The organism is Natrinema salifodinae, assembly GCF_900110455.1.
GTDB lineage: Archaea > Halobacteriota > Halobacteria > Halobacteriales > Natrialbaceae > Natrinema > Natrinema salifodinae.
The window spans coordinates 255,244-365,808 of the sequence record NZ_FOIS01000003.1 but is presented as its reverse complement, the minus strand read 5'-3'; the positions used below and the strand labels follow the sequence as shown (position 1 = coordinate 365,808).

The 110,565-nt window shown below is 66.4% G+C and carries 114 protein-coding genes, 1 tRNA gene and 1 pseudogene (2 of these 116 cut by a window edge); 66 read left to right on the top strand and 50 right to left on the bottom strand.

Annotated elements, in window-relative coordinates; all coding sequences use genetic code 11:
- A protein-coding gene (gene minD, locus BMY29_RS11880) for a cell division ATPase MinD (protein ID WP_049988880.1) crosses the window boundary here: on the top strand, positions 1-152 show its 3' portion. Its footprint begins 757 nt before the window's first position; 152 of the gene's 909 nt are visible here — the last part of the coding sequence; its start codon lies off the left edge, out of view; its stop codon occupies positions 150-152.
- Positions 153-500: 348 nt separating this feature from the next.
- Positions 501-1,019, top strand: a complete 519-nt coding sequence (locus BMY29_RS11875) for a DUF8159 domain-containing protein (protein WP_049988879.1) — start codon at positions 501-503, stop codon at positions 1,017-1,019.
- Positions 1,020-1,120: 101 nt separating this feature from the next.
- Here BMY29_RS11875 and argS read toward each other — a convergent pair whose 3' ends face one another.
- From argS to BMY29_RS11840, 7 genes are all read right to left on the bottom strand, one after another.
- Complete coding sequence (gene argS / locus BMY29_RS11870) at positions 1,121-2,914, bottom strand: arginine--tRNA ligase (RefSeq protein ID WP_049988878.1); 1,794 nt, start codon at positions 2,912-2,914, stop codon at positions 1,121-1,123.
- A gap of 103 nt (positions 2,915-3,017) precedes the next feature.
- Complete coding sequence (udk, locus tag BMY29_RS11865) at positions 3,018-3,695, bottom strand: uridine kinase (RefSeq protein ID WP_049988877.1); 678 nt, start codon at positions 3,693-3,695, stop codon at positions 3,018-3,020.
- A gap of 84 nt (positions 3,696-3,779) precedes the next feature.
- Entirely contained in the window at positions 3,780-4,316 is a 537-nt protein-coding gene (locus BMY29_RS11860; RefSeq protein WP_049988876.1) for an NUDIX domain-containing protein, read from the bottom strand.
- 25 nt (positions 4,317-4,341) lie between these two features.
- Positions 4,342-5,478 (bottom strand): pyridoxal-phosphate dependent enzyme, encoded by a 1,137-nt coding sequence (locus BMY29_RS11855; protein WP_049988875.1) that lies wholly within the window; start codon positions 5,476-5,478, stop codon positions 4,342-4,344.
- A 1-nt stretch (position 5,479) separates the two neighbouring features.
- The gene (locus BMY29_RS11850; RefSeq protein ID WP_049988874.1) at positions 5,480-6,439 is read right to left on the bottom strand and encodes a succinylglutamate desuccinylase/aspartoacylase family protein; all 960 of its coding nucleotides are present in this window, start codon (positions 6,437-6,439) and stop codon (positions 5,480-5,482) included.
- 175 nt (positions 6,440-6,614) lie between these two features.
- Complete coding sequence (locus tag BMY29_RS11845) at positions 6,615-7,487, bottom strand: proline dehydrogenase family protein (RefSeq protein WP_049988873.1); 873 nt, start codon at positions 7,485-7,487, stop codon at positions 6,615-6,617.
- A 114-nt stretch (positions 7,488-7,601) separates the two neighbouring features.
- Positions 7,602-9,899, bottom strand: a complete 2,298-nt coding sequence (locus BMY29_RS11840; protein ID WP_049988872.1) for an amino acid permease — start codon at positions 9,897-9,899, stop codon at positions 7,602-7,604.
- Positions 9,900-10,174: 275 nt separating this feature from the next.
- Between BMY29_RS11840 and BMY29_RS11835 the strand changes: the two genes are divergently transcribed.
- From BMY29_RS11835 to BMY29_RS11805, 7 genes are all read left to right on the top strand, one after another.
- Positions 10,175-10,930: an Lrp/AsnC family transcriptional regulator gene (locus BMY29_RS11835; RefSeq protein WP_049988871.1), complete on the top strand. Its 756-nt coding sequence runs from the start codon at positions 10,175-10,177 to the stop codon at positions 10,928-10,930.
- Positions 10,931-11,139: 209 nt separating this feature from the next.
- Positions 11,140-12,522: an aspartate aminotransferase family protein gene (locus BMY29_RS11830; RefSeq protein WP_049988870.1), complete on the top strand. Its 1,383-nt coding sequence runs from the start codon at positions 11,140-11,142 to the stop codon at positions 12,520-12,522.
- 35 nt (positions 12,523-12,557) lie between these two features.
- Positions 12,558-12,947: a Rid family detoxifying hydrolase gene (locus tag BMY29_RS11825; RefSeq protein WP_049988869.1), complete on the top strand. Its 390-nt coding sequence runs from the start codon at positions 12,558-12,560 to the stop codon at positions 12,945-12,947.
- Positions 12,948-13,106: 159 nt separating this feature from the next.
- A complete protein-coding gene (locus BMY29_RS11820) occupies positions 13,107-14,387 on the top strand; it encodes an amidohydrolase (RefSeq protein ID WP_049988868.1) in 1,281 nt (426 codons plus the stop codon).
- Between the two features lie 90 nt (positions 14,388-14,477).
- Positions 14,478-15,131, top strand: coding sequence for a DUF8102 family protein (locus tag BMY29_RS11815; protein ID WP_049988867.1), 654 nt, complete (start codon positions 14,478-14,480; stop codon positions 15,129-15,131).
- A 466-nt stretch (positions 15,132-15,597) separates the two neighbouring features.
- Positions 15,598-17,274 carry a BCCT family transporter gene (locus tag BMY29_RS11810; RefSeq protein ID WP_049988866.1) on the top strand — a complete coding sequence of 559 codons (1,677 nt, stop codon included), beginning with the start codon at positions 15,598-15,600 and terminating at the stop codon, positions 17,272-17,274.
- 143 nt (positions 17,275-17,417) lie between these two features.
- Complete coding sequence (locus BMY29_RS11805) at positions 17,418-18,767, top strand: aminotransferase class III-fold pyridoxal phosphate-dependent enzyme (RefSeq protein WP_049988865.1); 1,350 nt, start codon at positions 17,418-17,420, stop codon at positions 18,765-18,767.
- Between the two features lie 132 nt (positions 18,768-18,899).
- Here BMY29_RS11805 and ilvA read toward each other — a convergent pair whose 3' ends face one another.
- Both ilvA and BMY29_RS11795 read right to left on the bottom strand, forming a co-directional pair.
- The gene (gene ilvA / locus BMY29_RS11800; protein ID WP_049988864.1) at positions 18,900-20,186 is read right to left on the bottom strand and encodes a threonine ammonia-lyase; all 1,287 of its coding nucleotides are present in this window, start codon (positions 20,184-20,186) and stop codon (positions 18,900-18,902) included.
- Positions 20,183-21,523: an amidohydrolase gene (locus BMY29_RS11795; protein WP_049988863.1), complete on the bottom strand. Its 1,341-nt coding sequence runs from the start codon at positions 21,521-21,523 to the stop codon at positions 20,183-20,185. Before BMY29_RS11795 ends, ilvA begins: the two co-directional genes overlap by 4 nt.
- 127 nt (positions 21,524-21,650) lie before the next feature.
- On the opposite strand from BMY29_RS11795, the gene BMY29_RS11790 reads away from it, so the two are divergent.
- Positions 21,651-22,631 (top strand): NAD(P)-dependent oxidoreductase, encoded by a 981-nt coding sequence (locus BMY29_RS11790; RefSeq protein WP_049988862.1) that lies wholly within the window; start codon positions 21,651-21,653, stop codon positions 22,629-22,631.
- 50 nt (positions 22,632-22,681) lie between these two features.
- On the opposite strand, the gene BMY29_RS11785 is transcribed toward BMY29_RS11790, so the two are convergent.
- Together BMY29_RS11785 and BMY29_RS11780 are read right to left on the bottom strand one after the other, a co-directional pair.
- Positions 22,682-23,398 (bottom strand): DUF502 domain-containing protein, encoded by a 717-nt coding sequence (locus BMY29_RS11785; RefSeq protein ID WP_074854737.1) that lies wholly within the window; start codon positions 23,396-23,398, stop codon positions 22,682-22,684.
- A 119-nt stretch (positions 23,399-23,517) separates the two neighbouring features.
- Positions 23,518-24,696 (bottom strand): M24 family metallopeptidase, encoded by a 1,179-nt coding sequence (locus tag BMY29_RS11780; protein WP_049988861.1) that lies wholly within the window; start codon positions 24,694-24,696, stop codon positions 23,518-23,520.
- A gap of 180 nt (positions 24,697-24,876) precedes the next feature.
- Here BMY29_RS11780 and BMY29_RS11775 point away from each other — a divergent pair, with 180 nt between their 5' ends.
- On the top strand, positions 24,877-25,422 hold the full coding sequence (locus BMY29_RS11775; protein WP_049988860.1) for a CDP-2,3-bis-(O-geranylgeranyl)-sn-glycerol synthase: 546 nt from the start codon (positions 24,877-24,879) through the stop codon (positions 25,420-25,422).
- Between the two features lie 39 nt (positions 25,423-25,461).
- Here the strand turns inward: BMY29_RS11775 and BMY29_RS11770 are convergent, their stop codons facing one another.
- Entirely contained in the window at positions 25,462-26,421 is a 960-nt protein-coding gene (locus tag BMY29_RS11770) for an alpha/beta hydrolase (RefSeq protein WP_049988859.1), read from the bottom strand.
- A 178-nt stretch (positions 26,422-26,599) separates the two neighbouring features.
- Between BMY29_RS11770 and pyrE the strand changes: the two genes are divergently transcribed.
- Positions 26,600-27,127: an orotate phosphoribosyltransferase gene (gene pyrE, locus BMY29_RS11765; protein WP_049988858.1), complete on the top strand. Its 528-nt coding sequence runs from the start codon at positions 26,600-26,602 to the stop codon at positions 27,125-27,127.
- A gap of 50 nt (positions 27,128-27,177) precedes the next feature.
- On the opposite strand, the gene BMY29_RS11760 is transcribed toward pyrE, so the two are convergent.
- Together BMY29_RS11760 and BMY29_RS11755 are read right to left on the bottom strand one after the other, a co-directional pair.
- The gene (locus BMY29_RS11760) at positions 27,178-27,819 is read right to left on the bottom strand and encodes a ribulose-1-phosphate aldolase (RefSeq protein WP_049988857.1); all 642 of its coding nucleotides are present in this window, start codon (positions 27,817-27,819) and stop codon (positions 27,178-27,180) included.
- Positions 27,816-28,553 (bottom strand): ribulose-1,5-bisphosphate 5-phosphatase, encoded by a 738-nt coding sequence (locus BMY29_RS11755; RefSeq protein WP_049988930.1) that lies wholly within the window; start codon positions 28,551-28,553, stop codon positions 27,816-27,818. Before BMY29_RS11755 ends, BMY29_RS11760 begins: the two co-directional genes overlap by 4 nt.
- A gap of 368 nt (positions 28,554-28,921) precedes the next feature.
- Here BMY29_RS11755 and thrS point away from each other — a divergent pair, with 368 nt between their 5' ends.
- Complete coding sequence (gene thrS / locus BMY29_RS11750; RefSeq protein ID WP_049988856.1) at positions 28,922-30,871, top strand: threonine--tRNA ligase; 1,950 nt, start codon at positions 28,922-28,924, stop codon at positions 30,869-30,871.
- A 124-nt stretch (positions 30,872-30,995) separates the two neighbouring features.
- A complete protein-coding gene (locus tag BMY29_RS11745; RefSeq protein ID WP_049988855.1) occupies positions 30,996-31,604 on the top strand; it encodes a hypothetical protein in 609 nt (202 codons plus the stop codon).
- Between the two features lie 26 nt (positions 31,605-31,630).
- Here the strand turns inward: BMY29_RS11745 and BMY29_RS11740 are convergent, their stop codons facing one another.
- A complete protein-coding gene (locus tag BMY29_RS11740; RefSeq protein WP_049988854.1) occupies positions 31,631-32,239 on the bottom strand; it encodes a methyltransferase family protein in 609 nt (202 codons plus the stop codon).
- A 211-nt stretch (positions 32,240-32,450) separates the two neighbouring features.
- On the opposite strand from BMY29_RS11740, the gene BMY29_RS11735 reads away from it, so the two are divergent.
- From BMY29_RS11735 to glmS, 3 genes are all read left to right on the top strand, one after another.
- Complete coding sequence (locus BMY29_RS11735) at positions 32,451-33,167, top strand: helix-turn-helix domain-containing protein (protein ID WP_049988929.1); 717 nt, start codon at positions 32,451-32,453, stop codon at positions 33,165-33,167.
- 125 nt (positions 33,168-33,292) lie between these two features.
- Positions 33,293-34,003, top strand: a complete 711-nt coding sequence (locus BMY29_RS11730; RefSeq protein WP_049988853.1) for a phosphoribosyltransferase family protein — start codon at positions 33,293-33,295, stop codon at positions 34,001-34,003.
- Positions 34,004-34,196: 193 nt separating this feature from the next.
- Complete coding sequence (glmS, locus tag BMY29_RS11725) at positions 34,197-34,643, top strand: methylaspartate mutase subunit S (RefSeq protein ID WP_049988852.1); 447 nt, start codon at positions 34,197-34,199, stop codon at positions 34,641-34,643.
- A 118-nt stretch (positions 34,644-34,761) separates the two neighbouring features.
- On the opposite strand, the gene BMY29_RS11720 is transcribed toward glmS, so the two are convergent.
- Both BMY29_RS11720 and BMY29_RS11715 read right to left on the bottom strand, forming a co-directional pair.
- The gene (locus BMY29_RS11720) at positions 34,762-35,196 is read right to left on the bottom strand and encodes a universal stress protein (RefSeq protein ID WP_049988851.1); all 435 of its coding nucleotides are present in this window, start codon (positions 35,194-35,196) and stop codon (positions 34,762-34,764) included.
- Between the two features lie 290 nt (positions 35,197-35,486).
- Positions 35,487-36,077, bottom strand: coding sequence for a 50S ribosomal protein L15e (locus BMY29_RS11715; RefSeq protein ID WP_049988850.1), 591 nt, complete (start codon positions 36,075-36,077; stop codon positions 35,487-35,489).
- 470 nt (positions 36,078-36,547) lie between these two features.
- Between BMY29_RS11715 and BMY29_RS11710 the strand changes: the two genes are divergently transcribed.
- On the top strand, positions 36,548-38,083 hold the full coding sequence (locus BMY29_RS11710) for a S8 family peptidase (protein ID WP_049988849.1): 1,536 nt from the start codon (positions 36,548-36,550) through the stop codon (positions 38,081-38,083).
- Between the two features lie 492 nt (positions 38,084-38,575).
- Here BMY29_RS11710 and BMY29_RS11705 read toward each other — a convergent pair whose 3' ends face one another.
- Positions 38,576-39,484: a serine/threonine-protein kinase RIO2 gene (locus BMY29_RS11705; protein WP_049988848.1), complete on the bottom strand. Its 909-nt coding sequence runs from the start codon at positions 39,482-39,484 to the stop codon at positions 38,576-38,578.
- A 250-nt stretch (positions 39,485-39,734) separates the two neighbouring features.
- Here BMY29_RS11705 and BMY29_RS11700 point away from each other — a divergent pair, with 250 nt between their 5' ends.
- From BMY29_RS11700 to BMY29_RS11680, 5 genes are all read left to right on the top strand, one after another.
- Positions 39,735-40,571: a lipoate--protein ligase family protein gene (locus BMY29_RS11700; RefSeq protein ID WP_049988847.1), complete on the top strand. Its 837-nt coding sequence runs from the start codon at positions 39,735-39,737 to the stop codon at positions 40,569-40,571.
- Positions 40,572-40,748: 177 nt separating this feature from the next.
- The gene (locus tag BMY29_RS11695) at positions 40,749-41,618 is read left to right on the top strand and encodes a deoxyribonuclease IV (RefSeq protein WP_049988928.1); all 870 of its coding nucleotides are present in this window, start codon (positions 40,749-40,751) and stop codon (positions 41,616-41,618) included.
- A 66-nt stretch (positions 41,619-41,684) separates the two neighbouring features.
- Positions 41,685-42,542 carry a class I SAM-dependent methyltransferase gene (locus BMY29_RS11690; protein WP_049988846.1) on the top strand — a complete coding sequence of 286 codons (858 nt, stop codon included), beginning with the start codon at positions 41,685-41,687 and terminating at the stop codon, positions 42,540-42,542.
- 55 nt (positions 42,543-42,597) lie between these two features.
- Complete coding sequence (locus BMY29_RS11685; protein WP_049988845.1) at positions 42,598-43,722, top strand: ABC transporter ATP-binding protein; 1,125 nt, start codon at positions 42,598-42,600, stop codon at positions 43,720-43,722.
- Positions 43,715-44,503: an ABC transporter permease subunit gene (locus BMY29_RS11680; RefSeq protein ID WP_049988844.1), complete on the top strand. Its 789-nt coding sequence runs from the start codon at positions 43,715-43,717 to the stop codon at positions 44,501-44,503. The genes BMY29_RS11685 and BMY29_RS11680 overlap by 8 nt, the downstream gene beginning before the upstream one ends.
- Before the next feature lie 89 nt (positions 44,504-44,592).
- Here BMY29_RS11680 and BMY29_RS11675 read toward each other — a convergent pair whose 3' ends face one another.
- On the bottom strand, positions 44,593-45,276 hold the full coding sequence (locus tag BMY29_RS11675; protein ID WP_049988843.1) for a helix-turn-helix domain-containing protein: 684 nt from the start codon (positions 45,274-45,276) through the stop codon (positions 44,593-44,595).
- Between the two features lie 189 nt (positions 45,277-45,465).
- Between BMY29_RS11675 and BMY29_RS11670 the strand changes: the two genes are divergently transcribed.
- On the top strand, positions 45,466-45,822 hold the full coding sequence (locus BMY29_RS11670) for a DUF7344 domain-containing protein (RefSeq protein ID WP_049988842.1): 357 nt from the start codon (positions 45,466-45,468) through the stop codon (positions 45,820-45,822).
- A 61-nt stretch (positions 45,823-45,883) separates the two neighbouring features.
- On the opposite strand, the gene BMY29_RS11665 is transcribed toward BMY29_RS11670, so the two are convergent.
- The gene (locus BMY29_RS11665; protein WP_049988841.1) at positions 45,884-46,606 is read right to left on the bottom strand and encodes a DUF7095 family protein; all 723 of its coding nucleotides are present in this window, start codon (positions 46,604-46,606) and stop codon (positions 45,884-45,886) included.
- A 200-nt stretch (positions 46,607-46,806) separates the two neighbouring features.
- On the opposite strand from BMY29_RS11665, the gene BMY29_RS11660 reads away from it, so the two are divergent.
- A complete protein-coding gene (locus BMY29_RS11660; RefSeq protein WP_049988840.1) occupies positions 46,807-47,526 on the top strand; it encodes an alpha/beta fold hydrolase in 720 nt (239 codons plus the stop codon).
- A gap of 170 nt (positions 47,527-47,696) precedes the next feature.
- Positions 47,697-48,656: a tRNA 2-thiolation protein NcsA gene (ncsA, locus tag BMY29_RS11655; RefSeq protein ID WP_049988839.1), complete on the top strand. Its 960-nt coding sequence runs from the start codon at positions 47,697-47,699 to the stop codon at positions 48,654-48,656.
- A gap of 388 nt (positions 48,657-49,044) precedes the next feature.
- On the opposite strand, the gene ftsZ is transcribed toward ncsA, so the two are convergent.
- The 3 genes from ftsZ to BMY29_RS11640 all read right to left on the bottom strand — a co-directional run bounded on the left by ftsZ (position 49,045) and on the right by BMY29_RS11640 (position 51,295).
- The gene (gene ftsZ / locus BMY29_RS11650) at positions 49,045-50,232 is read right to left on the bottom strand and encodes a cell division protein FtsZ (RefSeq protein WP_049988838.1); all 1,188 of its coding nucleotides are present in this window, start codon (positions 50,230-50,232) and stop codon (positions 49,045-49,047) included.
- A gap of 2 nt (positions 50,233-50,234) precedes the next feature.
- Complete coding sequence (locus BMY29_RS11645) at positions 50,235-50,411, bottom strand: ribbon-helix-helix domain-containing protein (RefSeq protein WP_049988837.1); 177 nt, start codon at positions 50,409-50,411, stop codon at positions 50,235-50,237.
- Positions 50,412-50,608: 197 nt separating this feature from the next.
- Complete coding sequence (locus tag BMY29_RS11640) at positions 50,609-51,295, bottom strand: double zinc ribbon domain-containing protein (protein ID WP_049988836.1); 687 nt, start codon at positions 51,293-51,295, stop codon at positions 50,609-50,611.
- A gap of 137 nt (positions 51,296-51,432) precedes the next feature.
- Here BMY29_RS11640 and BMY29_RS11635 point away from each other — a divergent pair.
- Together BMY29_RS11635 and BMY29_RS20625 are read left to right on the top strand one after the other, a co-directional pair.
- A tRNA-Tyr gene (locus BMY29_RS11635) sits at positions 51,433-51,506 on the top strand.
- A 351-nt stretch (positions 51,507-51,857) separates the two neighbouring features.
- Positions 51,858-52,643: a hypothetical protein gene (locus BMY29_RS20625; protein WP_143067694.1), complete on the top strand. Its 786-nt coding sequence runs from the start codon at positions 51,858-51,860 to the stop codon at positions 52,641-52,643.
- 118 nt (positions 52,644-52,761) lie between these two features.
- Here BMY29_RS20625 and BMY29_RS11625 read toward each other — a convergent pair whose 3' ends face one another.
- Positions 52,762-52,956 (bottom strand): hypothetical protein, encoded by a 195-nt coding sequence (locus BMY29_RS11625; RefSeq protein ID WP_049988834.1) that lies wholly within the window; start codon positions 52,954-52,956, stop codon positions 52,762-52,764.
- A gap of 364 nt (positions 52,957-53,320) precedes the next feature.
- Between BMY29_RS11625 and BMY29_RS11620 the strand changes: the two genes are divergently transcribed.
- The 12 genes from BMY29_RS11620 to BMY29_RS11565 all read left to right on the top strand — a co-directional run bounded on the left by BMY29_RS11620 (position 53,321) and on the right by BMY29_RS11565 (position 62,709).
- Positions 53,321-53,707, top strand: coding sequence for a DUF5789 family protein (locus BMY29_RS11620; protein WP_049988833.1), 387 nt, complete (start codon positions 53,321-53,323; stop codon positions 53,705-53,707).
- Positions 53,708-53,838: 131 nt separating this feature from the next.
- Positions 53,839-54,450, top strand: coding sequence for a translation initiation factor IF-2 subunit beta (locus tag BMY29_RS11615; RefSeq protein WP_049988832.1), 612 nt, complete (start codon positions 53,839-53,841; stop codon positions 54,448-54,450).
- Between the two features lie 136 nt (positions 54,451-54,586).
- Entirely contained in the window at positions 54,587-55,228 is a 642-nt protein-coding gene (locus tag BMY29_RS11610) for an HAD family hydrolase (protein WP_049988831.1), read from the top strand.
- Positions 55,229-55,273: 45 nt separating this feature from the next.
- Positions 55,274-56,353, top strand: coding sequence for a CobD/CbiB family cobalamin biosynthesis protein (locus tag BMY29_RS11605; RefSeq protein WP_074854733.1), 1,080 nt, complete (start codon positions 55,274-55,276; stop codon positions 56,351-56,353).
- Positions 56,344-57,111 carry an adenosylcobinamide-GDP ribazoletransferase gene (gene cobS, locus BMY29_RS11600; RefSeq protein ID WP_049988830.1) on the top strand — a complete coding sequence of 256 codons (768 nt, stop codon included), beginning with the start codon at positions 56,344-56,346 and terminating at the stop codon, positions 57,109-57,111. Before BMY29_RS11605 ends, cobS begins: the two co-directional genes overlap by 10 nt.
- A complete protein-coding gene (locus BMY29_RS11595) occupies positions 57,111-57,752 on the top strand; it encodes an NTP transferase domain-containing protein (protein WP_081985412.1) in 642 nt (213 codons plus the stop codon). Before cobS ends, BMY29_RS11595 begins: the two co-directional genes overlap by 1 nt.
- Before the next feature lie 2 nt (positions 57,753-57,754).
- On the top strand, positions 57,755-58,813 hold the full coding sequence (gene cobT / locus BMY29_RS11590) for a nicotinate mononucleotide-dependent phosphoribosyltransferase CobT (protein ID WP_049988829.1): 1,059 nt from the start codon (positions 57,755-57,757) through the stop codon (positions 58,811-58,813).
- Positions 58,803-59,825, top strand: a complete 1,023-nt coding sequence (gene cobD / locus BMY29_RS11585; protein WP_049988828.1) for a threonine-phosphate decarboxylase CobD — start codon at positions 58,803-58,805, stop codon at positions 59,823-59,825. Before cobT ends, cobD begins: the two co-directional genes overlap by 11 nt.
- A complete protein-coding gene (locus BMY29_RS11580) occupies positions 59,822-60,625 on the top strand; it encodes an adenosylcobinamide amidohydrolase (RefSeq protein WP_049988827.1) in 804 nt (267 codons plus the stop codon). The genes cobD and BMY29_RS11580 overlap by 4 nt, the downstream gene beginning before the upstream one ends.
- 26 nt (positions 60,626-60,651) lie before the next feature.
- On the top strand, positions 60,652-61,128 hold the full coding sequence (locus BMY29_RS11575) for a DUF8009 family protein (RefSeq protein WP_049988826.1): 477 nt from the start codon (positions 60,652-60,654) through the stop codon (positions 61,126-61,128).
- A 91-nt stretch (positions 61,129-61,219) separates the two neighbouring features.
- On the top strand, positions 61,220-61,450 hold the full coding sequence (locus tag BMY29_RS11570; protein WP_049988825.1) for a hypothetical protein: 231 nt from the start codon (positions 61,220-61,222) through the stop codon (positions 61,448-61,450).
- A gap of 200 nt (positions 61,451-61,650) precedes the next feature.
- A complete protein-coding gene (locus tag BMY29_RS11565) occupies positions 61,651-62,709 on the top strand; it encodes an amidohydrolase family protein (RefSeq protein ID WP_049988824.1) in 1,059 nt (352 codons plus the stop codon).
- A 66-nt stretch (positions 62,710-62,775) separates the two neighbouring features.
- On the opposite strand, the pseudogene BMY29_RS21740 reads toward BMY29_RS11565, so the two are convergent.
- Positions 62,776-63,011: pseudogene (locus BMY29_RS21740) on the bottom strand (PRC-barrel domain containing protein).
- 113 nt (positions 63,012-63,124) lie between these two features.
- The gene (locus tag BMY29_RS21685; RefSeq protein ID WP_338141402.1) at positions 63,125-63,547 is read right to left on the bottom strand and encodes a hypothetical protein; all 423 of its coding nucleotides are present in this window, start codon (positions 63,545-63,547) and stop codon (positions 63,125-63,127) included.
- 27 nt (positions 63,548-63,574) lie between these two features.
- Between BMY29_RS21685 and BMY29_RS11550 the strand changes: the two genes are divergently transcribed.
- Both BMY29_RS11550 and BMY29_RS11545 read left to right on the top strand, forming a co-directional pair.
- Positions 63,575-64,087 carry a YkgJ family cysteine cluster protein gene (locus BMY29_RS11550; RefSeq protein WP_049988821.1) on the top strand — a complete coding sequence of 171 codons (513 nt, stop codon included), beginning with the start codon at positions 63,575-63,577 and terminating at the stop codon, positions 64,085-64,087.
- Between the two features lie 101 nt (positions 64,088-64,188).
- Positions 64,189-64,473 carry a translation initiation factor eIF-1A gene (locus BMY29_RS11545; protein WP_074854731.1) on the top strand — a complete coding sequence of 95 codons (285 nt, stop codon included), beginning with the start codon at positions 64,189-64,191 and terminating at the stop codon, positions 64,471-64,473.
- 176 nt (positions 64,474-64,649) lie between these two features.
- Here BMY29_RS11545 and BMY29_RS21785 read toward each other — a convergent pair whose 3' ends face one another.
- Positions 64,650-64,823, bottom strand: a complete 174-nt coding sequence (locus BMY29_RS21785; RefSeq protein WP_449289543.1) for a hypothetical protein — start codon at positions 64,821-64,823, stop codon at positions 64,650-64,652.
- A 175-nt stretch (positions 64,824-64,998) separates the two neighbouring features.
- Here BMY29_RS21785 and BMY29_RS11540 point away from each other — a divergent pair, with 175 nt between their 5' ends.
- The 4 genes from BMY29_RS11540 to BMY29_RS21090 all read left to right on the top strand — a co-directional run bounded on the left by BMY29_RS11540 (position 64,999) and on the right by BMY29_RS21090 (position 68,602).
- Positions 64,999-66,534: a phytoene desaturase family protein gene (locus tag BMY29_RS11540; RefSeq protein ID WP_049988820.1), complete on the top strand. Its 1,536-nt coding sequence runs from the start codon at positions 64,999-65,001 to the stop codon at positions 66,532-66,534.
- A 28-nt stretch (positions 66,535-66,562) separates the two neighbouring features.
- Entirely contained in the window at positions 66,563-67,435 is an 873-nt protein-coding gene (locus BMY29_RS11535; protein WP_049988819.1) for a prenyltransferase, read from the top strand.
- Entirely contained in the window at positions 67,428-68,369 is a 942-nt protein-coding gene (cruF, locus tag BMY29_RS11530; protein ID WP_049988818.1) for a bisanhydrobacterioruberin hydratase, read from the top strand. The genes BMY29_RS11535 and cruF overlap by 8 nt, the downstream gene beginning before the upstream one ends.
- 71 nt (positions 68,370-68,440) lie before the next feature.
- Positions 68,441-68,602 carry a hypothetical protein gene (locus BMY29_RS21090; RefSeq protein ID WP_173424865.1) on the top strand — a complete coding sequence of 54 codons (162 nt, stop codon included), beginning with the start codon at positions 68,441-68,443 and terminating at the stop codon, positions 68,600-68,602.
- 224 nt (positions 68,603-68,826) lie between these two features.
- Here BMY29_RS21090 and BMY29_RS11525 read toward each other — a convergent pair whose 3' ends face one another.
- Positions 68,827-69,777, bottom strand: coding sequence for a phytoene/squalene synthase family protein (locus BMY29_RS11525; protein ID WP_049988817.1), 951 nt, complete (start codon positions 69,775-69,777; stop codon positions 68,827-68,829).
- 628 nt (positions 69,778-70,405) lie between these two features.
- On the opposite strand from BMY29_RS11525, the gene BMY29_RS21085 reads away from it, so the two are divergent.
- Both BMY29_RS21085 and msrB read left to right on the top strand, forming a co-directional pair.
- On the top strand, positions 70,406-70,567 hold the full coding sequence (locus BMY29_RS21085; RefSeq protein ID WP_173424864.1) for a hypothetical protein: 162 nt from the start codon (positions 70,406-70,408) through the stop codon (positions 70,565-70,567).
- 122 nt (positions 70,568-70,689) lie between these two features.
- Positions 70,690-71,091 carry a peptide-methionine (R)-S-oxide reductase MsrB gene (gene msrB / locus BMY29_RS11515; protein WP_049988815.1) on the top strand — a complete coding sequence of 134 codons (402 nt, stop codon included), beginning with the start codon at positions 70,690-70,692 and terminating at the stop codon, positions 71,089-71,091.
- Between the two features lie 30 nt (positions 71,092-71,121).
- On the opposite strand, the gene BMY29_RS11510 is transcribed toward msrB, so the two are convergent.
- A complete protein-coding gene (locus tag BMY29_RS11510) occupies positions 71,122-73,530 on the bottom strand; it encodes an MEDS domain-containing protein (protein WP_241471240.1) in 2,409 nt (802 codons plus the stop codon).
- Between the two features lie 357 nt (positions 73,531-73,887).
- Between BMY29_RS11510 and BMY29_RS11505 the strand changes: the two genes are divergently transcribed.
- From BMY29_RS11505 to BMY29_RS21080, 3 genes are all read left to right on the top strand, one after another.
- Entirely contained in the window at positions 73,888-74,094 is a 207-nt protein-coding gene (locus BMY29_RS11505) for a DUF2196 domain-containing protein (protein ID WP_049988813.1), read from the top strand.
- Positions 74,095-74,199: 105 nt separating this feature from the next.
- Positions 74,200-75,051, top strand: a complete 852-nt coding sequence (locus tag BMY29_RS11500; protein ID WP_049988812.1) for a YihY/virulence factor BrkB family protein — start codon at positions 74,200-74,202, stop codon at positions 75,049-75,051.
- A gap of 155 nt (positions 75,052-75,206) precedes the next feature.
- On the top strand, positions 75,207-75,380 hold the full coding sequence (locus tag BMY29_RS21080; protein WP_173424863.1) for a DUF7556 family protein: 174 nt from the start codon (positions 75,207-75,209) through the stop codon (positions 75,378-75,380).
- Between the two features lie 82 nt (positions 75,381-75,462).
- Here the strand turns inward: BMY29_RS21080 and BMY29_RS11495 are convergent, their stop codons facing one another.
- The 3 genes from BMY29_RS11495 to BMY29_RS11485 form a co-directional block, all read right to left on the bottom strand.
- On the bottom strand, positions 75,463-76,125 hold the full coding sequence (locus BMY29_RS11495) for an ERCC4 domain-containing protein (RefSeq protein WP_049988811.1): 663 nt from the start codon (positions 76,123-76,125) through the stop codon (positions 75,463-75,465).
- A 157-nt stretch (positions 76,126-76,282) separates the two neighbouring features.
- Entirely contained in the window at positions 76,283-77,608 is a 1,326-nt protein-coding gene (locus BMY29_RS11490) for a CitMHS family transporter (RefSeq protein WP_074854730.1), read from the bottom strand.
- Between the two features lie 254 nt (positions 77,609-77,862).
- Entirely contained in the window at positions 77,863-78,486 is a 624-nt protein-coding gene (locus tag BMY29_RS11485; protein ID WP_049988810.1) for a phosphoribosyltransferase, read from the bottom strand.
- A gap of 170 nt (positions 78,487-78,656) precedes the next feature.
- Between BMY29_RS11485 and BMY29_RS11480 the strand changes: the two genes are divergently transcribed.
- A complete protein-coding gene (locus tag BMY29_RS11480) occupies positions 78,657-79,433 on the top strand; it encodes an NAD(P)H-hydrate dehydratase (protein WP_049988809.1) in 777 nt (258 codons plus the stop codon).
- Between the two features lie 343 nt (positions 79,434-79,776).
- On the opposite strand, the gene BMY29_RS11475 is transcribed toward BMY29_RS11480, so the two are convergent.
- Together BMY29_RS11475 and BMY29_RS11470 are read right to left on the bottom strand one after the other, a co-directional pair.
- Positions 79,777-80,208 (bottom strand): universal stress protein, encoded by a 432-nt coding sequence (locus BMY29_RS11475; RefSeq protein ID WP_049988808.1) that lies wholly within the window; start codon positions 80,206-80,208, stop codon positions 79,777-79,779.
- A gap of 90 nt (positions 80,209-80,298) precedes the next feature.
- Entirely contained in the window at positions 80,299-80,970 is a 672-nt protein-coding gene (locus tag BMY29_RS11470; protein WP_049988926.1) for a class I SAM-dependent methyltransferase, read from the bottom strand.
- Between the two features lie 111 nt (positions 80,971-81,081).
- On the opposite strand from BMY29_RS11470, the gene BMY29_RS11465 reads away from it, so the two are divergent.
- The 4 genes from BMY29_RS11465 to BMY29_RS11450 all read left to right on the top strand — a co-directional run bounded on the left by BMY29_RS11465 (position 81,082) and on the right by BMY29_RS11450 (position 84,559).
- Positions 81,082-82,149: a pyridoxal-phosphate-dependent aminotransferase family protein gene (locus BMY29_RS11465; protein ID WP_049988925.1), complete on the top strand. Its 1,068-nt coding sequence runs from the start codon at positions 81,082-81,084 to the stop codon at positions 82,147-82,149.
- 120 nt (positions 82,150-82,269) lie between these two features.
- Positions 82,270-83,514: a redox-regulated ATPase YchF gene (locus BMY29_RS11460; RefSeq protein WP_049988807.1), complete on the top strand. Its 1,245-nt coding sequence runs from the start codon at positions 82,270-82,272 to the stop codon at positions 83,512-83,514.
- A 231-nt stretch (positions 83,515-83,745) separates the two neighbouring features.
- Positions 83,746-84,234 (top strand): Lrp/AsnC family transcriptional regulator, encoded by a 489-nt coding sequence (locus BMY29_RS11455; protein WP_049988806.1) that lies wholly within the window; start codon positions 83,746-83,748, stop codon positions 84,232-84,234.
- Complete coding sequence (locus tag BMY29_RS11450; protein WP_049988805.1) at positions 84,215-84,559, top strand: HalOD1 output domain-containing protein; 345 nt, start codon at positions 84,215-84,217, stop codon at positions 84,557-84,559. Before BMY29_RS11455 ends, BMY29_RS11450 begins: the two co-directional genes overlap by 20 nt.
- A 40-nt stretch (positions 84,560-84,599) precedes the next feature.
- Here BMY29_RS11450 and BMY29_RS11445 read toward each other — a convergent pair whose 3' ends face one another.
- Positions 84,600-84,824 (bottom strand): DUF8007 family protein, encoded by a 225-nt coding sequence (locus tag BMY29_RS11445; RefSeq protein WP_049988804.1) that lies wholly within the window; start codon positions 84,822-84,824, stop codon positions 84,600-84,602.
- Between the two features lie 257 nt (positions 84,825-85,081).
- Here BMY29_RS11445 and BMY29_RS11440 point away from each other — a divergent pair, with 257 nt between their 5' ends.
- Positions 85,082-85,711, top strand: a complete 630-nt coding sequence (locus BMY29_RS11440) for a DUF8052 family protein (protein ID WP_049988803.1) — start codon at positions 85,082-85,084, stop codon at positions 85,709-85,711.
- Here the strand turns inward: BMY29_RS11440 and BMY29_RS11435 are convergent.
- From BMY29_RS11435 to BMY29_RS11420, 4 genes are all read right to left on the bottom strand, one after another.
- On the bottom strand, positions 85,708-87,540 hold the full coding sequence (locus BMY29_RS11435; protein WP_049988802.1) for a carbon starvation CstA family protein: 1,833 nt from the start codon (positions 87,538-87,540) through the stop codon (positions 85,708-85,710). The two genes, BMY29_RS11440 and BMY29_RS11435, sit on opposite strands and share 4 nt — an antisense overlap.
- 195 nt (positions 87,541-87,735) lie before the next feature.
- Complete coding sequence (locus BMY29_RS11430) at positions 87,736-88,722, bottom strand: ArsA family ATPase (RefSeq protein ID WP_049988801.1); 987 nt, start codon at positions 88,720-88,722, stop codon at positions 87,736-87,738.
- Positions 88,723-88,728: 6 nt separating this feature from the next.
- Positions 88,729-89,025 carry a DUF7990 family protein gene (locus BMY29_RS11425; protein WP_049988800.1) on the bottom strand — a complete coding sequence of 99 codons (297 nt, stop codon included), beginning with the start codon at positions 89,023-89,025 and terminating at the stop codon, positions 88,729-88,731.
- A gap of 126 nt (positions 89,026-89,151) precedes the next feature.
- Positions 89,152-91,116 carry a hypothetical protein gene (locus BMY29_RS11420; RefSeq protein ID WP_049988799.1) on the bottom strand — a complete coding sequence of 655 codons (1,965 nt, stop codon included), beginning with the start codon at positions 91,114-91,116 and terminating at the stop codon, positions 89,152-89,154.
- A 157-nt stretch (positions 91,117-91,273) separates the two neighbouring features.
- Here BMY29_RS11420 and BMY29_RS11415 point away from each other — a divergent pair, with 157 nt between their 5' ends.
- A complete protein-coding gene (locus BMY29_RS11415) occupies positions 91,274-92,548 on the top strand; it encodes a CobW family GTP-binding protein (RefSeq protein WP_049988798.1) in 1,275 nt (424 codons plus the stop codon).
- 48 nt (positions 92,549-92,596) lie between these two features.
- Here the strand turns inward: BMY29_RS11415 and BMY29_RS11410 are convergent, their stop codons facing one another.
- Complete coding sequence (locus tag BMY29_RS11410) at positions 92,597-93,013, bottom strand: polyketide cyclase (protein WP_049988797.1); 417 nt, start codon at positions 93,011-93,013, stop codon at positions 92,597-92,599.
- Positions 93,014-93,184: 171 nt separating this feature from the next.
- Between BMY29_RS11410 and BMY29_RS11405 the strand changes: the two genes are divergently transcribed.
- Both BMY29_RS11405 and BMY29_RS11400 read left to right on the top strand, forming a co-directional pair.
- Entirely contained in the window at positions 93,185-93,412 is a 228-nt protein-coding gene (locus BMY29_RS11405) for a DUF8107 family protein (RefSeq protein WP_049988796.1), read from the top strand.
- Positions 93,413-93,525: 113 nt separating this feature from the next.
- A complete protein-coding gene (locus BMY29_RS11400; protein ID WP_074854726.1) occupies positions 93,526-95,229 on the top strand; it encodes a spermidine synthase in 1,704 nt (567 codons plus the stop codon).
- 21 nt (positions 95,230-95,250) lie between these two features.
- On the opposite strand, the gene BMY29_RS11395 is transcribed toward BMY29_RS11400, so the two are convergent.
- Entirely contained in the window at positions 95,251-96,045 is a 795-nt protein-coding gene (locus tag BMY29_RS11395) for a helix-turn-helix transcriptional regulator (protein ID WP_049988795.1), read from the bottom strand.
- A 240-nt stretch (positions 96,046-96,285) separates the two neighbouring features.
- Here BMY29_RS11395 and BMY29_RS11390 point away from each other — a divergent pair, with 240 nt between their 5' ends.
- Positions 96,286-97,269, top strand: a complete 984-nt coding sequence (locus tag BMY29_RS11390) for a DMT family transporter (protein ID WP_049988794.1) — start codon at positions 96,286-96,288, stop codon at positions 97,267-97,269.
- 6 nt (positions 97,270-97,275) lie between these two features.
- On the opposite strand, the gene pth2 is transcribed toward BMY29_RS11390, so the two are convergent.
- Complete coding sequence (gene pth2, locus BMY29_RS11385) at positions 97,276-97,614, bottom strand: peptidyl-tRNA hydrolase Pth2 (RefSeq protein WP_049988793.1); 339 nt, start codon at positions 97,612-97,614, stop codon at positions 97,276-97,278.
- A 66-nt stretch (positions 97,615-97,680) separates the two neighbouring features.
- On the bottom strand, positions 97,681-98,493 hold the full coding sequence (locus BMY29_RS11380) for a hypothetical protein (RefSeq protein ID WP_049988792.1): 813 nt from the start codon (positions 98,491-98,493) through the stop codon (positions 97,681-97,683).
- A gap of 170 nt (positions 98,494-98,663) precedes the next feature.
- Between BMY29_RS11380 and dcd the strand changes: the two genes are divergently transcribed.
- The 4 genes from dcd (at position 98,664) to BMY29_RS11360 (ending at position 102,316) form a co-directional block, all read left to right on the top strand.
- Positions 98,664-99,266, top strand: coding sequence for a dCTP deaminase (gene dcd, locus BMY29_RS11375; protein WP_049988791.1), 603 nt, complete (start codon positions 98,664-98,666; stop codon positions 99,264-99,266).
- A gap of 182 nt (positions 99,267-99,448) precedes the next feature.
- Complete coding sequence (locus BMY29_RS11370) at positions 99,449-100,543, top strand: Vms1/Ankzf1 family peptidyl-tRNA hydrolase (RefSeq protein ID WP_049988790.1); 1,095 nt, start codon at positions 99,449-99,451, stop codon at positions 100,541-100,543.
- A gap of 90 nt (positions 100,544-100,633) precedes the next feature.
- Positions 100,634-101,428: a hypothetical protein gene (locus tag BMY29_RS11365; RefSeq protein WP_074854725.1), complete on the top strand. Its 795-nt coding sequence runs from the start codon at positions 100,634-100,636 to the stop codon at positions 101,426-101,428.
- 84 nt (positions 101,429-101,512) lie between these two features.
- Complete coding sequence (locus BMY29_RS11360; protein ID WP_049988789.1) at positions 101,513-102,316, top strand: alpha/beta fold hydrolase; 804 nt, start codon at positions 101,513-101,515, stop codon at positions 102,314-102,316.
- Positions 102,317-102,427: 111 nt separating this feature from the next.
- On the opposite strand, the gene BMY29_RS11355 is transcribed toward BMY29_RS11360, so the two are convergent.
- The 3 genes from BMY29_RS11355 to BMY29_RS11345 form a co-directional block, all read right to left on the bottom strand.
- Positions 102,428-103,723 carry a YihY/virulence factor BrkB family protein gene (locus BMY29_RS11355; protein ID WP_049988788.1) on the bottom strand — a complete coding sequence of 432 codons (1,296 nt, stop codon included), beginning with the start codon at positions 103,721-103,723 and terminating at the stop codon, positions 102,428-102,430.
- A gap of 150 nt (positions 103,724-103,873) precedes the next feature.
- Complete coding sequence (locus BMY29_RS11350; protein ID WP_049988787.1) at positions 103,874-104,995, bottom strand: tRNA (guanine(26)-N(2))-dimethyltransferase; 1,122 nt, start codon at positions 104,993-104,995, stop codon at positions 103,874-103,876.
- 63 nt (positions 104,996-105,058) lie between these two features.
- Positions 105,059-106,285, bottom strand: coding sequence for a sensor histidine kinase (locus tag BMY29_RS11345; protein WP_049988786.1), 1,227 nt, complete (start codon positions 106,283-106,285; stop codon positions 105,059-105,061).
- A 233-nt stretch (positions 106,286-106,518) separates the two neighbouring features.
- Here BMY29_RS11345 and BMY29_RS11340 point away from each other — a divergent pair, with 233 nt between their 5' ends.
- Complete coding sequence (locus tag BMY29_RS11340) at positions 106,519-106,875, top strand: hypothetical protein (RefSeq protein ID WP_049988785.1); 357 nt, start codon at positions 106,519-106,521, stop codon at positions 106,873-106,875.
- Positions 106,876-106,911: 36 nt separating this feature from the next.
- On the opposite strand, the gene BMY29_RS11335 is transcribed toward BMY29_RS11340, so the two are convergent.
- The 4 genes from BMY29_RS11335 to BMY29_RS11320 form a co-directional block, all read right to left on the bottom strand.
- Complete coding sequence (locus BMY29_RS11335) at positions 106,912-108,111, bottom strand: Cdc6/Cdc18 family protein (protein ID WP_049988784.1); 1,200 nt, start codon at positions 108,109-108,111, stop codon at positions 106,912-106,914.
- 1,015 nt (positions 108,112-109,126) lie between these two features.
- Complete coding sequence (gene hisH, locus BMY29_RS11330) at positions 109,127-109,846, bottom strand: imidazole glycerol phosphate synthase subunit HisH (protein ID WP_049988783.1); 720 nt, start codon at positions 109,844-109,846, stop codon at positions 109,127-109,129.
- A 52-nt stretch (positions 109,847-109,898) separates the two neighbouring features.
- A complete protein-coding gene (locus tag BMY29_RS11325; protein WP_074854723.1) occupies positions 109,899-110,405 on the bottom strand; it encodes a hypothetical protein in 507 nt (168 codons plus the stop codon).
- Between the two features lie 105 nt (positions 110,406-110,510).
- Positions 110,511-110,565, bottom strand: the 3' end of a protein-coding gene (locus BMY29_RS11320; RefSeq protein ID WP_049988782.1) for a uracil-DNA glycosylase. It continues 542 nt past the right edge of the window; the window shows 55 of its 597 coding nt (coding positions 543-597); the start codon falls outside the window, past its right edge — the gene reads right to left on this strand; its stop codon occupies positions 110,511-110,513.

Below are 110,565 nucleotides of genomic sequence, written 5' to 3'. Positions count from 1 at the left end.
AGGTGACCGTGCCCGACGCCGACCGGACGCGATCGGACGACTCCGACTCGGAGTCGAGCGCGACCGGTCCGACCGACGCGGACGACGACGGTCGCGAGGCCGCACACGACGACGTTTCGAGCGCGATCACGGAGGCCGAGTCCGACCGCTAACCGTTCGATTCCCGGTTCCCTCTCGGCCGGGCGCCGTCGCCGCGGTCGAACACGGTCGACGAACCCTCGATAAACGCCGGTAAGCGGTGCCTTACACTGCCAATACGGTGTTGCTCCGACGATTACTATCGAATGCGGTGATTACTTCGAAGACGTGACTGTCGCCGTTGACTGACAGTCACGTCCGGGGTTTCGTTCGGCCGGTTCGCCGGTTCACTCGGACTCGACCCGTTTGGCAGTCGTTTCCGAGACGATTCTTGCGACCGGAACGATCCGAATCCGTCGGATCCGATGACGGACTCGATAACGAACTGATTACTAATCATGACTGTTCTCGATGGGTCTCCCATGGAGCGACGAAAGATCCTCCTTGGCAGTGGTGCCGCGCTCGCAACCGTCCTCGCCGGTTGTTCCAGTGACGAGACCGGCGACGAATCGAACCCGAACGACGACGACGAACCGCTCAACGACGATGACGGCAGTTCCGACGGTGACGACGGTGACGACGAACCGGACATCCCGGGGCTCGATCACGACAAGCTGAAGATCACCAGCGATAAGATCTCGATCGAAGACGTCAGCAAGGACGACGACAAGGTCGACATCGTCGCGACGACGACGACGACCGATCCCGACGAACTGATGGCGGAACTCGAGACCCTCGCGAACGACATCGCCGGCGCGATCACGGATCCCGAGGCGTTCGCGGGCGCGGTCAACAGCGTCACCTGGGTGCTCGAGAACGACGGCGCCAAGGTGATGTCGTTCTACATCGACGTCCAGTGGGCGATCCAGTACATCAACGACGAGCTCAGCGAATCGGAGTTCGCCGACCGCGTCCTCGCGACCAGAGGCGAGGTCCAGTAGCGATACGCCCGTCGGCCCAGCGACACCCGTGTTCTTTCGGTCCGAAGCGAACCCGAGAGCCGCGGGTGGCGGTGTCTCCGCGGTCTCGCGGTCGCGGTCGCTTACATCGAACGCGGTGCGTCCACGCCCAGAATCGCCAGCGCGTTCGCGACCGCGTGTTTCGAGGCGGCGACCAGCGCCAGGCGGGCCTCGCGGACGTCGGGGTCGACGTCGTCGGCGAGCACCGGACACTCCCGGTAGAAGGCGTTGAACCGGTCGGCGAACTCGCGGGTGTAGGTCGCGATCTGGTGGGGCTCTAAGTCCGCCGCGGCCTCGTCGACGACCGCCGGGAGCCGCGCGATCGTCTCGAGCAGGTCTCGCTCCTCGGGCGTCCCGAGCAGGTCGGCGTCGACGGCCGCGAGATCGAGGGCCTCCTCCTGCGTCTCGATGTCGGCCTCGGGGTCGATCCCCGCCTCCTCTAGGATACCACAGCAGCGCGCGTGGACGTACTGGACGTAGGGTGCCGATTGAGCCTCGAAGTCCAGTGCCCGATCCCACTCGAACGTGATCGCCTTCGTCGGCTGCTTGGCGACGATGTCGTACCGGACCGCGCCGATTCCGACCTGGTGGGCGATGCGCTCGATATCGTCCTCGTCCAGGTCGTCGTCGCGGATGCGGTCGTCAAGCCGGTCCTCGACCTCCTGGCGGGCGCGGTCGATCGCCTCGTCGAGCAGGTCGTCGAGATCGACGCCGGTGCCCCGCCGCGTGCTCATCTTCCCCTCCGGGAGGTTGACGTAGGAGTACAGCACCTGCCGGAGCTGATCGGTGTCGTTATCGAGCAACTCGAGGGTCGTCCGCAGCTGTTCGGCCTGGAGCTTGTGGTCCTCGCCCAGCACCGTCACCGCGCGGTCGTAGTTATCGAACTTCCACTCGTGGTGGGCCAGGTCCCGCGTGGCGTACAGCGAGGTGCCGTCCGACCGCAGGAACACGAGGTTCTTGTCGATGCCGTGGTCCTCGAGATCGAGCTGCCAGGCGTCCTCCTCGTAGACGGCCTCGTCGAGTTCCTTGAGGCGGTCGATCAGGTCGTCGGCCGACCCGTCGCGCATGAACCGCGTCTCCTTGACGAACTCGTCGAACTCCGCGGGCAGGCGCGCGAGACACTCGGTCATGCCGCCGAGCACCTGGTCGACGACCTCGCTGACCCGCTCGTAGGCCTCGTCGTCGCCCGCTTCGAGGCCCTGCATGATCGACTCGATCTCGGCCTCCGCCTCCTCGACCTCGTCCTCGGGCGCGTTCTCGAGGAAGGCGTTGCCCTTCCGGTAGTAGCGCACCAGGTCGTACTCGATGCGGTCGCGCTCGGGCTCTTCCGCTAAGTCCTCCTCGTCGAACGTCTCGTAGGCCCAGGTGAAGACCGCCATCTGCCGGCCGGCGTCGTTGACGTAGTAGTGGCGCTCGACGTCGTAGCCGGCGTAGTCGAGGACGTTCGCGACGGCGTCGCCGATGATCGGATTCCGCGCGCGGCCGACGTGGACCGGCCCCGTCGGGTTCGCGCTGGTGTGCTCGACGACGACGGACTCCTCGCGGTCCGGGAGGTGGCCGTAGCCGTCGTCGGTCGCTTCCTCGAGTGTCTCGGCGAGGTAGGCGTCGCTCGGCAGGAAGTTGAGGTACGGCCCCTGCGTCTGGATCTCGGCGACGTAGGTCAGGTCGTCGGCGTCGATCTCGTCGGCGATCTGCCCGGCGACCTGCGGCGGCGGCGCGCCGGCTTCGCCGGCGAGTCGGAACGCGACGCTCGAGGCGAGTACGCTCTCGACGTCGTCCGGCGGTTCTTCCAGCCCCAGGTCGTCAGTGGGAAAGTCGAGCGCCGAGAGCGCCCGTTCGAGGGCGTCCTCGACCTCGTCGCGTAGGGAGAGGAACATACCCGCCCGTATTCAGGGCGGGAGTAAAGGAATGTCGGGTTTCGTTTCGGCGGGTCGGAGCCGCGCCGTCACGGCGCGGCTCCGTCGTCGTCACCGGCAGCCGTCAGTCCATCGCCGGCTCGTTGAACGACAGCTCGCGGTCGAACTCCTCGTCCCGGATCGAGTCGGCCGGCAGTTCGGCCTGGACCTTCTCGATCAGGAGATCGATCGCCATTCGGTTCGCGCCCTCGGGGATGATCACGTCCGCGTGCTTCTTCGTCGGCGCGACGAACTTCTCGTGCATCGGTTTGACCGTCTCCAAGTACTGATCGATGACGCCTTCGAGGTCGCGGCCGCGCTCGATCACGTCGCGCTCGATCCGCCGCAGGATGCGGACGTCCGCGTCGGTCATTACGTACACCCGCAGGTCGAGCATCTCCCGAATCGCATCGTCGTGCAGGGAGAGAATCCCCTCGAGGACGATCACGTCCGTGGGCTCGACGGTGATCCGCTCGTCCTTGCGGTTGTGCACCTCGAAGTCGTACTGCGGCATCTCGATCGCCTGGCCGGAGAGCAACGCGTCGAGTTGCTCCCGCAGCAGTTCCCACTCGAACGCGGAGGGGTGGTCGTAGTTGACCTGTTCGCGCTCCTCGAACGCGAGGTGCGAGAGGTCCTCGTAGTAGTTGTCGAGCGGGATCCGCGTAACGGCCTCGCCGACGGTGTCCGCGACCGTACGCGAGACCGTCGTTTTCCCGGCCCCCGTGCCGCCGGCGATCCCGATGGCGAACGACGGTATACTCATCGTCCGAACCTGGATCGGGCCGCTAATGAATCCCTTGATCCCGCGCGCCTCTTTTGGTAGGTTACCGAACCGCGTCTCCGCGGCTCACTCGAACAGCGCGGCGGCCTCGCGGAACCGCCGCTCGTGGACCGGTCGGAACGTCTCGGCGGCGGACTCGAATTCGGCCGGCGTCCAGAAACGAGCGGCCGTGGCGTCGCTGCCCGCGTCCGGCTCGCCCGCGGCGTCGGCTCTGTCCGCCACGTAGTGGACCGTGATCACGTGTTTGCCGTCCCGCGGCGGCATCGTCGACGCGCTCAGAATATTGAGGTCGGCGGGATCGACGGCGACGCCGGTCTCCTCTCGGAGTTCGCGGGCCGCCGCCGTCGCCGGCTCCTCGCCGGTCTCGACGTGGCCGCCCGGGATCGTCCACTCGCCGACGCCTGGCGGGACGCCGCGCTCGACGCAGAGCACGGCCGGCTTCGGGCGGGAGCGGTCGACTACCGCGACGCCGGCACAGGGGACGGGGTTGTGCCAGACGATCGATTCGCAGGTCGGACAGCGCTTGCGCTTGCGTTCGTCGAACGTAGTCGATTCCAGGCGGGTCCCACAGTCGGGACAGAACGTCGGCGGTCGACTTACCATCTATCGGGTCGTCAGAACCGACGCATCATAGGGTTTTCAGTCCGCTTCCCGTCAGTGGCACGACAACGTCCGCGTCCTCGTCGAGGACGCCGGCCTCGCGGTACCAGTCGAGGGCCGCCGGCGCGACCGCGCTGGTCGGCTCGACGTAGAACCCGTTGCGGTGGAGTCGGTCTAACGCGGTCTCGATCGGGTCCGCGTCGAGCGCGATCACGTCGCCGTCGGTCTCCTCGATCGCCTCGAGGATCTCGGAGCCGCGGGCCGGGTCCGCGATGCGGATGCCGTCGGCGACGGTCTCGCCGTCGCCGTCCGCCGCCGTCTCGCCGCCAAGTGCGGCGACGACGGGCGCGTAGCCGGTCGCCTGGGCGCCGAGCAGTCGCGGCATCTCGTCGACGATGCCGGCCTCGTTGAGCAGGGTAAAGCCGCGGTACGCGCCGAGGAAGAGCGTCCCGTGGCCGACCGGCAGGACGACGGCGTCCGGGACGGTCCACCCCTGCTGGGCGGCGATCTCGAACGCGAAGGTCATCGTCCCGGCGTAGAACGCCGGGTTCCAGGCGTGGCTGGCGTACCAGCCCTCGCCCGTCTGGTAGGGCGCCTGGTCCGCTCCCACTGCGTCGCCCTCGACCGCGTCGAGACAGGCCGCCGTGACGTCCTCCCGGTCCCCCTCGATGCGGACCGGCCTGGCGTCGGCCCGCTGGATCGTCATCAGCTTCGACTGCTTGACGTCCGCCGGGACGTAGATGTCCGCGTCGATGCCCGCTCGGGCGGCGTAGGTCGCGATCGCGGCCCCGGCGTTGCCCGAGGAGTCGTCGATGACCTTGTCGACGCCGAGTTCGACCGCCCGCGAGAGGGTCGTCGTCGCGCCGCGGTCCTTGAACGAGCCCGTCGGGAAGACGTACTCGAGTTTGAACTGCGCGTCCCAGTCGGGGGCGTCGACGAGCGGCGTGAACCCCTCGTGGAAGGTGACGTGCGGTTCGATCGGCAGGAACTCGAAGAAGGTCCACAGCCCCTCGCTGGTGTCGAGTTCGCGAAGCGGCAGCGGGTCGCCCTGCGGGTGCGGCCGTTCGGTGAACTCCAAGGCGTGTCCGCAGGCGCACCGCCAGGGCTCGTCGGGTCCGGCTTCGTAGACGGCGCCGCAGTCGGGGCAAGTGAGATCGCCCGCCATCTTAGTACTCGTCGATGTCGGTGCCGACCGAGCAGACGTACTCGCCGGTGGCTACCTGCGGGAGCCGGCGCGCGCGCCAGAGGATGCCCTCGCTGTCGGCCGTGATCTCTGCCTTCGGCTCGCCGAAGGGGGTCGTCACCTCGAACAGGGTCTCGCCCGGTCGCACCCGGTCGCCGAGGTCCTTCTTGAGGTCGACCAGGCCGCCTGCGGGCGTGCCGTACTGCTCGAACCCCTTCGCGCGGGTCTGGGGGTCGACCGGTTGGTCGCCGTCGAGAAAGCCGTAGTACCGGAGGACGTTGAACACGCCCTCGACGCCCTTCCGGATGCTGGTCTCGTCCCAGCCGACGGCGCCGCCGAGTTCGGGGTCGACGGTCGGGATCCCCTTGTCGGGGGCTGCACGGGCCAGTTGCCCGTCCGGTCCCTTCTGGTCGAGAACGTACCCGCAGCCGAAGGCCTTCGCGAGCTCGAGACACTTGTCGTGGAGCCGGTGGCGCTTGCCACAGCGTACGCGGACCTCGTCTAACATCCGGCTGGTCGAGCCCTGATGGAGGTCGAGGATCATGTCCGCCCGGGTCGCGACGTCGAAGGTCGCGGCCGCGATCCGTTCGCTGGAGGTCCCGCCCTCGTTGCCGGGGTAGGCGCGGTTCATCTTCGTGTCGTCGATCGGATTGCGGTGCTCGGCGATCTGGAACGCGTGGTAGTTGACGATCCCGACGATCAGGATCGTACCCGAGAGCTCGGTGGGATCGAGCTGCGGCACGACGTGCCGGATAACGCCGATGCCGTTGAGTTCGTCACCATCACTGGCCGCCTGCATGTACAGCGTCTTCCCCGAGGACGCGCCGTTGACCACGGCAACAGGCAGTCCGAAGGTGCTCCCGTCCCGCGTCTCGCCCACCTCGAGACGGCCCGTATCGATCTCGCCGGGCCCCGCGCTCGCCGTTCCGAGCGTCGTCGTCATATGTCCCTCACGATGAACCCGTTCGCCTTTATACTATCCTTTGAGATCGAACAGACCGCTTCCCGGAACGGGGACGGCGCTCGGATTCGGTCTCTTCATGTTTATTTCTCGAATGAAAACCGGTCCCCGTTCTGATACCGCTGCGGGCCCGTGTCCATGCGAGCGGGTCGGCCGATCAACTACTCAGGACGGCCCGGAGCGCGAACTCGAGGTTCGCCGTCCGCTCCGTGACCCGCCGGTAGAAATAGGACTTCCACCGGTCGCCGTAGGGGACGTACTGCCAGACCTCGTACTCGTCGGCCAGGTCGTACTGCGCGTCCTCGCGCACGCCCATGAGCATCTGGATCTCGAAGTCGGTGCCGTATCTGTCGTGCAGCGCTTTCGCGTGGTCGATCATCGCCGGATCGTGGCTCCCGACCGCGATGCCGCCGTCGTACTGCTCGAACGCGTACTCGAGCAGGTCACGGTACTCCCGGTCGATCCGCGCCTCGTCCTTGTAGGCGACATCCGCCGGCGGGTCGTACGCGCCCTTGACGAACCTGACCTTCCCCGGCACGTCGGCCAGGCGCTCGACGTCCGCGCGGGTCCGCTTGAGGTTCGCCTGGACGCAGACCCCGACGCCGCTGTCGGATTCCGGATCCGACGAGGATCGCTCACCGCCCTCGTACTCGCGGGTGAGGTCCTCGTACGCGTCCAGGGTCGCGTCGGTCGTCGCGTGGTCCTCCATATCGATCCAGACGAAGACTCCGTGTTCGGCCGCCGCGTCGACGATTTCGGCCAGTTCCGCCCGGAAGACGTCCTCGCCGAGGTCCAGTCCCAGTTGGGAGGGCTTGACGGAGATGCAGGCGTCGAGCCCGGAGCCCGCGATGTCCGCGACGAGCGCCCGGTACTCGGCGGCGTCGGCGGCGACGGGCTCGCGTTCGTCGTAGTGCTCGCCCAGCAGGTTGACGATCGCTTTCACGCCGCGCTCGTTCAACCGGCGAACGTGATCGAGCGCCTCCGCGGGCGACTCCCCCGCGACGAACCTGTTCGCGATCGGCGGGATCATAGCGGTCGGAATGACCGCCAGCCGTAAGGCAGTTCCTCCGTTTCTCGCGTTTTCGAACGGGAACGAGAAATCGATGCCGAGCCGACGGCTGGGACCGCAGGCCGCGAGTCGGGACTACTCTCGTTCGATACCCAGCAGCCGCTCGCGCATCGTCCGCTCGCGGGCCGTCTCGGCGAGCAAGACGGAACACTCGACATCGTCGAGGACGTCCAGCACCAGCGACCCTTGGACGAACCGCGACAGCAGCCCTCGCTCGGTCGCACCGATCACCAGTAGCGTCGCGTCCGTGGCCGCGTCGCCGATGGCGGTCTCGACGTCTCGCTCGTCGACGATCAGATCGGCGTCGGACAGCCCGTTCTCGGCGGCCCACTCCTCGAGGAACCGTTCGCCCTCCTCGCGGGACTCGTCCCCGTCGACGGCGTGGAGGAGCGTCGCCCGGGCGTCGAACTCCTCGCGGAGCAACCGGACGACCTCCGCACCGAACACCGAGTCGGGGCCGCCGGCCGTCGGCAACAGGATTCGTTCGGGATCGAAGTCGCGGTCTTTCAACAGTAGGAAGTCGCAGGGAAGGTCCTGGGTCAACTCGTCGAGGCGCGGCTCGGCGCGGCCGTGAGCGGCGGGACCCCACCCCATCACGACCTGGTCGGCCTCGAAGGTGCGAGCGGCGTCGAAAATCTCCGCGAATGAGCGGTGGGAGAGCACCGTGTGCGCCTCGACCGGAACGTCGAACGTTTCGGCGTCGGCACGGGCCTGGTCGAGCAGCTTCTGGGACTCGGCGTCCATCCGCTCGGCGTGCTCGGCGCCCCGTTCGAGCGGCGTCTGGTCGGGGACCTGCACGATGTGGACCGCGTGGACGGTGCCGCCGCGTTGGGTCGCGATGGCGCCGGCGAGCGTGATGAGTTCCCGTTCGGTGCGGGGGTTCGCCAGGGGAACCATCACGCGGAAGTCGTCGTTCGCTCGCGAGGCGGCGGTTTCGGTGGCCTCGGGACTGACCGAGTCGGCCGCGGCCACCGCGGCGTCGGGCAGTTCGGCCGAGCGATCGAGGATCCAGTCGGCGAACACGCCGGCGTTCTCGACGCGCTGGCGCGCGTACAACAGGTACCACACCGCGGCGAAGACGACGAGCACCGCGGAGAGACCGATGACGCGCGGTTCGATGTACGCGATCAGCGCGAACGAGGAGACCGTCCCGACGATCGGAACGAACGGGTACAGCGGGACCTCGAAGTCCGGGTCGTAGTCGGCCGGATCGGCTTCCCGCATGACGATCAGGGCGACGTTCAAGAGCCCGTACACGATCAGGTGGAGGACCGACCCGGCGGTCGACAGCAATTCGAGGTCGCCGATCAGCAGGAAGACGATGATGAGCACGCCGGTGATCAGAATCGACTTGTACGGCGTTCCGAACCGCTGATGGATGTCGTTGACCGACGGCGAGATGATCTTCTCTCGCCCCATGGCGAAGTTGATCCGCGACGACGAGAGGATCGATGCGTTCGCGCTCGAGGCCGTCGCCAGGAGGCCGCCGAACAGCAACATGGCCCAGCCGAACGTGCCGAGGCCGATACCGCCGATATCGTACCGCCCAAACAGCAACTGGGCGGCCTCGACGACCGCCGTCTCGTTGTCCGCCACCAGATCGGTCGGAACCGCCGCCAGCAACACGAGGAGGAACAGCGCGTAAACGGTCGTGACGATCAGCACCGAGCCGATGACCGCCAGCGGGAGGTTCCGACCGGGATCTTTGATCTCCTCGGCGACGGACGTGATCTGGACGAAGCCGAGGTAGGAGACGAAGACGATGGCGGTCACCGGGAGCACTTGATCGGTCGTTCCCGGCGGTGCGAGGGGGCGAAGCGACTCGAGATCGCCGTTCAGCAGGCCGACGACGGTGAACACGGCGAGGATGGCCAGCAGCGTGAGGACGATGGCGATCTGGAGCCCGCCGGTCTCCTTGGCGCCGACGTAGTTGACGGCGATGAACAGCGTGGCGCCGACGAGCCCGATCGTCTGGGCGGCCGACACGGTGATCGGGCCGAGTGCGAGCGCCGGCGCGCCCACGAGCTGGTTGACGTACTCGCCGAACCCGTACATGTAAAACGAGGACGCGAACGCCAACCCCATCCAGTTAGCCCACCCGCTTATCGAGCCGAACAGCGGCCCGAGGGCGCGGTTCACGTAGAAGTACGCGCCGCCGGACTTGGGCATCGCCGTCCCCAGTTCCGAGGCCGACAGCGCCGTGAACAGCGCGGTGACTCCGCCGATGACGAAGGTGGCGGCCGCGAGCGGCCCTGTCCGCGCGACGGCGGTGCCCGGCAACACGAAGATGCCCGCGCCGATCATCGTGCCGATACCGATCGTGATCGCCGAGAGGAGCCCGAGGTCCTTCGCGAGCTCTTCGTCGGCGCTCACGCGACGTCACCTCGTTCCCGCCTGCGCGTCCGACGGCTCGGTGACCGCGACGGCCCGGTCACGTCCGATGCCCATCGGATCGGCGGATCGCGGACTCGGTTTCGAGCGTACATTGGTTCGAAAGGGGGAGTGGCGGGGGATAAACGCAGTGATCGAATTGCTGAATCCGCACCTTCGTGGGAGTACATTGAGGGTTCCGGAAAATCGCACCGCACACCTCGGCCGGCCGCGGCGAAACCGGAACACTGTATGGGTGCGGTTGTGATAACGCCGCCATGACCTACCGCCTCGACGAGATCGACCGACGGATCATCCACGCGCTGATGGACGACGCTCGCGGTATCTCGGCGCCGACGATCGCGGAGGCCGTCAACGTCTCGCCGGGAACGATCCGAAACCGGATCTCGCAACTGGAGGACGAAGAGATCATCACTGGCTACCACGCGAACATCGACTTCGAACGCGCGGACGGCAGCCTGGCGAACCTGTTCATGTGCAACGCGCCGGTCTCCGAGCGAGAACCGATCGCCCGTCAGGCGCAGGTGATTCCGGGCGTGATCAACGTCCGGGAACTGATGACCGGGCGACGGAACCTCCACGTGCTGGCGGTCGGCAGGGACACGGACGATCTCCGGCGCATCGCCCGGTCGCTCTCGGACCTCGGCGTCGAGATCGAGGACGAGGTGCTCGTTCAAAACGAGACCTGGCAGTCGTACGCGCCGTACGGACCCGACGAGGATGCCCACCGCGAGACGGTCACGGACTTCATCAGCCTCTCGGGCGACGCGGAGGTCGCCGAGGTCACCGTCGATCCCGGGGCGCCGCTCGCCGGCGAGACCCTGGAACGGGCCGTTCGGCGGGACGTGCTCGACGATGACGCGCTCGTGGTCGCGATCGAGCGGGACGACGCCGTCCTGACCCCCCACGGCGACACCGAGATCCGGGCCGACGACATCGTCACGGTCTTCTCGCGGGGCGGGATCGACGACGGGACGGTCGCGGCGTTTCGCGGCGACGGCGAATCGGTGTAGTGGCTCGTGACGGAGCGATCGGCCGGATCTCTTTTTCTCTTCGTTTCTGATTCAGATCGGCCCGGGACCGCCGTTTATGGCACCGTTTCGACCGCTGGACCGCAATCCGCGGACCGAACTGCGATCCCCTCTCTGTAGTCAGTAACTGTATACGTGCTGCATGGTTACTGTGGACAAGTTATTTATAATTGTTCATCCTGCCCCTACGTATGACGGCAGGACCGCCGATAGACGAACTCCACTTCGAGGACGCACCGACCGTCGATTCCGTGCCCGGGCCGAGGACCCGGGAACTGCTCGAGAAGCAGCGCGAGATCGACAGCAGCGCGGTCGCCTATCCGAACGACATTCCGATCGCCTTCGAGGAGGGGAAGGGCGCGACGGTCCGCGACGCCGACGGCAACACCTACATCGACCTGTTCGCGGGCATCGGCGTGCTCAACGTCGGCCACGCGAACCCCTACGTGCTCGAGGCCGTCCACGACCAGGCGGACAAGTTCGTCCACACCGTCGACTTTCCGACCGAGGCCCGCCTCGAACTCATCGAGAAATTAGACGAGATCGCCCCGGACGGCCTCCAGGGGAACAACCGGGTCGTCTTCGGCGGCCCGACGGGCAGCGACGCCATCGAGGCCTCGATCAAACTGTCTAAGTACAACACCGGCGGCGACGGCCTCATCGCGTTCCGCGGGGCCTACCACGGCGCGACCACCGGCGCGATGAGCGTCACCTCGAACAAGAAGTTCAAAGGCCACTACACGCCCCTGCTCTCGGACGTCGTCCACGCACCGTATCCTCACCCGTTCCGTCAGGACAAGTCGCCCGAGGAAGCGGTCGATCACGCCCTCGAGGAAGTCCAGGCCATCGTCGAGGACCCCTACGGCGGCCTGGCGAATCCGGCCGGAATCGTCGTCGAACCGATTCAGGGCGAGGGCGGCATCGTCACGCCCCCGGAGGGTTTCCTCCAGGGTCTGCGCGACATCGCCGACGACAACGACGTCACGCTCGTCTTCGACGAGATCCAGAGCGGCCTCGGTCGCACCGGCCAGTGGTGGGCCAGCGATTGGGAGGGCGTCGCGCCCGACGTGATGACCTCCGCGAAGGCGCTGGGCGGCGTCGGCTTCCCGCTCTCGGCGACGATGTACAGGGAGGAACTGGACACGTGGGGCTCGGGCGACCACGCCGGCACCTACCGCGGCCACGTCGTTGGGATGCGCGCCGGCACCCGCGCCATCGAGTACATCCAGGACCACGACCTGCTGGCCCACGCTCGCGACCTCGGCGAGTACATTCAGGGTCGGCTCCGGGAGGCCGCCGACGAGACGGACCGCCTGGCCGACGTCCGCGGCAGGGGCCTGCTCATCGGCGCGGAGTTCGTCGACGCGGACGGGAATCCGGACGGCGACGTCGTCGACGCGATCCAGCGGTACTGCTTCGAACGCGGCGTGCTCGTCTGGACGGCCGGCCGCCACGGCAACGTGCTCCGATTCCTCCCGCCGCTGGTGCTCACGCATGACCTTGCCGAGACGGCGCTGGACGTTGTCGTCGAGGCGATCGAGCGAGCGACCGCAGACGCGGCGCAGACGGCCTAAGCGAACCGCTTTTACGAGTCACGCCACTGATCACGATGACCGACACCGACCGAATTCGGACCGACGACGCACCGAGCACCGACAATCCCTACTCCCAGGGCGTCCGCGCCGGCGACACGCTCTACGTCTCCGGCTACGGCCCCGTCGATCCCGAGACGGGCGACGCAGTAGAGGGCGACATCGAGGCGCAGACCGACCGGGTGCTCGACAACATCGCCGCGGTCGTCGACGAAGCCGGGGGCGACGGCCTGGCGGACGTCGTCAAGGTCACGGTCTACCTGACCGACCTCGACGACTACGAACGGGTCAACGAGGCCTACGGCGAGCGGTTCGACGAGATCCCGCCCGCTCGCGTCTGCGTGGAGGTCTCGCGGCTCCCCGAGGACGTCCGCGTGGAGCTGGACGCCGTCGCGTACCTGGGGTGATCGCCACCCCGTCGCGCCCGGTTCCCCTACTGTCACGTCGCACCCGGAATCGCTGCCCGGATTTCGGATCGATCGGCCGCATTCTACGGCGAACGTGCGTAAACTGCGGTCGATTATTGACCACGATTAAGTAGTTCCTCGTCCTAGTTTTGGGAAACGATGGCACACGAGGTCCGAAATCGGTTGAGCGAGTTACGTCGGGACTTCCACCGCCACCCCGAGCCGGGCTGGCGGGAGTTCCGGACGACGGCCCGCGTCGTCGAGGAACTCGAGCGGATCGGGGTCGACGAGATCGCCGTCGGTCGCGAGGTCCTGGCGACCGACGAGCGCATGGCCGTCCCCGACGCGTCGGAACTCGAGCCCTGGCGCGAGCGCGCCCGCCAGGCGGGCGTCCGATCGGACGTGCTCGAGCGGACCGCCGACGGCAATACGGGCGTCGTCGCGGTGGTCGAAGAGGGGGAGGGTCCCTGCGTCGGAGTGCGCGTCGATCTCGACGCCATTTCGATGCGGGAGTCGACCGAGGACGACCACCGGCCGGCTGCGGCGGGCTTTCGGTCGGAACACGACGGCTACATGCACGCCTGCGGCCACGACGCCCACCTGGCGATAGCGCTGGGGACGATCGAGGCGGTCAAGGACGGCGACTTCGAGGGGACGCTGAAGGTCTTCTTCCAGCCCGCCGAGGAGATCTCCGGCGGCGGGAAGGCGATGGCCGAGGGCGGCTACCTCGACGACGTCGACTACCTGCTCGCGCTCCACGTCGGCCTCGGCCACCCGACCGGCGAGTTCGTCGCCGGCGTCGAGAAACCGCTGGCGATGGCCCACGTGACCGCGACCTTCGAGGGCGCGAGCGCCCACGCGGGCAAAGCGCCCAACGAGGGCGGCAACGCGATGCAGGCCGCGGCGACCGCGATCCAGAACGCGTACGCGATCCCCCGGCACAGCGACGGGATGACCCGGGTGAACGTCGGCTCCATCGAGGGCGGCACCGCCAGCAACGTCATCGCCGAGGAGATCACGATCGAGGCGGAGGTCCGCGGCGAGACGACCGGTCTCATGGAGTACATGCGGACGGAACTCGAGCGCGTGCTGTACGCCGCCGCCGAGATGCACGACTGCGACGTCACGCCCCGTGTCGTCAGCGAGTCGCCCCGCGTCGACAGCCATCCCGCGCTCCGTGACCTGATCGGGAACGTCGCCTGGGGGGTCCCGGGCGTCGACCGCGTCGTTCCCGCCACGGACTTCGGCGCGAGCGAGGACGTGACGTACCTGATGCAGCGCGTCCAGGACAACAACGGCCTGGCCTCGTACGTCCTGATCGGGACCGACCACCCGACGAGCCACCACACGCCCACCTTCGACATCGACGAGGAGAGCCTCGATATCGGGGTCGCGGTGCTCTCCGAGACGGCGATCGAACTCGCCAGGCGGCGGCCGTAGCGAGCGCGGCCGTCGACCCGAATATGACATTCACATGTCGGGTTCGTGGGATCAGTAACGTTAATCCGCCCGCTCTCCATCTACCTGTGTATGAGTCAGGACGACGTGCCGGAGTCGCTGCGAACGGCGGCGGACTCGGATCGCCCGCGCGGAATCCTCACCCCCTCCGATCGTGATTTCTTGCTCGGCCGGAAGACCGACTACACGGACCACTCGAAAAAACAGAAGCGAAATCGGATTCGACGCCGCGTTCGGAACGGAATCCTCGATTTCAGCATTCTCTTCGAGTACTTAGAGGAACGCGACCGGGAGACGGTCTTCGATCCCGACGACGAGGAGCGCGACGCCTACACCCAGGGGATCACCGACATGCTCGCCTTCCTTCACCTGGGGACGATGGGCTACTACACGCCGTTCAAGGACATGCTCTCCGAGGGCGTCGGCAAGGCCGAACAGCGACTCGCCGGCTCGAACTATCGGATGGTCAACGTCGAGTTCAACGTCGAGCCCGTCGGTCAGATCGACGTCGACGAGGTCGTCGAGAAACTCGAGAACGAGGAGTTCGCCCAGCTCACCGACGAGGAACTGCGCGCGTTCGTGCGCCTGCTGACGATGTCCGACGCCTTCTCGCCGGCGGACACCCGCGAGGAGATCAAAGCGCGCGTCGACGAGTTCAGTGAGAGAGTCACTGAGAGCGCCGAGTCCCGCGAGCAAACGTTCGAGGAACTGACGAACGAACGCTGATGGACACTGGCGAACGCTAACGGACGGCGGATTCAGCCGATCACGCAGCCGTCGCCGGCCGTCTTCGACCTGGCTTTGCAGCGACCCTGAGATCCGAGCACTGCGGACCACGCGAGGATCGTCCCGTCCGTAATCCCACGAGGCGTCGCCTCCCACTTCGGGAGCGACTCGCGCCGCTATCACCTCGTTCTCGATAGCGTAGATCGCAGTAATTAGGCTTGAATCGGCCGTTATATACGTTCGGTCCGGTCCCGATTCGTGGCCGTTCGTTCGATCCCGAGCCAGGAGCTCCTATTCGTCGTGAGACCGCTATGTAAACATAATCTGTATATGTTTCCCGCTAGAGGGAAACGTTTATTGTATACACTGACGACCAAATCGGTATGCCATCACGCAGCATGGTAAACGGTAGGTGGAGGCACGACCGATCAGCACGCTACCGGCCGGTTCCGGGAGGTGAGACGGGATGAGCGACGGCGAGGAGGAGCGAGGGACGGGGATGGTCGATCAGTTCCTCGAGGAGATTGACCGGACCGTCTTCCTGTTCGGCGCGTTGCTGACGGTCGGCGTGATCGCGGCGTTCTTCATCAGTCCGACGACGGTCGAAAACGGCATCTCGTCGCTGAACGACTCGATGCTCGGTGCGTTCAACTGGGCGCTGTTGCTGATCGTGTTCCTGATCGTCGTCTTCCTGTTGTTCCTGATCGTCGGCCCGTGGGGATCGATCAGACTCGGCGACGAATCGCCGGAGTACAGCTTCCTGTCGTTCTTCGCGATGCTGTACTCGGCCGGCTTCGCGGCCGGCGTCGTGTTCTGGGGCCCGACCGAGGCGCTGTTCTACTACGACAGCCCCTCGCCGCTGTTCAACGTGCAGAGCGGCTCCGCCGAGGCGATGACCATCGCGGTCCAGCAGACGCTGTTCCACTGGGCCCTGCCCCAACTCGCGGTGTTTACGATCATGGGGATCGCGATCGGCTACTTCGCGTACAACTACGAGTCGGTGCCGCTTCGGGTGTCCTCGGCGCTGACTCCGATCATCGGGGCCGAGAACTTAGACGGCCCGGTCGCGAAGGTCGTCGACATTCTGGCGGTCTTCGCAACCATCGGCGGCGTGGCGACGTCGCTGGGCTTCATCGGGAGCCAGTTCGTCACCGGCCTCGACTATCAGTGGGGCATCAGCATCGGGAACGTCGGCATCCTCCTCGTCGTGACGATGATGACGCTGCTGTTTACGACCTCGATGGTGCTCGGGGTCGACAAGGGGATCCGCCGCCTCTCGAATTTCAACATGATCCTCTTCGTCGTCCTCATGATCGGGACGTTCATCGTCGGCCCGACGCTGTTCCTGATCCTGCTCGGCACCCAGGCCCTCGGCGGGATGGTCTCCGACTTCGTCTCGATGAGCCTCTTTACCGGCGCCGGCGCTTTCGGTGCGGGAAATCAGGAAGCGACGGAGTGGATGAACGCCTGGACGGTCTTCTACTGGGCGTGGGCGCTCTCGTGGTCTCCGTTCGCGGGCCTGTTCATCGCCCGCATCTCCAAGGGTCGGACCGTCCGCGAGGTCGCCTTCACCGGTATCGTCGCGACCTCCGCGGCCACCATCCCCTGGTTCACGTTCGTCGGCGGCACGTCCGTCTGGGCCCAGCACAACGGCGTCGCCGACTTCAGCGCGGTGATAGCCGGTGACGCCGGCGCGGAGGTCTCCGGCTTCATCCTCTTCGAGACGTTCCCCCTGGGATCCGTGTTCATGCTGGCCTTCATGATCCTCGTGACGACCTTCTTCGTCACGTCCGCGGACTCCTCGACGCTGGCCGTCTCGATGATGACGACCGGCGGGAAGGCCAGGCCGTCGACCATCAACCGGATCTTCTGGGGTGTCGTCCTCGGCTTGACGGCTGCGATCCTGATGATCCTCGGCGGCACGGGCAGCGCGAACACGCTCCAGCAGGCGGCGATCATCACCGGCACGCCCTTCGCCTTCGTCTGCTTCCTCGCGATGCTCTCGCTGATCAAGGACTTCGGCTCGGAGTACGGCCGCGTGCTCCTTCAGGACGAGACGGTGCTCGTCGGCTCGAGCGCGCAAACGGAAGCCGAATCGTCGCCCGCCGGCCCGGGCGGTCCCGTCGAATCGGACGACGACTGAGTCGTCCGCACCCTCCACCGCACCGATCGACGAGTCGTAGCCCGTCGCCGCGGCCGTCATGCTGTGTTTTCCCCGCCGGTATCGGGACCGATCCGAGGCAACCCATAACAAGTTTTAATGTACGAGGTACACATAAACTGTGTATGAATAGGGACACGGCGGAACCCGACGCGGACGCGCTCCCGGGTCCGAACGCGCAGCAGTGGGTCGACTTCCACCAGTCGTACTCGGCGCCCAGCGAGTACTCCCACGAGTTCGTCTGGGACGCGACCGGCGAGGCCGACGGCCCGTTCGTCACCGACGTCGACGGGAACGTCCTGTTGGACTTCACCTGCCACATCGGCGCCGCGCCGCTCGGCTACAACAACGAGAAGGTCCTCGGCAAGGTCCGCGAGTTCGACCTGGTCGAACCGATGAAGATCGCCGGCCAAGACATGTACTTCGGCGCCGGCCCGACGCCCGAGGAGTCGGCCGTCCCGGGGTCGAGCCACCTCATGGAGAAACTCATCGAGGTCTCGAGCCAGTACGGGATGGACACCGTCTTCCTCTCGAACTCGGGGGCCGAGGCCGTCGAGAACGCGATGAAGATCACCGCCGACTACCGGGCACCGTCGAAGTACGGCGTCGCCTTCGCCGGAAGCTTCCACGGGCGCACGCTCGGCACCCTCTCGATCACGAAGTCCAAGGAGGTCTACACGCGCCACTACCCCCAGATCGACGGCATCGAGACGATGCCGTTCTGCGACTGCACCGGCGACTGCGACTGCGGGTTCTTCACCGGCGCCGGCTCGCAGCTCCGCAACGCGCTCGCGCCCGAAGGCGGCCACATCGACCCCGACGAGATCTCCTTCCTCATCCTCGAGCCGATCCAGGGCGTCGGCGGCTACCGGTTCCCCAGCGAGGCGTTCGTGCGGGAGGTCGCCGACGTGAGCGACGAGTACGACATCCCCCTGATCGTCGACGAGATCCAGTCCGGCGTCGGCCGCACCGGCGAGATCTGGGCCTCGGATCACTACCCGATCGAACCCGACGTCATCGCCAGCGCGAAGGCCCTACGCGTCGGTGCGACGATTTCGCGCTCGGAGGTCTTCCCCAGCGAGAAGAATCGGCTGGGGTCGACCTTCGGCGGCGGCGACCTGCTCGGCTCGATGATGGGCGCGTTCACCCTCGAAGCGATTCGGGAGTACGACCTGCTCGACAACGCGACCGAACGCGGCGAGCAAGCGAAGGAACTCCTGCGCGACGACGCGCCCGACTGCGTCGAGGACGTCCGCGGCAAGGGCCTGATGCTGGCCGTCGAGTTCGACACGCCCGAGCGCCGGAGCGCGGTCGTCGAGGCGGCCCTCGAGCGCGGGCTCCTGACGCTAGGCTGCGGGAAGAAGACGATCCGGCTGCTCCCGCCGCTGGACGCGACCGAGCGCGAGATCGAGTTAGGGATCGGACTCTTCCTCGACGCGATCGAGGCGGTCGGGCCGAGCGCGACGGTCGCGTAACGGGTCTCACGCCTCGGGTTCGTCCCGCCGGTCGGTTTTCGTCCCTGCCACGAGTACGATCAGCGGTTGCCCCGAATCGATCAGGTAAACGGATACTGTTTCAGATCCGGTCCACCACCGGAACGGTGGATGTCACTCGAACGAGTGCTCGACGACGGAGACACCGTCGAGAGCCGCCAACGCTTCGAGTACGCCGTTCAGATGATCGGGGCCGCTCCCTTCGATCCCGATCGTTACGGGCGTGCGGTTCGGGTGATCGACCGACGTCCGCCGAGCGCGCTCGAAGGCGTCCAGTTCGGCCCCCTCGGCTTCGACGGTCTCGGCGACGTCGCCGACCGTCGTCGGCCAGGCGTCGACGGCTAGCCTGGCCTCGGCGTAGCGCCCGAGTTCGTGGAGGCCGGTGCGGGTCAGTTCGGCGTGTTCGGTGAGGTCGACGTTGCCGCCGGAGACGACGACCGCGACGCGCTCCCCTTCGAGGTCGAGGTCGTCGGAGAGCGCGGCCGCCAGGGGCGCTGCGCCGGCACCCTCGGCGACGGTCTTGGCGCGCTCGGCCAGCAGAGTCACGGCGGTCGCGATCTCGCGGTCGCTGACGCTGACGACGCCGTCGACGACCTCGCGGGCGATCGCGAAGGTGGTCTCGAGCATGCGGGTGTCGGCGATCCCCTCCGCGACGGTGTCGACGGCCGCGAGTTCGCGGATCTCGCCGCGCTCGAGGGACGGCTTCGCGTGTGCGGCGCCCTCGGGTTGGACGCCGATCACGCGAATATCGGGATCGCGAGCCTTCAGCGCCGTTCCGATCCCCGAGATGAGCCCGCCGCCGCCGATGGCGACGAGGACGGCGTCGACGTCGGGGTACTGCTCGAGCAGTTCGAGGCCGACGGTCCCCTGGCCGGCGACGATGGCCTCGTCGTCGAAGGGGTGGACGAACGTCTCGCCGGTCTCGGCGGCCCGATCGAGGGCGTGCTCGTAGGAGCGCTCGTAGATGTCGCCCTCGACGACGACCGCGGCGCCGTAGCCGCGGGTGGCCTCAATCTTCGCCGCCGGCGTCACCTCGGGGACGACGATCGTCGTGTCGATGTCGAGCATGTCGCCGGCCAGCGCGACGCCTTGGGCATGGTTGCCCGCGCTCGCGGAGATGACGCCGGCCTCGCGCTCGTCGGTCGAGAGCCGGGCCATCTTGTTGTACGCGCCACGGATCTTGAACGAGCCCGTGCGCTGGACGTTCTCGAGTTTGAGCCCGATCGAGGCTGCGCCGCTCAGGCCGGCGAACGTCCGCGAGGTGTCCAGCGGCGTGCAGTGGACGACGTCGGCGATGCGCTCCCGGGCCGCCTCGACATCCTCGATGGTGACGGGGGCCCGGTCCGGTCCGTTCGACGCATCCCGCTCGGGCGGCTCGCTCCGTTCGCCGCCCCCGCTCATCCGTCGACCTCCGCGTTCGCGACGTCCGTGCGCGATCCGTCCTCCGGCTCCGCGTGCGCCACCGGATGTCTGCGCTCGAGCGCCCGGATCGCACCGACGAGGACGGCGACGCCGTGTTCGAGGCTCGTCTCGTCGACGTCGAACGTCGGCGTGTGGTGGCTCGTCGGGTGGTCGGTGCCGACGATCAGGTAGCTCGCCAGGCCGCCCGCGCGCTGGACGCGGTCCATCAGGAAGGTCGCGTCCTCGCTCGCGCCGAACTCGGCGGCCGGAAGCACGCTGTCGATCCCGTCGACGTCGGTCGCGACCTCGCTGACGACGGTCTGGAGTTCGAGGTCGCTGTCGGCGCGGGGCGACTCGCTGACGACCTCGACGTCGGCCCGGCAGTCGTGCATCGTCGCCGCCGATTTGACGGTGCGCTCGAGGCGGCGCTTTACGTACTCCATCAGCGCGGTGGTCTCGCCGCGGGCCTCGCACTCCATATGGGCGCGCTCGGCGATGATATTGCTCGCGGTCCCGGCCTCAGCCCTGCCGATGTTCACCCGGGTCATCCCGTCCGCGTGCCGGGGGATGCCGTAGGCGTTCTCGATCGCGGTCCCCATGGCGTGCATGGCGTTGGCCCCCTCGTTGGGGGCCTTGCCCGCGTGCGCGGCGCTGCCCTCGATCGTCGCGTCGACGTGACACATCGCCAGGGGCTTCTCGATCCCGGCGACGACCTCGCCGGTCGGGTGATCGAGGCCGACGTGGACCGCGAGCAGGTAGTCCAGGCCCTCGGCGAACTCGCTTTTCGCCATCGGACACCCGCCGCCGCTTACCTCCTCGGCGGGCTGGAAGAAGACGACCAGGCGACCCGCGAAGTCGCTGTCGGCGATTCGCTCGAGGGCGGCCAGGCCCCAGGTCATGTGGACGTCGTGGCCGCAGGCGTGCATCGTCTCCTCTATTTCGGAGCGAAAGCCCTCGGACGCGGGGTCGTGGGCTGCGTCGGTCGATTCCTCGATGAACAGCGCGTCGATGTCGACCCGAAGGCCGATCGTCGGGCCCTCGCCGCGCTCGAGGACGGCGACGGCGCCGGTGTTACCGCCGGCCATCCGCTCGAGCAGGGCCGCGTCGGCGCCGCGCTCGCGGGCACGCTCGACCCACGGCTCGAGGTCCTTGTCGGGGACGGCCATCCGATCGGCGGGGTCGTAAGCGTCCGGGCCGACGGCCAGTTCGTCGACGCCGATAGCCCGGATCTCCTCGACGAGTCGGGCAGTGGTGTAGAACTCGCGCCACGCCGGCTCGGGGTGGCGGTGGAGACTCCGTCGAAGGGTGACCAGGCGGTCCCGTACCGGTTCGCTCATGCGAGGTGGTGACGCGCCCCACTGACTTAATTGTACACAATCAGCGTTTACGTCGAGTACACAAAAAGATAAGAGAGAGGATGACAATCGTCGGATATCGCGTCGCGTGACGCACGAGGAACCCACTATGAGCACGAATCCAGCGAACCCGGATATCGTCGTCCTGCGAGAGGGGACGGAGGGACTGTCGATGGAGTCGTACGCCGAGACGCTGCGCGAGCGGCTGCCCGACCGAACGGTCGCGCTCGCGCGGACGCCGGCGGAGGAACGCGAACTCGTCGAACGGGCGCGGGTCGCGACGGGCATCTCGATCGAGGAAGACCGCCTCGAGCGCGCCGAGCGGCTCGAACTGTTCGCGTGTACCTTCGCCGGCACCGATCACCTCCCGACGGACGCCCTGGCCGAGCGCGGGGTCGCCGTGACCAACGCGGGCGGGATCCACGCGCCCGGCATCGCCGAGCAGACGATCGGCAACATGCTCGTCTTCGCCCGCCGGCTCCACGAGGGCTGGCGCCGCAAGCAAAACGGCGAGTGGCGCCACTTCCAATCCCACGAGTTCACCGACAGCACCGTCACGATCGTCGGCCTCGGCTCGATCGGCCAGGCGGTCGTCCAACGGCTCGAGGGCTTCGAGGTCGAGACGATCGGCATCCGCTACACGCCCGAGAAGGGTGGCCCGACCGACGAGGTACTCGGCTTCGAGGCGGAGGACGTCCACGAGGCCTTCGCCCGCAGCGACTACGTCGTCCTCGCCTGTCCGCTCAACGACCTGACCTGCGGCCTCGTCGGCGAGGCGGAGTTAGCGACGCTCCCACCGACCGCCGTCGTCGTCAACGCGGCCCGCGGCGGGATCGTCGACACCGACGCGCTCGTCGCTGCATTGCAATCGAACAAGATTCGCGGGGCCGCCCTCGACGTCACCGACCCCGAACCGCTCCCGAACGACCACCCGCTCTGGGACCTCGAGAACTGCCTGATCACGCCCCACACCGGCGGCCACACGCCCAAGCACTGGGACCGCCTGGCGGACATCGTCGCGCACAACGTCGAGGCGCTCGCGACCGGCGACGACCTCGAGAACGCGGTTCGCCGGCCGGAATCGGACTGAGAGCCGGTCCGCTCGAATATAGATCTAGACTCCGCACTCGGCCGCAGCGATCACTCCTCCGGTCCCGGCTCGTTCTCGTCCGCGTCGAAGGAAACCGCCGTTCCGTTTTCCCCGGACGAGTCGTCGGACCGGTTCGCGTCGCCGGCGGTTCCGGTGGTACTGGGGGCGTCGGCTTCGGCGAACCCGCCGCTCAAGACCCGCGTTAACGCTTCCTCGAGCCCCTCGTCGGTTTCGGTGACCCGCTCGGGCTCGACCTCGGCGACGAAGCCCGAACTGATGTTCGGCGACGTGGGAATAAAGACCACCTCGCGGCCGTCGTCGGTGACGCGGCCGGTCTTGAACGCCGTCATCTGGAGGCCGTCCCAGCTCTCGACCCTGACGGCCGACTGGAGCGTCTCACCCTCGCCGAGCGTAGTCTCGGCGGTAACTTTCGACGCGTTGTAGACGATTCGCAACCCGGGAACCCGGTTCGCCAGGCCGTCGACGCTCCGCGCGAAGACGTCGCCGATCGTCGTCCGCGTGAGCACGCCGGCGCCGAGCGTCACCAGCGCGACAACGCAGAGCGGAAGGACGACGCGGAGACCGGCGACGAGCAGCGAGCGGGTCGGCTCGTGGGCGACCAGGCCGCCCAGTGTGCCGTCGTCGAACAGGACCAGCGGCGTGACGCCGGTGACCAGTGCCGTGATTCGATACACGACGTACAGCGTGATGAGTATCGGCCCGAGCAGGATGAGCCCGCTCGCGAATTCCCGCTTCCACGACCCCATGATCGAACCGTGTGACCGCGGGACTATGATACCTCGCTTTCTCTCGGCCGCGATCGAGCGGGGGAAGGAAGCGGAACGGACCCGAAGTAGCGCGGCGGAACCCGCTCGAGTGGCCCGGATCACGCGGTAAACAGCCGCCGCGGGAAGTCGGCTAGCGTCTCCGCGCCGCTGCCGGTGACGCGGAACGTCTCGCTGATCTCCATGCCGACCTCCTCGGTCCAGATGCCGGGGATCATGTGGAAGGTCATGTCCTCCTCGAGGACGGTCTCGTCGCCCGGCCGGATGCTCGCGGTGTGTTCGCCCCAGTCCGGTGGGTAACCCAGACCCATCGAGTAGCCGATGCGGTCCTCCTTTTCGATGTCGTACCGCGCGATCGTCTCCCGCCAGGCTTTCTCGACGGCCTCGCAGGTGACGCCGGGTTCGACGGCATCGAGCGCGGCCTCGATCCCCTCGACGACGACCTCGGCGGTGTGCTCGAGTTCCGCGGGCGGGTCGCCGACGAACGTCGTGCGGGCCAGCGGCGAATGGTATCGGTGGCGACAGCCCGAAAGCTCGATGATGACCGGGTCGCCCTCCTCGAACCGCCGGTCAGTCCAGGTCAGGTGCGGCGTGCCCGTGTGCTCGCCGGAGGGCATCAGCGGGACGATCGAGGGGTAGTCGCCGCCGTACTCCTCGGCGCCGGTGATCAACTGCTCGTAGATCGCGGCCGCGGCCTCGTACTCCGGCACGCCGTCCTCGATCGTCTCCAGGCCCGCCCGCATCGCGTTCTCGGAGATCCGGGCCGCCTGGCGCATGTACTCGAGTTCCCGTTCGGACTTCGTGATCCGGAGCCAGCCGACCAGCAGCGTCGCGTCCTCGAACGCAGCCTCGGGGAGGTTCTTCCGCAGGCGCGTGTACGATTTCGCGGAGAAGGTGGCGGCGTCCATCTCGAGGCCGATCCGGCCGTCGGCGACGTCCAGTTCCTCGAGCACGCCCGCGACGTAGTCCATTGGGTGGAGATCGGACGGCGAGTGGACGTGGTCGTCGCTGTACGCGCGGATGCTCTCCTCGGCGAGGTGGGTCGTCGCCTGCGCGCCACCCGCGTCCATTCCGCGGCCAATCCAGATCGGTTCGTCGCGGTCGGGCGTGACCACGACGGCCTGGTGGACGTAGAACGACCAGCCGTCGTAGCCCGTCAAGTAGTTCATGTTCGCGGGGTCGGCGACGACGATGGCGTCGAGGTCCGCCTCGCGTAATCGCTCTTTCGTCCGCGAGACCCGGCGTTCGTACTCGCTCTCGTCGAAGATGGCACGTGACATGATACCAAGACCTATACACCTCACATCGATCAGGAATGCTAAAAACTTTTCGTGTATGGCGAAAACGGATAGTGTGTATATATCCGGCCGACGGAGCGATTTCGAGGGGGGTGTGAGTCGCGGTCACTGGCCCGCGTCGAACCACCGCCGATTAAGAGACGCCGGTTCGTCCCCGCGGACATGGCAGTACTCGAGACAGTCGCGATCGCGTTCTGGGCGATGTTGCCCGCCTACGTCCCCAACAACGCCGCGGTGTTGGCCGGCGGTGGCCGACCGATCGACGGCGGCCGGACGTGGGGGGACAGACGGGTGCTCGGCGACGGGAAGACCTGGCGCGGCACGGCGATGGGAATCCTCGCGGGCGTCGCGCTCGCGACGGTCCTGACGCTCGTCGCGGACGGCGTCGGCGCCGCGCTCGGGTTCGACGTGCCGGCGTTCACGCCGCTCGCGGCGATCGGCCTGGCCGCCGGCGCCATGCTGGGCGACATCCTGGCCTCGTTCCTCAAGCGCCGGACCGGCCGCCAGCGCGGCGCGATGTTCCCCGGACTCGACCAACTCGACTTCGTCGTCGTCTCCCTGCCGCTGACCGCGTTGCTGGCGACCGACTGGTTCCGGACCTGGTTTACCCTCGACGTCATCCTCGTCGTCGTCGTGCTCACGCCGATACTGCACGTGACGACGAACATGATCGCGTACAAGCTCGGGCTGAAGAACGAGCCCTGGTAGCGCTCTCTCCGCTCCGTCTTCCTCGCAGCGAATACACTACTACTCCAGCGCGTCTTGCAGATCCGCGACGGCGTCCTCGTAGGCTTCGTGCGCGCGCTCTACGTCCACCGGCTCGGTGATCATTCCGAAGAAGCCGTGGATCACATCGTCGTAATGGTGGTACTCGACGGGCACGCCGGCCGCCTCCAATCGCTCGGCGTAGGCCGCCCCGTCGTCTCGCAGCGGATCGAACCCGGCCGTGATGACCGTCGCCGGCGGCAGCTCCGAAAGGTCGTGTGCGAGTCTGGGCATCGCGTAGACGTTCCCCTCGTCGATCTCGCGTTCGAAGTAGTGGTCGCGGAACCAGGCCATGTCGGCTTTCGTCAGGAAGTAGTCCTCGCCGTTCTCCTCGTAGGCGTCCGTCTTCGTCACGTCGCCGGTTCCGGGATAGACCAGAAGCTGGTAGGTGATCTCCGGACCGCCTCGGTCCCGGACGAGCAGCGAGAGGCCGGCCGCTAAGCTGCCGCCGGCGCTGTCGCCGGCGACGGCGATCCGGTCGGGATCGGCACCCAGATCGGGCGCGGCCTCGGCGGCCCACTCGAGCGCGGCGTAGCAGTCCCGCAGCCCCTCGGGGAAGGGGTGTTCGGGCGCCAGGCCGTAGTCGACGCTGACGACGGGATACCCCGACTCGGCGGCCAGTTTCCGACAGGTGCCGTCGTGGGTGTCGACGCTGCCGATGACCCAGCCGCCGCCGTGGAAGTAAAGGATCAGGGGTCGCTCGTCGCCCTCGGTGCCCGGCTCGTAGATCCGAAGCGGAAGGTCGCCGCGGGGACCGTCGATGGTCCGGTCCTCGACGCTCGCAAGTTCGATCTCGGGCTCGCCGGAGGCGCGCAACTCCTCGAACATCCGGCGGGCCTCGGCGGCCGAGACCTCGTCGAACGACGGCGCGTCGAGCGAGTCGTACAGTTCGAGGAACTCCTGTACCTCCGGATGGGGTTCGTCCGCGCTGGTCGGTGTCATCGTTCGATAGGCTTCGGTTCCGTGACAAAAAACCTACCTGCGCCGGAAACCCGTTCGCCGTCGTCTCCGGGCCACCGATCCGTCGCGCGCCGTCCGGGCCGAACGAGGACGCCGATGCCGCGGGCGACGCCGGTCGGTTCCACACCGCTTATTTCGGTTCGGTGCGCTCGTTCGGGCAATGACGAACCAGGCACTCATCGACGCCCTGCGCGACGCCGACGCGGTCGAGTTCGGCGAGTTCGAGCTCTCCCACGGCGGGACCAGCGAGTACTACGTCGACAAGTACCTCTTCGAGACCGATCCCGAGTGTCTCGAGTTGATCGCCGAGGCCTTCGCCGAGCGAGTCGACGCGGACGACAAGCTCGGCGGCGTCGCCTTAGGCGGCGTGCCCCTCGCCGCGGCCGCCAGCGTCGCGGCCGGCGTCCCCTACGTCATCGCGCGCAAGCAGCGCAAGGACTACGGCACCGCCAATCTGATCGAGGGCCGCCTCGAGGAGGGCGAGGAGGTCGTCGTCGTCGAGGACATCGTGACGACGGGGACCAGCCTGGTCGAGGCCGTCGAGGCGCTCCGGGACGCGGGCGCGACCGTCGAGCGCGCCCTGGTCGTCGTCGACCGCGAGGAGGGCGGCCGCGAGAACGTCGAAGAGGCAGGCATCGAGATGGAGTCGCTGGTGACGGCGAGCGAGCTGTTGGCGGATCGGAACTGAGGGAACTGCGCCGGCCGGTCTTCGGGCCGCTGACTGCTGACCGCTAAGCGCTACTGCCCGTAGGACTCGAACTTCTCGACGACCGTCTCGAGTTGCTCCTCCGAGAGCGTCGCCGGCTCGAGGCCGGCCGCCCGCGACTGGAGGTACAGCCTGGCGAGGCTCTCGACGTGGTGGGTGTTCTCGAGGGCGGTCGCGAGGTCGGGCGCGGTGACGACCAGGCCGTGGTTCTCGACGAGCGACGCCGTCGCGTCGGCGTCGTCCATCGCTGTTACGATGTTCTCGGCGAGCGCGTCGGTCCCGTAGGGGGCGTACTCGGCGACAGGCACGCGCTTGCCGACCGCGACGATCATGTAGTGGATCGGCGGGAGCGTTTCGCGGGCGACCGCCAGCGTCGTCGCCCACGGCGAGTGGGTGTGGACGATCGCGCCGACGTCCTCCCGGCGGTAGATGGCGCTGTGCATCGGCACCTCGCTGCTGGGGGCCATCTCGCCGTCCAACTGCTCGCCGTCGGTCCCGACGATCGGGACGTCCTCGGCGTCGAACCCGTCGTACGGAACCCCGGTCGGCGTGACCGCGAAGGCGTCGCCGTCGCGCCCGTCGCGGACGCTCAGGTTCCCCGTTCGGCCCGGCGTCAGCGCCGCCAGGTCCGGCGCGCGCTCGACCACCGCCTGGCGTTGGTCCTCGAGGATCATCGGATCACCTCCAGCACGTCGCGGAAGGAATCGATTCGGTGATCCGGTTTGCGGTGGCTTTCGAGAGTCGGATCCGCGCTAGCAGGATCGTCACCGCCGCTATCGGCGTCGCCGTCGCCGTTGAACAGGACCGTCTCGATGCCGACGGCGTTCGCTCCCTCGATATCCGAGCGGATCGAGTTGCCCACCATCACCGTTTCCGAGGGGCGTCGATCGAGTCGCGCCAGCGGGTGCGTGAACATCAGCGAGGCGGGTTTCTCGCGGCCCAACTCCTCGGAGGTCACGAGCAGATCGACGTACTCGTCGAGACCCATCGCGTCGAGTTTCTCGAGTTGGATCCGCGTCGTGAGGTTGGTCACGATCGCGACGTCGACGTCCCGATCGGCGAGCGTCGCGAACGTCTCCGTGACGCCCGGAAACGGTTCGAGTTCGTCGACAAAGGCGGCCCAGTAGGCCTCGCCCATCGCCAGCGCGTCGCCGGATCGATGCGTGCCCGCGTGGCGCTCGAGGGCCCGCTTGAAGTAGAGGAACCGGTCGTGACTGGCTGCCGTCTCCGCCGCGTCGCGTTTCACGTCCCGGCGCCCCTCCCGGTAGAACGCGTCGAACGCCTCGCGGTCGAAGTCGTACCCCAATTCGCGGGCGGTCCGCCAGGCGGCCTCCTTGCCCGCCTCGTTGCAGGGCGGGTACGGGTAGCACGTATCGTCGAGGTCGAAGAGGACGGCGTCGACTGCCATCGCCATAGCGTACCCGTTCACGGGCAGCGAAAAACCAGTATCGGTCATCCCGGCTGCTCGAGTCGTTGACGCCGGTTGCGGTCGATCCGCCCCGCCCTTGATCGATATCTGGATCGCGGCCACGCCGCCGGACGACCGGTTTCGACCGTTCGCGGACCATCACAACGCTTTTATCCCAATCGAGACTACGCGTAGCCACGATGGTAGGTGTCCGTTTTACACGCCGGGCTCGTGCCCGCTTCTAACTCACACCTACCGTTTGTTGCGTCGGCGCTGATCGACCGGCAAACGGTGAGACCGGCCCGCGCGACGACGGACGCGCCACCGGCGTTTTCCACGCAGTTACAACACCCACACTAGCCACAGCCATGTCAGAATCAGATTCACGAGCGGACGAACGGATCGCGGTCGTACTACCGGACGGCTCGGAACTCGAGGTCGACGCGGACGCGACCGTCGAGGACTGCGCCTACGAGATCGGGCCGGGCCTCGGCAGCGACACGGTCGCCGGCAAGCTCGACGGCGAGCTCGTCGCGAAAGAGGAGCCGGTCTACGACGGCGTCGAACTCGAGATCATCACCGACGGCTCCGAGGAGTACCTCGAGGTCATGCGCCACTCCGCGGCCCATTGCCTCGCCCAGGCCGTCGAGCGCCACTACGACGACGTCGACCTCGCGATCGGCCCGCCGACGGACGAAGGGTTCTACTACGACTTCGACAACTTAGACGTCGACGAGGAGGACCTCGCGGCCCTCGAAGACGAGATCGAGGAGATCATCGCGGCCGACTACGACATCGAACGCGAGGACGTCTCGATCGAGGAGGCCGAGGAACGCCTGGCCGACGAGCCCTACAAGCTCGAACTCTTAGAGGAGTTCGCCGACGAGAACGACACCGTCTCCTTCTACACGCAGGGCGAGTGGGAGGACCTCTGTGCCGGCCCCCACGTCGACTCGACGGGCGAGATCGGCGCCGTCGAACTGCTGGAGATCGCCGGCGCCTACTGGCGCGGCAACGAGGAGAACCCGATGCAGACCCGGATCTACGGGACGGCCTTCGACGACGAGAGCGACCTCGAGGACTTCTTAGAGCGCAAGCGCGAGGCCGAGAAGCGCGACCACCGCCGGATCGGCAACGAGATGAACCTCTTCTCGATCCAGGACGTCACCGGCCCCGGACTGCCGCTGTATCACCCGCCGGGGAAGACGGTCCTCAAGGAACTCGAGGGCTTCGTCGAGGACTTAAACGAGGACGCGGGCTACGACTACGTCGAGACGCCCCACGTCTTCAAGACGGACCTCTGGCACCGCTCGGGTCACTACGAGAACTACGCCGACGACATGTTCATCTTCGACGTCGGCGACGACGAGTTCGGCCTGAAGCCGATGAACTGTCCCGGCCACGCCGCCATCTTCCAGGATCAGTCCTGGAGCTACCGCGACATGCCGATCCGCTACGCGGAGAACGGCAAGGTCTATCGGAAGGAACAGCGCGGCGAGCTCTCCGGCCTCTCGCGGGTCTGGGCGTTCACCATCGACGACGGCCACCTGTTCGTCCGGCCCGACCAGATCGAGTCGGAGGTCGAGCAGATCATGGACATGATCACGGACGTCTTAGAGACGTTCGATCTCGAGTACGAGATGGCCCTCGCGACCCGCCCCGAGAAGTCGGTCGGCTCCGACGAGATCTGGGAGAAGGCCGAGTCCCAACTCGAGAGCGTCCTCGAAGCCCGCGACCTCGACTACGAGGTCGAGGAGGGCGACGGCGCGTTCTACGGGCCGAAGATCGACTTCGCGTTCGAGGACGCGATCGGGCGCGACTGGGACGGCCCGACGGTCCAGCTGGACTTCAACATGCCCGAGCGGTTCGACCTCTCCTACGTGGGCGAGGACAACGAGGAACACCGCCCCGTCATGATCCACCGCGCGCTGTACGGCAGCTACGAGCGGTTCTTCATGATGCTCATCGAGCACTACGAGGGCCGGTTCCCGCTCTGGCTCGCGCCCGAACAGGTCCGCGTGCTGCCGATCTCCGACGACAACCTCGACTACGCTTACGAGATCGCCGCGGAGTTCGACGACTTCCGCGTGGAGGTCGACGACCGCGACTCCACGCTCGAACGGAAGATCCGCGCGGCCCACGACGATCGGGTCCCCTACCAGATCATCGTCGGCGACAACGAGGAGGAGGCCGGCAACATCTCGGTCCGCGACCGCTTCGAAGACCAGGAGTACGACGTCGAGATCGACGCGTTCAAAGATCACCTCGCGGCCGAACGCGACGAGCAGCGGACGGACCCCGACTTCCTGCAGGACTGAGCGCGGTCGGGTTTCGACCGCTGTCCGTTCCCGCCCTCATCCCGTCTCCGCCCCCGTTCCCGCGAGCACGAGGGCTCGCCGTCGCGACGACAAGATATTCATCTAACATCTCGAAACTGATCGTATGTCCGCCCTCCACACGACGAGACGCGCACTGCTCAGGGCAGGGACCGCGTCGACCGGCGTCCTCATTGCCGGCTGTGCCGGCGGTTCGAACGCCGACGGTTCGGACCGCGCGGACCCGACGGAACGGGTAACCGATCCCGAGACCGTCTCGATCCGCGGAAGCACCGACGCACCTATCGTTCGGAAGACGGGTCCCGACACCGACCGGGACGCCGACGGTATCTTCGTCCTGAGAGAAGCGGCGGACGCCGACGCGCTCGCGTACGACCGCGATTCCGACGGCGCCGACGACGTCGACGACCTGCTCGCGGAGACGGAGTTCGACGACGAGTCGGTGATCGTCTACCAGGACCACGTCGACGGGTGTTACGAACGGCGGCTCGAATACGTTGAGAGCGGTACCGCGACGGTCGAACTCCAGTTCTGTCGCGTCGAACGAGACGCGGTGGTCACATGCGAGCGCGACCGCAAACAGGTGCAAGCGACGTTCGTCAGAGCGCCGTTCGCCGACGACTCCGAACCGACTCGCCGGAGCGTCGGCGTGCGCTCATCGTGCGGAACGAGCCTCGAAACCGACGGTAACGGAACCGTTGCGGGTGGCGAATGACGGTTCGTGCAGGACTCGAAGCGTAGTCACTTCGACGCAGTCGGTGCGTCGCGGTCGACGAGCGCGCGGACCGTCCGTCGGCCGAGAAAGCGCGGCACCCGATCGGCGTACCGCTCGTAGTCGTCGCCGTACCGCTCGCGAAGCCAGGGTTCCTCGGCGAACGGCAGTGCGAGCCACCAGGCCAGGTAGATCGCACAGACGACGGCCACCAGCGCGGAGTTCGCCACCAGCGCGAAGCCGATCGTCGCGGCGACGTAGCCGACGTATTGGGGGTTTCGGGAGTAGCGGTACCAGCCGCCGGTCCGCAGCTCGCCGGCGAGCCCTTTCGTCTCCTCGACGCCCAGATCGAGTCCGGCGGCGATCGCGACGGCGTAGCCGGCGACGAACAGCGCCGCGCCGGCGACGAGCGAGGGACCCCGCGGCAGGCCGAGCCCGTTCCAGTCCAGGGAGGTGAGAGCGAGCACCACGACGTTGAGCCCGTGCGAAATGCTCCAGTGGGTATAGTATTGCCAGTCCCGCTCGCCTGGCGGCCAGTAGTCGACCAGGCCGAGCGCACTGGCAACGATTCCGGCCAGATTAGTCAGGCCGAGGCCGACGCCGGCGGCGAACGCCGCGAGCGTCGCGGCGTCGCTCATCGTCTCACCACCGGCCGGCCGGAGATCGCTGTCGGCGCTTCTGTACCGACTGGTTCGAACAATACTGCGTCGAGACGGGCGGTCGCGAGTCGGCGCGATCGGTGAACCATACGTATCTGTCGGGGGTGGATCGCCGTGTGAATTGTCGCGGACGGACTAGTCAATTTATAAGGGTATGGCCGTCGTCACGTTCGGCACCGACCGATCGCCGATGAAGTACCTCGACGTGCGCCTCTCCCAGCCCGACCGCATGCTCCATCCCATGCAGCGGTTCATCCGCGAGGGGGACGCGGTCCGGTACGAGGAGCTCCGGGCCTGGAACATCGCCGCGCCCGCGGACGGCCTCGAGTACGAACTGTTCTACGCCGAGGCCGACCGCGACGCGTACGTCGACGCCATCGAGGCCGTCGACTCCGTTCGGTGGTACGATCTCACGCCGATCGACGACGGCTCGTTTTACGTCTACATCTGTCAGGAGACCCGTCCGGAAGACGTCCGCTGGCGCCGGGCGTTCGCCGCTCTGAACCTCGTCGTCGTGCCGCCGGTGGTCTACGACGCCGAGGCCGCGTTCGAGATGACCGTCGTCGGCGCCGGCGAGGACCTGCGGGCGATGCTCGACGGCCTTCCCGACGCCATCGACGTCACCGTCCGGGCGATCGGCGAGTACGATCGCCGCCACGCGCCGGTAAGCGGCGAGCTCACCGAGCGCCAGCTCGAGGCCGTCGCGGCCGCGGTCGACGTCGGTTACTACGAGATCCCGCGTGAGGGCGGCGTCAGCGCCGTCGCCGACGAATTGGACTGCGCACCGAGCACCGCCGCGACGCTCCTCCAGAAGGCACAGGCCCGAGTCATGCGTCGCCTGGTCCGCCGACGCGGACGTAGCAGCGCTCGCGCCCAGTCCGGAAACGAGCCGTTCTCGGACGAGTAACGAACAGAGCGGGCGTGGTCCGCGGTGAGCGAACGCGCACGTCCGCGCGGTGCGACCACGTTCGTGGTTATCATGCGGAGAATTCCGATCGTAATACCCATAGTTGTGGAATCGTGCATATCGGTATGAACCGCGCCGAGAAAGCGGCCCTCCAACTGCGGGCCGTCGACGTGTTGCGAATGCTCAAGGAGACGCGGACCTACGACGAACTCGCCGAGACGACGGGACTCCCGGCGGGCGACCTCAACCGGTACGTCAACGGCCACGTTCTCCCCGGTACCGACCGCGCCCGCGAGGTCGTCGAGGAACTCGGTCGGGAAGCCTTAGCCAAGGAACTCGACGCGCGCATCCGAGTCGACGACGAGGGGTACGTCGACAACTCCGCGACCGTCTTCGACCAGCCGTTCCTCGACCTGGTCGCCCCGGTCGTTGCCAACGGATTCGACTTCGATCGCCCGGACGTCGTGCTCACCGCCGCAACCGACGGGATCACGCTCGCGGCGTCGCTCGCGAGCTACTACGGCGTCCGCTGTGCCTACGCGAAAAAGCGCAAGGAGACCGCCGTCGAGGAGTTCATCGAGGCGCGCCAGCGGCTCCAGTCGGGGATCGAACTCACCTACTACCTGCCCGCCTCGGCCATCGATCCGGGCGAGTCGGTTCTGGTCGTCGACGATCTCATCCGCTCGGGCGAGACTCAGGAACTCCTGTTGGACATCGCCCACACCGCCGAGGCCGACGTGGCCGGCGTCTTCGCACTCATCGCGGCCGGCGAGGACGGAATCGAACGCGCGCGCGAACGCACCGACGCACCGATCGGCGCGCTCACGAGCGTCTGACCGACCAGGCCGATCGCGAACCGACTACGGGCCGAAACCGGAGGGAAACGCTCGTATCCAGTCGCGGTCCGACCCGAAGCGAGTCGGCCGCCGCTCGATCGGCGATGATCGTACTGCGCAGATCGTGCCACCCTTTACCACATTATTAATCATTAGGTTTATGGCGGTCCCGACGGTTTGTGGTGGTACGCCCATGACGGAGACAGTCATCCTCGGCGTGATCGGTTCCGACGCCCACGTCGTCGGGATCACCATCCTCGAACAGGCGCTTGAGGCAGCCGGCTTCGACGTCGTCAACCTGGGTGTCCAGACCTCCCAAGACGAGTTCGTCGACGCCGCGTCCGCCACCGACGCCGAGGCCGTACTCGTTTCGTCGCTCTACGGCCACGCCAAACAGGACTGCGAAGGATTCCACCGGCGGCTCGCCGAGGCCGACCTCGACGTCACGACCTACATCGGCGGCAACCTCGCCGTCGGCCAGGACGACTTCGGGGAAACCCGTCAGTTCTTCCGCGAGCTGGGATTCGACCGCGTCTTCGACTCCGAGACCGACCCTGCGGAGGCCATCGAGGCCCTGAAAGCCGATCTGGACCTGCACTCGACCGAGACCGAGCGGGAGAGCCGGTCCGTCTCCGCGTAAGCGTCGCTGCCCGGTTTTCGCGGTCCGTATCGCCCTACCGCCAAGTGCCGGTCATCGCCATCGCTATCGCCATCGGCGTCGCCGTCGCTTCCAGTGTAGCGTCTCGAATAGTGATCGATCAGCGGACGATCGTCACCGGTACCGGTGACCGGCGGGCGACCGTCTCGGCGACGCTGCCGAGTAGAATGCGGCTCGCGCCCGTCCGGCCGTGGCTGCCGACGACGATGTGATCGATGTCGTGTTCGGCCGCGTAGTCGACGATCGAACGCGAGACGCCGCCGACGACGTGGTCCGTTTCGATCTCGACGCCGTGCTCGGCGGCCTGGTCGCGCGTGGTCTCGAGGATTTCGTCGGCCCGCTCCTCGTGGTGATCCTGGATCTCGTCGTAGTTGGCCATCGCGGTGCCTTCGACGCCGCTGACCGCGTAGAAATCGCCCGGATCGAGGACGTGGATCGCGGTGATCGTCGCCTCCGGGTACTCCGTGCAGGCGAACTCGATGGCCTCAGTCGATCGGTCCGAGTCGTCGACCGCCACGAGGACGTGCTGTGCCATGCGTGACGGTACACCGTCCGGCGGAATAAGTCTCCCTGCCGTCTCGAACGAAACAGAGTGCCGATTCGGCGAGGACTCGGCCGGCTGGCGCTCGAATCAGGTTGACGGTTGAATCCGGTCGATCGACCCGACCGAGCGCACGGTCTGACCGATCGGGGGGTGATGTTCTGGGGACGTAGCAGAGGGACGAACCGGTGAATAGCCCACGGAGCGGCCGCTTGCGCTCACGAACTCGGTCCAATAAAAATCGACGTAAAACCGTCTGCGACGACTGCGACGACTGCGGAGCGTTACTTGGCGCGACCGCGACCGCCGGTGTTGGACGGACGGACCTTCTCGGCGCCCTTGCCGCGGTTGTTGAGACCGCGGTTGTTCTTCCCGGCGTTGGTGAGCCCGCGGAACGCGCGGTTCGTGTGCGCGTCGTCGCAGATCCAGTTGAGGTCGTCGTCGTTCTGGATGGCGGGGTGGTTCGGATCCACGAGGATCACTTCGAACCACTTCTGGCTGCCATCTTCACCGACCCAGTAGCTGTTGAGCACGCGCAGGTTGGGGTACTTCCGGGAGACGCGCTCCTCGCCGATGCGCTGGATGTTCTTGCGCCGCCCGATGCGGTTGACACCCTGGCGCTTCGAGCGCCGACCGGCCTTGAAGCGGCGCTTCCGGGCCGTCCCTTTGCGGACGGACACGCGAGCGACGACGATGCCCTGTTTGGCCTTGTAGCCGAGTTCGCGCGCCTTGTCCAGTCGCGTCGGGCGCTCGATCCGCTCGATCGCGCCCTGATCGCGCCATTCCTGCTTTCGCTGCCACTGCAGTTCCCCGAGCTTGCCGTCGTCGGGGTCCTTCCACGCTTCCTTGATGTGGGAGTAGAAGCTTTCTGCCATGTATTATCACTCGCGGGCGTTTCCTGGTTCAATCCTGACCGGGGCCGGCGCCCCGCGGATCACATCCCGACCTGTGACGCGGCGTCGTACAGGTGCCCGCTGATGCCCGCGAACCAGCGAGTCTACCGGACCTACCCAACTCTCGAGTATAAGGGCTTCGAACGACGCCGACGGTAACGCGGTGCTTGCGTCCGAGTTCGATGGGTGTTCTCGCCGCGCGAGCGCGTCCCGACGATCGCGCCGCCTGGCTGACCCGTTCGAGATCGGTTATCGACGCCGTTTTCAACAGATTCGAACCCGACAACCACAATATTTTTAAATTCGTTCATTGAGGAATATTCCGGATACGCATATGATGCAACCATTGGAGTTATCGAACACTAATAGGCGGCAACCGACGGTCAATAGTCGATCGGACGGGACAGCGCACAGGACGGTACCGGACGCACCGGCGGTTGCTTCGAAGATCGATGAGTAACGACAATCCCGCTTCCCGATCGACGCGCCGACGGGTCCTCGAAGCGGTCGGCACCGGCATCGCCGGTACCGTCGCCTTCTCCGGAACGGGCGCAGCGCTCGATCGCGAACTCGTCGATGACGCGCTCGACGGACTGTTCACCGTCGGCGACACGCTCGTCGACGACGGCCTCGAAATCGAGAGCGATGCCCTTCAGGAGGTGGTGATCGTCTTCGAATCGCCCGCGGATCTCGTGCAACTCGAAACCCTCGACGTCGAGATTTCGTTCGGGTTCGACGAGCTTCCGATCGGCTACGCCATACTTCCGGGTTCGCTCATCGAGACCGTCGCGAGTTGGGACGCGGTCCGATACGTCTCCACGAACTACGAACTCGAGTACTTCAACGCCGACGCCCGTCAGGCGACGAACGCCGATGCGATCCAGGCTGGGGATGGGCTCGAGACGTCCTACACCGGCGAGAACGTCCACGTCGCCGTCATCGACTCGGGGGTCGACGGGGATCACCCTGATCTCGAGTCGAACCTCAACGCGAACTACCAGTACGTCGGCATCCCCGGTATTCAGGACGAACCCCTCTGGTGGCAGGACCTCGGCTCCGTCGACACCGACGCGAGCGGCCACGGGACCCACTGTTCGGGGAGCATCGCCGGGACCGGCGAGCGGAGCGACGGCGAGTACACCGGCATGGCTCCCGACGCCGACCTGACGGTGTACTCGGCGGGTGCGGGCGGACTGTTGATCGTGTACGTCGTCGCCGCGTACGACGATCTCCTTCGCCGGCAGCGCGAGGGCGAGCACGATATTCAGATCGTCTCGAACTCGTACGGATCGAGCGACGACCAGGCGTTCGTTCCGGACGACCCGGTCAACGTCGCGACCTGGCACGCCCACGAGGAGGGCATCCTCCCGGTCTTCTCGGCCGGCAACAACGGCCCCGAGCAGGGGACCCTGAACCAGTACGCGACGGCCCCGCACGTCCTTGGCGTCGCGGCGACCGACGACGAGGGAACCGTCGCCGACTTCTCCTCGCGCGGGCGCCCGCAAGATGGTTCGTTCGACGCGGCCAACTACGATCGAGAAGCGGCCTACGAGAACCTCACCGCGTTCCACGAGGGTACCGAACCGGAGATCGACGGCCCGCTAGGCGTCTACCGGAACGGCGTCGCAGCCAAGGGCGCGGACGTGATGAGCACGCTCAACCCGCTCGATCCGTTGAACCTCATGGAATCAGACGGGGAAGAGTACTACGGCCTGGCGTCCGGAACCAGCATGTCCTGTCCCGTCACCGCCGGCTGCGCCGCGCTAGTCTACGACGCCGCCATCGAGCGCCACGGGGATGCGCCCGATCCGATGGACGTCCTCGTAACGCTCGAGGCGACTGCCGACGACGGGCGCGACGCGTCGTACACCGCCGAATCGGTCGGAGCGGGATACGTCGACGCCCATGCGGCCGTCGAACGAGCCGAAGCGGGCGACTTCGCGTCGTTCGACGAAATCGACATCGCGCCGGGTAGCGCCCAGCAGTAACTCCGCTCCCCTCCACTTTTTCTGACTGCCCGATTCCGAGGCGCGTCCGCCTGAGCCGCGACTACCGGAGTGCGGTCGATCGTCGAAGACCGGAGTTCCCTCCGAATGGTCCGGAGCAGTGAGACCGTTGCCGACGGCGAGTCGCCGTCATCTGCTCGCGCTCGGCGACACCACGGCAGTCGTCACGGTCTCCACACCCACGACCTCCCGTCCAGTACGACCCGCTCACTACTGCGCCTGGCGCACGAGGGAATCCACGGTCTCGAACTGGCCACCGAGTTTGATATATCGGTATGAGATTTATCCTCCGACACGGCAGTTATTCCGGCCGGCTGACGGAGAGCTACGTCACCGTGCTGGCGGTTCAATCGCTGAATTTGGGCCGCCGCCGTCGAACGCGCGGGCGGCGAGAAGAGCTGTGTGTCACCGCTGCTGGTGAGATACGGCGCTCAGACGATCGAGAATCGAGACGTGTCGCGGCCGGGTCGGTCGTTAGACGTAGGGTTCGATCGATTCGAACGACTCGTCCGCGATGGCCCGTGCGACATCGTCGGCGGCCAGGTCGTCGGGCACGTGCTGGGGGTACTTCCGGCGGAAGTAGCCGATCAGGTTGGTCACGTCTCGCTCGAGGAACTCGCTCGCGTTCTCGTGGTCGGTCGGAACCGCTTGCGGCCAGTCGAAGATCTTCACGCCCTCCTCGTCGACGAAGACGTTGTACTCGCTCATGTCGGCGTGGACGTACCCGTTCGCGTACGCGCGTGCGACTTCCGAGAGGAGCAACTCGAGGACCCCCAGCACTTGTTCGTCCTCGAGTTTGGTCCGCGAGAGTTCGACCCCGTCCATCTTCTCCATGACGATGGCGTGGCGGTTCTGGTCGATCGGCCGCGGGACCGCCACGTCGGGGTAGAGCTCCTCCAAGATGCCGTGTTCCCGTTCGGCGGCCTTTCGGGCGGTGTACATCCAGGAGACGTGCTCGTTGTCCGACGTGTAGTCGCGTTCCTTGTGGATCTCCCGGAAGTTCGTGTAGCCTTCGCGGTGGTACTTCAGCGCCAGCGGCTTGTACGAGCGGACCTCGTAGACGTCGCTCTCCTTGCCGACGCCCAGCGGCGAGCCAAATTCGGCGATCGTGTCCCGCTGGACGAGCGCTCGCAGCGCCAGGGCGTCGTAGCCCTCGAACTGGAGGGTATATCCCTCGTACTGGATGGTCTTCTTCTCGATCAGCCCGCGCTTGAGACAGCGTTCGAGCCGGTAATCAACCTCCTCCTCGGTCAGGTCGGAGAACTTCGGGAGCTTCTCCCGCTGGACCCACTCGGAGAAGCGCATCCCCTGTTCGACCCCCGAGAGGAGATAGAAGTCCTCCGCCTCGAGTTCCGGGAGCAACCCGGCGACGTTTCGCACCATACGACGGGATAGCCGGCGTATACGTAAAAACGGCGTGACGCCCGGCGGCACCGCGGGACCGCCCTCGTTTCTCGTCGCCGGCGACGTGGCCGCCATCGAGCGCTAACGGCGGGGACTCATCGCCGTCGGACCGGTTGGGAACCAATTCGAACGCACACGGCCGTCCGAATGACCGAATGAACCACATATAGATATACGAAATCCGTCGTTCGGCGGAATCACTTTCCCCCTCGCCGATGTGTGCTCGTCTATGACCAGCCTGGCAGATCGGGACTGGCGGTTGATCCGGGACGACCCCCGGGACGGCGCGACGCAGATGGCGATCGAGGAAGTCGCCGCCGAGACGGCGCTCGAGGACGACCTACGGACCGTCCGCGTCTACTCGTGGGAGCCGAGCACACTCTCGCTGGGGTATCGCCAGGCGGCCGACACCGTCGACTGGGAGTTCTGCGAGCGGGAGGGGATCGACGTCACGCGCCGCCAGACCGGCGGCGGCGGGATTTACCACGACCGCTATGCCGATATCTCGTACACGATTGTGGCCCCGGCCGACGAGGTCCCTGGAAACCTGATGGCGTGCTACGAACTGTTCTGCGAGCCGATTTTGGCGGCGTTCGACCGGATGGGCGTCGACGCCGCCTTCGCGTCGGCCGAGCAGGACGCGATCTATCAGCCCTCGTGCTACCTGCGCGATATCAATCCGGCCCACGACATCGTCGCGCCCGCTTCGGCGGGCGCAGATGCTGGGAAGATCAGCGGCAACGCCCAGTACCGCCAACGGGACGTCGTCATCCAGCACGGTTCGATCAGCTACGATCTCGAACCCCGGAAACACGCCGGGGTGTTCGACACCGACCTCGACGAGTCGACGTTCACCGACCGCGTGACGAGTATCCGCGAACAGGCGGGGATCGATCGATCGGAAGCGGTCGATGCGATCGCGAATTCGTTACAGGACTGGTGTGACGCCGAGGAGTCGGCCTGGCGCGACGACGAACTCGAAGCCGCCCGCGACCTGGCCGATCGGAAGTTCGGGTCCGACGCGTGGGTCCGCGATCGCGAGGTGCTCGAGGCGAGCGGACGGTAACGACGGAGCGCTCGCTCCCGCAGCGGTGCGGCTGCGGTGAGCCGAACGGCGAACGGATTCCGCATTCGAATGCACGGACGGTCGGGTCGCGGGTGCCCGATCGGCGTCCGAGGCGGCACTCGATCGAGCCGCTCCGTTATACCTATCACGGCCCGGTACTGACGGGAATCCATGACGATGAAGGTCGGCGCACACGTTTCGATTTCCGGCTCGCGGGTCTCCTCCGACGACGAGACGCCGCCGTACGACGACATTCGTAACGCGGTCCACCGTCAGGTCGCCTTCGGCGGCAACTGCGGGCAGATTTTCACCACCTCGCCGCAGGTCTGGCAACACCCCGAGATCAGCGACGAGGCCGCCGACGGCTTCCGGGCGGAGACCGACGAGCGACTCGACGGGCCGTGGGTGATCCACTCCGCCTACCTCGTGAACCTCTGTACCCCGAAGGACGATCTCCGCCGGAAGTCCAAGGAGAGCATGCAAGCGGAACTTGACGCCGCCGACAAGCTCGGAATTCCGTACGTAAACGTCCACCTCGGCGCGCATACGGGCGCCGGCGTCGAAGGCGGGCTCGACAACGCCGCGAGCGTCATCGACGAACTCGACGTCCCCGAGGACGTGACGATCCTCATCGAGTCCGACGCGGGCAGCGGGACGAAGCTGGGCGGCGAGTTCGAGCACCTGGCTGGGATCATCGACCGCACCGAGACCGACATCGGGATCTGTATCGACACCGCCCACACGCTGGTCGCGGGCAATGACCTCACGACGCCCGAAGCGGTCGATGAGACGGTCGGACGGTTCGACGACGAGGTCGGCCTGGAGTACCTCGAGTACATCCACCTCAACGACTCGAAACACGACGTCGGCACGCACAAGGACGAACACGCCCTCATCGGCGAAGGCTACATCGGCGAGGACGGCATGAAGGCGATCGTCAACCACCCCGACCTGCGGGACCTGCCGTTCGCGCTCGAGACGCCGACGGAGGACGGCCGCGGATTCGCATGGAACATCCGGAAGGTCAAGGAGCTCCGGGAGGAGTAGTCCCGGCGGTCTCCATTAGTTCGAGAAATCGACCCGTTTTTACTCGCGACCCCGTTAGTGCGGCCCGTGCGCGAGTTTTCCGAATCCTATCTCAGCCGGACCCGCGAGGGGATGTGGGACGACTCCCGCCTGGCCCTCGAGCCGCTGGCCCTCGAGTCTCGCGACCGGATCCTCGACGTCGGCTGCGGGACCGGCGAACTGAGCCGCGTCCTCGCCGCGGAGTCGCCTGGCGAGGTCGTTGGCTGCGACGCGGATCCGGCCCTGCTCGCGGCGGCGAGCGAGCACGTCCCGACCGTGGCCGGTGACGCCCTGCGGCTGCCGTTTGCGGACGACGCCTTCGATCTCGTGGTCTGTCAGGCGCTGCTGATCAACCTGCCCGAGCCCGCGGCCGCGGTGGCTGAGTTCGCGCGCGTCTCGACGGACCTGATCGCGGCCGTCGAACCCGACAACGCCGCGGTCGAGATCGACTCGAGCGTCGACGCCGAGGGCCGCCTCGAGCGCCGCGCGCGGCGGGCCTACCTCGACGGCGTAAACACCGACGTGGCCCTCGGGGCCGACGCCCGCGAGGCCTTCCAGAACGCGGGACTCGAGGTGCTCGAGACTCGTCAGTACGACCACGTCCGGACGGTCGAGCCGCCGTACGGCGAGGGCGCGCTGACGGCCGCCCGCCGCAAGGCCACCGGCGACGGCCTGGCCGACGACCGCGAGACGATGCTCGCCGGCGAGTTGACCGCGGGCGAGTACGACGACCTCCGGGGCGCCTGGCGCGAGATGGGCCGGGACGTGATCGAGCAGATGCGCGACCGCGAGTACCGCCGCGAGGAGGTTGTTCCGTTCTACGTGACCGTCGGTCGGGTTCCGGGGGCCGAGAGCGGATCCGGTATCGATTCCGGGGCTGAGTCGGGGGCCGAGACGGAGTCCTAATTGCGATCGGCGTCGCGACCGCCATACCAAAGGTATCACGCTACGAACAGTACATATGGCTGCGATCGAACTCGAGGGACTCACGAAGGACTACGGCGAGGTGCTCGCGAACGACGGCGTCACGTTCGACGTCGACCGCGGCGAGATCTTCGGCTACCTGGGCCCCAACGGCGCGGGAAAGACGACGACCATCCGGACGCTGCTGGGGTTTATCGCGCCGACCGCGGGAACCGCGCGGTTACTGGGCCACGAGGTGACCGACGAGGGGGAACTCCTCGAAGCGAAACGCCGGCTCGGCTACCTGCCAGACAGCCCGGCGTTCGACGAGACGGCGACTGGACGTGAGGTCCTCGACCTGCACGCGTCGATCAAGGGCGATCGGCGCAGCGACGAGTTGCTTGACCGCTTCGACCCGCCCGTCGACCGCGAGATCCGTGACTACTCCCGCGGAAACGTCCAGAAGTTGGGGCTCGTGACGACGTTCATGCACGATCCCGACCTGGTGATCTTGGACGAACCGACCAGCGGACTGGACCCGCTCCTCCAGCAGCGCTTCGCGGAGTTCCTGCGGGCCGAACGCGAGCGCGGCGTGACGGTGTTTTTCTCCTCGCACATCCTGAGCGAGGTGCGCCGGCTCTGCGATCGGGTCGGGATTATCCGGAACGGGCGGCTCGTCACGGTCGAACCCGTGGAATCGCTGCTCGACAGGAGCGGGAAAGTCGTTCGCCTGCGCGCCACGAAGCCGCTCCCGCGCGACGCCCTGGCGATCGACGGCGTCCACGACCTCGAAAGCGACGCCGACGCCGCCGGCGCTGGCGCTTCGGAGGGAGTCGCAGACGACGATGGGGGCGGAACAGAGACCGAAACCGGGACCGAAACGGAGCCGGAAGCAGGCGCGGGAACGAGAACGGCGACGGGCAGCGAGTACGCGTTCACGTTCACCGGCGACGTCAACGCCCTGCTCGATCGGCTTCGCGAGTACCGACTGCTCGACCTCTCGATCGAGGAAGCGCCGCTCGAGGACATCTTCATGCGGTTTTACGGCCAGGACGACGGCGACGAACGCAGGGTTCAAACCGACCGCCTGGCCGCCGGCGCCGACGCGCCGAATCCGACGGGCGACGAGGCGAGGGCCGACGCGGCCGACGAGCGGGGCCAGGCGGGTGAGGACGATGTTTGAACTGACCCGCTACGACGGCCGCCGGCGGATCCGGGGCAGCCTCTATCTCTCCGTGGGCCTCTCCCTGCTCGCCGCGATGGTCATCTGGGTCTATCCGTCGTTCCAGGCCGAGGTCGACCTTGACCAGTTGCTGGCCGCCTATCCGGAGCCGATCTTGCAGGTGATGGGCGTCCAGACGATGGCGAGCCTCGGCGGCTTCCTCGCCTTCGAACTCTACACCTTTGGGTGGATCATCCTGCTCGGCCTGTATCTGGCCTACAGCACGGCCGGGACGATCGCCGACGACGTCGACCGCGGGCGGATGGACGTCCTGCTGGCGATGCCGCTCTCCCGGACGCGTCTGGTCGGCGAACGGTTCGCCGCGATGGTCGTCCCGATCGTTGTCGCGAACCTCCTGCCGCCAATCGTCGTCTATGTCGGCGCCGAACTGATCGACGAATCCCTGAGCGCCGCGGACGTGCTCGCGGTCCACCTGCTCTCGATTCCCTACCTGTTCGCCTGCGCCGGGATCGGCCTGGTCGCGTCGGTCGCCGTCGACCGGGCGGGGATCGCTCAGCGGGTCGCCCTCGGCGTGACGTTCGCGCTGTTCCTGTCGGAGTCGCTGCTCTCCGGGACGGACGCCGAGGCCGTCGGCGCGATCGCGCCGATGCGGTACTACGATCCGAACGAGGTCCTCCTCGAGGGGACCTACGACCTCGCCGGCGCGGGGATCCTCGCGGCGATGACGGTGGTCCTCCTCGTCGCGAGCCAACTGTGGTTTCGGCGGCGCGATATCGGTTGACGGTGGCCGTCGGAGTTGCGGTATCGGCGCACTCAGCACGCTGTTGCGCCCGGTCGGTCCCATTGACCCGTTGCGCTCGAAACGAGACGCTACGGCGTCCCGTCAGTCGACGACTCGTCGTCCGGATACACCGTGTTCTCGACGAGCGTCCTGACGCCGCGGCGGAACCGCTCCGACGTCGCGTTCGGCGAGATTCCGAACCGCTCGCCGAGTTCCGCGAGCGAACACGAGCGGGGAATGTCGAGGTAACCGGCGTTGACGGCAGCGATCAGCGTTTCGCATTGGCGGTCGGTCAACCCAAACTGTGATCGGGGACGATTGCCGCCGTCGCCGTCCTCGCACTCGTGCAGTCGACGGAGTTCGACGGTCGACTCTTGCTCCCTGAAGAACGCGTGAAACCGTTCGACCGCCGCTTCATCGGGGAAGACGACGCGGAAGCGCCAGCCCTCGGCCGTCGCGGTCACCTCCCGTAAGACGCCGCCCTCGTCGATCACGAGCGGATAAACGCTCGCCTGCTGCCCCGCGGGCGTCAACTCGAATTGGTAGAGGCGGCGCCCGTCGAATTCGGCTACGGGAGACGGCGGCGTAACGGTCGGATCGTCCTCGAGTTCGTTCTCGAACGCCTCGAGATCGTCGCCCTCGACCCAGGCGAGCAATCGATGGTCGCCGTCCGCAGTGAGATCCGATCGCACCCACGTGAGTTCGATGTCAGGCGCGTGCGATAACGTCTCGCGGAGAATAGGATAATCCACCTGAAACGTAGTAAGTAGCATACTGGAGGTTCGTCGTCGTACGGATCGGGGTGTCTTGCCAGTTTTGACCTGCGCCTGAAACAGTCCGCCGCCTTACACATCGGCCCGAAAACGAATATAAAAGCCGTGAATATTTACGCATCGTAGCTATCCGACAGGACAGAGCATTGCCATCCAATGACAAACCGGAACGTGGACAGGGGCTCGGGAGTGACACGGGCGAACGCATCGTTCGAGATTCTGCGCGATCCCCATCGACGCTCCGTCTGCCGATACGTCAGCCGAACTGAGACGCCGATCGTCACCCGAGCGGAACTCGTCGACTACGTCGCCGAGCGGGCGTCGGACGCGGTCGAAACGGACGGGGAGACGGACCCACGCGTCGCCCGCCGACGCGTTGCGACGCAACTGCGCCACGTTCACCTGCCGAAACTCGACGATTTCGGCATCGTCGAATACGACCCCGATCGCGAAACGATCTCCGTCGATCGCGAGGCGCTAGCCACGCACCTCGAACGAGCACGGGGGGCCATCGCGGACCTGCAGGATCCGCTTTCCGAACAGTGAGACCACAACGACGGCGACACCACCGCCGATAGCGGCCGCGGCGACGCTCGCGATCGCGGCGTCAAACGACGTCACCGCGAACCGTCACGCCGTTCTGGCGCTCGCGCCAGGCGTGGAGTTCTCGGGCCGCCTGGTCGGCTTCGGCCTCGTCCATCCCGAGCATCTCGAGGGCGGCCGACAGCGTCGGGAGCGCGAGTTCGCTCTCCCGAAGCTTTCGAAACGCCTCGTCGCTGCGGGTGCCCTCGGCCCAGAGGCAAACTCCGCGGGGGTCGAGCAGTTGCGTGTAGTCCTCGCGGAGTTGCGCGCCTCGGAGTCGCTGGGTGACGTTGTCCTCGAACGGGGAGTTACAGACCTCGAGGTGAATCGGTTCGTCGTCGTCGAGGAGGTGGGCGGCGAGGCACCGCTCGGGCGCGGCGTGGCCGTTTTTGTTCGCTCGGAGGTACTCGGGATGCTCGCGGGCCCAGTCGCCCCGGACGGACTTGCCGACGCCCTCGACGCCGTGGGACTCGTGGAACCGCTCGTTCGGGTCCGCGGTCGCGTCCGACGTGTCTCTGTTTCCGTTTCCGTCGTCGTCCCCACCGCCACGCGCGGCCGGTTCGCTGTCGTCGCGTACGAGAATGTCCTTGGTGACGTACACGTCCAAGCGCTCGACGGGATCGAGCCCGAGCGCGACGTCGCCGAAGGCCCACACCTCACGGACGGGGACCGGCATCCGCTCGTCTTCGACGGTGTCGACGAGCCGCTCGAGGCGGTCGACCGCGTCACTGCGGTCAAATCCACTCATCGGTCGCCGTTGGGGCTCGACGCGCAAAGTCGTTTCTCAGTTCGCCCACCGCCGACGGGAACGGGGGCGCGATCATCGGCGAGCAATCAGTTCCGTCGGGCGTTCGGCCTCCTCTCCCCGTTCCCGGAGAGCCAGGGCGTCGATCTCGAACCGCGTGTCACGAGATCAGTTTTTTATCGCCGCCGAGCGAACGGAATCCTATGCGTCACCGGATCTTCAACGAGGACGGCGACGAGGAACTCGTCTTCGTCATGGGCTGGGGCAACCGCTGGACCCACGAGAACGTCAGCTGGCTCATCGGGCAGCTGACCGAGGCGGGCTACCGGGTCCACGCCTTCGAGCTCCCCACGAACATCGACGATTTCAAAGCTGACTGGCTCGAGCCAGTTGCCGAGTACGTTCGCGACCTCGACGGTTACCAGCTGCTGGGCCACAGCGCCGGCGCGCTCATCGCCCAGGCGTTAGACGGCGCGGACAACCACGTCTATCTGAGCCCGTGGTGGGGGTACGGCGACGAGTTCCCCAATCCGGTATTGGATGCGGTGTCGAAGCTTCCGACCGCGTTCCCCTGTCTGCCAGTCGGCGGCCTCGACCGGGCGGCCCTCGGCGAGCGCGCGACTGACCACCAGATCGCGACGACGCCCTCGTGGGTGTCGCCGGCGTTCGTCCGGGAGACGCGTCGGGCGCAAGAAGACCTGCTGACGATCGACCACGACGCCGTCGTCTTCTGCTCGCTTCGCGATCCCGTCATCAGCCTTCGACCGATCGGCGAGCGGGTCCCCGCCGAACACGTCGTCCTCTACAACGGCGGCCACGAACTGTTCTCGTCCGCAGTACGTGACCGGTACGTCGAGCTTCTGTTAGCCGTCCTCGAAGACGGGTCCGACGCCGTCGAGGACCGGCCGACGGTTCCGGCCTGATCCGGCCCGGTCTTCGGCGCCCGCGGTCGGCGGACGGCAGTTGGCAGTCGACAGTCGGCGTCGTCCGACCGCGGTCCGCGCATCGCAGAACGCGACGGACGAGCGCGTCGGACGGACCGCGACCGGGGAGACGAAACCGACATACGCGTCCGACGGCAAGCTGACCCGTAATGGACTGCAACCGGTGTGACGAGGAGGCGATCATGCACGCCGCCTACTCCGGGGCACACCTCTGTGCGGATCACTTCCGCGAGTCGGTCGAGAAGCGGGTTCGCCGCCGCGTCCGACGGGACGATCTGGTCCCCCAAGACGCGACGCCCGACGACCCCCAGACCTGGGTGATCGGCCTCTCCGGCGGTAAGGACAGCGTCGTTCTCACGCAGATCCTCCACGATACGTTCGCCGAGGATCCGCGCATCGAACTCGTCGGACTGACGATCCACGAGGGCATCGAAGGCTACCGGGACAAGTCGGTCGACGCCTGCGTCGAACTCTCCGAGGAGCTGGGCATTCGCCACGAACTGGTCAGCTACGAGGACGAATTCGACGTTCGGATGGACGACGTCGTCGAGGACGATCCCGAGAACATGGCCGCCTGCGCCTACTGCGGTGTCTTCCGGCGCGATCTGCTCTCGACGTACGCCGACGAACTCGACGCCGATCTCCTGCTGACGGGCCACAACTTGGACGACGAGGCCCAGACCGCCCTGATGAACTTCCTCGAAGGCGACGTCGAACAGATCGCCAAACACTTCGACGCCAGCCTCGGCCCCCTCTCGGAGCGCGAGGACCAGGAGGAGTTCGTTCCGCGCGCGAAACCGCTCCGGGACGTCCCCGAAAAGGAAGTCGCCCTCTACGCCCACGTCAACGACCTCCCCGCTCACATCACCGAGTGTCCCCACGCGAGCGAGGCCTACCGCGGCGAGATCCAACAACTGCTCTACGACTTAGAGGAGAACCACCCCGGGACTCGCCACTCGATTCTGTCCGGATACGAGGAGCTAGCCGCCATCACCGCCGAGGAATACAGCGGTGACGACGGTGCCGACCTCCGAGAATGCGCGCAGTGTGGCTCGACGACGACCCGAGAGATCTGTCGCAAGTGTTCGCTGCTCGAATCGCTCGCCTGAGCTCACACTGTCGTCGTTTGGCGGCCCGTCGCCCCCACCCCACATCGGAATCGTTTCTTCGTCGGGTGGCCAGGCGACCTGCGCCCGAGAGCGGGCGCGATGCCTGTGTTCGGTTACATCGATCTCGGAACCGGGCCACACGATCTCCTCGTATACGGTCGTAAACGGTCCTCTATCGTGTGATTTGGCCCGGGAAGTAGCGAGACGGGACATGGGAACGACTGTTCGAGTAGCTTCCGAGCCGAACCCGTGACAAATCGGTGCCGATCGTATCGACCGGCGAAGAAAACGAACGGCGACGCAGCCGGTGACCGGCCGTCGCGGTGTGGTGTGGTGTGTCAGTAGCGTGGTGGTGTGTCGTCTCGTGGGCCACCCGCCGCGTGCCGTCCTAGCGGATCACGTCGACGCCGTTCTGGCGTTCGACTTCCTCGCGGCCGCCGTCGCTCTGCGCGCCGAAACCGGAGCCCGCGTTCTCGACGTTGTTGCTCGCATCGAAATCGGTGTCGTTGAGCCCTTCGATGCTCGCGCGGGACTTATCGGCCTGTTTCTGGGTCGTCGGTCCGAGCACCTGCGCGCTCTGGACGCCGGTCATGATCGCCATGACGCGGACCTTGCCTTTGTAGTTCTCCTGGATACGGGCACCCCAGATGACGTTCGCCGAGGCCTCGAGGCGCTCGGTGATGTTGTCGGCGATACCCTCGGCCTCTTTCAGCGTGAGGTCCGGGCCGCCGGTGATGTGGACGAGTCCGCCGCTCGCGCCGCGGTAGTCGACGTCAAGCAGCGGGTGGTTCATCGCGTCCTTGACGACCTCGTCGGTCTTGTTCTTGTCCTGGGTCTCGCCGACCAGCATGACGGCGACGCCGCCCTGGTTCATGATCGTGGACATGTCGGCGTAGTCCAGGTTGATCAGCGAGGGCTGGGTAATCGTCTCCGAGATACCCTTGACGGTCTCAGCGATGATCTGGTCCATCACCGAGAACGCCTTGCCGATCGGCAGGTTCGGGACGTAATCGAGCAGGCGGTTGTTGTCGAGCACGATGATCGAGTCAGCCTGCTCGCGTAGCTTCTCGAGGCCTTCCTCGGCCTTGACCGTGCGGGCACGCTCGACATTGAACGGCGTCGAGACCATGCCGACGACGATCGCACCCTGCTCCTTGGCGATCTTCGAGACGACGGGGGCGGCACCCGTGCCGGTACCACCGCCCATCCCAGCGGTCACGAATACGAGGTCCGCATCGCCGAGTACCTCCTTGATCGTGCTCTGGGCCATCTCGGTCGCGCGTTCGCCCATCGACGGGTCGCCGCCGGCGCCGAGCCCGTTGGTGAGCGACTTGCCGACCAGGATCTTCGTGTCGGCCTCGATCATCTTGAGGTGCTGCTTGTCCGTGTTGATCGCCACGGTGTCGGCACCGTCGACGCCGATGTTATACAGCCGGTTGATGGTGTTGTTGCCCGCTCCGCCGCAACCGACGATAACGATCCGGGGGTCCCCGAACTCGTCCTCGTCCATCGAGACGTCCATCTCCCGGGCCTCTTCCTCTGCGTTCTCGAGGGCATCTTGAACGATATCCTGCATCGTTACACCTTGGCCCAGTTGCGCTTACCGGACTGCTCGCGCGGCGCGTCCTGTTCGTTGATCATCTCGCGGACGGCCGACCGAATCGCTTCGCTCCGGTTCGGGAACTCGCCCGAATCGACTAATTGTTCGACCTCTTCGATCTGCTGTTTCGGGATTCGCAGTGTCACACGCTCCATGGTTGTATTCCCCGTTGAGGGTAAGACGGTGGCGCGCCCCTGTCAGACGCGACGTGTCTTACGTTGGAACCGCCCGCCATCGGGCGATTTCCCGCCTCGGTGGCGGGTGTAAGACGATCCGTCTTACACGACTAAGTCGATGTCTGGCTTGAATAATAAAACTTTCGTCGGACGTGACTTTCCGTGTCTTACACCGGTCAGAACTGCTGCCCGTCAGTCTCCAACACGTCCGCCGCCGGCGTCCGACGACCGCAACTAGGACAGAATCCCCAGTCGGACCGGATCTCGTCACCGCACTCACAGAACAGTCGTCGTGCGGCCTTCTCGCCGCAGTTGGGACAGTAGACGTGATCGCCGTCGAGTTCTTCCCCGCACTGCGTACACTGTCGGTTCGCTTCGTCGGTGTCGGACCCCGCGTCGGCTTCCGATTCCGGCCGTTCCTTCGTGCCGTTCGGAGTCGGCGCACGGTCAGCCGCTGCGTCCGTCGTCTTACGCGGGTGCGCCTGGTCGACCCGAGCGCGGTTGTCGGACGGCGAGTTCGTGCCGTCGAGCGAGACCGAGACGGTGATGTCGCCGGTCGCGTCGGACAGTGTGGGAGCATGACTCGTGTGTGCGCCCGCCTGATCGAAGTGCGGTCCTAGACCTAACTCTCGTAGTCGCTGCTCGAGCCGTTCGTCGACCCGTTTCCGGACGAGGTCGTCGATCGCGCCCTGTCCCTGTCCGTCGAGATTCTGGGCTGTCTGCGGTTGAGAGTCATCGTTCCGCGGCGCGGCTCCCTCGAGATAGGACCGCAGCGCCTCCCGCATTACTTCGCTTTTGGAGGCGTCGAGGGCCTCGAGTCGCTCGACGAGGTCGTCGTCGGCGCGGAACGTGATCTTACTCATGCGCGAATTATTCAACGTGTTATGACGCCACCCATATCAATCATTCTGCCGATCACGGCCACGGTCACATCCCGCGTCGATCCGAATAATAACCCTTATGTGCATCTCGGCAACTACGTTGAAGTGCCCGCAAGTGACCGCCCTTAGCTCAGACTGGTAGAGCAGTCGACTGTAGATCGACTTGCCCCCCGTTCAAATCGGGGAGGGCGGACTTCTTACGAACTCTCTCGATCAGTGCAGTGAATCGATAGAATTTGAGGATCAGTTGCTGAACCTTGAATGCGGAGTCGCACGCTCGCGAGCAGGTGTGTCTGACACCTGTTCGGTGTGTTAGATCAAATGGAGTACGCGGTCGAAAGCGACATCGAGTGCGGCGTCCGAAAGACCGAGTCGATCACGCTGCCGAACTGTCGTCACTCCAATCTTGTCGATTGATCGTCACTCGGTCTGATTTTAGTAGTGTTTGGTAATACAATTTCTTTATTCAGTCACAAACTTGAAATTGAAGCAGCCAATTCGGTATAATAATAGGTATTTTGACTAGAATAGCAAACGATCACGTATGACACTTAGTGATGATTACGACGACCCGTTTACGGCTGCTGTGAGAGGATTCTCGCTCTTCGGATTTGACGAGGACACAGTGATTGAACGGGGATTGCCGGAAGGGCACAATCCCGAGACAGTACGTGAGGGCGTCATCACCTCATTTCAAGAGCTATATGGTTATCTCGGCGCTGAAGTGAATATAGAGGAGGCGTGGGAAAACATCGAGGAGACGTTCCTTTTCGGGCTTCCAAGCCGGTTCAGTGTCGATTACAAACTACATTCGCATGATCTCGCTGCGACGCTCAATACGGTTATTGGGATATGGGGGTATCGCGTCGAAGTATCTCTTCCGGCGCAGCCAGAGAAAAAATACCCGCATCTTTCGGGAGAACATCCAGAGGCATTCGTTGTCCGTCTTTTGGACGAGGAGACAGAAGAAACACGTGCCGAATATCCGCTCCGATTGTTCCCCCATGCAACGGAGACACTGGCGGTATCGAATCATGGTGCGACAGCCGCACTCCTTAACCACACCCTCCTGAACGAGATCGGGTTGGAACTCGTTATCGCTAACGAACCACTCGGTGACAACACTCCGTTCCTATTGCTCGAACAAACTCGGCTCGATGCTCTCGAAGAAGAATATGGCTCTGGCGTTCCTCTGTACCATCGAGAAAAGCCGCTTCTTGACCGCAATCCCCTTCTCAGTCGTGGAGGAGTGCATCACTACTCACCTGAGAACGAAATAGACCATGAGGACGAATTTAGAGTTTCAGAACCAGAAAATACTGTTCACTAGAAACATACCCGGAAACTAAGCAGCACTTCATTCAGTAACACATAAAACACCTGTAATGCCCGCACTTTTCACACCCAGAACTAAATAAAGAAACCGTGTTACCAACTATTGTTATTGGTTAGTCGTCGGCCTCCTCCTCTACCGCCAGGTCCGAGAGCGACCCGTCGACGGGCGTAAACTCCGTGCTCCCGCATTGGCACCCGTCCCGGCGACCGATCGGTCGAAACTTGTCTTCTTCCAACTCGAGTGCCGCGTAGAGCGCTCCACACTGCTCACAGGCGGCGATCGTTCGTCGATTACCGTCATCTGTCATCTAACGGCCCCTTGTCGGCACAGCGAGGACATATATCTACTTTGAGTACTCGAGGGGCACACGGATCGTTGCTACTGCCGTAACAACGGATGGGCGAACGCTCGCAACCAGAGTTCCGATCGGCGTGAATCTGCGGTCGTATGACGGTGGGTCGTATGACCCTGATTACGATCGTTTCTGGAACGCGGTGTGAGAAGCAAACGATGCTGACGGCAATAGGCTGGACGGATACGGCACTCGAAGGTCAGCCGTGAATCCGGATACGTAGCACACCGAAACGGGAACGGAAATCGAAACTGATGACGACGAACGACCACGCGAACGCCGGCCAGCCGCTTTTCCGATGGCTGGTGATAGCCCGACTATGAGCAACGACGGCCCGAGCCGCGACCGCGTTCAGGACCGTGCCGAACAGCGAAAATCCGAGCGCGCCGAACACAGCGAATCGATTCTCGACGACGTCGAGAGCCACCTCGGCGAGCTCGAGTATCCGATCACCAGCGAGGAGATCGCTTCGGAGTACGGCAGCGAGCCGATCGACATGCCAAACGAGACCGAGACGCTGGGGAGCGTCTTCGACCGGTTGGCAAACGAAGAGTACGATTCGCCGGAGGAGGTCCGCGAGGCCGTTTACGGCGAAATCACCGGCGAGGCGGGCAGTCCCAACGAGGCCAATACCGAGCGCGACCTCGACGAACTGGACGACGAGAAGCAAGGTTCGGTCGGCGAGAGCGGCGGATCAACCTACTGACCAGGTCGCCACTCCGGTCGGCGACGCCGATTCGTCCCGCGTGAGCCCGACCTGCAACACAGCGATCGCCGCGCCGTCGGGCGGATTATAAGAGCAGAACGGCTTTACGTCCCCATCACTTGATTTCGCGTATGGATTACGAATCGAGTCTCGACCGAGCGATGGAGGACGTCCCCGACATCGGGGGCGAGGAAGAACGGCTCCAGATTCCCGACCCGCAGACCCAGAAGGACGGCGCCTTTACGCGCGTGACGAACCTCGACGAGATCGGTGATGTGCTCTCCCGTGAGACCGAGCATCTCCACCGGTTCATTCAGCGCGAGCTAGGGACCAGCGGCAAACTCGAAAATGGCCGCGGCCGGTACAACGGGACCTTCTCCGAGCAGGACTTCAACGCGGCGATCGACGCCTACGTCGACGAGTACGTCCTCTGTTCGGAGTGTGGCCTGCCGGACACCCGCCTCGTCCGCGAGGACCGTACCCCGATGCTGCGCTGTGACGCCTGCGGTGCGTTCCGCCCGGTCACCAAGCGCTCCTCGAGCAGCCAGCAGCAACAGCAGCAAGACGCCGTCGAAGAGGGCGAGACCTATACGGTCGAGATCACCGGCACCGGCCGCAAGGGCGACGGCGTCGCCGAGAAGGGCAGCTATACGATCTTCGTCCCCGGCGCGGAGGAGGGCGACGTCGTCGACATCTACATCAAGAACATCTCGGGCAACCTGGCGTTCGCCCGGCTGGCCTGAGCACGGTTCGTTCGCCGTTCGTTTTGCGGTCTCCTTTCGGCGCGTGACTCCCGCCCGTGCTCGTAGCACCCGCCGTGACCGTCACCGGTTCCGAGGGACCGCGAAATTAAAGTCATCTTGTACTAGTTACAGTAGCGTGGGAGTATCGTTCGACCTCTTCGGGACCCTGGTGACCGCCGACCGCCCGGCCGACCCGGCCGCGGCCGTCGCGACCGAACTTGCAGAACGCGACGTCGTAGTCCCGGACGACTGGGCCGACGCCTACGCCGAGGCACACGTCGACGCGCCCGACGGCGCGGAAGTGCCGCTTCCGGCTCACGTCTCGCGCGCGCTCGCGAGCCGCGGCGTCGACTACGAGCGCAACGCCGCCAGGCGGGCCGTCGTCGCGGCGTTCGATCCGACCGTCGAGACCAGGCCGGGCGCGGTCGAGGCGGTCGACGCCGCCCGCGAGCGGGGGCCGGTCGCGATCTGCTCGAACTGCAGCGTCCCGGAACTGGTCGGGCGGACGCTCGTCAGGTCCGAGTTCGAGCGCGACGATTTCGACGCGATCGTCACGAGCGTCGGCTGCGGGTGGCGCAAACCCGCGCCCGAGATATTCGAGCTGACCGCCGACGAACTCGGGGTCGCCCCCGCGGACCTCGTCCACGTCGGCGACGATCCCCGCGCCGACGGCGGCATCGAAGCGATCGGCGGGACGGCGCTGCTCCTCGAGGACTGCCCACTCGAAGACGTGCCGGCGCGCCTGGCGTCCCCGAACGATCACAGCAGTCATGAGTAATCGTCGCCATCCGGAACGCACGGAACATACTATGGAGGCGACGCCGTGAGCCTGACGACGCTGGCGATCATCGGCCTCGCGTTCAGCCTCGATCTCCTGATCGCCGAGCCGCCAACCGCAGCCCATCCGGTGGCCTGGTTCGGTCGCCTGGTCGGCACGCTCGATCGAGAGTGGCGTCCCGACGACCGCGGGCAACGAGCGGTCGGGGTCGCGATCGCCGTCGGGGCTCCCCTGATCCCGGCCGCGGTCGCCGGCGGCGTCGTCCTCGCCGCGACCGACGCGCATCCGACGGCCGGCGGCGTCGCCGCCGCGGTCGTGCTCTTCCTGACGACGAGCCTACGCTCGCTGCTCGATCTCACCGAGGAGGTGATCGCGGCGACCGACGCTGAGCCCCAGAACAAGGGATCGGACGAGGGCGACTTCGACCAGGCCCGCGAGCGGATCCGCGGCCTGGTCGGCCGCGATACGTCGACCCTCTCGGCCGGCCAACTCCGCAGCGCCGCCGTCGAGAGCGCGGCGGAGAATCTCGCGGACGGCCTGGTCGCGACGCTGCTCCCGTTCGCGGTGCTCGCGCCGATCTCGCTGCCGGCCGCCGCGGCGGCCGCCGCTTGGGTCAAGGGCGTCAACACACTGGACTCGATGCTCGGCTACCCGTCGAAGCCGATCGGCACCGCGAGCGCGCGTCTGGACGATCTGGTGATGTTCGTCCCCGCTCGCCTCACGGCGGCCGCGATCGCCGTCGCCGCGGCCGACCCGTTCGCGCTCGCCCGCGCTCGGCAGTGGGCACGAGCGCCGCCCTCGCCGAACTCCGGGTGGCCGATGGCGACGCTGGCCTGCGTCCTCGGCGTCCGCCTCGAGAAACCGGCCGTCTACGTTCTCAATCCGGGTGCCGACCTCCCGACGCTCGCCGACGGCGAGCGGGCCATCTCGCTGGTCGGCCTGGCGGCCGTCGTCTCGGTCGTCGTGGCTGCCGTCCTCGCGCTGGTCGTCGACGAACTGGCCGCGGCGCTCGCGGTCGACCGCGGGGGCGCGGCCGTGACCGGACTCGCGCTCGCCTCGGTCGGCGGTTCCGCGCTCGTCTTGCTCGGTCGCTGGGCGACGGAGGTGAGCCCGGGATGGCGGTGATCGCACGCTGGCTCGGCGCCGTCCGCGGCGCCGTCGGGTTCCTGACGCGGCTCCCGGTGAGCCACCGCGAGGGCGACTGGGAGGCGTTTCGATCGACGCCGGCGGCGTTTCCGATCGTCGGCGCCGTCGCGGGGGCGCTGACGGCCGTCCCGTTGCTCGCGGCCGACGCGCTGCCCGCGCCGACCGTGGCCGCGGGCTATCTGCTGGCCGTCTACGCCGTCACGGGGATTCACCACCTCGACGGCGTCGCGGACCTCGGCGACGCGCTGGCGGTCCACGGCGACGTCGAGCGCCGCCGCGAGGTGCTCAAGGACACGACGACCGGCGTCGGGGCCCTACTGGCGGTGGCGCTCACCGTCGCCGCGCTGGCACTCGGCGGCCTCGGCCTGGCGGGCCTCCCCGTCCGTGCAGCAATCGGCGTCGCGATCGGCGCCGAGGTCGGGACGAAACTCGGGATGGCCGCGATGGCCTGTTTCGGCCGGGCAGCCACCGAGGGGATGGGCGCGCAGTTCACCGCGGCGTCGGGGCCCGCCTCCTTCGTCGCGCCCGCGGTCGTCGCCCTGCCCGCTGTCGCGCTCACCTGGCCGCGGCCCGTCCCGGCGGTCGCGCTCTGCGGCGCGGTCGCGGGGATCGGCCTCCCGTGGTACTGGGCGGACCGCCACCTCGGCGGGATAAGCGGCGATATCTTCGGCGCGGCCAACGAGATCGGCCGCGTCGCCGGCGTCCACCTGGGGGTGATCGCGTGGACGCTCTCGTGATGTGCGGCGGGAAAGGCACCCGCCTCGAGAGTCCCCACGAGAAGCCGCTGCACCCGATCGACGGCGACCCGATGGTCGATCGCGTGCTCGGGGCGCTCCGGGAGAGCCGGATCGAGGCGATCCACGCCGCCGTCTCGCCGAACGCGCCCGAAACGCGATCCCACCTCGAATCGGTCGACGGTGTCGCGACAATCGAGACGCCTGGCGACGGCTACGTGGCTGATCTGCTTGCCGTCCTCGACCGCTCCGAAATCGAGCCGCCGGTCCTGACCGTCGCCGCGGATCTGCCGCTGCTCGAGGCGGCAGTCGTCGATCGTGTGCTCGCAGCCCGCGGGGACGGCGGCGCCTCGCGGACGGTCTGCGTCCCCGCGGCGCTCAAGCGGCGCCTGGGCGTCAGCATCGACGCACGACTCGAACCGGAGGACCACCTTGCGCCGACCGGGGTCAACGTGGTCGGCGATCCGGACGATACCACGACTATGACCGACGTGTACTACGACTCGCGACTGGCAGTGAACGTGAACCGACTCGAAGACGCCCGTCTCGCGACCGAGCTGCTGCGGGATCGGCGGACGGAACCGGTGACGACGACGGAGTCGGAGACGTCGTCGGACGCGGAGACGGACGCGGAGGAGCGATAGCGATGCGCGTCCTCCTCCCCGCCGGCACGACCGAAACGGCCCTGATCGACGGCATCAGCGCCGCCGGAGCCGCCCCGGAGCTGATGGAACATACCCCCTCCGCGGACGTCGAGATCCTCGCGTACGGGGAGCCGGTCGCCGCGCCGGTGACCCCGGTGAGCCCGAACGGCTGTCCGACGCCCGCGGCAGTGACCAGGGCCGTCCAGGAGGTCGTCGGCTTCGATCTCGCCGCGATCGACGCCGGACTCGCGCGGTCCACCGCCGCGCCGACGGTCGATCTCGGCGTGGAACCGGGCAACGACATCCGCGAGGACGCGGCCGTGCCGGACGCGAACGCCGTCTTCGACCGCGCGTACGACTACGGGACGAGCCTGCCGGACGACGAGCTCCTGATCGGCGAAACGGTGCCAGGCGGCACGACCACGGCGCTCGGCGTCCTCACCGCGCTCGGGGAACCGACCGGCGTCTCCTCGTCGCTGCCCGAGAACCCGATCGAACGCAAGCGACGCGTCGTCGACGAGGGCCTGGCAGCGAGCGGCCTCGAACCGGGCGACTGCGAGGGCGCGCCGCTCGAGGCGGTCGAGGCGGTCGGCGATCCCGTCCAGCCGACGGTGGCCGGGATCGCGGCCGGGGCGCTCGCGGCCGAGACCGACGTGACCCTGGCCGGCGGAACGCAGATGGTCGCCGTCGCGGCCCTGCTGCGCCACGCGGACGTCGACGCGGGACTGTCGATCGCGACCACCTCGTTCGTGGCCGACGAGCGGGGCGACGACCTCGCGGCGGCCTGCGAGCGGTTCAACTGCGAGCTGACCGTGACGGATCCGGGCTTCGACGAGCGCGACCACGTCGCGATGGCGCGCTACCGCGCCGGCGAGGCCAAGGAGGGCGTCGCGATGGGCGGTGCGCTCTCGCTGGTCCCCGACGCCGACGGGCGGATGCGCGAGGTCAGGGACCGATTGGAAGCGGTCTGCGCCCGGCTCGGGATCGAGAGCGAAGGCGACGGGAGAAACGACGAACAGGTGGACGATGGGACGGCGACGGAGGACACTCGTGGATCCTGAGTCGATCCGCACCGCCGAACGGGTCCCCCACGGCGGCGAACCTGACCAGGACGTGCTCGACTTCTCGGCTAACACCAACCCCCGCACTCCCGAGGGCGTCGACGACGTCTACGCGGCCGCGCTCGAGGAGTCCCGCCGCTACCCGGACGACGACTATTCCGAGTTCCGCGCCGCCGCGGCCGAATTCGTCGGCTGCGAGCCGACGCAGGTGATCCCCACCCCCGGCGGGCTCGCCGCGATTCGCCTGGCGATGGAACTCACTCTCGAACCGGGTGACGAAGCCTTAGTTCCGTATCCGAGCTTCGGCGAGTACGCCCGCGAGGTCCGGCTCCAGGGGGCGACCCCGCGGTTCGTCCGCTACGACGACCTGCCCGACCTCGGTCCGACCACGCTCGAGGCGTGCGCGCTGGCCGTGATCTGCACGCCGAACAATCCGACCGGGGACGCGATCGGTCCGGACACGCTCGCGGCGTTCGCGGCCGAGTGCGCCGACGCCGGGACAACTCTACTCGTCGACGAGGCGTTCCTCGGATTCACCGACCGGGCGTCGGCGGCGGAATTCGGTCGGGAGAACGTCGTCGTCGCCCGTTCGCTCACCAAACTGTTCGGCCTTCCGGGGCTCCGGGCCGGCTTCGCCGTCGCGACCGGCGAGCGACGCGACGCGCTCGCGACGGCTCGGCGCGCCTGGTCACTCGGAACGCCGGCGGCCCGCGTCGGCGCGCACTGTCTGCGCCGGGACGAGTTCGTCCGCGAGACGCGCGAACGAGTCGCCCGCGAGCGCGAGCGGATGGCCGACGCGCTCGGGACCGAATTCGACGTCCACCCGTCGGACGCGCCCTACCTCCTGTGCGACGTCGGCGACCGCGACGTCGCGACGGTGATCGCGGACGCGCGGGCCGACGGCGTCGCGATCCGGGACGCGACGACCTTCCGGGGGCTCGACTCGCACGTCCGCGTGGCGGTCAAGGACCGCAACGCGACCGATCGGTTGCTCGCCGCGCTGGACGTATGACGGAGTCCGACGGCGCCTACGACGCGATCCGACGGGACGGCGTTCTCCGAATCCGGCGCCCGGACACCGAGTGGCTCTCAACCGGCTGGAACGGCGGCCGGCGGAGAGCCGACTGCGCGTACAACGTCTCAGTGCCCAACGGGTGGGATCGCACGGATCTCGGGGCGTACGTCGACGAACGGCTCGCGCGAGCGGGGTTCGAGCGGCCGTCGGAACCGGAACCCGCGGACGGACCGGCGCTCCTGACCGGCGTCGATGTCGCGGACGCCCGCGGCGCGCGCCGCGGGTCCGTGACGGTGTACGCGACCGCCGGGATTTCGAACCCCGCCGCGCTGCCGATGGATCCGGACCCCGCGGCGTCGGATCGCCCAAGCGAATCGACTCCCGATTCCGGGCGGGAGGACGGGCCGAAGTGGGGCACCGTCAACCTCGTCGTCGGCACGACGCGCGCGCTCGCGCCTGGCGCGTTGGCGAACCTGGTCGCGGTCGCCGCGGAGGCGAAGGCGGCGACGCTACTGGCCGAGACCGGGTTTCCGGGCACCACGACGGACGCGATCGTCGCCGGTCACGATCCGTCGGGTCCCGAAGCGGCGTTCTCGGGCAGCGGTACCGAGGTCGGTGCGGCGGCCCGCGCCTGCGTCCGTGATGCCGTTCGGGCGTCGCTCCGAGCGCACTACGCGGACGTCGACGCGGACCTGCCTGCATCGGTCGCCGACGCCACTTACGGCGTCTCGACGAACGGCCGCGCCGAGGTCTTTCGACCGGCGCGTGCCGATGGCGATCCCGAACCCGACAGTTAAACCGCCGCGAACCCTACCGACGGCCGATGGTAGAGGGTGAGGACGACGATAGCGACCCGACAGCAATCCGCTCGATCGCGCTCTCCCCGGAGGACGCGGTCGACGCGTACGTGTACGGCCGGGAGAACCCGGGCGAGGCCGTCCTCCGGGTGACGCCGCCGTTTCACGGCCGGATGCGGGCTCGCATCCACGTCTACCGCGTCGACGACACCGAACTGACCGGCGCGGTCCACCTCGCGCCCGCCGACGTCATCGCGGACGAGGTCGTCGCCGACTACCCCGCCCTCGATCTCGAAGCGGAACTCGCGGACGCGGACGTAGACACAGATGTGGATACGGATACTGATTCGGAACCGGGATCGGACGAGGCCAAACGGCTCCGCAAGCGCCACGCCGAGGCCGTCGGGGCCTGGCGAGCGCGAGCGACGGAGGCGATCGTCGACGCGGTCACGATCGAGACCGACGACGGGCCACACCGCGTCGAAATCAAACCGCTCGGCTAGGTGATTCCGGCGAGTATCTCCGATCTCTCCCGCACTTTCACTTTCACTCCGGACGGATCGGGTTAACGTACACTCAGACTAACTGAGGAATATGCCACTGATCGTCGAGGGGAACGACGAGCGGACCGATCGAAACGAGGTCGAGCCGATCGACTACCGCGAATTCGAGGCGACCGATCGGGATAGACCGGGCCAGCAACGGATCGACGTCACCGATCTACACGCGGCGGGGATCGAGGAGTTCGTCCGGACGACCGTCGGGACCGACGCTGTCTCGCTCGAGCACCGCGGCGCGCGAACGTACCTGCTGCTCGAGGAGTGAGACGGCAGTTCGGAATCGGATCGAGTCGAATTGATGAAGGCATTTTCGGCATCCCGCCGTGACAGAGTCGTCACCGAGTCGACGTACCCGACGTACGTCCCGCCGGTGCCCGAACGCCCGGCCGAACCACCCTCACGGATCGGTCGGGATCCCGACCGGTCCCCCGCAGCGTTTTGCGTCGGTCGGTGGGACCACCGCGTATGTCCGACGAACGAGCGGGCGATCCGACCCGATCACCCGCCGCGGCGACGCGACGCCGAGTACTTTCGCTCGCGACGACCGCCGGTCTCACCGGGACGCTCGGCGCGATCGGCACGCGAGCACCCCGACCGGCGACGGCCGCGGCTCGTGCGACCGACGATTCCGCTCGCGTCGTACAACCGGACGCGGAAACGCAAGGTGAGGACGACGGTTCCGTCGCGGACCTGCCGCTGTTCGACGCCCACACGCACTTGATCCCCCACGAGACCCTCGATAGGGACCCCCTGGACGCCGACGGCCTGGTCGCCTGGCTGGACGCTCGGGGGATCGACCGCGCCGTCGTTCTGGCGCTGGATTCGCCCGAGAGCTACCCCGTTCAGGCCCCGAGTTGGTGGGTGCTCGAGCAGGTGTCGTCGTATCCGGATCGCCTGGTGCCGTTCTGTACGGTCGATCCGCGGACACTGGTCTACGAGGAGGAGACGGTCAGAAACCTGCTCGAGGGGTACGTCGACCGCGGCGCACGCGGGTTCGGCGAGCTAAAGCCCGGGTTGGCGATCGACGATCCGCGGCTCGAGACGATCTACGATCTCTGCGCCGAGTACGACCTGCCGATCCTGTGCCACTTGGACGACAAGGCGATGCTCGACGAGCCGGGCCTGCCGCGGTTCGAGGACGTGGTGGCCTCGTATCCGTCGGTCGACTTCATCGCGCACGCTCACTTCTGGTGGGCGCATATCTCCGCCGACGTCTCGGCCGCTGACCGAGGGCGATACCCCGAGGGAGCGATCGAACCGGGCGGCCGCGTCCCCGAACTGCTCGACTCGTACGACAACGTCTACGGCGACCTCTCGGCCGGCTCCGGGTGGAACGCGCTGACTCGCGATCCCGAGTACGCACAGGACTTCCTCGCGAACCACCACGAGCAGCTGGTCTGGGGGTCGGACTACATCTACCCCGGTCAAGAGATCCCGCAGCTCACGGTGTTCGACCGGTTCGAACTCGACGCGGAGGCCTGGCGGGACATCCGCGCTCGGAACCTCGAGAGCGTGATCCGATAGCCGGGCGGTCGCCGTTCGGCGATGCGAACGTGTCTCGTCTCCTCGAAAAACGAGATACGGGTCCGTTCAGAGCTGTTGGATTCGGATTTCGTCGTCGGTGATCGACTCGACGCGGTCCGCCTCGAGCGGATAGGTCTCTGCGTCGTCGTCACCCAGCCGAGCTTCGATTTAATCGTATCGGTTATGCCGGGGCTGAGATCGACGTGGGCGGTTCCGCCGCTGATATTTTGAACGATTCCAATCTCCTCGCCGTTCGCATTGACGACTCGTTTCCCTTCGTCGTCTGTGAAGCTGGCGCACATGCGGTCTCCGATCCGTCGAGCGGCGGGGTATACACTGCCCTTGCATTTGTCTCGCGTCCGTGAGGCTTCGCTCATCCGGGACCGTCGCTGCCGGCGATACTACGTGCGTCCGATCAGAACCGCTGCAGCCGGATTTCGTCGCCCGTGATCTCGTCGACGTAGTCCTCGTCGAGTTGGAAGTTCTCCATCCCGTCGGCGACGTCTCGATCGCGGCGCAGCCGCGACTTGATCGAGTCCGTCATTTCCGGGCCCGGTTCGACGTACGCGACGCCTGCTTCGACGTCCTTGACGACGCCGACCGCCTTGCCGTTCGTGTTGACGACGCGCTTCCCTTCGTCGTCGACCGTCAGGTTGGCGCACATGGTTCCGGTTCCGTCTTGACCGAGCGGCGGGGAATACGTCCGACCTACATGTGCGTGGGCCCAGGACTGCGCCGCGATTCCGTTTGCATCTCGCGATCCCGGCCTGGTGAATCCGGTCGGGGTGACGGTGACGGGATCACCGACGTGGTCGGTGGCGGACGGGTAGAAAGGCACTTCAGGGCGACCACCTTCCCACGACACGTGAGCGCTGACGCAACGCGACGCGTCGAGGTCTACCCCGACCGTGAGGTCGTCGTCGAGTTCGACCCCGACCTCACCTTCGAGTGCGTCGACGACTGCACCTGGTGCTGTCAGCACGGCGTGTTGCTGTACGACAAAGACCTCCTCGAACTCGCCCAGCGGGCGAACCTCGCGGAGACCACGACGGACTTCCGCGGCGAGAAGTTCGTCACCCGCGAATCGAAAGCCCGCGACGACCACGTCGCCGAAGACGGCTGCGCCTGCGCCTTCCTCCGGGAGGACGGCCTGTGTTCGCTGCACTTGGAGGAGGACTGGAAGCCGACCAGATGCTCCGTCTTCCCGCTGGGGGTCTGGAAGGAGGACGGCGACCTCCACGTCGACATTCGCGACTCGGCCCACGAGCACTGCGAGGGGCTGAACGTCAGCGAGCGGTCGGTCATCGACAACCTCGAGGCGTTCCTGCCGGAACTCCTGTGGGAACTCGAGAACCCGGATTCGGACCGCGAACTGTAGTCGCCAGGCGGCACAGCCGGCGAAAAACGGACGGCCGGCTGCATGCGGGACGATACCACGCCCTTCCAATGGTTTAAATGGCTCCCCGACGTAGGTAAGCTGTGACAGAAGACTCCGGGCGACGGAACCTCCGTATGCCCAACAACGATGAAGTATTCGCCGTCGTAACCGAACACCTCGGTGGCAACCACGTCCAACTTCGCTGCGAAGACGGCAAGGAACGGCTCGGCCGCATTCCCGGGCGCATGAAATACCGCACCTGGATCGAGCAAGACGACATCGTCGTCGCCGAGCCCTGGGACTGGCAGGACGAGAAAGCCACCATCGAATGGCGATACACCGGCCAGGACGCAGATCAACTGCGTCGCGAAGGCCACATCGATTGAACCCCGTACTCGGGACCGATTCCTACTAGATTTCTCCGCACAGTTACGACCGACTAGCGGCCGCGCTCGCTCTCGCGCGCTTGCAGTACGTACTCCGCGACCCCGCCCGACGATAGCAAACGGCTTGGCTCCGGCTATCGGATCGCCGATCGGACGCGGTGAAGAAACGGGACGTCCTAACAGAAGTATACCCAGTAGGTATGCCCCTGCGAGCACGTCACGGTGGTGTGGTCGCCGAACGCCGCGACCGAGTGGCTGACGTTTACGTCCGCGTCTTCGCTAGGGAGCGAAACGGTCGCGTCTTCTCCGCAGTGCGGACACGCGACAGTCCGCGTTGCTGTGACTTGCATTCTTTTTCTCCGTGGTACCATACGACACGCACGAGCATAACTCCGCGTTCGCCGATCGAAACCGTGCGGCTCGATCCGGCGGACGTGTCCTTCGGACGCCCGCCGCCGTTCTCCGTCGCCGACCCTACATAGGTATGACATACGTTTAACACCGGTCCCATGTTCAGATCCGGGTATGCAATCGCTGGTCGGCGAGTCGATCGCGGTGATCGGGAGCGGTATCGGTGGGCTCTCGACGGCTTGCTACCTCGCCGACGCGGGTGCCGACGTGCACGTCATCGAGAAGAACGAACAGGTGGGCGGCCGGGCCAGCCGACTCGAGAAGGACGGATTCCGGTTCGACATGGGGCCCTCCTGGTACCTGATGCCCGACGTCTTCGAGCGCTTCTTCGCCGACTTCGACCGGACGCCCAGCGACTACTACGACCTCACGCACCTCGATCCGCACTATCGGATCTTCTTCAAGGATAGCGCGGAACGGAGTTCCGCGGACGATGCGAGCGGGCAGCGCCCGCGAGCACACGGCGACCGCGTGGACGTGACGCCCGATCTCGAACGCACCAAGGCCGTCTTCGAGGAGTACGAGGACGGTGCGGGCGAGGCCCTCGAACGCTACCTCGCGAAATCCCGCGAGAACTACGAGGTCGGAATGGAACACTTCGTCTACGAGGACCGGACGCGCCTGCGGGACTACCTCGACCTCGACGTGGCCCGCCAGGCCCGCGGGCTCTCGTTGCTGGGGTCGATGCAAGGCCACGTCGAGGACTACTTCGACCACCCGAAACTCCAGCAGATCATGCAGTACACGCTGGTGTTTCTGGGCGGTTCGCCCTCGAACACGCCGGCGCTGTACAACCTGATGAGCCACGTCGATTTCAACCTCGGCGTCTGGTACCCCGACGGCGGGATCGCCGCGGTCGTCGACGCCATCGCGGAGGTAGGGAGCGAACTGGGCGTCACCTACGATACCGACCGCCCGGCGACGGCGATCAAGGGCCGCGAGGGCGCGTTCGTGGTCGAGACCCCGGACGGACCGCTGCGGACCGACCTCGTCGTCAGCAACGCCGATTATGCTCACACCGAACAGGAACTGTTGCCGCCGGAGCAACGGGGCTACGACGCCGACTACTGGGAGAAGCGGACCTACGCTCCCTCCGCGTTTCTGCTGTATCTCGGTGTCGAGGGCGACGTCGACGAACTCGCCCATCACTCCCTCGTGCTTCCGACCGACTGGGGAGAGCACTTCGAGCAGATCTTCGAGGACCCGCAGTGGCCCGACGATCCGGCTTACTACGTGTGTGTCCCCTCCGAGACCGACGACGACGTCGCGCCCGACGGCCACAGCGCCCTGTTCGTCCTCGTCCCGATCGCGCCTGGCCTCGAGGACACGCCCGAGATCCGCGACCGGTACCGGGACGAGGTGCTCGCGGACATCGCCGACCACACCGGGACCGACCTCCGGGATCGGATCGTCCTCGAAGAGCGCTTCTGCGTCGAGGACTTCGCGAACCGGTACAACAGCTACGACGGGACGGCGCTCGGCCTGGCCCACACCCTCAGACAGACCGCGCTCTTTCGCCCGCCCCACCGCTCGAAGGCGGTCGACGGCCTCTACTTCGCCGGCGGCGACACCACGCCCGGCATCGGCGTTCCGATGTGTCTCATCAGCGGCGAACTGACCGCCGAGAAGGTGCTCGAGGATCGCGGATGATGCCGGCTCTCACCGCGACTCTCGATCGATGAACTCGGAATCCGCGACCGCCGACGAGACCAGCGCGGGCGAGCGGCTCTCGTACCTGCTCACGCTCTCGCGGCCGCGCTTCTGGCTGTACCTGGCGGGCCCGGTCCTCGTCGGGGTCGCCTACGCCGCCGAGTCCGTCGGCGACCTGGTCGCCCCGGCGACGGTCGCGCTGTTCGCCTACTTCCTCCTGCCGGCCAACGTCTTCCTCTACGGGATCAACGACGTCTACGACCGGGCGATCGACGCCGCGAACCCGAAGAAGGAGGACCGCGAGGCACGCTACCGGGGCCAGGGTGACGTCCCCATCGCCGTCGGACTCTGTGCGGCCCTGCCGCTTGTGCTCGCGCCGCTGCTCCCGCTGGCCGCCTGGCCGTGGCTGATCGCCTTCCTCGTCCTCGGCGCGGCCTACAGCGCGCCGCCGGTCAGACTCAAAACGACGCCGCCGCTGGACTCGGTCTCGAACGGCCTCTACATCACGCCGGGCGCGGCCGCCTACGCCGCCGTCGCGGGAACGCAGCCGCCGCTGCTCGCGATCGCCGGCGGGTGGCTGTGGGCAATGGGGATGCACACGTTCTCGGCGATCCCCGACATCGAACCCGATCGAGAGACCGGGATCCGGACGACCGCGACGGTGCTGGGCGAGCGCCGTACCTACGCCTACTGCGGGGCGTGCTGGCTCGCGAGCGCGGCCGCCTTCGGCGCGCTCGACGCCCGGCTGGGTGCGCTCATGCTGGTCTATCCCGCGCTCGTCGCCGCGATCGCGACGGCGAGCGTGGCGGTCGACCGCGCGTACTGGTGGTTCCCGGCGATCAACACCGCCGTCGGCGCCGTCCTGACGATGGGCGGGCTCTGGAGGCTGCTGTATGGATAGCGGCAGCGGCGAGAATCCCGCGAGCGCGAGTTCGGAGGCGAACGAGACGGCGGGACCGACGGGGAATCGGTCCCGCGAGGGCGAGGGCGACGCCGATACCGAGCGGGCCGCCGTCCAGCGCCGCCTCGAGGCCGTCGTCCGCGAGAACCGATTCACCATCGCCGTCGTCTTTCCCGTCGTCGGCGCGGTGACGTTGGTCGCGAGCGCCGAGGAGGTGCTCCCGCCGGCGCTGGCGTACAACCCCCTCCTGATCCTGTTCGGAACGCTGGTGATGCGCTCGCCGCTGGTCGTCGCCCTCTTGCCGCGGATCGATCGGCGGGCGCTCGTCTCCCTCGGCATCCTGACGGCCTACACCTACGCGATCGAATTCGTCGGCGTGCGGACCGGCTGGCCCTACGGGACCTTCGAGTACGGGATCCGCCTCGGGCCGATGCTCGGCGGCGAGGTCCCTTTGGCCCTCCCGCTGTTTTTCGTCCCGCTGGTGCTGAACGCCTACCTGCTCGCGCTACTGGTCCTCCGCGAGCGGGCCGCCAGGCGGGTCCCGCGACTGCTCGCGGCCATCGCCGCCGTCCTCGCGGTCGACCTGGTGCTCGATCCCGCGGCCGTCGCGATCGGCTTCTGGACGTACGTTCCGCCAGGCGGCTACTACGGCGTTCCCGCCTCGAATTATCGCGGGTGGCTGCTTTCGGGAACCGTCGCCGTCGTCCTCGTGGATCTCGCCTTCGATCGGGCGGCCCTGCTCGAGCGCGTCCGGACCTGCGAGTTCGCGCTGGACGACCTGGTGAGCTTCGTGTTGCTCTGGGGCTCGATCAACGTCCTCTACGGAAACTGGGTAGCCGCCGGGGTCGCCTGGTTGGTCTGTCTCGGCCTGTTCGGGACCGGTCGCTACGACCTCGCGATGGTCCGGACGGCGCTGCCCGGCGGCCGATCCTGACCGTCGCCGGCGGTCGGACCGAACGAATATGCCGGCGTATCGCTTTTGCGTGTGAGGATATTGTCATCCGTATGGCGACAAAAGAGCCGGTCGAGTGTCCGGTCTGCCGCGAGGAGCCGGCCGCCGATCAGCAACTCGAGGACCACTTGCTCGCCGAGCACAGCAAGCGCAAGTTAGCGAAGTTCATCGTCGCCGAGACGACAGCGCTGTCGACCGACGATATCTCCGAGTAGCCCGAGTCTCGACGCTCCGAGCGACGCGCGGTTGGCGTCGGTTGGCGGCCGACGGTCGCGCAGCCTCTACCCAACGGCGCCGCGATGCCGTCGCCGAACGGGATGCGGTGCGACGGCGGCGAGCGTCAGGGTGGGCCACGCCCCGCGCCGACCGCGGTCGTTCGAGCCATCCGGCGCTCCACGTCGATGGAACGGCGCTCGCTTCCGCTTTCGATCCGCTTCCGTTACCGAGTCGCCACGCTGTCGCCGTGTTCGGACCGGTGGCGGTCGGGTTCGGCCGTCGGCACCGCCGACACCCGCTGGAACACCGCCTCCGGGTCACGATGCCAGTGCCAGTGCCAGCGCGTCTTCGCGAGACACCACAGTTTCCGGGTCGTCGACAGCGACGGCTCCCGGGAGAGCACGTCGTACCCCTGCGAGCGGATGAAGGAGTGGTGTTCGGCGTAGAGGACCGCCGCCAGCAGGACCGGCAGCTGACAGTCCGCGGGGAGATACCGGATGCCGGCGACACCCTCGCGGTAGAGGTCTTCCGTGCGCTGGAGTTCGGCGGCCATCGCCGCGGCGAACGACTCGGAGTACTCGAGCCGTCCGATCTGCGCCGGATCGACGCCGTGTTCCCGAAGGGTCTCCTGCGGGATGTAGATCCGGTCGCGCTCGACGATATCCTCGCGGACGTCCCGCAGGAAGTTCGTCATCTGGAACGCCTCGCCCAGTTTGATGGCGTGGGGGAGGGCGGTCTCCTCGGCTTCGGGCTCCATGATCGCGGTCATCATCACGCCGACGGCGGCCGCCGATCCTCGCATGTACGACTCGAGGTCATCGTAGGTCTCGTACCGGCTCGTGTCGATGTCGGTCGCCATCGCGTCGACGAACGAATCGACCTCTGCGTCGTCGATCCCGTACCGCACCCGGAGCTCCCGAAACGCCTCGAGCACCGGGTCCTCCGGCGGTCGCTCGCCGAGCGCCTGGTCCCGCAACTCCTCGAGCCTGGCGCGTTGCTCGGCAGGGGCGACGCCGTCGGCGTCGTCGACGACCTCGTCGGCGATCCGGAAGAACGCGTAGAGGACGTGGGTGGCGTGGCGAACCCGCTCGGGGAGAAACCGCGTGGCGAGGTAGAACGTCTTCCCGGTCCGCCTCTGTATCGCCTTGCTCGCGTTGATGTGTTCCCGTTGCATTCTCTGTCTCTATTTTTGTCCCGTGGGCGTGCGCTGCGACGGCGATTGGGTGTAACTGCTACGACAAGAGTGAACAAAATAACACCCCCTTGCTACGGTTCGAGCGTCGCTGAACTGGGGGGTCGGACTCGATCGAACAGCGCCGCGAGCACCGTCCGCCGGGGCGGTCCCGTCGCCGGTCGGGACGCGACTCCCGTTCGACGGACCGGAACGGGATCGAGGCGGAATAGAGGCAGATACGTTAGATAACGGTTTTGTGGCCGTTCGTGGACGGTTCGCACGGAGATTTGGCGTGGTGAGACGCTGATCCGCTCCGACGACCGACGCAACGGGACCTGGTGACCGCTCACGAAGCGGCGCTCGCGGGCGACACCGCGGAATCGGTGCTCGAAGGCGGTGGCCGAACTGACGAGGAAGATCTCCGACCGAGATCGACGCGACCGGACGGTTCGGCGAGACCGAGACGGATCGAACCGATCGAGTCGCGTCGTCCACGCTCTCCCCTGTCAAACGCGGCGTGGTCGCTGCCGATCGTCGGAAGACGATCGGCTGACCAGTCCGTCGAAACGCGAGACAGTCGGGATACGGTAAACGAACACATATGGTAGTCTATGGCATATGTCGAACCATGGCGAGCAACTCAGCTACGCGGCGACTGTCACGGTGTCGGAACTGCGGCTTCGAAGCACCGCCTGGCGGGGAGGAATGGTTGCGGATCGAGGTCCCGAAACTGGGCCGGATGACGCAGTGTCCGAACTGCAAGAGTACGGACGTCATCACCAGTCGCTGACCGCGATTCCTCCTCCCGACTGGGATTCCGAGCGACGACTAGCGCCCGCCCCGTCCGATGGACCGTTCGGGATGGCCGAGCGTGCAGACAGACTCTTGACCGTCTCGCCCGTACCACCGCCCATGAGTAACGAGGCAGACCAGGCCCCGACGAGCGACGAGGAGTGGCGCGAGCAGTTGAGCGACGAAGAGTACCGCATCCTCCGCGAGTCGGGCACGGAACAACCGTTCAGCGGCGAATACGTCGATCACAAGGACGACGGCACGTACGCCTGTGCCGGCTGCGGCGCCGAACTGTTCGACTCCGAGACGAAGTTCGAGTCCGGCTGCGGCTGGCCGAGTTTCTACGACGTTGACGACGACCGGATCGAAACGCAACTCGACACCAGCCACGGAATGCGCCGCACGGAGGTCCGGTGTGCCAACTGCGGCGGCCACCTCGGCCACGTCTTCGAGGACGGGCCCGAGCCGACGGGCAAGCGCTACTGCATCAACTCCGTCGCCCTCGAGTTCGACGACGAGTAATCGGCGACGTCGGCGTCGCGCGGTCCGGTCCTACGTTTCGGTGGACATCCGCGACGCGGGCAGCGTGAACGAGAACGTCGCCCCCTCGCCCGGTTCCGACTCGACCCAGATGTCGCCGCCGTGGCGTTCGACGATGCGCTCGCACAACGCCAGGCCGATGCCGGTGCCGTCGTACTCCTCGCGGCTGTGGAGCCGGTCGAAGACCGTGAACACGCGGTCCTGATCGTCGGGATCGATCCCGATCCCATCGTCTTCGACCGAGATGACCCACTCCCGGCCGCGCCGTTTGGCGTCGACGTGAACGCGCGGGGGTTCGTCCCCGCTGTAGGTGATGGCGTTGCTGAACAGGTTCTGGAACACCTGGCGCACCTGGCTGGCGTCGCCCTCGACGCGGGGGAGTTCCGCGGTCGTGATCTCGGCGTCGCTCTCGTCGATCCGGACCTGCAGATCCGCGAGCACGTCTTCGACCACGTCGTTCAGGTCCATCGGCTCGAACGGATCGCCCTGCGTTTCGATCCGCGAGTACGCCAGTAACCCGTCGATCATCTCCCGCATTCGCTCGGCGCCGTCGACAGCGAACGCGAGGAACTCCTCGCCGTCCTCGTCGAAGGCGTCGCCGTATCGTGTCTCGAGGAGTTGGAGATAGCTGGTGACCATCCGCAGCGGTTCCTGCAGGTCGTGGGAGGCGGCGTAGGCGAACTGCTCTAACCGTTCGTTCGACTCCTCGAGCGCTCGCTCGCGTTGTTTCCGCTCGAGTTCGTACACGACCCACTGGGACAGCAGGTGGAGGAACGTCCGTTCGGCGTCCGAGAAGCCCCTGTCGCGCGAGTCCGAGGACACGAAGAAGAACGTCCGATCGGGTTCGTTCTCGAGTTCGATCCGCGTCCCGAGATACGTCTCGACGCCGAACTCCTCGTAGGCGAGGGTGTTTCCGAAGCCGGCCCATTCGGGATCGGTAACGCCGGCCGACGTGTCGCCATCGAAAGTCAGCCGGCAGTAGGTCTCCGAAAGCGGCGCCTCCGCGCCTGGCGTGAGATACTCGTGATCGCCGTTAGTCGCTTCCACTTCGAACGAATCGGTCGCCGGATCGACTCGGGCCAGGCCGCCGAGGTCGAGGTCGAACCGGTCACAGCCCAGATCGAACATCGTCTGGAGCTTCTCGTCGAACGAGCGGTCGGGATCGGACGCAATCTCGTACAGCGTTCGCTCGTGGTGCTCCCGTCGTTCGTGTTCGAGCTGGTATTTCAGCCACTGGCCCAGCAGGCGATGGAACGTCAGTTCGTCGTCAGTGAACTCCTCGTCGCGCTGTTCGGAGGATACGAAGAAGAACGTCCGATTGTCGCCGCCTTCGATTTCGATGTGGGTCCCGAGGTACGCGCGGATACCGTACTCCTCGTAGACGGTGATGTCGTCGTAGCCCTCGGCCTGGGGATCCGAGACGTATCCGGCGGCTTCGATTTCGGTAGCCGCGGTGCAGTAGGTCTCCGACAGCGGGAGCTCGATGCCGGGTTCGAAGTGCTCGTGGTCGTCGCTGACGTACTCGACCTCGAACCAGTTGTCGTCGACGTCGACGCGCGCCATCGCTCCGAGCTCGAGATCGAATCGCTCGCAGCCGAGTTCGAAGAGGTCGTGCAGCTTCTCCTCGAACGAGCGGTCGGGATCGCCCGTGATCTCGTTTTGTCGCTGGAGGTGTTGGCGTCGCTCCTGTAGTTCGACGCGCGCTTCGGTTCGATCCAGCAGCGTGCCCATCATCCGATCGATCTCGCGGTCGGGCTGATCGGGGCCGAAGAACTCCTCCGGCGGCGTGTAGTAGAAATTTTGACAGACCGTGTTGTCGTAGATCAGGTGCGGGTGAGTCTTGATAACGTCGCGGATGATCTCCGGTGAGAACCGTTCGCGGTTGTACTGGCAGAGCGCGATGCCGTTCGCGTCGGGGAGCAGGCGATTGAGCTTCCCCTCGTACTCGATGAGCTTCTCGAGCGGCGGATCGTCGCCGAACACCCACGACATCTCGCCGGTGATCCGCAGTCCCTCGTAGTCGGCGGCGGCCTCCTCGATGGTGTCAGAGATAAACGCGATCATGTCGTCGGGCTCGAACCGCCCGTTGCGGAGATACGACTCCTGAGCGGTGTACATCGTCAGCGCGCCCGACTCGAGCGCGGTGTCGACGTCGACGCCGGCGTCTCGCAGCGCCGCGAGAATCTCGTCGGTGCCGTTCTCGTCGGCGATGTAGACGCACCGCTCGCCGCGTTCGAGTCCGTGTTTGATGTACGGAATCGCCGTCGCGAACTGTTCGGCCTGCGATTCGTAGATAAGCGCGAGATGGTCGTAGGAGTCGTGTCCCGCGACCGCTTCGACGGGTCCGGTAAACTCCGGACTCGCCCGCAGCGCTTTCAGTCCCGTTTCGAGTCCGAGAACGTCGTCCGCGGTATCTTGCATCGGTTGGCTCATAGATGGTCAAGTAGTGGTCGGTTGGACAGCAGCGCAAACGACGGACCACCGTGGTCCCAGACCGCTAGATGTATTCGTGGAATCGGGGCCCCGGTCGCGTGTTTCAGCCTCCCCGCTCGTCACTACTTCCAGTAAGCGGATACAGGCGGATAAATACGCCGGTCACCCTACGGGGCCTCGTTCGTGCAACGGGGCGGCGTCTCGTCAGAATTCGCCGTCCCAGACCGCACAAACCGCGGTTTCGGTGCCGGCCGCCGAAGCGGATCGAGCGCTCACCTCCGCTCCGCGGTCGATATAGCGACTGCAGGCAGCACGCTTTTCGAGAAAACCGTCCCACTGTTTTTCATGTCCAACGAACGACCGACCGCCGAGGAGTTGCGCCAGGGCATCACCGTCGAGATCGTCCAGGGCGACGAGAACGTCCAGGCCGAGGACACGGAGCCGATCATCGGCGAGGTCGCGACGATTTACGGGGACGAGCCCGAGGGGCCGCAGGTCGAACTGAAAAGCGGCGTCGTCGGCCACGTCCAGTCGATCGTTACCGACGAATAATCGGACTCGATTCACTCTTCTTCGACGTCGTGACGCCGCGAGCGATTCCATTGCCGGCCAAAGCGGTTTCCGACGCGCCGTGGAGTCCGGTTCCGTGGTAGTGGTATGAAACGCGAACGGCTCGCCGACCTCGCCCGCGACGTCGCCGCCGTCGCCCGCGAACGCCAGCTCGGAGTCGTCGCCGCCGGCCTGGCCTATCACGTGTTCAACACGCTCGTCCCGCTGGTGATCCTGGCGCTGGTCGCCGTTTCGCTCGTCGACGCGCTCGAGCCCGTCCTCAACGCGCTCGTTCGGGGAACGGGGCTCGAGGGCGCGCCGTCGGACGCCAACCTCGCGGACCTGGCCGGCGACGGCAGCGCGCGGACGCGGGCGGCGCTGTTGGCGACGGGGATCCTCTTCTGGAGCGCGACGCGGCTGTTCCAGGCGGTCAACAGCGCGTTTACGGGCATCTACGACGCGCGCAAGGAGCAGTCGTACGTCACCGCGGCCACCACCGTCACGCTCGTCACGGTGTGTAACGCCGTTCTCCTGACCGTCACGGTCGCCGTCGGCGTCGCGCTGGTCGGCGTCGTGGGCGTTCGCCTCCCGGCCGGTGATGGTCCCGTACTGGCGTTGCTGAGCCCGCTCGCGCTCGTCGCGCTCCTGTTCGCCGTCTTCCTCCCGATGTACTACCTGTTTCCCACCCCCGACGTCTCGGTTCGCGAGATCGTTCCAGGGACCGCCTTCGCCGCGCTCGCCTGGTCGGTCCTCGCGGTCGGATTTCGACTGTACGTCGCCGCATCCGAGAGCGTGGCCCTGTTCGGCGTCGCCGGGGCGGTCCTGATCGTCCTGACGTGGGTGTATCTGGGCGGGCTCTGTCTCCTGCTGGGGGCGGTCCTCAACGCGGTCCGCGCCGACCGCGTCGAACCCGAGACGGAATGGCTCCCGTTGCGGGAGGTGTGGTCGAAGTACGCGTGACGCGTCGCTGCCCGATCCGTCGTCTGATTCCCGCCGTCTAACTTTCCTGCCGATCGGTTTAGAGGCCGCAAAATGAAGGCGAATAGATTGAATATTCAACCACATATCTGAGAACTATCGTCACATTCATAGCAGGCGAAGTAATATTGGAAACCATGACGCCCGACCTAACGCCGATCGGAAGTCGAGCGGGCGAGACCGGTGATATCGTCGCAGCGATCGACGAGATCGACGGGCGGTCCCACCTCGTCGTCGCGGACATCGCGCAAGACGACGTTTGGGTCGCCATGCCCGAAGCCGAATCCGCCTCGCTCGAGGAGTGGCGATAACGACTCGGTCGACGTCGGGAGTGCTGTTCGGTAAGCGGCCCTCGTAATTCTTCTGGATGGACGACGGTTGATAGCTCACGGCTCACGCACTGGTGCCGTCGTCCCGGAACGCGGCGTAGATCACGTCCGCGCGCGCCTCTCCGATGCCCTCGATCCGCGTGAGCTCCTCGCGGTCCGCCGCGAGGAGGGCCTCGACGGTCGGATATCGCTCGTACAGCGTCGCTGCCAGTTCCGGACCGATCCCCTGGATACAGCCGTACATCCGCTTGGTCGTCGGCTCGCGCCTGCTCGGCACCGACCCCACCGGAATCCGACGGGTCGAGGGATCCTCCGCGTGTTTCCGCCCAAGCCGGATCGCGAAGTCGACCAGATGCCGTCGGTCCGTACAGGGGATGATCGGCACCCCGTGGCGGGCGGTGATCGAGGCCATCGACCCCCGGATCGACTCCGGGGAGACGGCCGTCCGCAGCGAGTCCAGACCGGCGAAGTCGTCCTCGAGGAGGACGTAGGAGTGATCGTAGGCGTCGGCCATCCGCTCGACCTGGTCCGCGAGGTCGGGCCCGCTCCGGCCCATAACGCCGTTGACGTAGTCCCGGAGCGTCTTCCGTTCGAAACCGATCGAATCGATCGCGAGATCGCCGGTCGCCAGGCGCTCGACGACGACCTCCGTCACGTCGGGGTGGTCCCGGACGGCCGCGACCAGGCCGGCGGGCTCCCGATCGTCGACGGTGACGGCAACGCGCATACGCACCCGTAGGCGCTCGAGCGGTGAACGGGTGTCGGTTCGGTTCGATTCGAAAGCGGGTTCGGCTCGGTCGATCGAAATCGACCGCTCTGCTGGACTGCGCTCGAAAAATAGCGGTTCAGAACGGTCCCGTCGACGCCGCTGTGCCGGTCCCGACTCAGAGCGGGATCGCACCGACCGCGATGCCGGCCACGAGGATCGTCGTCGAGACGATCACCATGTACGGGAGCGTGAACTTGATGTGTTCACCGAGTTCGATGTCCGCCAGGCCGATGAGGAGGTACGTGGCGCCCGTAAACGGCGAGATCGGGAAGCCGACGGTCTGGCCGACCAGCGACGCGCGGACGACGGCCACGGGATCGTGGCCGTAGGAGACGCTCGTCTCGGCGAGCACGGGGAGGACGCCGAAGTAGAAGGCGTCGGGGCTAAACAGGAGCCGCGCCGGCAGCGAGACGACCGCGACGACCAGCGGCAGGTTCGCGCCCAGCGCGTCGGGGACGAGCACGATCAGGATGTTCGCCATCTCGGTGATCATCTCGCTTTCCTCGAGGACGCCGATGAGGACGCCCGCGGCGAACAGGATGCCGACGTAGGTCATCACGTCCGGCGCGTAGGACTCGAGGACGTCCTTCTGGTTCTCGTAGTCGGGGACGTTGACGACGAGTGCGACGACCAGGCCGACCATGAAGGCCAACTCCGGCGAGGTGATCCCCGAGATGAGCGCGGCGAGGACGGCGACCGTCAACAGGAGGTTGAACCACCACTGCCAATCGGTCTCGATCTCGCGCTCGTCGACCGCCTCGTCGATGATCGACTCCTCGTCGATGCCCTCGAAGGCGGTAACGGAGTCGAGGTCGTCGCGGATCTGCCGCCCGAAGTAGGCGCTGATCGCGAAGATCGAGAGGACGCCGGCGACTTGCGCGGGGATCATCGGATCGAACACGTTGGAGATCTCCGCGGGATCGATCGCCGCGACGCCGCGGACGACCTGACCGCCCCACGGGACCATGTTCATCGTCCCGGCGGTGATCGCCACGAGCGCGGCGAGGATCTTCCGTTCGACGTCGAGCGCGTCGTACAGCGGTAACATCGCCGGGATCGTGATCAGCATCGTCGTCGCGCCGGCGCCGTCCAGATGCGAGACCATCGCGAGGACGACGGTCCCCACCGTCAACAGCGCCGGTCGGCTGACGATGCTGCTGACGATGCGAGCGACGAACGGGTCGAAGAGCCCGTTGTCCCGCATGATGCTGAAGTACCAGACCGCGAACGCGAACATCGCGGTGATGCTGACGATTCCCGTCAGTCCCTCCGCCGCGAACGACCCGATTTCGTCGGGCGAGAACCCGGCGAGTAACCCGGCGATCACCGGGACGACGATCAGCGTCGGAATGACGTACAATCGGCGCTGTATTATCAGAAACAGTATGAGAAAGATCGCACTGTAGCCGATGATACCGAGGGGCAACCCTGTTACTGCCATACGAGGTTGGTCACAATCTACATATAAAAATCATCTGTAATCACCTGGTGGATCTCCTATTCTGCGGGATAGAGTTCCATATTCGATCATTATGGTCGAGGTCCTCGCAAATATCTCCTGTCTCTTCCGGAAGAAATCGGTGATTGTCAGTGTTCGATTGGTCGTGAATGGGGCGAGAAATAACAGAAACCGATATCGAATGGCAACCGTACGCGCTTCGACCGACGCGTCGCCGGCCCTCGAGCGTCGGCACGCTACCGATCGAGATACTCGATCGCTTCCTCGTCGGTCACCTGGCCGAACGTCCGGTAGTACTGGCCCACCGCCCGGAAGGCCGCGGGTGCCTGCAGGGTGATCACCTCGTCGGCCTCCCGCTCGAGGTCGCCGACGGACTGGGGTGAGCCGACCGGAACGGCCAGGCCGACCCAGTCGGCGCCGGTGTCTCGGACCTGCCGGAGGCAGGCGGTCGCGGTCGCGCCGGTCGCTACGCCGTCGTCGACGACGAGCACGCGCTTCCCCCGTAGGTCCGGCAGCCCCTCGGTCTCGCGGTACCTGTCGGCCTTCTCGCGGGCGTTTTCGGCTTCCTCGGCGCGGATCTCGTCGAGGTACTCCTCGGAGACGTTCAGTCGATCGATCAGGTCGTCGTTGTACCAGGCGCTCTCGTCGCTGGCGACGGCCCCGAGCGCCAGTTCGGGGTTCTCCGGCGCGCCCATCTTGCGCGCGACGACGACGTCGAGGGCCGCGTCGAGCGCGTCGGCGACGGGCCTGGCGACCGGCAACGCCCCGCGGGGAATCCCGAGGACGATGTCGACGTCGAGGTCGCGCTGTTCGAGGTCCGTTGCGAGGCGTCGGCCGGCGTCGGTTCTGTCGTCGAACATGGTTCTGGTCCCGCGCGGAACTACGACAGCGCGATACTATGCGTTTGTGTCCCACGCGCTGATCAGTTCTGTCCGTCGTCGAGACACGGGATCCGAGACGCGACACGCCAGGCCGGGAAACCGGAACACGCCTGCCGAACGCCTACGCAGCGTCGCTCTGGAAGGGGACTATGGCACGGCTTCAGGAAACGCTCTCGAACATCAGCGACAAGTCCGGCCGGGACAACGGCCGCGTCGGCATCGTCGGCGGCAGCGTCGCCTACCCGAACCAGCCCGCGCTCGTCGGCCGCGCGGCGCTGCGGACCGGCTCCGATCACGTCCGGGCGTTCGTCGCCGAGCCGATCTACGAGATCGTCGCGAGCCACTCGCCGAACCTGCTCGTGGACTCCTACGATCACGAGAAGTACTACGACGGCGCCGTCGAGCAGACCCTCGAGGTCAGCGAGTGGGCCGACGCGTTCGTGATCGGACCGGGACTCGTCGACGCCGACCCCGACGCGGTGCGCCAGGCGGTCGACGAGATTGAGATCCCGATGGTCGTCGACGCCCTGGCGATCGAGCCCGCGCTCGAGGCCGACCTCTCGAACGCCATTCTGACGCCCAGCGGTGCCGAGGACGGCCCGATCTACGAGGCCTACGGTTCGCTCGAGGCCTTCACCGAGGAGACCGGCGCGGTCGTCATCCTAACCGGCGACGTCGACGAAATCGTCGCCGAGGGCGAGCGGATCGAAAACGAGACGGGAACGTCGGCCATGACCGTCGCCGGAACGGGGGACACGATGGCCGGGATCATCGCCTCCTTGCTCGGCCAGGGCATGGACCGCCGCGACGCCGCCGAACTGGGCGCCTGGGTGCTCGGCAAGACCGGCGAACGCGCGACCGCCGAGTACGGACCGGGGGTCGTCGCGACCGACGTCATCGAGCGGATTCCGAACACGGTCCGGTAACGGATTCGTCGGTCCGAGCTACTCCCCGACCGCCGCCGCGCCGACCGTGCCGGTACCGCCGATCGGTCCCGAAACGGCCGCGCCGGTCGGCATGAGATACGATCGCCAATCGAGGGACGTGGTACGCCGGGTCCGTTCGGGATGCACGGACCACGTCCCGACGACTGATCGCGAACCGGTGAGACATAGTTATTATCAGCAGTTTCCGGAAACTGGCGCTCCGTTACGATTCCGTCGAACGTCGATACCGCCCGCCTGCGGACGAAAAGTTCGACGGAAACGGTTCCGATGGGAAAGGCGAGATCCGCTGATCGGGACGGAACGGATCCCGATCGGACGCCGGTCACTGTTCGTGGACGACGACCACCGTCATCGGCGCGCGGCGGACCACCGACTCGGAAACGCTGCCGAGCAAGACGCGGTCGACGCCGTGTCGGCCGTGACTGCCCATGACGATCTGATCGAATCCGTTCTCGGTCGCGTACTCGACGATCTCCCTGGCCGGCTTCCCCCTTTTCACGACCGTTTCGATGTCGCGGCCGCCGTCGGCGGCCGTCCGCGCGGCCGATTCCAGAAGCGCCCTGGCGCGATCGTGGGCCCGCTCATACCCCGGTAGCTCCTCCTCGGAGCCGGCGAACGCCGACCAGTAGCCCTCCGGCAACCGTACGACGTGCATCGCAGTCACCGCGGCCTCGGGGAACTCCTCGAGCGCGTACGCGAGCGCCGCCTCGGCCTGAGGCGAATCGTCCATCGGGACTAACGTCTTCCGTGCCATGGTACTAGATACCACTGCTGTAGATTTAACGATCGTCCCCGATCTGCCAGTCAGTCCGACCGAGTGACGGTTCCGAGCGGACGGATCGCCTCAACTCGTCGATTCCCGTCGCCGTCCGAGCCGCCCGCGGACGATCGGCGTCGCCGGAAACAGGCCGATCCCGAGCCGTTCGATCTCGCGGACGTCGAACCCGTCGTGTCCGACGAACCGCTCGACCGTCTCGCGGTTCAACTGGCAGCCGCCGGCCGCGCGCTCCCACAGCGGCGTGAGGCGATCCTGGGCCCGCGCGCGCCACCCGTCGTTGCGAACGTGTTCGAGAAAGCGCAGTTCGCCGCCCGGTCGCAGCACTCTGGCGACCTCGTCGAGGGCCGCGTCCGGGTCGGCGATCGTACAGAAGACCAGGCCGGAGAGCACGACGTCGAACGCGTCGTCGACGTAGGGTAGGGTCTCCGCGCGGGCGTCCCGGAGGTGAACCGGAAGACCGACCCGGTCGGCCTTCTTCGCGGCCCGGCGGCGCATGTTCGGATCCGGATCAATCGCGTGGTACTCGAGGTCGTCCGCGCCGGCGTCGGCGGCGTACGGGAACATCGGTCCGTTGCCCGCGCCGAGGTCGAGGACGCGCCCGGAGAGGTCGGCCGCGAGGTACTCCCGGTGGGGACCCAGCAGGAAGCGGTCGGGGGTGCATCGGTCGTACAACGCGGCGAACACGGGGTGGTCGATCGGCTCCTCGGTCGCGGCCCGCTGTGGCTCGCAGTCTGCCATGGGCCAGGCGACCACGAACAGCCACATAACGGTCACACCGATCGCGGACCCGTCCGCTGCGACCGACGCGTCCCGAGTGGTTTTATGGCCGGACGCGCCGGTGACACCCGTATGAGCGACGATCGACTCCGCATGACCCCCGGACCGACCGAGGTCCCGGTCGCCGTCCGCGAGCGGATGAGCGAGCCGACGCCGAATCCCGACGTCGAACCCGAATTCTTCGAGTTCTACCGCGACCTGACCGACAAGCTCGGCGCGGTCTACGGGGACGACGACGTCCTGATCCTCGGCGGCGAGGGCATCCTCGGGCTCGAGGCCGCTATCGCCTCCCTGGTCGAACCGGGCGACCGCGTGCTCTGTCTCTCGAACGGCCTCTACGGTGACGGGTTCGCCGACTTCGTCGAGATGTACGACGGCGAAGCGGTGGTCTGTGACGCGCCATGGCAGGAGCCCCTCGATCTCGACGCGATCGAATCGCAGCTCGAAGACGGGTCGTTCGACGCGGCGACGATGGTCCACTGCGAGACGCCGACCGGCGTGCTGAACGACCTTGAGCCGGTGCTGGACCTGCTCGACGAGCACGACGTCGTCAGCATCGTTGACGCGGTCTCCTCGCTCGGCGGAACGCCGGTCCCTACCGACCGGATCGACATCTGTCTCGGCGCTTCCCAGAAGTGTTTCAGCGCGCCGCCTGGCCTGACCGTCTGCTCGGTCAGCGACCGCGCCTGGTCGAAGATCGAATCGTTCGAGACCGCCGGACTGTACACCGACCTCGAACCGTGGCGCGACGCCGCCGAGGAGGAGTGGTTCCCCTACACGCACCTCTCGTCGAACCTCTACGGCCTCGACGCGGCGATCGACCTGCTGCTCGAGGAGGGGCTCGAGGCCGTCTTCGAGCGCCACGAGGAGGCCGCGGCGCTGTGTCGCGAGCGGGCGGACGACCTCGGACTGTCGCCGTACCCCGACGGGGCACGGCCGTCACCGACCGTGACCGCGCTCGAGATTCCCGGCCGAGCGATCGAGATTCAGGAGCGCCTGGCCGAGGAACACGATATCGTCCTCGCGACGGGGCTCGGCGACCTCGAGGAGGACGTACTCCGGGTCGGGCACATGGGCCACAACGCGCGCGTCGACCGCGTCGAGCGGACGATGGACGCGCTGGAAGCGGTCCTCGAGTAGCGCGTCGACACCGTTGCGCTCGCTCGTCGGTGACCGTCGACGACCGACGTGTCTTGTCACGACGTAGCACTGTCGCGCCGGAGAGAAACCCGTTTAGGCGCCCCCCGTCCAGAAGGGGTAATGAGTACGAGTTACCGGATCGGACTCGTCGGCAAACCCTCCGTCGGCAAGTCCTCCTTCTTCAATGCGGCGACGATGAACGACGTGCCCGAGGGGGCCTATCCGTTCACGACCATCGATCCCAGCGTGGGCGAGGCCTACGTCCGCGTCGACTGTGCGGCTCCCGAGTTCGACGAGGTGTGTACTCCGAACGTCGGTTACTGCGACGACGGCACCCGCTTCGTCCCGACGAAACTCGTCGACGTCGCCGGGCTGATCCCGGGCGCCCACGAGGGCGCGGGGCTGGGCAACCAGTTCCTCACCGACCTGAACGAGACCGACGTGCTCGTCCACGTCGTCGACTTCTCCGGGACGACCGACGCCGAGGGCGAACCCACCGAGGACCACGACCCGCGGGAGGACATCGACTTCCTCGAGGAGGAACTCGACCAGTGGTACCTCGGCATTCTAGAGAAGGGCATCGAGCGCTACGAGTCCGGATATACGACCGAGGACGACGCCATCGAAGAGGAGCTCGCCGAGCAGATGAGCGCGTTCAAGACCAACGAGGACGAGATCAAGCGCCTCATCCGCCGGGTCGATATCGGCTTCGATCCCGCCGAGTGGGACGACGACGACGAACTCAGGCTCGCCCGCGAGATCCGCAAGGAGACCAAGCCGATGGTCATCGCGGCGAACAAGATGGACACGCCCGAAGCGCAGGCCAACTACGAGGAGATCACGGCGGATCCGGAGTACGACCACCTTACGATCGTCCCCTGCAGCGCCCACGCTGAGAAGGCCCTGAAGTCGGCCGACCAGTCCGGCGTCGTCGACTACCGACCAGGCGACCCGGACTTCGAAATCAGCGAGGCGCGAAGCGCCTCGAGCAATCGGACGCAGTCCGATGACACGGGCGATATCTCCGACGAACAGGAACAGGGCTTAGAGCAGATCCGGGACTTCCTCAAGGAGTACGGCGCGACGGGAGTTCAGGCGGCCCTCGAGACGGCGCTGTTCGACGTCCTCGGCGTGACGCCGGTGTTCCCCGGCGGCGCGAACGGACTGGGCAACGAGCGCGGCGAGGTGCTGCCCGATTGCTACCTGATCCCGCCGAACTCGACCGCGGAGGACTTCGCGTACAGCCTCCACTCGGACATCGGCGACGGCTTCCTGCACGCGATCGACTGTCGATCCAACCGTCAGTTGGGCAAGGACTACGAGGTCGAACCGCGGGACGTGATCGAGGTCGTCACGACGAACTGACCGATCAATCGTCGCCCGAGCCGACCCGGTTCGAGCGATGCACAAACGGTCGATCCTGTTTTTGAACCGCCGCATCTCGTTCGGTTCGCTACTCCTGCCGGGTTTCGATCTTCGCAGTGTCGCTCCGTCCGAGTCCGATTATTCCGTCCGTAAATTGCTAATTCCAAACCGTACCATGACAGTTTGGGGAAAATATGATCATTGGCTCCTGCAACTTCGAACTCGTGACCAATGAAGTTAGACGACGTGAACAAAGCGATTCTGTATCTTCTCCAGCAGAACTCCCGCCGGATCGCGATGCGCGAAATGGCGAATCGAGTGGGCGTGTCGGCCGGTACGATACGAAACCGGATCGAAAAGATGGAAGACGAGGGCGTCATCCGAGGATACTATCCGGAGATCGATTACGATAAAGCGGGCCTCCAGCTTCACGTGCTCTTCGTTTGTCGTACTCCCGGCCTCGACCGGGAGACGTGCGCCGAAACCGCCCGGTCTGTAAGCGGTGTCGTGAGCGTTCGCGAGGTTCTCAACGGACGAGACAACGTCCAGATCGAAGCCATCGGAACGGACACCGACGACATCGCTCGGGTCAACGACGAGTTACACGAACTCGGCCTGACGGTCGTTAACTCGAGCGTCCTCAAGAGTTCGCACGTCCAGCCGTTCGACCACTTCGGCAAACAAGTCGTCGACGAAGCCAATGACAATGAACTCAGCTGACGCCGTTTCCGTCGAGACGCTATCGTACGATCCGACAACCGAAACCTACCGAATGGCGTACAACCCGGCCACGACGGCGCCGAGTCTCGCCGTCATCACGGCGCTCGAATCGCTTCCCGATGACGCCCTCGACCGCGGAGAGTCGTTGTACGAGGCGATCGATCCCGACGCGCTCGACCGGGTGCTGACCCCGTCCGAGTTGCGCGCCAGGCCGTCCCGACGGTCGATCGAGTTCGTACACCGCGGCGTTCGAATAACCGTCTCCAGCCGCGGCTCTCTCGAGATCCGGCCGGCTCGCGACGGCGACCGGGAGACGGGACCGTGACGCTCGTGTGTCAGTCGTCGCCGGTCGCGGCCGCAGCCGCTCACCGGTTCCAGACGAACCGCCCGACCGCGTCGTCGAGTCGGTCTGCAAGCCCACCGGCCCAGGCGCCGGGTGAGAGCGTCCGGAGTCGGTCCTCGTCGACCTCGATCCGCTCCTCGCCGTAGGGGTCGCGCTCGCCCAGTTCGTCGGCGTCGCGGTCGGTGTTCGCGACGTCGACTGCGGCCGACATCGAACAACGGCCGCAGGATTCGCGGTCTTTTACCATGGGAGTACGTCCCACTGTAGGGGGCGTCGCCACTTAAATCCGTCACGCGCCCGGCCCGCCGTGCCGACGGACTTTTGTCCGCAACGTGGCATCAGTCCACATGGACGATTTCGGCAACGGGACTCACCGATCGCGGCGGGGATCGGCACGAGCGGTCACGACGGGACGGTCGTTCGGTTCGCCAGGCGCGCGATCTATCGGCCGCGATCCGCCACAGCGAGCCGAACGCTCGTGGACCGACGGAGGGGACCGCGACTATGTCTGATCGCGAGACGGTGGCGGACGAGGGCCGCGCTCTCGATTCGAACTCGGAGACGAAGCCCGCGGACGTCCCCGACTGGGACGACGAGTACGTCGACCGGGTGAGCGATCGGCTGCTGCACAACTACGACCTCGAGAAGGACTACGCTGTCGACGGCGAGCGGTTCACGCTGTACGGGCGCATGGACCTGACCAGCCAGAAGCACTTCCTCCACCCCGCGATCTCGATCGCCGAACACGAGTCGACGGAGCACCTGTTCGTCGACCGCGTCGACCGCGTCGACGACCGAACGCTCGATCGGTACGTCGAGCTGGGGCATCGCTTAGCCGACGACTGGATCGACGCCGACGAGGAGCACTTCAGCACCGAGTTCACATTCGTCGCCGTCGCACCGTCGATCCCCGACGCCGTTCGCGACCGCGTCGCCGGGTTCTCGGACCGAACGCTGTTGAAGTACGGCTACTTCGGCCACTACGAACTCAACCTGATCGTCGTCGCGCCCGACGACGAAGACCTGGTCGCCAGCGAGAACGCCGACGTCGCGACCGCGTTTCGACTCTGGGAGCGAATCGAACGAAAAGAACCGGGTATTCTCGGGCTGATCGCCCGGCGATTCCAGCTTTAGCGGTCGTCGTCCGACGGTTCGCCGCCGTCGGCTGCCACGGCCTCGTCGCCAAGCCCGCGACTGGACTTGATATTGCCGTAGCCCAGCCGCAGCAGCGACAGCGCCAGGCCGATCAGCGTCAGGTTGATCACGATCTGGCCGCCGCCGGAGACCCAGGTCCAGAACCCGGGAGAACCTGAGATGAGCCGGACGTACAGCACCTGGTAGAACGCGACCCAGACGAGACCGATGATCGTGATGAACGACATCACCGCCAGCGGAACGCCCGTGCTGACCAGCTGCTTGCTCCGGTCCCAGTTGGCGAGCCAGACCGTCCCGGTCAGCAGCGCCAGCGCGGCCAGCAGCTGGTTCGCGCCGCCGAACAGCAGCCACAGGTCCTCCCAGCTCCCGGTGCCGAGCAGGAGGAACGCGACGATTACGACGATGCTCGTGTTGACGTAGCGGTTGGCGCCGTACGTCTGGGCCGTCGTCCGGGGCGTTCCGACGAGTTCCTCGACCATGTACCTGCTGAGGCGGACGGCGGTGTCCATGCTCGTCAGGAGGAAGCTCGCGAGCACCAGCGCCATGAACGGCGCGCCGTAGCTCTCGGGAATACCGAAGGCGGTGAGGATCACGCCGCCGCCGGTCGCGAAGTTCGGCAGCGCCGTGCCAATCCCGCCGGCGCCGGCGATCCCCGCGACGCCGATCGTACAGAGCGCGACTGCGGCGAGCAGCCCCTCGCCGAGCATCCCGCCGTAGCCAATCAGGCGGGCGTCGGTCTCCCGGTTGAGTTGTTTGGCCGTGGTCCCCGAGGAAACCAGCGAGTGGAAGCCGCTGATCGTCCCGCAGGCGATCGTGATGAACAGCAGCGGGAACAGCGGCATGAGATCGTACGCCGCGTTATTGCTGCCGAACACTCCGTACCAGGCGTCGACCTGGAACTCCAGGGGCTGACTGGTGGTCGTGACGAAGGTGCCGACGATGACGGCCAGCAGCGCACCGCCGACGCCGGTGTACAGCAGGAACGACGACAGGTAGTCGCGGGGCTGGAGCAGCATCCAGACCGGCAGGATGCTGGCGATTCCGCCGTAGACGAGCATCACGAGCACCCACGCGCCGACGTTCGCGTTGAAGCCGAGCTCCGGCACGAACGAGGGTGCGGTCTCGCCGAACAGGACGATCGTGTCGGAAGCGTTCGGGAACTCCGAACCGAACAGCGCGATCGGATACTGGATACCCACGTACACCGTCGCGAAGATGCCGGTGACGAAGACGACCGTTCCCACCGAGAACGGGAGGTTCAGCTGGTAGAGCCAGAACCCGAAGACCAGTGCGAGCCCGATGTAGAGCATACTCGCGGTGGCGGCCTGGGGGTAGCCGTCGAAGACGATTCCGATGACCAGCGCGAACACGGCGACCACGAGGATCGTCAGCAGGAACGCGAACCACAGCAGCATGTTCTTGCCGCGCTCTCCGACGTATTCGCCGATGATGTAACCGATCGACTTCCCCTCGTGTCGGAGACTGCTCGACAGCGAGACGAAGTCGTGGACTGCCCCGAGCAGCGGATTGCCAATGGCGACCCACAGGACGGCCGGCACCCACCCCCAGACCAGCGCGGCCGTGATCGGACCGACGATCGGTGCCCCGCCCGCGATACTCGAATAGTGGTGCCCCAGAAGGACCGGCTTCTTAGCCGGTACATACTCCTGACCGTCTTGATACTTGTGCGCTGGCGTCTCGCGACTATCGTCGAGGTCGACGAACTGCTGGAGGTACCGCCCGTACCCCACGTACGCGACCGAGAACAACACCAGTACCAGTGCGACGATCCATATTACGCCTGCCATGTTACCATCTCCCTAGCGAGGGGTTGTACGGAGAGACCATAAATATAATTCATTGTGTTTCCGACGAGCGCTGTTTGAACGTTCATTTCTTCCCCAATCAGACAGAGAACATAAAATAACAAACGGTATTCGGATCGGCTTCTGGGAAACTGGGTACCAGATCGGACCGAACCGATGCCCGAACCGGCGGGATACTTACTCCGTCGGCGGGGCGCGCTCGTCGTCCGCGTTCGTGACTTCGATCTCGAGTTCAGCGGCGACGTCTTCGAGAAGGCTCCCGCGGACCTCCTCGACGCGGGTCTCGATCGTCGCCGCGACCGGGACGTTGAACTCGCGTTCGATCTGGGCGAGGCGCTCGCGTTCGGTCTCGACCCGCTGGCGGAGGTACCGCGCTCCCCGGCCGTTCTCGTCCGGGTCGGGTTCGGGCGAGAGCCGGTTGACGACCAGGCCGCGAACCGGCAGCTCGGCCTCGCGGAGCTGCTCGATCGACCGACGCGTCTCGCGGATCGAGAGCTCGTCGGGGTTCAAGACCAGGTAGAAATCGGCGTCCTCGCGGAGCACCTCACCGGCGAACTCGAACCGCTCCTTGCGCTCCCGCAAGCGTGCCAGGATCGGATCCCCCTCCATCACGCGACGGGGTTCCTGATTGCCGATCGCGGCCTTCTCGAAGAGATCGATGCTGCGCTCGCGTTTGTCCATCAGCCGCTCGATCCACCGTTCGAGCAGATCCGGGAGCGCGAGCAGCCGGAGCGTCGAGCCGGTCGGCGAAGTATCGAAGACGACCCGATCGTACGACTCGGCGGTGCGCATGACCTCGACGAACCGATCGAACAGGGCGGCCTCGTAGGCGCCTGGCGTCTGGTGGGCCATCTCCAACTGGAGATCGACTTCGTTGACCATCGTCGCGCTCAGCTGCGAGCCGAGCTGTTGTTTCAGCTCCATCAAGTGATCCTGAACCTCCTGATCGGGATCGATCTCCATCGCCGAGAGCCCCTCGTACCCCTCGACCGGACGGGGGTCATCGCCGAACTCCTGATCGAAGACGTCGGCCGTACTGTGGGCCGGGTCCGTCGAGACCACCAGCGTCTCCAACCCGGCGTCGACGCACTCGAGGGCGTAAGCGCTCGAAACGGTGGTCTTGCCGACCCCGCCCTTGCCGCCGAAGAAGGTGAACGTCGTCATCGAGGATCAGAAGTGATACTGGTGGCCCTTCCGTTCGATGATCGACTGTCGGTCCCACATCCGCCGCTCCCAGGCCTGGTACTCGTCTTCGAGGTACGGCAGGAGTTCGGCCGTGTAGTACGACACCGGCGACGGGATGCCGAACGCGTCGGGGAAACACGCGAGCATGAACGCGTCCTCGAGATCCTCGGCCTCGGCTTCGATTTTCTCGTAGGCGGGATGAGCGATCATCCCGTGGTAGAGCCCGCGGAGCCACTCCTCGAGTGTCTCCCGAAACGCGGCGATCCGATCGGTGAGTGTCATCGTCCATCATGCTCGGTGCCGGAGACAAAAATATGTCGCGACCCGCGCGGGTCGATCGCACCGCGCCAGCGGTCGACGATGGCGGTCTCCGGCCGCCGGAAACGGACCCGGATTTCGCTCCGAGTACTACGGACGAGCAAAGCCGACGATACGTCGCTCGCCGTATCGAAGTGTGACGTGGTGGACCTCGTCAGCGTCGATATCCACGGCATCTCCGTCTTCGAAGTCGCCGTCGATCTCGTCGGCGAGGTCGATCTCGCTGGTGCCGTCTTCCGACCAGACGCGGGCCGTGAGCTTCGACGCCGGCACCGCGTCGCCACCGGCGTGTTCGATCGCGGCCTCGTCCTCGTCGAAGGCTAGGTCGATCGAGGGATGCGTTTGAGTGCTGCCGACGCGAGCGTCGTCGCCCCAGACGACGGTGACGTCTGTGCCGACCGGTACGTCGTCGACCTCGAGCGTCGTCCCCGAGGTGACGGTTTCGTACTCGTCGGCCCACTGGGTATCGGTCGGCTCGTCGTCGACCAGCAGCTCGTACTCGTCGGCCGGCCGCGTTTCCCCGTCGTCCTCGAACTCGATCGTCGCCGAGAGCGTCTCGCTCTCGTACCCGTACTCGAAACGAACCCGTCCCGGTGGCCGGGCACGGAAGGTACCGATACTGTCCTGCTGACTCGTCCCGTCCCAGCCGACGAGCACGGTGTCGCCGGCTCGGACGCCGTCGACCGTCGCCTGGTCGCCCTTGCTTACGGTCTCGTCGGTCCAGGGCTGGGCGGTCGCGTGCGGGTCGGAGCCCTCGTCCGGGTCCGGGCGGTAGGCGGGCCGTTCGTCGTAGGCCGCGAGCGTGACGGAATCGCCGTCGAGGGGGAACTCGTCCGCGTACTCGACGGTGAGCGTCTCGGCGTCAGGATCGTAGTCGTACTCGAACCGGAGGCGGCTAAGGATCGTCGTCCCGCTCGAACTGCTGCCGAGTTCGTGGTCGTGCGTGAGCGAGATCGACAGGTTTGGTTCGACGTCGTCCATATCGATCGCGATGGTGTCGCCCTCTTCGAGCGTCCCGTGGCCGTCGGCCCAGATCTCGCGGTCGTACTCCTCGTCGCCGACCTCGAGGGTGAGGTCCTCGACAGGGGTCGGATCGCCGCGGCCGATTTCGATCTCGAGGGAGTCGTCGTCAGGATCGACGTCCCGGTCGGCTCGGAGGAAGCCAGGGCTGTCGTGTTCGCGGACGCGCCGTTCGGCCGCGAGGTCTCGCTCGGCGGTGACGGTAACGAGGTCGCCGTCGACCTCGGTGGTCGGGTCGCCTTTCGTCGCCTGGTACGCCAGTTCGCTCTCGATGCTTTCGACCAGTTCGTCGGTGACGTCGGATTCGTCTCCGAAGGCGATGCCGTATTTCATTTCGATCGTATCCGGACCGAGGACGGTCATCGCTCGAACGACGTAGTCGACTTCGACGTCGTCGTCGCTCCCGGGGACCCGATACTCGTCGTTGAGTTGAACGCTGTAGCCGTCGATATCGTCGTAGAGGCCGGTAGCCTCCTCGAGCAGCGGTTCGGCGTCCAGCAGTCGGTCGGTCTCGCCCGCGTCCGCGGCGAATGCATCCTCGACCGTCCCGCTGTCCGTGGCGAAGACGACGACGCCGTCGCCGACGGCGGCAACCCCGTCACCGTCGTCGGCCTCGTAGTATTCGTATTCGACGCCGGCGGCCTCGCGGGTTTCGCCGTCGCCCTCGTCCACGAACTGGATATCGCCGGCGAGGACGGTAATCGGTCGCGTGTACTCGTCGCCGTACGTGGTGACGGAGACCTGCTTCGAGACGGATTCGGGCTCGATTTCGAACCGCCCGGTCGTCGGACGGGGCTCGTACGGTTCGTCGGCCTTCCGTCGACGATCGAAGTCGCTCGCCGAGAGGACGATCGAATCCTCGTCGCTCGCTGCCGACGCCGGGAGATATTCCTGAAGCGCTCCGAGTTCGCGGGGCGCAGAGCCGCCTTCCGCGGTCGAATCCGCGTCCGTCGCGGTTACGGTATTTCCGGCCAGCGCGACGGTGATCGTCGTGCCGATGCCTCCGAGGAGGGTGCGGCGGGGACACTGTGGCATACTGCCAGACATTTATTCTCCCGACACAAGTAGGTTTTCATTAATTTATACTCACGTAACCAGTTCTGTCGAACGGACTGAATGGCCGGAGCAACTACACGGACGCGGGTCGGCTCTCGGAGCGAGGTTCTTACCCTTCGAGTGATAATCTCCCCCTATGTCATCGACGATTCCCGTCACCGTCCTTTCGGGGAGCCTCGGCGCGGGGAAGACGACGCTGCTCAACCACCTCCTGCGGACCGCCGACCGAGACCTGGCCGTCCTGGTCAACGACATGGGCGCGGTCAACGTCGACGCCGAACTCGTCGCCGAGGGCTCCGATCTCGACGTCGAGGGCGGCGTCGCGGAGCTCTCGAACGGCTGTATCTGCTGCGAACTGCAGGACGACCTCGAGACCGCGGTCGTCCGCCTGGCCCGCGAGCGAGAGTTCGATCACCTCGTCGTCGAGGCCTCGGGCATCTCCGAGCCCGCGCCGGTCGCCAGGCTCTTTACGACGTCCTCGCGTGTGGCCGCGCAGTACGACCTTGACGCCCTGGTGACGGTGCTCGACACGCGGCTGTTTCTGGACGCGTTCGCCGGCGACGGGGTGCCCGAACGTCGCGGCGCGGCCGACGACGCCGACCGCCCCCTCTCGGATCTCCTGATCGAACAGCTCGAGGTCGCGAACCTCGTCCTGCTCAACAAGGCGGATCTCTGTACCGAGGCGGAACTCGCGACCGCCGAGGAACTCGTCCGGGCGCTCCGGCCGTCAGCCGAGACGATCCGCACGGAGTTCAGCGCGGTCGATCCGGACCGCCTGCTGGGTGTCGGGCTGTTCGACCCCGAGCACCTGGGCGACCAGGCGGGCTGGCAGCGGGCGCTGGCGGAGGACGACGCGTCTCACGATCACGATTCGGAGCGCGAGCACGGACACGGGACCGAACGCGACCACCGCCACCCGGACGAGGTCTACGGCGTCGACTCGTTCGTGTTCCGGGCGCGACGACCGTTCCATCCCGAGCGCTTTGCGTCGTTCCTCGCGGAGCTGCCGGACGACGTCGTCCGCTCGAAGGGGACGGCCTGGGTCGCGGGCCGAGACGTGAAAATCGACATCGCCCAGGCCGGGCCCTCGGTCCGCGCGACCGCCCGCGGGCCGTGGATCGCCGCGCTCCCCGAGGTCCGGCGGGACCTGTACCGGTCCAACCGCCCAGATCTCGAGTGGCACGACGAACACGGCGACCGGCGGACGGAACTGGTCGTCATCGGAACGGCCCTCGACGAGCGCGAAGCGACGCTCCGGGACCGACTCGACGACTGTCTCGTCACCGACGACGAGTGGGCGCGCGCCGACGGCCTGGCGAACCCGTTCCCGGGCGGGGCCGACGGCGAGGGCGAACGCGTCGGCGAGGGCACGGACGGAGACGACCAGGCGGTCGTCCTCCGCGAGCCCTGAACCCCGAACTGCTCGTCGATCGTTAGCCGGGCGTTTGCGGGCCGATCGTCAGCCGACGTCCGTTTCGATCGTCTCGAGCACTCGCCGGAGTTCGCCCCGCCGTTTCCAGGCCGCGATCCGATCGCCGAACGGCAGCGGCGCGGCGAGTTCGACCGCCGACCGGAGCGTAACCCGAGTTCGCTCGGCGTCGATCGGCTCGTGCTCGAGCCAGGTCTCCATGTGCGAGAAGGGGCCGTGCTCGCCCTCCTGCGTGTAGTAGATCGCACTCTCGTCCTCGCGATCCTCGAACCGCAGCGGGAGCCGCATCCCGGGGCCGCTGGCGACGACGATCGTCGCGTCGCCCGACTCGTCGATGGTCTCGACCGTGAAACTCCCCTCGGCCTCGACGATCGTCGCCGGCTCGAGCCAGGCCGCCAGGTCGTCCGACGCCGCGTCGACGACGCGAGACACCGTCACTTCGCGCATAGTCGTCTCGATCCTGCGTCCGAACCGTCATAAAGACCGCCGGCCGCTCGGCGTCACGAGTCGTGTTCGGGATCGCGTCGCCTGGTCCTGGCCGCTCGCTCCGCTCGGCCCAGTCCGTTCTGCTCAGCGCGCACGGAAACGGCTAAGTGACCGCCGTTCCCGTCTCGTCCCATGAGCGGACCCGACGACGAGCGAGAGCACGGCCTGCAGGAGGGCCTCGAATCTTCGGAGGGGGATCCGCGAGTGCTACTCCTGTTGAACGCCGCCCTCTCGACGCTGTTCGCGCTCGTATTCGTCTACGGGGCGAGCCTCATCGACCTCCTCCCGTTTCTTCCCAGGACGGTCATCGCGGTGGCACTCGGCGTCTTCCTCCTTACGCACGTCGTCTCGAAGCCCTGACGGGAGGGAGACCGATCACCGGTCCCGATTTCGGTTTCGGCTTCGCCCCGAGTACCGGCGACCGTTGCGGTGAGGCGACAAGTTCTCGTCGCGGGCCCACGACTGTCCCGACAATGAGTCTGCGGCAGTCCTCCGCGTTCCGGCCGACGAAACCGGACGTCGCGGTGTTCGTCTCCGGCGTCACCAGCATGGGTCTGGAGATCCTCGCCGGCCGGATCATCGAACCCCAGTTCGGTAGCAGCATCTACACCTGGGGCAGCATCATCACCGTCTTCCTGGCCGCCCTGAGCCTCGGCTACTGGCAGGGCGGGCGCCAGGCGAAGACGGCGTCGAATCGGCGAATGATCTGGCTCCTGCTGGGAACGGCGGGCTACGTCGCGATCATCATCTACGCGAGCGATCAACTCTTGCTCTCAGCGTCGGCGATGCCGCTGCCCGCTCGGTTCGCGTCGCTGCCGGCCGTGCTCATCCTCTTCGGGCCGCCGACCTACCTGCTGGGCTTTATCAGCCCGTACTCGGCCGAACTCTCCCAGAAGGAGGGGACGGGTGAGGCGTCGGGCCACGTCTACGCGCTCGGCACCATCGGCAGCATCGTCGGCGCGGGTGCGACGACGTACGTCCTCATCCCGGCGCTTCGGATCGACGTGATCGGCCTGCTGTTCGGCTTCATTCTCGTCGGCACCGCGATCGCGCTCATGCTGCCCGCGTTCCCGCCGAGGCCGGCGCTGGCAAGCGTCGGGGTCGCACTGTTGCTCGTCGTCGCGGCCGGGATCGGACCGGTCGCCTTCGACCACCGCGGCGACGTCGTTTACCAGACCCAGACGCCCTATCAGGAACTCGAGGTCATCGACGACGGCGACGTCCGAACGATGTACTTAGACGGAGCTCGCCACAGCGCGATGGATCTCGACGAACCGGAGCGCCACGTCTTCGAGTACACGCGGTACTTTCACCTACCGATGCTGATGGTCGACGACCACGAGGAGGTCGAGGACGTGTTGTTCATCGGCGGGGGCGGCTACACCGGCCCGAAGGACTTCGAGCGGAAGTACGACGTCGACGTCGACGTCGTCGAGATCGATCCCGAGGTCACTCAGGCAGCAAAGGAGCACTTCCGTCTCGAAGAGAGCGAGAACCTGAGTGCGCACACCGAAGACGGGCGGATCTTCCTGCAGGACACCGATAAGACGTACGACGTGATCGTCCTCGACGCCTACCAGAAGGACCAGGTCCCCATCCACCTGACGCAGGTGGAGTTCATGGACCTGGCAGAGAATCACCTCGCCGAGGACGGCGTCTTCCTCGCCAACGTCATCTCCGCGCCCAGCGGCAGCGGCTCTGACTTCTACCGGGCGCAGTACAAGACGATCGACCAGGCCTTCGCGTCGACTTACAGCTTCCGAACGTCGAACTGGGACTCGGTCCAAAACATCGAGGTGGTCGCGACGAAAGGCGAGACGGACTTTACCGAGGCCGACCTCGCCGAGCGAAACGAGGAACGCGACCTCGGCATCGACCTGAGCGCCGAAGTCGAGGCGTACATGGACGAGCCGAACACCGACGGCATGCCGGTGCTGACCGAGGAGCACGCGCCCGTCGACGACCTCCAGTCATCGACGGTCGGCCAGGAGTACGTCATCGAACGGACCAACGACGAGTCGGACTCGGAGCCCGCGTCCGCAGTCGCCACCGGATCGCAGTCCCCCGCGCTCGCGCGACCCGCGCCTCCCGCAGCGCTCGACGGACCAGGCGAGCCAGGCGGACCGGCAGCCGACGGCGGGCCCGGGCTGATATCGCCGCCGACAGCATCGGCGTAACAGCGACCGGCGGATCGGTCCTCAGTCGGACAGCGTCTCGGACTCGAGCGGCGTTGCCGTCCGCCAGTAGTGGTCTAGGGAGTCCTCGGCCCACGAACGGACGGCGTCGTCGGCGGTGTCGACGGAGGCCCGAAGGACGCCGTTCTCGTCGCGTAAGAGGACGTAGACGGTCTCGTCGGCGACCATCACCGCGATGGGGACCCCCTCCTCGCGGACCCTGATCTCGGCCTCGTCCGCGTCGAGCAACGCTTCCAGTTGCCGACGGAGTTCCGACTCGTCGGCGAGCGCGTCGATCGCGGTCCGGCCGAAGACGCCCTTGAACCGCTGGTCGTCACCGACCACTTGCTCGCGGACGACGCCCAGCGTCTGTTCGTTGAACGTGTGGGAGAACGCCCGCACCGTATCGGCCTCGCGGAGGATCCCGAGCAACCGCCCCAGCGGCGCGTTGGGCCGCGTCGCGCTGGGAACGGTGATCGTCGCGTCCGAGAGCCGCCGGAGGTCGAAGTCCATCGCGTGGGTCGGCAGGTAGTCCACGATATCGCGGAGCGTCCCTTCGATTTCGAGGATTTCCTGCAGGTCGGTGAACCCGTCCGCGACGAGCCGACCCGTCGCGGTCGCGACGTACTCCCCGTCTTCGCGTCTGATCCACGACCGCTCCTCGAAGTCCCCGAGGATCCGTCCCAGGGTGGCCTGCGAGGCCCCGGTCGCTTCCGCCAACTCGGTGCGCGTGTGCCGTCGCTCCGCCAGCAGCCTGAGCACCTCGACGCGGTTCGACGAGAGCGCGAGGAACTCGATTTCTTCGAGCGCCGATTCCATACCCGTTCTCCGTCCCGCATCGGTAAATCCGTTTCGCACCGTGAAAACTTTTCACGGTCTGCATCCCCCGCACGGCTCCCGCTGATTTCCCGGACCGATCCACTTTCTTGTCCTGAAATAGTTTCTGAACGAAACTATATACCCGGAGCTCGTACGGTGTAGTACGATGATTTTCGCTATTTACGCGTCGCCCGGATTCGAGGCGACGTACGCAGATCGCACGGAGGTGACGAGATAACCGTGGTCTCTACTCGCACCGCCGTCTGTTTCGTCCTCGCGAGTCTCTTCTTCGGGGGCACGTTCGTCGCCGCGAAGGCCGGCCTGGCGTACTTCCCGCCGCTGCTGTTCGTCGCCATTCGATTCGACCTCGCGGCGGTTCTCATGCTGGTCTACGTCGGCCTCACCACGTCGCGGTCGGAGTTGGTCCCGCGAACGCGCGGCGATCTGGGCGGCATCCTCGCGACCGGCGTGCTCGCAATCGGCATGACGAACGCTCTGCTGTTCGTCGGCCAGCAGTACGTCACCAGCGCCGTCGCATCGATCGTCTACAGCCTCAACCCCATCATGACGCCGGTGTTCGCCGCGGCCCTGCTCTCCGACGAGCGCCTCTCTAGGCGCGGCGGGGTCGGCATGGGTCTGGGGCTGCTCGGCGTCGGGCTCGTCGTCAGCCCCGATCCGGCGAACCTGCTCGGCGGCGCCGTCGGGAAGGGGATCCTCTTCGTCGGCGCGATCAGCGCCGCGCTGGGGGCCGTCCTCATCCGGCGTGCCGAGAGCACGATCTCGAGTAGCGTCCGGATCGCCTGGGGGCTTCCCTTCGCGGCCGCGCTCTGTCACCTGCTGGCCTGGTCGTCCGGCGAGTCGACGGCGGCGATCACCTGGACGAGCGAGGCGGTCCTGGCGCTGGCCTACGTCAGCGTCTTCGCCGGCGTGCTCGCGTACATCGCCTACTTCGCCCTCCTCGACGACGCGGGCGCGATCCGCGCGAACCTGATCTTCTACGTCGTGCCAGTCGTCTCGACGCTGGGCGGCTGGGCGCTGCTGGGCGAGACGATCGACGCGATGGCGATCGCCGGTTTCCTGACGATCTTCGCCGGCTTCGCGGTGCTGGGAAGCAAGTCGATCGACGTCCGCGGGCTACTCCCGGCCGTTTCGACCGACGCGCCGCTGTCCGACGACGACGATGCTGCGGCCAGGGAGGAACCGCGGGGCTACCACTCGGACTGAAGCACGTTAGAACAGCGAGAGATCGCCGGTGATGCCGTCGACGCGGTCGTCCGCCGCCGGGCCGACGGCCAGGGCGGTGACGGTCCCGGGGTTGAGTTGCGTATGCCCGGCGTCACGGATAATGGCGTTGGGAATCCCGTCGCGGTCGGCGATCTCGGCGAGTTCGTGGAGTTGGCGTTCGCTCTCGCCTTTCAGGACGACCTTCTTCTGACCGCCCTGCTTCCACTGGTTCTGCAGTTGCGAGTCGGCTTTCTCGTAGGCCGACAGCGAGGCGTGGGCGACCTGGGCGGCGAGCTTTCCCTGTCCCATGCCGATGTCCGTACGGGCGACGATGGCCTGTTTCATGGCCGAGACGAGAACGGGAATCCCTTTAGCCCTGACTATACGGTCGACGCGCCCGGTACCGTGCGATCAGTGGACGACATTGTCGAGACAGAACTCACGTTCCGTCCGGTCGGCTTCCGGTCCCGCTTCGACGAGGGTCGGGTTCGCAACCGGCTCCGAGAACCGATCGGGATCGGGCTCGACGCGCTCGAGCAGCGCCGAAAACTCCGATCCCCGCCGCCCGCCCGCCGAGACGATGCCGCCGTACTTTCGCTCCTCGAACGTACTCTCGTCGGGGTCGGGGAACTCCTCGCGGATGATCTGTGCCGTCTCCCTGAGGTACTCCGCCGCCTGGCGCTGTGAGTAGACGCTCTCCTCGTAGTAGATCTCAGCGTGGTCGTCGTCTAACTCTTCGGACGAGTGTTCCGGTGATTCGTATCGCACCGAGTTCGGCGTAGTATACCCGCTGGCGAAGCGGATGTTCACCGTGAAACTGTCGGGATAGCGGAGGATGAGCGGGGAGAACACCATGTCGGTGATGGTGGTCCGCTGTTGAATCCGCCAGAGTCCCTCGAAGTAGTACGCGGCGAGTTCCCCGACGCGGTCGTCGCGCTCGCCGCGGTAGTAGGCCATCGCGGCCTCCTCGTAGTCGTCGCCCGCGAATCGTCGGAGCCGCCGCTCGAAGCTCTCGGCGACGCGGTCGAGTTCCTCCTCGTAGGCGACGAGCAGCGGGACGTCTGGATCAGCGAGCAGATCCGCCTTCCGCTCTCTGGCATCCGCGACGGTCATCATGTTCTCGTGGAAGACTCGCTCGGCTGCTTCGTTCGGGAGCGGCGTTCTGACCGCTCGTTGATGGATCACCCCTGCATCTCCGGTGAACCGTTCCTGTTGCCCACCCATGGGACGCCCTTCGGGATGCGTCCGTATAATCGATTGTGGCCGATGGCGGGAGCGTCCGGCTTCTCGACCGATCGCCGGATACCCGTCGCCGCGATCTGATTGGGATCGAATCACGATCGGACCGCAATCGGATCGGATAATTTAGGAAGCCTGGTTCGCTCCTACCCGGTATGATCCTCTCCGACGCGGACATCCTCGATCGACTCGAGGACGGCGATCTCGTCGTCGAGCCCCTGGACGAGCCGAAACTGCAGATCCAGCCCGCGAGCGTCGATCTCCGGCTGGGCCGAGAGTTCCTCGAGTTCCAGCGGACGAACATCCCGTGTATCCATCCCAACTCCGAACAGGAGGTCGACGAGTACGTCACCGAGACGATCGTCGACGAGGGCGACGATTTCATCCTCCATCCCGGCGACTTCGTGCTCGGGACGACCCACGAGCGCGTCGAGATCCCGGCGGACCTGATCGCCCACGTCGAGGGCCGCTCCTCCCTGGGCCGGCTCGCCGTCGTCGTCCACGCCACGGCCGGCCTCTGCGACCCCGGATACAGGGGCCAGATCACGCTCGAGCTCTCGAACCTCGGCACCGCGCCGGTCGCGCTGACGCCCGGCATGCGCATCTCGCAGCTCACCTTCACGGAGCTCAAGACCGAAGCGGAACGGCCCTACGGCAGCGAGCGCGGCTCGAAGTATCAGGACCAGGACGGCCCCCAGGCCTCGCGCATCCAGAGCGACCACGAGTTCGGCGGCGATCAGCTCGGCCGCGACGAGTGAATACGACGTCGAACGGGGGCTGAACACGCCGGCAGGGAGTTCAACCCCGGGCCGTTCGTAACCGCTGGTATCTACCTCACTGCGACGTTCGGGACGCGACGTCACGACGGCGGACCCGTTACGCCGCGCGACCGCTCTCGACCCGTCGACGGTGCGGCGACAGAAACGACTCCCTGCTACGCATGTCTCTCGCGAACTACGAACTCCACGAGCGACTCGCCCGCCTCTCGAACGCGTCCGCCGACCGCGACGTGCTCGTCACGGTGACCGTCAGGCCCGACGAATCGATCGGCGAGGCCCGCCAGCCCGTCGAAACCGACTACGCCGAGGCGACTCAACTCGACGAGCGGTCGTTCCCCACGCCGCTGGTCGACGCCCTCGAAACGGTCCGGAGTCGGCTAAACGAGTACGACGACATTCCGGACAACGGCCTGGCGATCTACGCCGGCGTCGTCGACAGGGATCTCGTGACCGCGACCTTCGACGACCTCCCGATCCCGATCGAGGAGTCGCGATACGAACACGGAAACGAGTTCGATCTCACACCGCTCGAGGACGTTACCGAACCCGAGTCGACCTACGGCCTGGTCGTCGTCGAGCGCGGCGGGGCCGCGCTGGGTCGGCTGGACGACGAGGGCGTCGAACCCGTCGAGACGTTCGACAGCGACGTGCCCGGGAAATCGAGCGCCGGCGGCCAGTCGGCCGAGCGGTTCGAACGCGACCGCGAACGGCAGAAACGGGACTTCTTCGACGAGGTCGCCGAGCGCGCCGAACTCGAGTTTCTTGACAGCGGGGGCGGAGACGAAGACGGAATCGACGGAATGCTGCTCGGAGGCACCACGGGAACGGTCGAGAACTTCCGCGAGGAGGCCGACCTCGACCACCGACTCGAAGACGCGCTGGTCGGCGAGTTCGCCGTCGAGTACGCCACCGAACAGGGGCTGCGACAGCTCGCGGAGAAGGGCGAACAGGCCATCGACGAGCGCGATCGGCGGGACGTCCGCGAAACGCTCGAGACGTTCTTCGAGGGCGTTCGCGACGACGATGAGCCCGTCGCCTACGGGGTCGACGAGGTCGACGACGCCCTCGAGTACGACGCGGTCGAGACGCTGTTGCTCTCGACGGCGCTCGAGGGACGAGAGCTGCAGGAACTCGGCGACCGCACGGTCGACCAGGGCGGCGAGACGGTCGTCGTCCCGGACGACTTTCCCGACGGCGAGCGGTTCGTCGAGGCGTTCGACGGCGTCGGGGCGCTGTTGCGGTTCCCGATCGACTGACGCGGGGTTGCGACCGGCATCGACGGCCGGGTCGTTCGGCCGGCCGTTGCAGGCACCACGGGCTTGCCGCGGGTGCTGATAGCGCGACGTATGTGTGCCACGTTTACCGACGACGACGTCGGCAAATCCGTCGAGAACGACAACGGCGAGACCGTCGGGGTCGTCGCGGCGGCCGAGGGCGACGTCGCTCACGTCAGGCCGGACCCGACGGTCGTCGACTCGGTCAAGTCCTCGCTAGGCTGGGAGAAAGGCGCCGAGGTGACGGTCCGCCTCGATCACGAGTCGGTTCGGGACGTCACCGACGACGCGGTTCGGCTCGACGGGGCGTTACCGATTCGAGACGAGTCGGATCCCGGAACGAGCGCCGAACGCACGGCGCCATCGGACGGAGCAGATCGGGGCCCGGAGACGGAGCCCGCCGGCGGCGCGAGCGGGATCGACGAGACGGAGATCGCCGACGACATGGCCGAAGGCGACGAGTTCGAGGCCGCCGACGAGGTAGCACAGGTCGAGAAGCGCAGTCGCGGCGCGGAGGTCGATCCGACCGAACTAACCGACCGCGATTCGGGACCCGACGGCGGTGACGCTCGGCGCACCGACGCCGCAGTGGATCGCGATGAAGACAGACGGCGAACCGACGCCGCAGTCGACCCCGGTGAGGAAACCCAGCGGACGGACGCGGCCGTCGATCCGTCGGAGGACACGAATCGGACCGACGCCGCGGTCGATCCAGACGCGCTCCGCGAGACGGAGTCGACCGCACGAGGGCCGACGACCGAGGACGGCGCGGAGGACGTCGAGGGCGGTCCCGAAACGGAACGGCTCGCGGACGCCGACCTCGATTCCGATTCCGATTCCGATTCTGACACCGACGAAGACGAGTAGCCACACGTCCAGTCCCAGTGTCCGATCGCGCCGTACTGTGCGGGGTACCGTACTAAGTCGCTCTCCGTGATACGTCCGACGACTATGGCACGGCCAGGCGAGGGTGCCGGCGGCGATGATACGGGAGTCGACGTCGCCGGTCCGTCGAACGCACAGTCGATCGTGTTCGTACACGGCGCGATGTTCACGCGAAAGATGTGGCTGCCCCAGCAACGGGAACTCGCCGAGGACTTTCACGTCGTCGCGCCGGATCTCCCGGGGCACGGTGCCCGCGCCGGCAAGCCGTTTCGAATGGAGCCGGCGATCGACGTCGTCTCGGACGTCATCGAGCGATACACCGACGGCTCGGCGGTGCTCGTCGGGCTGTCGCTCGGCGGCTACACCGTCACGGAGTACGCCTACCGCTTCCCCGGCGAGGTCGACGCGCTGGTGTTGTCCGGCAGCAGCGTGAATCCGGTGAATACGATGGAACTCGGGACGCGACTGACCGGCGGCCTGGCGAGACTCCTGACGAAACCCGACCTCGGGAAGCGGGCCGTGGAGAAACTCGCCGCGCGCTGGGTCCGCAACCGGAACCTCCCGCCGGACATCGAGCGGGAGATCATCGATTCGGGGTTTTATCCCAAGCAGTTCGGCGACGCAGGCCCGGACATCGCGGGAGAGGACTTCCGGGGCGCGCTCTCGACCTATCCCGGCTCGACGCTGATCCTCAACGGGGAGAACGACAAACTCATGCGCCGCGGCGAGCAGGCCCACGCTGCGGCGGCACGAGACGGCCGCGTCGAAGTGCTGGCCGACGCCGGCCACATCTGTAACCTCCACCGGCCGGCGACGTACACGGACCGCGTGCGACGGTTCGTTCGCCAGGCCGCCCGCACGCGGCAGTGACGACGCTTGCGGACCGAGCGGATCGCGAGCGGCTGTGAATCGGTGCCGAGAACGGACGGGGCCGCCGAGAAGGAGCCGGAACGGTATTGACGGTATCGGTCGTCGGCGGATTCAGGAACGGCGCTCGCCGATCAGATCGCGCAGGCGACCCGGAAGTCCGAGTACGCCGATCCCGAAGCCGAACAGCACCATCAGCACGTAGACGCCGAGCGTTGACGTCCAGACGACGAACATCGCGAGGATCGCCCAGCCGCCCGAGAGGAAGTAAAACGCCGCGATCGACATCGCGGTCCCGTACAGCAAGACGAGGTACGGACCCCAGTCGCGCGCGTGACCGCGTCGGGCGCGGCGGCGGACGTAGCGTTTGAGTTCGCTCTCGAGGGACTCCTTCCTGACAGTGCGGTCCTCGACGTCGTCCTCGAACTCGTCGACGCGGTCGCGCAGCCGCTCGATCTCCTCGCGGAGGGCTTCCGGATCGTCCGCCCGATCGCGGGTTCGGGCGCTCGCGCGGCCTCTCGCCGCGTGATCGCCGGTGCGGTCCTCCGTGGCCCCCTCGTCGGCACCCGTGGCGTCGTCGGTCATCGCTTCTGTCGGGACCTGTCGTCCGCCGGGACTTTGTAGCTGCCGATCCACTTCACGGTCGGCGAGGACGGCGTTGAGTACCGCCCCGAAAACCAGGATGATCGCGCCGACGTAGAGCCAGATTAAGACGAGAAACACGGCCCCGAGCGCGCCGTAGATCGCGTACTCGCCGATCAGAGTAGCGTACAGCGAGAACGCGTGACTCAGCACGTACCAGCCGACGGCGGCGACGACCGATCCCGGAACCGCCTCGCGAAAGCCGACGTTCGCGTCCGGAAAGACGATATACAGCGGCAGGAACGTCGCGAACAGTCCCAACACGACGAACAGCTGGCCGACGACCGCCAGGCCCGTCCCCGGAACGATCCGAATCGCGAACTCGAGGGCGCCGACCAGCGCCAGACCGGCGGCGATGACCAGCGAGACGAGCGTCGCGTCCCAGAACGTGTCGAGCAGCGACTTCGAGCCGACGGTCCCGTACACTTTCGAGAAGGCCCGGTCGAGTCCGCGAAGCACCCGACTCGCCCCCCACAGCAGTCCGAGAACGCCGGCGACGGTCGCACTCTGCCGGCCGGTCTCGTCGACGAGCGTCTCGGCGAGCAGTTGCCTGGCCGCCGGCGTGAGGACGTCTTCGGCACCTTCGGTGAGCCGGATCGCGAGGGCCTCGCCGCCGATCGACGCGGCGATCCCCAGCGCGAGCAACATCAGCGGGACGAGCGAGATGAACCCGTAGAACGCGACGCCGGCCGCGAGCAACGTTAGCTGTTCGCCCCTGGCGAGCCGGACGGCCCGCCCGGTCAGTTCGAATTCCCGTCTGTCGATCACGCGTCGCGTTTCTACGAGGAGATAAATATGTAATCACATAGCACGACACTGCAACGCCCCGTTACGGCGAGGCAATTCGCAGTCCGGACGGAATATGGCCCTTTTGACGCGATAGGGGTAGTATTCTATCGGGACCGAGCTGAGTGGCGTTCAGTCCAGATTCTCCTCGGTCGCCGCACGGATCTCGCTCACGCTGGCGTCCGTCTTGAACGTCGTCCCGCCGTAGTGGGCCCGCGAGGCTGCGTAGCCCGCGTCGCGCAGGTCGGCCAGGAACTCGTCCATCGCGTTGGCGGGCAGGCCCCACTGCCGACAGAGCTTGTGCTGGTCGTAGTGGGTCGGTTCGTCGAGTTCCGCTTCGAGCGTCTCGCAGAGGTCCCGCGCGTTGTCGGCGGTTCCGAAGGTGTCCGGGACCTCCGCGCGGACCGCCGCGACGAACTCGGGGTCCCGTACCGGACCGAGCCAGACCGGCCCGGCGGTGAGCATGCGATTCCCGCCGCAGTGAGGACACGTCTCGAGCGGGTCGGCGATCAGTCCCGGATCGGCCTCCCGGTAGAGGCAGTCTTCGCAGTGATAGAGGTGGCCTAACTCGTCGATTGCGGCGTCCGCCGCGGTCGGCTTGTGCTCGAGTTCGAGGTAGGTTCGGACGTAGTGGCTGGTCGCGTGAGTCAGGATCGGCTCGACGCCGACGTCGAACCGCGCGGCGCTGCGGGCGAGCGCGGAGACGAGGATCCGAACGCCCATCTCCGCGTGGTAGTCCGTGTTTCGGGGGACCGCCGAGTACGACCGGACGCCGCTGTTGAAGTGGGCGCCACACATGGGCGCGGTGTCGGTCGCGGTGACGCAAACGAGGTCCCGGCAGTTCGCGAACGCCGCGTCGGCGAACGGCATCGGCGTGCCGTAGGGATCGAGGTCGATCACGTCGAACGTCGAGTCGTGCATGAGGGCGTTGACGTTGCGGTGCTCGACGGTCGCCTGGTCCTCGCAGTCGTTCCGTTCGAGGTTGTCCCGGGCGAGTTCGATCGCGTCCTCGTTGACGTCACAGCAGGTCACGTCCCAGCCGTCGGCGGCGGCCCGGACGCCGCGGATGCCGCTCGCCGTCATCGCGTCGAGGTACGACTCGGCGCGCTCCTCGCGGTCGCAATAGGCTCGCAGCGTCGCGATCGTCAGATCGCGATTCAGTTCCTGTCGCGGGTTGTAGAACACCGCCTCCTCGACGCCGTCGGTCTGCTCGCCGGGGACCTCGAGTTCGACCCCGCCCTCGGTGACGCGCATACCACCTCTCGACGGTAACGGGCGAAAAACGGTGTGGTCTCGGTCGGTCCTCGTCGGTGCGTCTCAGGGCTCGCCGGCGCTGACCGGCTGCGAGGCGTCGCTCTCCGAATCGGCAGCCGGCAGCGTCACCGAGAACGTCGATCCCTCGCCCGGTTCGGCGTCGACCCAGATGTCGCCGCCGTGGCGTTCGACGATCCGCTCGCAGAGCGCGAGTCCGAGCCCCGTCCCGTCGTACTCCTCGCGGCCGTGCAGCCGCTGGAAGACGTCGAAGATGCGGTCAGCGTCCGCCGGATCGATGCCGATTCCCTCGTCCTCGACCGAGATCGTCCAGTGTGATCCGTTTCGCTCGGCGGCGACGGTCACTCGCGGCGGGTCGTCGCCGCTGTACTCGATGGCGTTCGACACCAGATTCTGAAACAGTTGCCGCAGCTGGTTGCTGTCGCCCGAGACGGTCGGTAACGAGGGTATCTCGAGAGTAGCATCGCTTTCGACGATCTGGATGCGGAGGTCCGTCTCGACGTCCTCGAACACCGCGTCAAGGTCGACGGGTTCGAACGGCTCCCCCTGTGTTTCGATCCGCGAGTACGCCAGCAGGCCGTCGATCATCTCGCGCATGCGGTTGGCGCCGTCGACGGCGAACGCGATGAACTCCCGGCCGTCAGCGTCGAGATCGTCGCCGTACCGGTTCTCGACGAGCGTGAGGTAACTCGAGACCATCCGCAGGGGTTCCTGGAGGTCGTGGGAGGCCGCGTAGGCGAACTGTTCGAGGCGCTCGTTCGATTCCTCGAACTCCCGGTTAGCCGCCTCGAGCCGAGCGACCGTTTCGTCGAGTTCCCGCTTTACTCGCTTCAGTTCCCGATTCCGCTGCTCGATCTCGTGTGCCCGCGTCTTCGCCAGGGCGTCGTTGACGCCGACGCCGAACCCCGCGGCGGCGCCGAACGCCGTGAGCACGAGCGCAGCCCGCAACGGATTGCTCACGCTCTCGGCGGGCTCGAGCTGGTAGAGGGCGAGCATGCCGAGCAACAGTCCCGCTCCGCCGAGACACCACGTCGCGATCGTCGAGAAGAACTCGGGTCGAACGTCGGTGCGCGGTACTCGATAGGCGCCGTACAGGAGGATCAGGCCGGGGACGCCGATGAAGGCGGCGACGAGCGCCACGTTCGAAATCGGATGGCCGGCGGCCAGCTGTCCGAACGCCCAGCCGAACGCGAGCGCAACGTACAGCGCTCCGAGGGCCGCGATCGTCCCGCGTCCCCTGACAGCGGTCGTGAGTCGATGCCGGTCGCCCATTAGAGAGACTCAGTGCGGCGACTATTTTCGGGTTACGCTAACCGTCGAATTGACCGAATATCGCTCCGTTCGACGTGTCACGGCGACTGAAACGATTCCCGGATCGATACCGACAGCAACGCCGAGACGAACCGCGTGGAAGCGCGCCTCGAGACATCGATTATCCCATCGATCGTCCGTCCGCGTGGCCGCACAACCAAACCGATTTTACAGTCCGGTGCACAGTCACGGACGTGTCGGAGGCCAATCCCGTCGAGCGATGGCAGGCTGCCCTCGAGGAGACCGGCGAGCTAACGCCGGAGATCGTCGATGATATTTCGCAGATCCACGGCGACCGCGGGGTCCGCGCCATCGAGGCGGTGGGCGAAAATCGGGTGAAGGCCTACCGAGATTTCACGATCGTCGTCGGCTACAAAGAGGAGTACATCGTCGAAGACGGCGGCTGTACCTGCAAGGACAGCGAGTACAACCTCGACGCGGACGATCCGACCGAACGCTGCTGGCACTCCTTAGCGGTCGCGATCGCGCGCCGAGTGGGCCACGTCGACTACCACGACATGTGGTACTCGGACGTGCGCGAACTCCTGTGACTCGACTCTCGGGCCGCGTCAGGAGTTTCGACGCCACTACTCGGACTCGTTACACGCGGCGATGATAACCTCCGGATCGTCGATCAGCCGATTCTCCATGTAGTTGCCCTTCCCCCTGCCGGCCCACTTGCGCTCCTGGTCGATGATCGAGAGGAACTCGAGCTCCGAGAGGATGTCCCGCACCCGCCGGAGCTTCAGGTGCTCGGACTGATCGCGCTCGCACAGGCGCTTGTAGAGGTCGTAGGCCTCGTTCGTCGTCACCGGCGCGTTGTCGCCCTCCTTTTGCTGGGTGAGCAGCGCCATCGCTTCGAGGACCAATTTCGCGTGGCTCGGGCTCTTGGAGATGAGTTCGGCCAGGCGGCTGGTCTCCTCGCGCTCGTGGGCCTGGTCGACGCAGTTCTCCGTGACAGTCTCGAAGTCGTTCTCCTCGGCGATCTCGCCAGCAAAGCGGAGGATGTCGATCGCCTTCCGCGCGTCGCCGTGTTCCCGGGCGGCCAGCGCGGCGACGCGGGGCACGACGCCGTCCTCGAGGACCCCCTCGTGGAACGCGTCGCCGCGCGACCGGAGAATCTCCCGGATCTGGGTCGCGTCGTACGGCGAGAAAACGTACTCGCGCTCACAGAGGCTCGATTTGATCCGCTCGTCTAACGAGTCCTTGTAGCGGACCTTGTTCGAGATGCCGATGACGCCGATCGTGCTCTCGGTGAGTTTCCCCGACTCGACCGCCCGCGAGAGCTGCATCAGGATGTCGTCGTCCTCGATCTTGTCCACCTCGTCTAAGATGATCAGCGCGACGTCGTACCGGTTGTCGACGATCCGCCACAGCCGCCGGTAGTACTCCGAGGTGCTCAGCCCCGAATGGGGGATCGAGATGTCCGTCGCCGCCTGGTCGTTCAGCTGGTGACCGGCCGACTGGACGGCCTGGGTCTCCGTCGACTCCTGTAAGCAGTCGACGTAGGCGACGCCGATCGAGACGTCGTTGCCCTTCGCGCGCTCGACGGCCTGGTTGGTGATGAACTTCGAACAGAGGGACTTGCCGGTGCCCGTCTTCCCGTAGACGAGGACGTTGTTCGGCGTATTCCCGCGCGTGGCGGGTTTGATCGCGTTCGCAAGGTTGGTCAGTTCGTCCTCGCGGCCGATGATCCGGTCGCCGTCGGGGAGGTGCGAGACCTGCAGGAGTTCCTTGTTCCGGAAGATCTCGTTTTCGCTGCCGAAGTAATCCATCGAGTCGGACATTCAGTTGCCGGGGACATTCCGCGGCGGCCACTTAATCTGTTCGGACCGTAGTGCCGCTGTATGCCAGGTATTTTGACCGTTGAGTAGCTAAACGGCGGAAAACACACCCCTCGGTGCCGCTGTATGACCGAGATCGCACCCCGGAGTTCCGCTGTAATCGGCGCGGCGATCGGCCGGCGGGGACCCCGGAGTGCCGCTGTATCGCGAGCGGTCCGCCCGAGCGCGAACCGGGAGTCAGTCGGATTCGCCTGCGACCGAGTACCGGATTTCTCCTGTATAGATGCAAAAGGGTTTCTATAGGGACCGTTCCGGTCGTTCTCCACCCCTCGGTGCCGCTGTATGCGGAGACACACACCCCGCGGTGCCGCTGTAAGGGCCTGGCGGTTTGGGGGTCACGGGAAACGGGGGATCGGCGGCGAGAAAGGAACAGACGAGGGGTTCAGTTGACCGACCAGGCGGGCGACCGCAGCGAATCGCTACCGGTGATCTCGACTCGAACGGCGATTCTGCGTTCGAAACCGACCGAACGCAATTGCGCCCGAAACACTCAGTGGATGGTGACACACCAATCATATTTAATGATACCGTCTTCCGACTCGATCAGGATGGTGACCGAGTTTCGGAGTTTGATCGTGGATAATAACCGAGTTTCAGTGGTACCCGAGCGATCCGGTAACCGCATTCCGGTTATACTCGAGCAAACTCGTTCAGTTGGGGATTCGTTCACCAGAGGACGTTCCGACGGCGATATCGGATTTCGGTCGCTCTCCTGTACACTTACAGCGGCACCGAGGGGTGTCTCTCCGATCCCGCTCGGCGACGCCACTCGGTTCATCGGTCACCACCGCTCGATTCGGTTCGTCGGCCACTACTTCTCGGCCCAGTTCGTCGGCCTGGTCGGACCCCCGAACCGGAGAGGAACGAAGCGAAAACAAATCGAGAACGAATCGAGAACGAACCGAAAAGCAAAGACTTGTCGACCGGAGTCGTCGCGACCGACGAGTACGCGGGAGCGTTACTCGTCGGCGCAGATTTCGACGAAGTTCCGTAAGATCTGCAGGCCCGTCTCGCCGCTCTTCTCGGGGTGGAACTGCGTCCCGAAGACGTTGCCGGCCTCGTTGGCCACGATCGACGGGAACTCCCGCTCGTAGTCGGTCGTCGCAACCACGGCGTTCTCGTCGTCGGGCATCGCGTAGTAGGAGTGGACGAAGTAGGCGTAATTCCCGTCAACGGATCCGCCTTCGACGGATCCGTTTTCTCGGTGCGTCTCTGACGCACCGCTGTCAATACCCTCGACGAGCGGGTGATCGCGTCGGACGTCGAGTTCGTTCCAACCCATGTGCGGGACCTTCTGGCCCTCGGCAAACCGAACGTTGGTACCGGGAATCAGATCCAGGCCCTGGACGGCAGATTCGCCCTCGTTGTCGCCCTCCTCGCTGGTCGTGAGCAGCATCTGCATGCCGAGGCAGATCCCGAACAGCGGCGTGCCGCTCTCTGCGACCTCGAGGAGGTCCTCGCGGAGCGGATCGGCGTTCTCGACGCCCTCGCGGAACGCGCCGACGCCGGGCAGGACGACGCCGTCGGCCGCGGCGAAGGCGTCCGGATCGTCGGTAATCTCGACGTCGGCGCCCGCGCGTTCGAGGCCGCGGGTGACGCTCCGGAGGTTCCCCAACCCGTAATCGACGACGACTACGGAGGCGAGAGACTGCTCCTGTGGAGACGAAGCGGTGCTCATACCGGTACTCGGTGGGGCGCGGTAAAGTGTATTGTCCTTCGTGCAACGCGACCTATTCAGTCACAGCGGGGACGCTCGACGACTCGGCCGGCTCGCTGTCGCCGCTGCCGTCGCTGCCGTCACTGCCGTCGTTACCACCCTCGCCGCTGTCGGGATCGCCACCAGCGATCAGCTGGCGTCGCCGGTAGACGTAGTACCCGATGGCAGGGACCGAAATCAGGTACGGAAACGCCAGCTCGGTCCCCGCGACGTGGACGACACCGAGGCCGGCCGCGAGCCACGGATTCGAGTTCCAGCCGGGATGGTCGCGAAGCGCGAGCACGTCCGCGGTCAACGCGACTGCGACGATCGCAGCGAACAGGTACGAGAGCCAGCCGACGAGCAGTATCCCGACGAACGTAACGATTCTGAGTCCGGCCGACTCGAGTTCGACCGCTCGGACGAAAAGCGCGAGCGCGACGTCCGAGACCGCGACCAGAAGCGGCGGGACGGGGAACAGGTAGACACCGTATCGCCACGACGGGTCGGCGGACGCGGCGAACGTCGGAACGGGGACCATACACGAACAGTACCTGACACTCGACATCAATATTCTCGTTGATCAGATCGCGTACCGGCAGGGTGATACGCGCCGACGGCGACGCCGTCACGCGACTGCGTCCGATCAGAATCCGTCGAGTCGCGTCTGCCCGCTCTCGCCGTCGGCGACGCCCGCGAGT

What these genes read in the sequence shown, in the direction of transcription:
- BMY29_RS11875 (WP_049988879.1), top strand. Translation starts at nt 501, where the DNA reads ATGGAGCGACGAAAGATCCTCCTTGGCAGTGGTGCCGCGCTCGCAACC.
- argS (WP_049988878.1), bottom strand. Translation starts at nt 2,914, where the DNA reads ATGTTCCTCTCCCTACGCGACGAGGTCGAGGACGCCCTCGAACGGGCG.
- udk (WP_049988877.1), bottom strand. Translation starts at nt 3,695, where the DNA reads ATGAGTATACCGTCGTTCGCCATCGGGATCGCCGGCGGCACGGGGGCC.
- BMY29_RS11860 (WP_049988876.1), bottom strand. Translation starts at nt 4,316, where the DNA reads ATGGTAAGTCGACCGCCGACGTTCTGTCCCGACTGTGGGACCCGCCTG.
- BMY29_RS11855 (WP_049988875.1), bottom strand. Translation starts at nt 5,478, where the DNA reads ATGGCGGGCGATCTCACTTGCCCCGACTGCGGCGCCGTCTACGAAGCC.
- BMY29_RS11850 (WP_049988874.1), bottom strand. Translation starts at nt 6,439, where the DNA reads ATGACGACGACGCTCGGAACGGCGAGCGCGGGGCCCGGCGAGATCGAT.
- BMY29_RS11845 (WP_049988873.1), bottom strand. Translation starts at nt 7,487, where the DNA reads ATGATCCCGCCGATCGCGAACAGGTTCGTCGCGGGGGAGTCGCCCGCG.
- BMY29_RS11835 (WP_049988871.1), top strand. Translation starts at nt 10,175, where the DNA reads ATGACCTACCGCCTCGACGAGATCGACCGACGGATCATCCACGCGCTG.
- BMY29_RS11830 (WP_049988870.1), top strand. Translation starts at nt 11,140, where the DNA reads ATGACGGCAGGACCGCCGATAGACGAACTCCACTTCGAGGACGCACCG.
- BMY29_RS11825 (WP_049988869.1), top strand. Translation starts at nt 12,558, where the DNA reads ATGACCGACACCGACCGAATTCGGACCGACGACGCACCGAGCACCGAC.
- BMY29_RS11820 (WP_049988868.1), top strand. Translation starts at nt 13,107, where the DNA reads ATGGCACACGAGGTCCGAAATCGGTTGAGCGAGTTACGTCGGGACTTC.
- BMY29_RS11815 (WP_049988867.1), top strand. Translation starts at nt 14,478, where the DNA reads ATGAGTCAGGACGACGTGCCGGAGTCGCTGCGAACGGCGGCGGACTCG.
- BMY29_RS11810 (WP_049988866.1), top strand. Translation starts at nt 15,598, where the DNA reads ATGAGCGACGGCGAGGAGGAGCGAGGGACGGGGATGGTCGATCAGTTC.
- BMY29_RS11805 (WP_049988865.1), top strand. Translation starts at nt 17,418, where the DNA reads ATGAATAGGGACACGGCGGAACCCGACGCGGACGCGCTCCCGGGTCCG.
- ilvA (WP_049988864.1), bottom strand. Translation starts at nt 20,186, where the DNA reads ATGAGCGGGGGCGGCGAACGGAGCGAGCCGCCCGAGCGGGATGCGTCG.
- BMY29_RS11795 (WP_049988863.1), bottom strand. Translation starts at nt 21,523, where the DNA reads ATGAGCGAACCGGTACGGGACCGCCTGGTCACCCTTCGACGGAGTCTC.
- BMY29_RS11790 (WP_049988862.1), top strand. Translation starts at nt 21,651, where the DNA reads ATGAGCACGAATCCAGCGAACCCGGATATCGTCGTCCTGCGAGAGGGG.
- BMY29_RS11785 (WP_074854737.1), bottom strand. Translation starts at nt 23,398, where the DNA reads ATGGGGTCGTGGAAGCGGGAATTCGCGAGCGGGCTCATCCTGCTCGGG.
- BMY29_RS11780 (WP_049988861.1), bottom strand. Translation starts at nt 24,696, where the DNA reads ATGTCACGTGCCATCTTCGACGAGAGCGAGTACGAACGCCGGGTCTCG.
- BMY29_RS11775 (WP_049988860.1), top strand. Translation starts at nt 24,877, where the DNA reads ATGGCAGTACTCGAGACAGTCGCGATCGCGTTCTGGGCGATGTTGCCC.
- BMY29_RS11770 (WP_049988859.1), bottom strand. Translation starts at nt 26,421, where the DNA reads ATGACACCGACCAGCGCGGACGAACCCCATCCGGAGGTACAGGAGTTC.
- pyrE (WP_049988858.1), top strand. Translation starts at nt 26,600, where the DNA reads ATGACGAACCAGGCACTCATCGACGCCCTGCGCGACGCCGACGCGGTC.
- BMY29_RS11760 (WP_049988857.1), bottom strand. Translation starts at nt 27,819, where the DNA reads ATGATCCTCGAGGACCAACGCCAGGCGGTGGTCGAGCGCGCGCCGGAC.
- BMY29_RS11755 (WP_049988930.1), bottom strand. Translation starts at nt 28,553, where the DNA reads ATGGCAGTCGACGCCGTCCTCTTCGACCTCGACGATACGTGCTACCCG.
- thrS (WP_049988856.1), top strand. Translation starts at nt 28,922, where the DNA reads ATGTCAGAATCAGATTCACGAGCGGACGAACGGATCGCGGTCGTACTA.
- BMY29_RS11745 (WP_049988855.1), top strand. Translation starts at nt 30,996, where the DNA reads ATGTCCGCCCTCCACACGACGAGACGCGCACTGCTCAGGGCAGGGACC.
- BMY29_RS11740 (WP_049988854.1), bottom strand. Translation starts at nt 32,239, where the DNA reads ATGAGCGACGCCGCGACGCTCGCGGCGTTCGCCGCCGGCGTCGGCCTC.
- BMY29_RS11735 (WP_049988929.1), top strand. Translation starts at nt 32,451, where the DNA reads ATGAAGTACCTCGACGTGCGCCTCTCCCAGCCCGACCGCATGCTCCAT.
- BMY29_RS11730 (WP_049988853.1), top strand. Translation starts at nt 33,293, where the DNA reads ATGAACCGCGCCGAGAAAGCGGCCCTCCAACTGCGGGCCGTCGACGTG.
- glmS (WP_049988852.1), top strand. Translation starts at nt 34,197, where the DNA reads ATGACGGAGACAGTCATCCTCGGCGTGATCGGTTCCGACGCCCACGTC.
- BMY29_RS11720 (WP_049988851.1), bottom strand. Translation starts at nt 35,196, where the DNA reads ATGGCACAGCACGTCCTCGTGGCGGTCGACGACTCGGACCGATCGACT.
- BMY29_RS11715 (WP_049988850.1), bottom strand. Translation starts at nt 36,077, where the DNA reads ATGGCAGAAAGCTTCTACTCCCACATCAAGGAAGCGTGGAAGGACCCC.
- BMY29_RS11710 (WP_049988849.1), top strand. Translation starts at nt 36,548, where the DNA reads ATGAGTAACGACAATCCCGCTTCCCGATCGACGCGCCGACGGGTCCTC.
- BMY29_RS11705 (WP_049988848.1), bottom strand. Translation starts at nt 39,484, where the DNA reads ATGGTGCGAAACGTCGCCGGGTTGCTCCCGGAACTCGAGGCGGAGGAC.
- BMY29_RS11700 (WP_049988847.1), top strand. Translation starts at nt 39,735, where the DNA reads ATGACCAGCCTGGCAGATCGGGACTGGCGGTTGATCCGGGACGACCCC.
- BMY29_RS11695 (WP_049988928.1), top strand. Translation starts at nt 40,749, where the DNA reads ATGAAGGTCGGCGCACACGTTTCGATTTCCGGCTCGCGGGTCTCCTCC.
- BMY29_RS11685 (WP_049988845.1), top strand. Translation starts at nt 42,598, where the DNA reads ATGGCTGCGATCGAACTCGAGGGACTCACGAAGGACTACGGCGAGGTG.
- BMY29_RS11680 (WP_049988844.1), top strand. Translation starts at nt 43,715, where the DNA reads ATGTTTGAACTGACCCGCTACGACGGCCGCCGGCGGATCCGGGGCAGC.
- BMY29_RS11675 (WP_049988843.1), bottom strand. Translation starts at nt 45,276, where the DNA reads ATGCTACTTACTACGTTTCAGGTGGATTATCCTATTCTCCGCGAGACG.
- BMY29_RS11665 (WP_049988841.1), bottom strand. Translation starts at nt 46,606, where the DNA reads ATGAGTGGATTTGACCGCAGTGACGCGGTCGACCGCCTCGAGCGGCTC.
- BMY29_RS11660 (WP_049988840.1), top strand. Translation starts at nt 46,807, where the DNA reads ATGCGTCACCGGATCTTCAACGAGGACGGCGACGAGGAACTCGTCTTC.
- ncsA (WP_049988839.1), top strand. Translation starts at nt 47,697, where the DNA reads ATGGACTGCAACCGGTGTGACGAGGAGGCGATCATGCACGCCGCCTAC.
- ftsZ (WP_049988838.1), bottom strand. Translation starts at nt 50,232, where the DNA reads ATGCAGGATATCGTTCAAGATGCCCTCGAGAACGCAGAGGAAGAGGCC.
- BMY29_RS11645 (WP_049988837.1), bottom strand. Translation starts at nt 50,411, where the DNA reads ATGGAGCGTGTGACACTGCGAATCCCGAAACAGCAGATCGAAGAGGTC.
- BMY29_RS11640 (WP_049988836.1), bottom strand. Translation starts at nt 51,295, where the DNA reads ATGAGTAAGATCACGTTCCGCGCCGACGACGACCTCGTCGAGCGACTC.
- BMY29_RS20625 (WP_143067694.1), top strand. Translation starts at nt 51,858, where the DNA reads ATGACACTTAGTGATGATTACGACGACCCGTTTACGGCTGCTGTGAGA.
- BMY29_RS11625 (WP_049988834.1), bottom strand. Translation starts at nt 52,956, where the DNA reads ATGACAGATGACGGTAATCGACGAACGATCGCCGCCTGTGAGCAGTGT.
- BMY29_RS11620 (WP_049988833.1), top strand. Translation starts at nt 53,321, where the DNA reads ATGAGCAACGACGGCCCGAGCCGCGACCGCGTTCAGGACCGTGCCGAA.
- BMY29_RS11615 (WP_049988832.1), top strand. Translation starts at nt 53,839, where the DNA reads ATGGATTACGAATCGAGTCTCGACCGAGCGATGGAGGACGTCCCCGAC.
- cobS (WP_049988830.1), top strand. Translation starts at nt 56,344, where the DNA reads ATGGCGGTGATCGCACGCTGGCTCGGCGCCGTCCGCGGCGCCGTCGGG.
- BMY29_RS11595 (WP_081985412.1), top strand. Translation starts at nt 57,111, where the DNA reads ATGTGCGGCGGGAAAGGCACCCGCCTCGAGAGTCCCCACGAGAAGCCG.
- cobT (WP_049988829.1), top strand. Translation starts at nt 57,755, where the DNA reads ATGCGCGTCCTCCTCCCCGCCGGCACGACCGAAACGGCCCTGATCGAC.
- BMY29_RS11580 (WP_049988827.1), top strand. Translation starts at nt 59,822, where the DNA reads ATGACGGAGTCCGACGGCGCCTACGACGCGATCCGACGGGACGGCGTT.
- BMY29_RS11575 (WP_049988826.1), top strand. Translation starts at nt 60,652, where the DNA reads ATGGTAGAGGGTGAGGACGACGATAGCGACCCGACAGCAATCCGCTCG.
- BMY29_RS11570 (WP_049988825.1), top strand. Translation starts at nt 61,220, where the DNA reads ATGCCACTGATCGTCGAGGGGAACGACGAGCGGACCGATCGAAACGAG.
- BMY29_RS11565 (WP_049988824.1), top strand. Translation starts at nt 61,651, where the DNA reads ATGTCCGACGAACGAGCGGGCGATCCGACCCGATCACCCGCCGCGGCG.
- BMY29_RS21785 (WP_449289543.1), bottom strand. Translation starts at nt 64,823, where the DNA reads ATGCAAGTCACAGCAACGCGGACTGTCGCGTGTCCGCACTGCGGAGAA.
- BMY29_RS11540 (WP_049988820.1), top strand. Translation starts at nt 64,999, where the DNA reads ATGCAATCGCTGGTCGGCGAGTCGATCGCGGTGATCGGGAGCGGTATC.
- BMY29_RS11535 (WP_049988819.1), top strand. Translation starts at nt 66,563, where the DNA reads ATGAACTCGGAATCCGCGACCGCCGACGAGACCAGCGCGGGCGAGCGG.
- cruF (WP_049988818.1), top strand. Translation starts at nt 67,428, where the DNA reads ATGGATAGCGGCAGCGGCGAGAATCCCGCGAGCGCGAGTTCGGAGGCG.
- BMY29_RS21090 (WP_173424865.1), top strand. Translation starts at nt 68,441, where the DNA reads ATGGCGACAAAAGAGCCGGTCGAGTGTCCGGTCTGCCGCGAGGAGCCG.
- BMY29_RS11525 (WP_049988817.1), bottom strand. Translation starts at nt 69,777, where the DNA reads ATGCAACGGGAACACATCAACGCGAGCAAGGCGATACAGAGGCGGACC.
- BMY29_RS21085 (WP_173424864.1), top strand. Translation starts at nt 70,406, where the DNA reads ATGGCGAGCAACTCAGCTACGCGGCGACTGTCACGGTGTCGGAACTGC.
- msrB (WP_049988815.1), top strand. Translation starts at nt 70,690, where the DNA reads ATGAGTAACGAGGCAGACCAGGCCCCGACGAGCGACGAGGAGTGGCGC.
- BMY29_RS11510 (WP_241471240.1), bottom strand. Translation starts at nt 73,530, where the DNA reads ATGCAAGATACCGCGGACGACGTTCTCGGACTCGAAACGGGACTGAAA.
- BMY29_RS11505 (WP_049988813.1), top strand. Translation starts at nt 73,888, where the DNA reads ATGTCCAACGAACGACCGACCGCCGAGGAGTTGCGCCAGGGCATCACC.
- BMY29_RS11500 (WP_049988812.1), top strand. Translation starts at nt 74,200, where the DNA reads ATGAAACGCGAACGGCTCGCCGACCTCGCCCGCGACGTCGCCGCCGTC.
- BMY29_RS21080 (WP_173424863.1), top strand. Translation starts at nt 75,207, where the DNA reads ATGACGCCCGACCTAACGCCGATCGGAAGTCGAGCGGGCGAGACCGGT.
- BMY29_RS11495 (WP_049988811.1), bottom strand. Translation starts at nt 76,125, where the DNA reads ATGCGCGTTGCCGTCACCGTCGACGATCGGGAGCCCGCCGGCCTGGTC.
- BMY29_RS11490 (WP_074854730.1), bottom strand. Translation starts at nt 77,608, where the DNA reads ATGGCAGTAACAGGGTTGCCCCTCGGTATCATCGGCTACAGTGCGATC.
- BMY29_RS11485 (WP_049988810.1), bottom strand. Translation starts at nt 78,486, where the DNA reads ATGTTCGACGACAGAACCGACGCCGGCCGACGCCTCGCAACGGACCTC.
- BMY29_RS11480 (WP_049988809.1), top strand. Translation starts at nt 78,657, where the DNA reads ATGGCACGGCTTCAGGAAACGCTCTCGAACATCAGCGACAAGTCCGGC.
- BMY29_RS11475 (WP_049988808.1), bottom strand. Translation starts at nt 80,208, where the DNA reads ATGGCACGGAAGACGTTAGTCCCGATGGACGATTCGCCTCAGGCCGAG.
- BMY29_RS11470 (WP_049988926.1), bottom strand. Translation starts at nt 80,970, where the DNA reads ATGGCAGACTGCGAGCCACAGCGGGCCGCGACCGAGGAGCCGATCGAC.
- BMY29_RS11465 (WP_049988925.1), top strand. Translation starts at nt 81,082, where the DNA reads ATGAGCGACGATCGACTCCGCATGACCCCCGGACCGACCGAGGTCCCG.
- BMY29_RS11460 (WP_049988807.1), top strand. Translation starts at nt 82,270, where the DNA reads ATGAGTACGAGTTACCGGATCGGACTCGTCGGCAAACCCTCCGTCGGC.
- BMY29_RS11455 (WP_049988806.1), top strand. Translation starts at nt 83,746, where the DNA reads ATGAAGTTAGACGACGTGAACAAAGCGATTCTGTATCTTCTCCAGCAG.
- BMY29_RS11450 (WP_049988805.1), top strand. Translation starts at nt 84,215, where the DNA reads ATGACAATGAACTCAGCTGACGCCGTTTCCGTCGAGACGCTATCGTAC.
- BMY29_RS11445 (WP_049988804.1), bottom strand. Translation starts at nt 84,824, where the DNA reads ATGGTAAAAGACCGCGAATCCTGCGGCCGTTGTTCGATGTCGGCCGCA.
- BMY29_RS11440 (WP_049988803.1), top strand. Translation starts at nt 85,082, where the DNA reads ATGTCTGATCGCGAGACGGTGGCGGACGAGGGCCGCGCTCTCGATTCG.
- BMY29_RS11435 (WP_049988802.1), bottom strand. Translation starts at nt 87,540, where the DNA reads ATGGCAGGCGTAATATGGATCGTCGCACTGGTACTGGTGTTGTTCTCG.
- BMY29_RS11430 (WP_049988801.1), bottom strand. Translation starts at nt 88,722, where the DNA reads ATGACGACGTTCACCTTCTTCGGCGGCAAGGGCGGGGTCGGCAAGACC.
- BMY29_RS11425 (WP_049988800.1), bottom strand. Translation starts at nt 89,025, where the DNA reads ATGACACTCACCGATCGGATCGCCGCGTTTCGGGAGACACTCGAGGAG.
- BMY29_RS11420 (WP_049988799.1), bottom strand. Translation starts at nt 91,116, where the DNA reads ATGCCACAGTGTCCCCGCCGCACCCTCCTCGGAGGCATCGGCACGACG.
- BMY29_RS11415 (WP_049988798.1), top strand. Translation starts at nt 91,274, where the DNA reads ATGTCATCGACGATTCCCGTCACCGTCCTTTCGGGGAGCCTCGGCGCG.
- BMY29_RS11410 (WP_049988797.1), bottom strand. Translation starts at nt 93,013, where the DNA reads ATGCGCGAAGTGACGGTGTCTCGCGTCGTCGACGCGGCGTCGGACGAC.
- BMY29_RS11405 (WP_049988796.1), top strand. Translation starts at nt 93,185, where the DNA reads ATGAGCGGACCCGACGACGAGCGAGAGCACGGCCTGCAGGAGGGCCTC.
- BMY29_RS11400 (WP_074854726.1), top strand. Translation starts at nt 93,526, where the DNA reads ATGAGTCTGCGGCAGTCCTCCGCGTTCCGGCCGACGAAACCGGACGTC.
- BMY29_RS11395 (WP_049988795.1), bottom strand. Translation starts at nt 96,045, where the DNA reads ATGGAATCGGCGCTCGAAGAAATCGAGTTCCTCGCGCTCTCGTCGAAC.
- pth2 (WP_049988793.1), bottom strand. Translation starts at nt 97,614, where the DNA reads ATGAAACAGGCCATCGTCGCCCGTACGGACATCGGCATGGGACAGGGA.
- BMY29_RS11380 (WP_049988792.1), bottom strand. Translation starts at nt 98,493, where the DNA reads ATGGGTGGGCAACAGGAACGGTTCACCGGAGATGCAGGGGTGATCCAT.
- dcd (WP_049988791.1), top strand. Translation starts at nt 98,664, where the DNA reads ATGATCCTCTCCGACGCGGACATCCTCGATCGACTCGAGGACGGCGAT.
- BMY29_RS11370 (WP_049988790.1), top strand. Translation starts at nt 99,449, where the DNA reads ATGTCTCTCGCGAACTACGAACTCCACGAGCGACTCGCCCGCCTCTCG.
- BMY29_RS11365 (WP_074854725.1), top strand. Translation starts at nt 100,634, where the DNA reads ATGTGTGCCACGTTTACCGACGACGACGTCGGCAAATCCGTCGAGAAC.
- BMY29_RS11360 (WP_049988789.1), top strand. Translation starts at nt 101,513, where the DNA reads ATGGCACGGCCAGGCGAGGGTGCCGGCGGCGATGATACGGGAGTCGAC.
- BMY29_RS11350 (WP_049988787.1), bottom strand. Translation starts at nt 104,995, where the DNA reads ATGCGCGTCACCGAGGGCGGGGTCGAACTCGAGGTCCCCGGCGAGCAG.
- BMY29_RS11345 (WP_049988786.1), bottom strand. Translation starts at nt 106,285, where the DNA reads ATGGGCGACCGGCATCGACTCACGACCGCTGTCAGGGGACGCGGGACG.
- BMY29_RS11335 (WP_049988784.1), bottom strand. Translation starts at nt 108,111, where the DNA reads ATGTCCGACTCGATGGATTACTTCGGCAGCGAAAACGAGATCTTCCGG.
- hisH (WP_049988783.1), bottom strand. Translation starts at nt 109,846, where the DNA reads ATGAGCACCGCTTCGTCTCCACAGGAGCAGTCTCTCGCCTCCGTAGTC.
- BMY29_RS11325 (WP_074854723.1), bottom strand. Translation starts at nt 110,405, where the DNA reads ATGGTCCCCGTTCCGACGTTCGCCGCGTCCGCCGACCCGTCGTGGCGA.